98 protein-coding genes and 1 riboswitch (1 of these 99 running past the window's edge) are annotated in these 115,343 nt (G+C 69.9%); of the genes, 34 read left to right on the forward strand and 64 right to left on the reverse strand.

Annotated features, from left to right (window positions below; translation table 11 throughout):
- The first annotated feature begins 127 nt into the window (after positions 1-127).
- Positions 128-1,414 (forward strand): alpha/beta hydrolase family protein, encoded by a 1,287-nt coding sequence (locus L324_RS06570; protein ID WP_051173698.1) that lies wholly within the window; start codon positions 128-130, stop codon positions 1,412-1,414.
- A 67-nt stretch (positions 1,415-1,481) separates the two neighbouring features.
- The gene (locus L324_RS06575) at positions 1,482-1,913 is read left to right on the forward strand and encodes an acyl-CoA thioesterase (protein ID WP_037305072.1); all 432 of its coding nucleotides are present in this window, start codon (positions 1,482-1,484) and stop codon (positions 1,911-1,913) included.
- Here the strand turns inward: L324_RS06575 and L324_RS06580 are convergent.
- Complete coding sequence (locus L324_RS06580; protein WP_037305073.1) at positions 1,901-3,496, reverse strand: alkaline phosphatase D family protein; 1,596 nt, start codon at positions 3,494-3,496, stop codon at positions 1,901-1,903. The two genes, L324_RS06575 and L324_RS06580, sit on opposite strands and share 13 nt — an antisense overlap.
- Before the next feature lie 110 nt (positions 3,497-3,606).
- On the opposite strand from L324_RS06580, the gene L324_RS06585 reads away from it, so the two are divergent.
- On the forward strand, positions 3,607-4,068 hold the full coding sequence (locus tag L324_RS06585; protein WP_037305074.1) for a tRNA (cytidine(34)-2'-O)-methyltransferase: 462 nt from the start codon (positions 3,607-3,609) through the stop codon (positions 4,066-4,068).
- 86 nt (positions 4,069-4,154) lie between these two features.
- On the opposite strand, the gene L324_RS06590 is transcribed toward L324_RS06585, so the two are convergent.
- The 6 genes from L324_RS06590 to L324_RS06615 all read right to left on the reverse strand — a co-directional run bounded on the left by L324_RS06590 (position 4,155) and on the right by L324_RS06615 (position 11,632).
- Entirely contained in the window at positions 4,155-5,135 is a 981-nt protein-coding gene (locus L324_RS06590; RefSeq protein ID WP_037305076.1) for a VWA domain-containing protein, read from the reverse strand.
- On the reverse strand, positions 5,132-6,016 hold the full coding sequence (locus tag L324_RS06595; RefSeq protein ID WP_225950060.1) for a DUF58 domain-containing protein: 885 nt from the start codon (positions 6,014-6,016) through the stop codon (positions 5,132-5,134). Before L324_RS06595 ends, L324_RS06590 begins: the two co-directional genes overlap by 4 nt.
- Before the next feature lie 69 nt (positions 6,017-6,085).
- Positions 6,086-7,156, reverse strand: coding sequence for an AAA family ATPase (locus L324_RS06600; protein ID WP_037305078.1), 1,071 nt, complete (start codon positions 7,154-7,156; stop codon positions 6,086-6,088).
- 124 nt (positions 7,157-7,280) lie between these two features.
- Complete coding sequence (locus L324_RS06605) at positions 7,281-9,548, reverse strand: hypothetical protein (RefSeq protein ID WP_051173700.1); 2,268 nt, start codon at positions 9,546-9,548, stop codon at positions 7,281-7,283.
- A gap of 189 nt (positions 9,549-9,737) precedes the next feature.
- On the reverse strand, positions 9,738-10,280 hold the full coding sequence (gene mobA, locus L324_RS06610; protein ID WP_037305079.1) for a molybdenum cofactor guanylyltransferase: 543 nt from the start codon (positions 10,278-10,280) through the stop codon (positions 9,738-9,740).
- 2 nt (positions 10,281-10,282) lie between these two features.
- A complete protein-coding gene (locus tag L324_RS06615; RefSeq protein WP_037305080.1) occupies positions 10,283-11,632 on the reverse strand; it encodes an NlpC/P60 family protein in 1,350 nt (449 codons plus the stop codon).
- A gap of 362 nt (positions 11,633-11,994) precedes the next feature.
- On the opposite strand from L324_RS06615, the gene acnA reads away from it, so the two are divergent.
- Together acnA and L324_RS06625 are read left to right on the forward strand one after the other, a co-directional pair.
- A complete protein-coding gene (gene acnA / locus L324_RS06620) occupies positions 11,995-14,820 on the forward strand; it encodes an aconitate hydratase AcnA (RefSeq protein WP_173426355.1) in 2,826 nt (941 codons plus the stop codon).
- 75 nt (positions 14,821-14,895) lie between these two features.
- A complete protein-coding gene (locus L324_RS06625; protein WP_037305084.1) occupies positions 14,896-15,699 on the forward strand; it encodes an alpha/beta fold hydrolase in 804 nt (267 codons plus the stop codon).
- Positions 15,700-16,029: 330 nt separating this feature from the next.
- Here L324_RS06625 and L324_RS06630 read toward each other — a convergent pair whose 3' ends face one another.
- The 3 genes from L324_RS06630 to L324_RS06640 form a co-directional block, all read right to left on the reverse strand.
- Positions 16,030-16,506, reverse strand: coding sequence for an MgtC/SapB family protein (locus L324_RS06630; RefSeq protein WP_037305085.1), 477 nt, complete (start codon positions 16,504-16,506; stop codon positions 16,030-16,032).
- Between the two features lie 192 nt (positions 16,507-16,698).
- The gene (locus L324_RS06635; protein WP_152546716.1) at positions 16,699-17,736 is read right to left on the reverse strand and encodes a hypothetical protein; all 1,038 of its coding nucleotides are present in this window, start codon (positions 17,734-17,736) and stop codon (positions 16,699-16,701) included.
- A 102-nt stretch (positions 17,737-17,838) separates the two neighbouring features.
- Positions 17,839-18,744, reverse strand: a complete 906-nt coding sequence (locus tag L324_RS06640) for a LysR family transcriptional regulator (RefSeq protein ID WP_037305086.1) — start codon at positions 18,742-18,744, stop codon at positions 17,839-17,841.
- 75 nt (positions 18,745-18,819) lie between these two features.
- On the opposite strand from L324_RS06640, the gene L324_RS06645 reads away from it, so the two are divergent.
- Genes L324_RS06645 through L324_RS06655 form a run of 3 tightly spaced genes read left to right on the forward strand, consistent with a single transcriptional unit; the run spans position 18,820 to position 21,589 of the window.
- Entirely contained in the window at positions 18,820-20,325 is a 1,506-nt protein-coding gene (locus L324_RS06645; RefSeq protein ID WP_051173749.1) for an MFS transporter, read from the forward strand.
- Between the two features lie 14 nt (positions 20,326-20,339).
- Positions 20,340-21,230, forward strand: coding sequence for an SDR family oxidoreductase (locus L324_RS06650; protein ID WP_037305087.1), 891 nt, complete (start codon positions 20,340-20,342; stop codon positions 21,228-21,230).
- 11 nt (positions 21,231-21,241) lie between these two features.
- The gene (locus tag L324_RS06655) at positions 21,242-21,589 is read left to right on the forward strand and encodes a darcynin family protein (protein ID WP_037305088.1); all 348 of its coding nucleotides are present in this window, start codon (positions 21,242-21,244) and stop codon (positions 21,587-21,589) included.
- A 74-nt stretch (positions 21,590-21,663) separates the two neighbouring features.
- Here L324_RS06655 and L324_RS06660 read toward each other — a convergent pair whose 3' ends face one another.
- The 7 genes from L324_RS06660 to L324_RS06690 all read right to left on the reverse strand — a co-directional run bounded on the left by L324_RS06660 (position 21,664) and on the right by L324_RS06690 (position 29,324).
- Positions 21,664-23,274 carry an alpha/beta hydrolase gene (locus L324_RS06660; protein WP_037305089.1) on the reverse strand — a complete coding sequence of 537 codons (1,611 nt, stop codon included), beginning with the start codon at positions 23,272-23,274 and terminating at the stop codon, positions 21,664-21,666.
- Between the two features lie 156 nt (positions 23,275-23,430).
- Positions 23,431-23,853, reverse strand: a complete 423-nt coding sequence (locus tag L324_RS06665; RefSeq protein WP_037305090.1) for a nitroreductase family deazaflavin-dependent oxidoreductase — start codon at positions 23,851-23,853, stop codon at positions 23,431-23,433.
- Positions 23,854-23,899: 46 nt separating this feature from the next.
- A complete protein-coding gene (egtD, locus tag L324_RS06670) occupies positions 23,900-24,877 on the reverse strand; it encodes an L-histidine N(alpha)-methyltransferase (protein WP_037305092.1) in 978 nt (325 codons plus the stop codon).
- Positions 24,874-25,656, reverse strand: coding sequence for an ergothioneine biosynthesis protein EgtC (gene egtC, locus L324_RS06675; protein WP_037305094.1), 783 nt, complete (start codon positions 25,654-25,656; stop codon positions 24,874-24,876). The genes egtD and egtC overlap by 4 nt, the downstream gene beginning before the upstream one ends.
- A gap of 5 nt (positions 25,657-25,661) precedes the next feature.
- Positions 25,662-27,011, reverse strand: coding sequence for an ergothioneine biosynthesis protein EgtB (gene egtB / locus L324_RS06680; protein WP_051173702.1), 1,350 nt, complete (start codon positions 27,009-27,011; stop codon positions 25,662-25,664).
- On the reverse strand, positions 27,008-28,270 hold the full coding sequence (locus tag L324_RS06685) for a glutamate-cysteine ligase family protein (protein ID WP_037305097.1): 1,263 nt from the start codon (positions 28,268-28,270) through the stop codon (positions 27,008-27,010). Before L324_RS06685 ends, egtB begins: the two co-directional genes overlap by 4 nt.
- Before the next feature lie 130 nt (positions 28,271-28,400).
- Positions 28,401-29,324 carry a LysR family transcriptional regulator gene (locus tag L324_RS06690; protein ID WP_037305098.1) on the reverse strand — a complete coding sequence of 308 codons (924 nt, stop codon included), beginning with the start codon at positions 29,322-29,324 and terminating at the stop codon, positions 28,401-28,403.
- Between the two features lie 161 nt (positions 29,325-29,485).
- Here L324_RS06690 and L324_RS06695 point away from each other — a divergent pair, with 161 nt between their 5' ends.
- Positions 29,486-30,673 (forward strand): Glu/Leu/Phe/Val dehydrogenase dimerization domain-containing protein, encoded by a 1,188-nt coding sequence (locus L324_RS06695; protein ID WP_037305099.1) that lies wholly within the window; start codon positions 29,486-29,488, stop codon positions 30,671-30,673.
- Between the two features lie 68 nt (positions 30,674-30,741).
- On the opposite strand, the gene pip is transcribed toward L324_RS06695, so the two are convergent.
- The 5 genes from pip to L324_RS06720 form a co-directional block, all read right to left on the reverse strand.
- Positions 30,742-31,734 (reverse strand): prolyl aminopeptidase, encoded by a 993-nt coding sequence (pip, locus tag L324_RS06700; protein WP_081736218.1) that lies wholly within the window; start codon positions 31,732-31,734, stop codon positions 30,742-30,744.
- Positions 31,735-31,909: 175 nt separating this feature from the next.
- Positions 31,910-32,641, reverse strand: coding sequence for an ESX secretion-associated protein EspG (locus L324_RS06705; protein ID WP_081736230.1), 732 nt, complete (start codon positions 32,639-32,641; stop codon positions 31,910-31,912).
- Positions 32,642-32,665: 24 nt separating this feature from the next.
- The gene (locus L324_RS06710; RefSeq protein WP_152546717.1) at positions 32,666-34,000 is read right to left on the reverse strand and encodes a hypothetical protein; all 1,335 of its coding nucleotides are present in this window, start codon (positions 33,998-34,000) and stop codon (positions 32,666-32,668) included.
- Positions 33,997-34,647, reverse strand: coding sequence for a DUF3558 domain-containing protein (locus L324_RS06715; protein WP_051173703.1), 651 nt, complete (start codon positions 34,645-34,647; stop codon positions 33,997-33,999). Before L324_RS06715 ends, L324_RS06710 begins: the two co-directional genes overlap by 4 nt.
- 2 nt (positions 34,648-34,649) lie before the next feature.
- Positions 34,650-35,048, reverse strand: coding sequence for a hypothetical protein (locus L324_RS06720; RefSeq protein WP_037305105.1), 399 nt, complete (start codon positions 35,046-35,048; stop codon positions 34,650-34,652).
- A 202-nt stretch (positions 35,049-35,250) separates the two neighbouring features.
- On the opposite strand from L324_RS06720, the gene L324_RS06725 reads away from it, so the two are divergent.
- The 5 genes from L324_RS06725 (at position 35,251) to L324_RS06745 (ending at position 40,086) form a co-directional block, all read left to right on the forward strand.
- Complete coding sequence (locus tag L324_RS06725) at positions 35,251-35,847, forward strand: TetR/AcrR family transcriptional regulator (protein WP_037305107.1); 597 nt, start codon at positions 35,251-35,253, stop codon at positions 35,845-35,847.
- A gap of 164 nt (positions 35,848-36,011) precedes the next feature.
- Positions 36,012-37,358, forward strand: a complete 1,347-nt coding sequence (locus L324_RS06730; protein ID WP_037305108.1) for a hemolysin family protein — start codon at positions 36,012-36,014, stop codon at positions 37,356-37,358.
- Positions 37,355-38,398 carry a hemolysin family protein gene (locus tag L324_RS06735; protein ID WP_037305110.1) on the forward strand — a complete coding sequence of 348 codons (1,044 nt, stop codon included), beginning with the start codon at positions 37,355-37,357 and terminating at the stop codon, positions 38,396-38,398. Before L324_RS06730 ends, L324_RS06735 begins: the two co-directional genes overlap by 4 nt.
- Positions 38,395-39,306 carry a 3-methyladenine DNA glycosylase gene (locus tag L324_RS06740; RefSeq protein WP_037305112.1) on the forward strand — a complete coding sequence of 304 codons (912 nt, stop codon included), beginning with the start codon at positions 38,395-38,397 and terminating at the stop codon, positions 39,304-39,306. The genes L324_RS06735 and L324_RS06740 overlap by 4 nt, the downstream gene beginning before the upstream one ends.
- 93 nt (positions 39,307-39,399) lie before the next feature.
- Entirely contained in the window at positions 39,400-40,086 is a 687-nt protein-coding gene (locus L324_RS06745; RefSeq protein ID WP_235783425.1) for a hypothetical protein, read from the forward strand.
- A 92-nt stretch (positions 40,087-40,178) separates the two neighbouring features.
- Here L324_RS06745 and L324_RS06750 read toward each other — a convergent pair whose 3' ends face one another.
- Entirely contained in the window at positions 40,179-41,006 is an 828-nt protein-coding gene (locus L324_RS06750) for an aldo/keto reductase (protein ID WP_037305115.1), read from the reverse strand.
- A gap of 48 nt (positions 41,007-41,054) precedes the next feature.
- Positions 41,055-41,882 carry a helix-turn-helix domain-containing protein gene (locus L324_RS06755; protein WP_051173751.1) on the reverse strand — a complete coding sequence of 276 codons (828 nt, stop codon included), beginning with the start codon at positions 41,880-41,882 and terminating at the stop codon, positions 41,055-41,057.
- 115 nt (positions 41,883-41,997) lie between these two features.
- Between L324_RS06755 and L324_RS06760 the strand changes: the two genes are divergently transcribed.
- Positions 41,998-42,360 (forward strand): nuclear transport factor 2 family protein, encoded by a 363-nt coding sequence (locus L324_RS06760; RefSeq protein WP_037305116.1) that lies wholly within the window; start codon positions 41,998-42,000, stop codon positions 42,358-42,360.
- 1 nt (position 42,361) lies between these two features.
- Here L324_RS06760 and gcvP read toward each other — a convergent pair whose 3' ends face one another.
- Positions 42,362-45,241, reverse strand: a complete 2,880-nt coding sequence (gene gcvP / locus L324_RS06765) for an aminomethyl-transferring glycine dehydrogenase (RefSeq protein ID WP_037305118.1) — start codon at positions 45,239-45,241, stop codon at positions 42,362-42,364.
- A 170-nt stretch (positions 45,242-45,411) separates the two neighbouring features.
- A riboswitch (glycine riboswitch) is annotated at positions 45,412-45,513 on the reverse strand.
- A 46-nt stretch (positions 45,514-45,559) separates the two neighbouring features.
- Complete coding sequence (locus tag L324_RS06770) at positions 45,560-46,141, reverse strand: MerR family transcriptional regulator (RefSeq protein ID WP_037305120.1); 582 nt, start codon at positions 46,139-46,141, stop codon at positions 45,560-45,562.
- Positions 46,142-46,408: 267 nt separating this feature from the next.
- Here L324_RS06770 and L324_RS06775 point away from each other — a divergent pair, with 267 nt between their 5' ends.
- Positions 46,409-47,053 carry a TetR/AcrR family transcriptional regulator gene (locus tag L324_RS06775; protein WP_051173705.1) on the forward strand — a complete coding sequence of 215 codons (645 nt, stop codon included), beginning with the start codon at positions 46,409-46,411 and terminating at the stop codon, positions 47,051-47,053.
- A 51-nt stretch (positions 47,054-47,104) separates the two neighbouring features.
- On the opposite strand, the gene L324_RS06780 is transcribed toward L324_RS06775, so the two are convergent.
- From L324_RS06780 to L324_RS42960, 7 genes are all read right to left on the reverse strand, one after another.
- Positions 47,105-47,578, reverse strand: a complete 474-nt coding sequence (locus L324_RS06780; RefSeq protein WP_005150031.1) for a bifunctional nuclease family protein — start codon at positions 47,576-47,578, stop codon at positions 47,105-47,107.
- Positions 47,579-47,796: 218 nt separating this feature from the next.
- Positions 47,797-48,558 carry a transcriptional regulator FtsR gene (gene ftsR / locus L324_RS06785; RefSeq protein WP_081736219.1) on the reverse strand — a complete coding sequence of 254 codons (762 nt, stop codon included), beginning with the start codon at positions 48,556-48,558 and terminating at the stop codon, positions 47,797-47,799.
- Complete coding sequence (gene garA, locus L324_RS06790; protein WP_037305121.1) at positions 48,555-49,022, reverse strand: glycogen accumulation regulator GarA; 468 nt, start codon at positions 49,020-49,022, stop codon at positions 48,555-48,557. The genes ftsR and garA overlap by 4 nt, the downstream gene beginning before the upstream one ends.
- A 125-nt stretch (positions 49,023-49,147) precedes the next feature.
- Positions 49,148-49,531 carry a glycine cleavage system protein GcvH gene (gcvH, locus tag L324_RS06795; protein ID WP_037305122.1) on the reverse strand — a complete coding sequence of 128 codons (384 nt, stop codon included), beginning with the start codon at positions 49,529-49,531 and terminating at the stop codon, positions 49,148-49,150.
- Positions 49,532-49,594: 63 nt separating this feature from the next.
- The gene (gene clsA, locus L324_RS06800; RefSeq protein ID WP_051173706.1) at positions 49,595-50,230 is read right to left on the reverse strand and encodes a cardiolipin synthase ClsA; all 636 of its coding nucleotides are present in this window, start codon (positions 50,228-50,230) and stop codon (positions 49,595-49,597) included.
- A 37-nt stretch (positions 50,231-50,267) separates the two neighbouring features.
- A complete protein-coding gene (locus tag L324_RS06805) occupies positions 50,268-50,501 on the reverse strand; it encodes a hypothetical protein (RefSeq protein WP_037305125.1) in 234 nt (77 codons plus the stop codon).
- 238 nt (positions 50,502-50,739) lie between these two features.
- Positions 50,740-51,009 carry a hypothetical protein gene (locus L324_RS42960; protein ID WP_162531615.1) on the reverse strand — a complete coding sequence of 90 codons (270 nt, stop codon included), beginning with the start codon at positions 51,007-51,009 and terminating at the stop codon, positions 50,740-50,742.
- A 91-nt stretch (positions 51,010-51,100) separates the two neighbouring features.
- Between L324_RS42960 and L324_RS06810 the strand changes: the two genes are divergently transcribed.
- Positions 51,101-51,319: a hypothetical protein gene (locus L324_RS06810; RefSeq protein WP_235783426.1), complete on the forward strand. Its 219-nt coding sequence runs from the start codon at positions 51,101-51,103 to the stop codon at positions 51,317-51,319.
- A gap of 23 nt (positions 51,320-51,342) precedes the next feature.
- Positions 51,343-51,726 (forward strand): hypothetical protein, encoded by a 384-nt coding sequence (locus tag L324_RS06815; RefSeq protein ID WP_037305126.1) that lies wholly within the window; start codon positions 51,343-51,345, stop codon positions 51,724-51,726.
- A gap of 86 nt (positions 51,727-51,812) precedes the next feature.
- Here L324_RS06815 and L324_RS06820 read toward each other — a convergent pair whose 3' ends face one another.
- Entirely contained in the window at positions 51,813-52,757 is a 945-nt protein-coding gene (locus L324_RS06820; RefSeq protein ID WP_152546718.1) for a hypothetical protein, read from the reverse strand.
- A gap of 126 nt (positions 52,758-52,883) precedes the next feature.
- Here L324_RS06820 and L324_RS06825 point away from each other — a divergent pair, with 126 nt between their 5' ends.
- From L324_RS06825 to L324_RS06840, 4 genes are read left to right on the forward strand one after another with little or no spacing between them, the layout of a single operon-like run.
- On the forward strand, positions 52,884-53,852 hold the full coding sequence (locus tag L324_RS06825; RefSeq protein ID WP_037305129.1) for an adenylate cyclase: 969 nt from the start codon (positions 52,884-52,886) through the stop codon (positions 53,850-53,852).
- Positions 53,853-53,854: 2 nt separating this feature from the next.
- Positions 53,855-54,829 (forward strand): hypothetical protein, encoded by a 975-nt coding sequence (locus tag L324_RS06830; protein ID WP_037305131.1) that lies wholly within the window; start codon positions 53,855-53,857, stop codon positions 54,827-54,829.
- A complete protein-coding gene (locus tag L324_RS06835; protein WP_037305132.1) occupies positions 54,826-56,019 on the forward strand; it encodes an adenylosuccinate synthetase in 1,194 nt (397 codons plus the stop codon). The genes L324_RS06830 and L324_RS06835 overlap by 4 nt, the downstream gene beginning before the upstream one ends.
- A complete protein-coding gene (locus L324_RS06840; RefSeq protein ID WP_037305134.1) occupies positions 56,016-56,648 on the forward strand; it encodes an NUDIX domain-containing protein in 633 nt (210 codons plus the stop codon). The genes L324_RS06835 and L324_RS06840 overlap by 4 nt, the downstream gene beginning before the upstream one ends.
- A gap of 293 nt (positions 56,649-56,941) precedes the next feature.
- On the opposite strand, the gene L324_RS06845 is transcribed toward L324_RS06840, so the two are convergent.
- The 3 genes from L324_RS06845 to L324_RS06855 form a co-directional block, all read right to left on the reverse strand.
- Entirely contained in the window at positions 56,942-57,700 is a 759-nt protein-coding gene (locus L324_RS06845) for a D-Ala-D-Ala carboxypeptidase family metallohydrolase (protein ID WP_037305136.1), read from the reverse strand.
- Positions 57,701-57,872: 172 nt separating this feature from the next.
- A complete protein-coding gene (locus tag L324_RS06850) occupies positions 57,873-59,570 on the reverse strand; it encodes an AMP-binding protein (RefSeq protein ID WP_037305138.1) in 1,698 nt (565 codons plus the stop codon).
- A gap of 39 nt (positions 59,571-59,609) precedes the next feature.
- The gene (locus tag L324_RS06855; protein ID WP_037305139.1) at positions 59,610-60,452 is read right to left on the reverse strand and encodes a crotonase/enoyl-CoA hydratase family protein; all 843 of its coding nucleotides are present in this window, start codon (positions 60,450-60,452) and stop codon (positions 59,610-59,612) included.
- A gap of 130 nt (positions 60,453-60,582) precedes the next feature.
- On the opposite strand from L324_RS06855, the gene L324_RS06860 reads away from it, so the two are divergent.
- Together L324_RS06860 and L324_RS06865 are read left to right on the forward strand one after the other, a co-directional pair.
- Entirely contained in the window at positions 60,583-61,470 is an 888-nt protein-coding gene (locus L324_RS06860; protein WP_037305140.1) for an alpha/beta fold hydrolase, read from the forward strand.
- Complete coding sequence (locus L324_RS06865) at positions 61,460-62,020, forward strand: GNAT family N-acetyltransferase (RefSeq protein WP_051173707.1); 561 nt, start codon at positions 61,460-61,462, stop codon at positions 62,018-62,020. Before L324_RS06860 ends, L324_RS06865 begins: the two co-directional genes overlap by 11 nt.
- Here L324_RS06865 and cobA read toward each other — a convergent pair.
- The 6 genes from cobA to rpmB form a co-directional block, all read right to left on the reverse strand.
- On the reverse strand, positions 61,990-63,225 hold the full coding sequence (gene cobA, locus L324_RS06870) for a uroporphyrinogen-III C-methyltransferase (RefSeq protein WP_037305141.1): 1,236 nt from the start codon (positions 63,223-63,225) through the stop codon (positions 61,990-61,992). The two genes, L324_RS06865 and cobA, sit on opposite strands and share 31 nt — an antisense overlap.
- A gap of 54 nt (positions 63,226-63,279) precedes the next feature.
- Positions 63,280-63,687 (reverse strand): ankyrin repeat domain-containing protein, encoded by a 408-nt coding sequence (locus L324_RS06875; RefSeq protein ID WP_037305142.1) that lies wholly within the window; start codon positions 63,685-63,687, stop codon positions 63,280-63,282.
- A gap of 64 nt (positions 63,688-63,751) precedes the next feature.
- Positions 63,752-63,991 carry a 30S ribosomal protein S18 gene (rpsR, locus tag L324_RS06880; RefSeq protein ID WP_438938441.1) on the reverse strand — a complete coding sequence of 80 codons (240 nt, stop codon included), beginning with the start codon at positions 63,989-63,991 and terminating at the stop codon, positions 63,752-63,754.
- A gap of 5 nt (positions 63,992-63,996) precedes the next feature.
- A complete protein-coding gene (gene rpsN / locus L324_RS06885) occupies positions 63,997-64,302 on the reverse strand; it encodes a 30S ribosomal protein S14 (RefSeq protein ID WP_037305145.1) in 306 nt (101 codons plus the stop codon).
- Positions 64,302-64,469, reverse strand: a complete 168-nt coding sequence (gene rpmG, locus L324_RS06890) for a 50S ribosomal protein L33 (protein WP_005149953.1) — start codon at positions 64,467-64,469, stop codon at positions 64,302-64,304. The genes rpsN and rpmG overlap by 1 nt, the downstream gene beginning before the upstream one ends.
- Entirely contained in the window at positions 64,469-64,705 is a 237-nt protein-coding gene (gene rpmB / locus L324_RS06895) for a 50S ribosomal protein L28 (protein ID WP_005149951.1), read from the reverse strand. The genes rpmG and rpmB overlap by 1 nt, the downstream gene beginning before the upstream one ends.
- An 84-nt stretch (positions 64,706-64,789) precedes the next feature.
- Here rpmB and mrf point away from each other — a divergent pair, with 84 nt between their 5' ends.
- The 4 genes from mrf to L324_RS06915 are packed head-to-tail and all read left to right on the forward strand — an operon-like array spanning position 64,790 to position 67,552.
- Complete coding sequence (mrf, locus tag L324_RS06900; protein ID WP_037305146.1) at positions 64,790-66,043, forward strand: ribosome hibernation factor-recruiting GTPase MRF; 1,254 nt, start codon at positions 64,790-64,792, stop codon at positions 66,041-66,043.
- Positions 66,040-66,297 (forward strand): type B 50S ribosomal protein L31, encoded by a 258-nt coding sequence (locus tag L324_RS06905; RefSeq protein ID WP_005149945.1) that lies wholly within the window; start codon positions 66,040-66,042, stop codon positions 66,295-66,297. Before mrf ends, L324_RS06905 begins: the two co-directional genes overlap by 4 nt.
- On the forward strand, positions 66,297-66,455 hold the full coding sequence (gene rpmF / locus L324_RS06910) for a 50S ribosomal protein L32 (protein ID WP_005149940.1): 159 nt from the start codon (positions 66,297-66,299) through the stop codon (positions 66,453-66,455). Before L324_RS06905 ends, rpmF begins: the two co-directional genes overlap by 1 nt.
- Positions 66,452-67,552, forward strand: a complete 1,101-nt coding sequence (locus tag L324_RS06915) for a GTP-binding protein (protein ID WP_037305148.1) — start codon at positions 66,452-66,454, stop codon at positions 67,550-67,552. The genes rpmF and L324_RS06915 overlap by 4 nt, the downstream gene beginning before the upstream one ends.
- Before the next feature lie 68 nt (positions 67,553-67,620).
- Here the strand turns inward: L324_RS06915 and L324_RS06920 are convergent, their stop codons facing one another.
- From L324_RS06920 to L324_RS06970, 11 genes are all read right to left on the reverse strand, one after another.
- Positions 67,621-67,917, reverse strand: a complete 297-nt coding sequence (locus L324_RS06920; RefSeq protein WP_037305149.1) for a hypothetical protein — start codon at positions 67,915-67,917, stop codon at positions 67,621-67,623.
- 162 nt (positions 67,918-68,079) lie between these two features.
- Positions 68,080-68,766, reverse strand: coding sequence for a DUF899 domain-containing protein (locus L324_RS06925; protein WP_037305151.1), 687 nt, complete (start codon positions 68,764-68,766; stop codon positions 68,080-68,082).
- A complete protein-coding gene (locus L324_RS06930; RefSeq protein WP_037305154.1) occupies positions 68,763-69,224 on the reverse strand; it encodes an SRPBCC family protein in 462 nt (153 codons plus the stop codon). Before L324_RS06930 ends, L324_RS06925 begins: the two co-directional genes overlap by 4 nt.
- Positions 69,221-69,556: an ArsR/SmtB family transcription factor gene (locus tag L324_RS06935; protein WP_037305155.1), complete on the reverse strand. Its 336-nt coding sequence runs from the start codon at positions 69,554-69,556 to the stop codon at positions 69,221-69,223. Before L324_RS06935 ends, L324_RS06930 begins: the two co-directional genes overlap by 4 nt.
- The gene (locus L324_RS06940; protein ID WP_037305156.1) at positions 69,546-69,977 is read right to left on the reverse strand and encodes an SRPBCC domain-containing protein; all 432 of its coding nucleotides are present in this window, start codon (positions 69,975-69,977) and stop codon (positions 69,546-69,548) included. Before L324_RS06940 ends, L324_RS06935 begins: the two co-directional genes overlap by 11 nt.
- A 75-nt stretch (positions 69,978-70,052) precedes the next feature.
- Positions 70,053-71,453 carry a pyridoxal phosphate-dependent decarboxylase family protein gene (locus tag L324_RS06945; protein WP_037305157.1) on the reverse strand — a complete coding sequence of 467 codons (1,401 nt, stop codon included), beginning with the start codon at positions 71,451-71,453 and terminating at the stop codon, positions 70,053-70,055.
- Positions 71,450-72,754, reverse strand: coding sequence for an MFS transporter (locus tag L324_RS06950; protein ID WP_037305158.1), 1,305 nt, complete (start codon positions 72,752-72,754; stop codon positions 71,450-71,452). Before L324_RS06950 ends, L324_RS06945 begins: the two co-directional genes overlap by 4 nt.
- A gap of 34 nt (positions 72,755-72,788) precedes the next feature.
- On the reverse strand, positions 72,789-73,748 hold the full coding sequence (locus L324_RS06955; protein WP_037305160.1) for a sphingomyelin phosphodiesterase: 960 nt from the start codon (positions 73,746-73,748) through the stop codon (positions 72,789-72,791).
- A gap of 17 nt (positions 73,749-73,765) precedes the next feature.
- Positions 73,766-75,781, reverse strand: a complete 2,016-nt coding sequence (locus L324_RS06960) for a neutral/alkaline ceramidase (protein ID WP_037305161.1) — start codon at positions 75,779-75,781, stop codon at positions 73,766-73,768.
- Positions 75,782-75,979: 198 nt separating this feature from the next.
- Positions 75,980-77,005: an LLM class F420-dependent oxidoreductase gene (locus L324_RS06965; RefSeq protein ID WP_037305162.1), complete on the reverse strand. Its 1,026-nt coding sequence runs from the start codon at positions 77,003-77,005 to the stop codon at positions 75,980-75,982.
- Positions 77,006-77,017: 12 nt separating this feature from the next.
- Positions 77,018-77,938, reverse strand: coding sequence for an oxygenase MpaB family protein (locus tag L324_RS06970; RefSeq protein WP_037305163.1), 921 nt, complete (start codon positions 77,936-77,938; stop codon positions 77,018-77,020).
- Between the two features lie 90 nt (positions 77,939-78,028).
- Here L324_RS06970 and L324_RS06975 point away from each other — a divergent pair, with 90 nt between their 5' ends.
- The gene (locus L324_RS06975; RefSeq protein ID WP_037305165.1) at positions 78,029-78,622 is read left to right on the forward strand and encodes a TetR/AcrR family transcriptional regulator; all 594 of its coding nucleotides are present in this window, start codon (positions 78,029-78,031) and stop codon (positions 78,620-78,622) included.
- On the opposite strand, the gene dmpG is transcribed toward L324_RS06975, so the two are convergent.
- Both dmpG and L324_RS06985 read right to left on the reverse strand, forming a co-directional pair.
- Complete coding sequence (dmpG, locus tag L324_RS06980; protein ID WP_037305166.1) at positions 78,613-79,647, reverse strand: 4-hydroxy-2-oxovalerate aldolase; 1,035 nt, start codon at positions 79,645-79,647, stop codon at positions 78,613-78,615. The genes L324_RS06975 and dmpG overlap by 10 nt on opposite strands.
- A complete protein-coding gene (locus L324_RS06985; RefSeq protein WP_037305167.1) occupies positions 79,644-80,546 on the reverse strand; it encodes an acetaldehyde dehydrogenase (acetylating) in 903 nt (300 codons plus the stop codon). The genes dmpG and L324_RS06985 overlap by 4 nt, the downstream gene beginning before the upstream one ends.
- 41 nt (positions 80,547-80,587) lie before the next feature.
- Between L324_RS06985 and L324_RS06990 the strand changes: the two genes are divergently transcribed.
- A complete protein-coding gene (locus L324_RS06990) occupies positions 80,588-81,355 on the forward strand; it encodes an IclR family transcriptional regulator (RefSeq protein WP_037305168.1) in 768 nt (255 codons plus the stop codon).
- 73 nt (positions 81,356-81,428) lie between these two features.
- Here L324_RS06990 and L324_RS06995 read toward each other — a convergent pair whose 3' ends face one another.
- Together L324_RS06995 and L324_RS07000 are read right to left on the reverse strand one after the other, a co-directional pair.
- Positions 81,429-82,139 (reverse strand): MBL fold metallo-hydrolase, encoded by a 711-nt coding sequence (locus tag L324_RS06995; protein ID WP_037305169.1) that lies wholly within the window; start codon positions 82,137-82,139, stop codon positions 81,429-81,431.
- Between the two features lie 19 nt (positions 82,140-82,158).
- Entirely contained in the window at positions 82,159-82,680 is a 522-nt protein-coding gene (locus L324_RS07000; protein ID WP_037305171.1) for a DinB family protein, read from the reverse strand.
- 41 nt (positions 82,681-82,721) lie between these two features.
- Here L324_RS07000 and L324_RS07005 point away from each other — a divergent pair, with 41 nt between their 5' ends.
- Entirely contained in the window at positions 82,722-83,573 is an 852-nt protein-coding gene (locus L324_RS07005) for a DMT family transporter (protein WP_037305174.1), read from the forward strand.
- Here the strand turns inward: L324_RS07005 and L324_RS07010 are convergent.
- Complete coding sequence (locus L324_RS07010; protein WP_051173752.1) at positions 83,554-84,591, reverse strand: FecCD family ABC transporter permease; 1,038 nt, start codon at positions 84,589-84,591, stop codon at positions 83,554-83,556. The genes L324_RS07005 and L324_RS07010 overlap by 20 nt on opposite strands.
- Positions 84,592-84,611: 20 nt before the next feature.
- The gene (locus L324_RS07015) at positions 84,612-85,655 is read right to left on the reverse strand and encodes a FecCD family ABC transporter permease (RefSeq protein WP_037305175.1); all 1,044 of its coding nucleotides are present in this window, start codon (positions 85,653-85,655) and stop codon (positions 84,612-84,614) included.
- A gap of 103 nt (positions 85,656-85,758) precedes the next feature.
- Between L324_RS07015 and L324_RS07020 the strand changes: the two genes are divergently transcribed.
- The 3 genes from L324_RS07020 (at position 85,759) to L324_RS07030 (ending at position 90,397) form a co-directional block, all read left to right on the forward strand.
- Entirely contained in the window at positions 85,759-87,444 is a 1,686-nt protein-coding gene (locus L324_RS07020; protein WP_037305176.1) for an ABC transporter ATP-binding protein, read from the forward strand.
- Positions 87,441-89,198 (forward strand): ABC transporter ATP-binding protein, encoded by a 1,758-nt coding sequence (locus L324_RS07025; RefSeq protein WP_037305177.1) that lies wholly within the window; start codon positions 87,441-87,443, stop codon positions 89,196-89,198. The genes L324_RS07020 and L324_RS07025 overlap by 4 nt, the downstream gene beginning before the upstream one ends.
- Positions 89,199-89,311: 113 nt before the next feature.
- Positions 89,312-90,397 (forward strand): iron-siderophore ABC transporter substrate-binding protein, encoded by a 1,086-nt coding sequence (locus tag L324_RS07030; RefSeq protein ID WP_037305447.1) that lies wholly within the window; start codon positions 89,312-89,314, stop codon positions 90,395-90,397.
- 66 nt (positions 90,398-90,463) lie between these two features.
- Here the strand turns inward: L324_RS07030 and L324_RS07035 are convergent, their stop codons facing one another.
- From L324_RS07035 to L324_RS07050, 4 genes are all read right to left on the reverse strand, one after another.
- A complete protein-coding gene (locus L324_RS07035) occupies positions 90,464-91,498 on the reverse strand; it encodes a metallophosphoesterase family protein (RefSeq protein WP_037305179.1) in 1,035 nt (344 codons plus the stop codon).
- A gap of 125 nt (positions 91,499-91,623) precedes the next feature.
- Positions 91,624-91,833, reverse strand: coding sequence for an MbtH family protein (locus L324_RS07040; protein WP_007029404.1), 210 nt, complete (start codon positions 91,831-91,833; stop codon positions 91,624-91,626).
- Positions 91,830-114,158 (reverse strand): non-ribosomal peptide synthase/polyketide synthase, encoded by a 22,329-nt coding sequence (locus tag L324_RS07045; RefSeq protein WP_268871890.1) that lies wholly within the window; start codon positions 114,156-114,158, stop codon positions 91,830-91,832. The genes L324_RS07040 and L324_RS07045 overlap by 4 nt, the downstream gene beginning before the upstream one ends.
- A gap of 31 nt (positions 114,159-114,189) precedes the next feature.
- Positions 114,190-115,343: the 3' portion of a lysine N(6)-hydroxylase/L-ornithine N(5)-oxygenase family protein gene (locus L324_RS07050; protein WP_037305184.1), read on the reverse strand. Its footprint extends 190 nt past the window's final position; only the last 1,154 of its 1,344 coding nucleotides appear in the window; its start codon lies beyond the right edge, outside the window; it ends in the stop codon at positions 114,190-114,192.

Genomic DNA, 115,343 nt, shown 5'->3' on the forward strand with positions numbered 1-115,343 from the left:
GCACTCGGCGGCCAACCACCCACCAGCCGACTGCAACCAACCTAATGGCCAAATACACCTAGCTCGTTGTGCCACGCTCCGAGGGGGGCGGCCGCCCGGCCGTCTCCTCGGACGAAAGGACTCCACAGTGTCATCGAGACACACCTGGGTGGTGCGGGGTTCGGCGCTTCTGGCCGGTCTGACCGCCGCCGCCGGACTCGCGACCGCGGCCCCCGCCGCGGCGGCGGAGCCGGTCCGGTTCACCACACCGGCGCCGACCGGCGACCACGCGATCGGCACCACCGAACTCCATCTGGTCGACAGCTCCCGGCCCGATCCCTGGAAACCGGATCGCCGCCGCGAACTCATGGCCACCGTGACCTATCCCGCGGACCGCCACGGCGACGGACCGCGGGCGCCCTGGCTCAGCGACGCCATGGCCGACACACTGGACGACGGGCTGAACAGCCCGGCCTACCTCGACGTCCCGCCGGGCTCGATCGACTGGACGTCCGCGAAACGCCACGCGCGTACCGGCGCACCCGTGAGCCGGTGGGGCGGTCCGCGTCCGGTCGTCGTGTTCTCGCCCGGCTTCACCGTGCCGAGGGAATTCGACACCGTCCTCACCGACGATCTGGCGAGCCGCGGATACGTCGTCGTCTCGCTCTCGCACACTTACGAGAGCATGGCCGTCGAGTTCCCCGGCGGCCGGATCGAGCGGGCCCCGCAACGGGAACTGGATCCCGCGACGATGAAGACGGCCATCGACGCCAGGGTGGCGGACAGCCGGTTCGTCCTCGACCAGCTGACCCTCCTGGCACACGGGGTGAACCCCGACGCCGGACACCGGACGCTGCCCCGCGGCCTCGGCCGGCTGCTCGACCTCTCCCGTATCGGCATGTTCGGGCATTCCTACGGCGGGTTCACCTCCGGCGAAACGATGTACCACGACCGCCGGGTCGACGCGGGGATCAACCTCGACGGCGCGATGGCTTCCGCGTTCGGCTTCCCGGAAGGCACCCCGTACGTTCCGGGCGAGGTCGTCAAGCACGGACTCGACCGGCCGTTCCTGTTGATGGGCTCGGAACTCACCGATCCGGTCACCGGCAAGCCCGTGGAGCACACGCACGCGAATCCCTACGACCGCAGCTGGGTCGAGTTCTGGGGGAACCAGCGGGGCTGGAAACGCGATCTACTGCTGCGCGGGAGCGCGCACATGGGCTACAGCGACCTGCAGGCCGTCGTCCCGCAGCTGGCCTCGCTCGTCAAACCGGAGAAGGTGCGCGCACTCATCGGCACGATCGACCCGCGCCGCTCCGTCGCCGCGCAGCGCGACTACATCAGCGCCTTCTTCGACCTGCATCTGAAGGGCCGGGACAGGCACCTGTTCGACCGCGAGTCGCCGCGCCATCCGGACGTCGGCTTCATCGACTGACACGCGCGTGAAGGCCCCCTTCCCTCGGCTGAGCCGAGGGAAGGGGGCCTTCACGTAAATTGGCCAGGTGACCGAACCACGGAAACCGATCGTCGAGATGCCGCTGCGCGTGCGCTACCACGAATGCGACGGGCAGGGCATCGTCTTCAACGCGCACTATCTCGCCTACGTCGACATGGCCATGTTCGACGTGGAGAAAACCCTCTTCGGCTCCCACAAGAACGCGCTGGAGCACGGCGCCGACCTCGTGGTCGCCGAATCGAACCTCCGCTACCACGCGCCGTGCCGCTACGACGAAGAACTGGTCATCGCCGTGTTCCTGGATCATCTCGGGACGACGTCGCTGATCGTCGACTTCGAGGTCCGCCGCGGCGGAACCCTGTGCACCGAGGTGAAGACGCGCTACGTCTTCGTCGATCCCGTGACGCTGAGGAAGGCGGCGCCACCCGCGTCGGTGCGCGAGGCGTACGCCGCCCTCCTGCCCGCTCAGGCGGACTGAACGCCGGGGCGCCGATCCTCCACGACGTAACTGGCCCGTGTGCTGATCGGCGCGCCGGGGGTGTTGACGTACGGGACCACCCGGAAGTCGCTGCGCCAGCGCTGCCGGTTCACGTTCACCCGGACGTAGCCGCGCTGGTTGTTGAAGAACTTCATATGCGGGTTGGCCTTCAGCAGATTCTCCCCGGCCGGTGTCATGTCCGCGCCGTTGCCGCCGCTGGTGATCGACGTCCCGACGAACTCGCTCGCCACGGTGGGCGAACCCGGGTCGCCGAAGTCGCGCTTGAGGTCCCAGGCGTAGTTCTGGTGCCGGTCGCCGGTGATGACCACCAGGTTCCGCACCCCGCGGTCCTGCGCCGCGGCGAGGACGCGGTCGCGGTCGGCGACGTAGCCGTCCCACGGGTCGAGGTAGACGTTGGTGGCGGCACCCGCGTCGGTGTCGGTCTGCCCCATCGGTGCCTGGTTGCCGAGGATCTGCCACCGCGCGCGGGACCGGGAGAAGCCGTCGAGCAGCCAGTTCCGCTGCTCCGAGCCGAGCAGGGTGCGGTTCTCGTCGAACCGTTCGGTGCAGTTCGCCGACTGGCCGTCACCGCAGGGCTGGTCGTCGCGGTACTGGCGGGTGTCGAGCATGGTGAACTCGGCGAGCGTGCCGTAGCTCAGCCGCCGGTGAAGCCGTGCGTCCGGGCCCTTCGGCAGCTGGGCGATTCGGTACGGCAGGTGCTCGTACATCGCCTGGAAGGCCTGGGCGCGGCGCTGGCGGAACACCGCCGGGTCCTGGTCGGGTTCGTTGTCAGCCTGCGAAAGGTCACCGGCCCAGTTGTTCTCCACCTCGTGGTCGTCGTTGACGTGGATCCACGGGAAGGCGGCGTGCGCGGCCATCAGCGGCGCTTCGGACTTGTAGAGCGCGTACTGGAGCCGGTAGCGCGCGAGGTCGAAGGTCTCGCCCTTGAACTGCGGTCCCACCGGCGTTCCGCGGCCGACGCCCGTGACGCCGCTTTCGTAGAGGTAGTCGCCCAGGTGCACGACCAGGTCGAGGTCTTCGGCCGCCATGTGGTCGTAGGCGGTGAAGTGGCCCGCCTCCCACGACTGGCAGGACGCGAACGCGAAGTTCAGCTCACGCGGCGACGACCAGGCGACCGGCGCCGTCCGCGTCCGGCCGACCGGCGAGATCTCGCCGCCCGCGCGGAACCGGTAGAAATACTGGTGATCCGGCGCGAGACCGTGGATCTCGGGGTGCACGGAGTGGCCGAGTTCGGGCGTGGCGACCACGGAGCCCCGGCGGATCACGCCGCGGAAGCGCTCGTCGACCGAGACCTCGTACTCGACGCGCACCGGCGTCCTCGGCATACCGCCGAAGCCGTCGGCCTCGTAAGGCTTCGGCGCGAGCCTGGTCCAGAGCACGACACCGCCGGGCAGCGGGTCACCCGACGCGACGCCGAGGGTGAAGGGGTTGCCGACACCGCGGGCGAGCGGCATCGCGCCGGCGGCGTTCCAGGCACCGGTCCCCAGCAGGACGGCGGCCGCGCCGGCGGAGCCGTAACCGAGGAAGCGGCGCCGCGACAGGGGATGAGGGAGTGAAGGCATGAAGCCCTCCTGTGGTGGGATGGTCACGGGCGGCCTCATGCTCGTCCGCGTATATGGCCTCCCGGCCGCCCCCAGGCGAAGCGCCCGTGAACGAAAGACGATCAACCCTCGTGTTCCGCATCCTGTTCTACCGCCCCGAAATCCCGCCCAACACGGGTAACGCGATCCGCTTGACCGCGAACACCGGCTGCGAACTCCACCTGGTGGAACCGCTCGGCTTCACGCTGGAGGACAAGCAGCTGCGGCGCGCCGGACTCGACTACCACGACCTCGCGCGCGTCCACGTCCACGCCGACCTCGACGCGGCGTGGGCCGCTCTGCTTCCCGCACGGGTCTACGCGTTCAGCGCGTCGGCGACGCGGCTGCACACCGATGTCGCGTATGAGCCCGGCGACGTGCTGATGTTCGGGCCGGAGTCGGCCGGGCTGCCTGCCGAGGTCCAGTCGGCCCCCGAGGTGACCGATCGGGTGCGGCTGCCGATGCTGCCGTCGAGCCGGTCACTGAACCTGTCCAACACTGCGGCGATCAGCGTCTACGAGGCTTGGCGGCAGAACGGCTTCGCGACCCCGTGACACCCCTGGCCCCAATGCTATGAAAGGTCCTTTCCTTGCAAATTTTGCAAGGAAAGGACCTTTCATAGCACGCGCGGTAGGTGAAACTAGGGCAGTCGCTGCCCCAGGAAGAGCGAAGCGGCGGCGCCGATCATCAAGACCAAAGTCCCGATGATGACCCAAGGACGGCTCGCGTCGGCGTCCTTCAGCTCGTAACCGATCTGCTCGCCGAGGTCGTTGTACACGCGCTTCAGCTCGTCCGCGCTGGCCGCCTTGTAGAAGTCGCCGCCCGAAAGCCGCGCGATCTCCTCAAGCGACTCGTCGTCGACCTTCACGTCCTGCGGTTTGCCGTCGATGTCGACCGAACCGTGCGTGGTCCCGAACGAGATCGACGAGATCGGCACCTGGGCCTGCTTCGCGGCCTGGGCGGCGGTGTAGCCGCCTCGCGGTGCGTACAGGTCGTCGGGCACCGTCTGCTTGCCGTCGCTCATCAGGACGATCCGGGCGGGCGGCGGGCCTTCCGCGCCGCCGACGATCGCCGAGAAGCTCTCGATCGACTGCAGTGCGGCGAAGATCCCTTCACCGGTCGCCGTCGACTGCGCGAGTTTCAGGTTGTCGATCGCCTTCACCACGCCACCGCGATCGGTGGTCGGCGCGACCAGCACGGTCGCCGTCCCCGCGAACGAGATCAGCCCGAGGTTCACCCCCGGCGTCATGTTCTGCGCGAACGAGCGCGCCGACTCCTGGGCCGCCTTCAGCCGGGTCGGGGCTACGTCGGTCGCCTCCATCGACAGCGAGGTGTCGATCACCAGCATCACGGTCGCCCGGTTGCGGGGCACCTTCTGCTCGGCGGTCGGCCCGGCGAGCGCGACCGTGAGCACCAGCAGCGAAAGCACGATCAGGATGGCGGGAACGTGCCGCACCCAGCCCTGGCTCTTCGGCGCGATCTTGTCCAGCAGTTCCAGGTTGGCGAACCGCATGGTGCGCTTGCGCCGGGCGCGCTGGGAGAGCACGTAGCCGACGGCCACGGCGACGACCGCGAGCAGCAGCAGGAACCACCACGGCGAGGCGAATCCGGTCAGGCTCACGCGACACCACCGGACCAGCGGCGCTTGCGGGCCACCACGAACCGGACCATGTCCGCGATCCAGTCCGAATCGGTGCGCAGCACCAGATGCGCGGCACCGGCCCGCCGCAGCGCGGCCGCGACCTCCTGCCGGTGAGCGTGCGCCGCGGCGCCGAATTCCTTGCGCAGCAAGGCCGAAGCGTGCACTTCGCGCTGTTTCCCTGTCTCCGGGTCGGCCAGCACGACGGTGCCCACGTCGGGCAGGTCGATGTCGCGCGGGTCGAGGACTTCGATGGCGATGAGGTCGTGGTGCCCGCCGAGCGCGCGCAGCGGGCGCTGCCATTCCGTGTCGCCGAGGAAATCGGAGATCACGACCGCGAGCCCGCGACGACGCGGCGGACGGCGCAGTTTCTCCAGCGCCGCCGCGAGATCGCCGCGGACGCCTTCCTCGGCACGCGGGGTCTCGGCGATCTTGCGGACCAGTCCGCGCGCGTGCGGAAGCCCGCCGCGGGCCGGGATACGCGTGATGCTGCCCGCCCCGTTCGAGACGAGCGCGCCGATCCGGTTGCCGCCCCCGCCGGTCAGGTGGGCGACCGCGGCCGTCGCGCAGACGACGAGGTCGCGCTTCTCGCACAGCGCGGTGCCGAAGTCGAGGCTCGCGGACACGTCCGCCACCAGCCACGTCTCCAGTTCGCGGTCGGCGACGGTCTCCCGGATGTGCGGGCTCGTCGTCCGCGCGGTGACCGCCCAGTCCATCCGGCGGACGTCGTCACCGGGCTGGTACGGCCGGGCCTCCCCCGGTTCGGAACCGGGTCCCGGCACCAGGCCGAGATGGTTGCCCTGCAGCAGACCGTCGAGACGGCGGCGCACGTCGAGTTCGAGCGTGCGCAGGCCCGCCTCCATCCGCTCCCCGCGGAGGACCGGCGGAGCCCAGGAAGGACGTTCGCCCTTCTCGTTCTTCACTCGGATTCCTTACCTGACGGGCGCGCCGGCCGGGACCGGGCCGCCTTGTCCGGCCCCGCCCTGCGGACGGGCCGAAACCTGCGGCAGCGGCACGGTCTGCAGCACCCGCGTGATGATGTGGTCGATGGGGACGCCGTCGGCCAGCGCGTCGTAGGACAGCACGAGCCGGTGACGCAGCACGTCGGGGACGACGTCGACGACGTCCTGCGGCAGCACGTAGTCCCGGCCGCGGACCAGTGCCAGCGCACGGGCCGCGGCGATGATGCCGAGGCTCGCCCGCGGCGAGGCGCCGTAGGACACCCAGCCCGCGACGTCGGCGAGACCGTGGTCGTTCGGGGTACGGGTGGTGAGCACGAGGCGGACGACGTAGTCGACCAGCGCGTGGTGCACGAACACCTGCGAAGCGACGTTCTGCAGCCGGACCAGCTCGGCGGGGCTCAGCACCTCTTGCGGGGTGGGCGGGGTGACGCCCATCCGGTAGATGATCTCCCGCTCTTCCTCGGCGGTCGGGTACTCGACGACGATCTTGAACAGGAACCTGTCGCGCTGCGCCTCGGGCAGCGGGTAGACGCCCTCGTTCTCGATCGGGTTCTGCGTGGCGAGCACGAGGAACGGGTCGGGCATCGGGAAGGTCTGGCCGCCGATCGACACATGCCGTTCGGCCATCACCTCGAGCATCGCCGACTGCACCTTCGCGGGCGCGCGGTTGATCTCGTCGGCGAGCACGAAGTTCGCCACCACCGGGCCGAGTTCGACGTCGAACCGCTCGGCGCCCTGGCGGTAGATCCGGGTGCCGAGGATGTCGGCGGGGACCAGGTCCGGGGTGAACTGCACCCGCGAGAACGAGCCGCCGACCACACGCGCGAAGGTCTCGACGGCGAGGGTCTTGGCGACGCCGGGGACGCCTTCGAGCAGGAGGTGCCCCCTGGCCAGCAGGCCGACCAGCATCCGCTCGACCAGCCTGTCCTGGCCGACGATGATCCGCTTGACCTCGAACACGGTCCGCTCCAGCAACTGGGCGTCCCGCGCCGGCGTTCCGGGCTGCTGCTGCGCGCCGTCGGCGTAGCCGGGCTCGGTCACTCGTGCCTCCTGTGTTCCCCGCTTGCGTTCTTGCGTCCGGATGTGACCGTAGTGGTCGGTGGCACAGCCGTTCGTGAAGGTAGCCAACCGGACCACCGGTATGACCGCTGTGAAGGGCTTCCGCTCACGTCAGCCCCCGGTCCTTCCGGAACTCCGCCAGGTCGTCCCACGCCTGCCGCGGATGCATCGCCATCCGCCGCCGGACGACGGCGAGCCGGTGCAGCCCGGGCTCCAGCCGGTCACCCGTCAGGGTGTCGTCGAAGATCTCCAGTACCGTCGCACAGAACAGTACGAAACAGCCGCTGTGCCACCGCAGGTCGCTGATCGGCACGATGGTGTCGGCATCGGTTTCGACCAGGCGCACGGCGAGTTCGACCAGGTCGACCGGTGCATTCGTACCCGGGATGGCGAGCAGGTCCGTGGTCAGCGCGATCAGTTCGGGCGAATTTTCCAGACCGGCCGCCGTCGAAGTGAAGGCCCGGGTCTTACCCGCCATCTCCCCGGCGACAAGGCTGCGCGCGACGGTCTCCAACGACGGCTGGTAAACCTCGTTCGCCAGGTCGACCATCTCCACGACGTACCGTTTGAGTTCCCGGGGCAGCCCGCCCGACAGGCAGTGCGTCAGGTAGCAGAACTGCTCGGAGATCCCCCTCAACCGCAGGGCGACCCACAACCTGCTTTCGTCCAAAGTGAACGGTTCGAGCCGCACCATCTCCGAGAACGCGCTGTCGAAGGCGTCCCGCACGCCGAGCCCGCGCTGCTCGAAGCCCAGCACCGCGTCGTCCGAAACGGACACGAAGAACAGGCAGCCGGGGACGTCGAAGACACCCTTCACATCGTTGATGAACTGATGCGCCTTCTCGGGCTCCCCGATCTTGTCCAGTTCGTCGATCGCGATCACGACGCGCCCGGCGACCTTCTCCGCGGCGAGCCGTTCGGCAGCCAGTTCGGCGAACTCCCGGAACTTGTCGACGACCTCGGGATGCGTGAGCTGCTGCTCGGCACGCTGGGTCGACCAGGTCCGGCCCGCCTCACCCTTCAGCGGCATGCTGAGCTTCCCGGACCATCCGGTCGTGTAGGTCTGCAGGAACCGGATCCGGTCGAGTTGCTGCCTGGTGATGCGCTGCAGCTGGTTGAGATCCGCTTCTCCCCACCGCGCGATGGCGTACAGGAGCTGCTTCAGGAGAACCCTGAGCAGGCCGAAGGCCGCCCCCACCAGGACAAGGGCCAAGACACCGGCGGCCAGCAAGCGCCGGACCGGAAGTGCGGCCCACATCCGCCGCGGCGTGAAGCCGCCGTCCAGAACGTCGGTACCGAAAGCCGCGAGCTCGGAAAAGGCTCGCTGAGGACTTCCACCCCACAGCAGCCAAACAGCCACCAGGGCGACGCCGACCTTCAGGAGGAACGAGCCCGACCGTCGTACCAGCCCCCACCACGCCGTCCACCGGTGAGCACGATCCGCCGGCCTGACGAGCTCTGGCGGGATCGCCGCGAGCACGGCCTTGCACAGCAACGCGTGCAGGTGCAGCACGAAGTCACGGGCTTCGTAGGCTGCGGGCGCCGAAGCGACCACCACCAGCGGCGGGGCATGGCCCGCCTGGCTGAGCAGCCCTCGTTCGAGCGATCGGATCGACGTGGTCTTCCCCGCGCCCCGGGACCCCGCCAGCGCGACGGCCACCGAGTCGGCGCGATCGATGATCCGCCGCAGCCTCTTGACCGCCTCCGTGCGCACGAGGTCGGGTCCGAAGACCTTGTCGAACGAGCCCGGCCCGGCAAAACTCAGAGTCGTCCGGTCGTAGGTGAGCCGGTTGTCCCGGATGTAGGCACGGAGTTCCGGCATGACGACCTCGCGGAGCACGTGGTCCCGGCGGTCGCCGAGCGCGATCATGTCCGGATGCGGAATCACTTCCGCGCGCTGGTCCTTGTCCCTGACGAACAACAAGGGAAGCCGGCGGGCGATCACCCCTGCCGCCAGCACGGCGACGCAGAGAAAACCGAGTATGCCGAACGCCTTCAAGAACAGCGGCATCGCCTGCCAGGCGAGTTGCAGGAGACTGAGGTAGCCCGTCACCATGATTCCGGCGACCGTCAGTACCCGCGCTTCGTGAAAGACCAGCGCCGGGGACGAGCGTCGCCGGAAGACGTGTCTTGCCCGTTCCCTCTCCAACTTGACCCTCACGAACGCCGAAGCGCTGGCGAGGACCGCTTCCCGTGCCTCCTCGGCACGCAGTTCCTCCAGTTTCAGCGCGTCCGAGATCTCGTCCGTGACCAGGGCCTCGTCGACCAGTTCTTCCAGGATCAGCCGGGTGGACCAGGTGTCGAAATCGTCGAAGAAGGCGTCGCTGTCGAGGAGAACGCTCGCGTGGTTCGGTTCCGTGGGCGGCTCGTTCACCGGCCTATGATGCCGAACCGCACCGAGAGGTTCCCTGCCGCTCTGGTCTCCCGCGTCGGAAGTCCGTGCCGGAAGCCCGTGCCGGTCACGACCGGTGGATCAACGACCGAGCGGGGAAGATTCCGGCCGTCCAACGGCCGCGATCTTCCCCACACCACTCACGACTCACCCGACCGGCGACCAGGCGACCTAGGAAAACCGGTCCAGATCCTCCGGGGTGTCGATATCGTCGCTCTCCCCCGGCTCCTCCGGCACTTCGACGATCTCCAGCCCGCCGAGCGTCCGCCGCAGCGACGCGTTCTCGACCCGCTCAGGCAGCGCCGACCGCAGTGCCTCGGCCCGCCAGGCGCCGAGCAGCCACTGCCGCTCGCCCGAGGAATCGACCAGGACCGCCCCCGGCGCCGTGCCCAGCGCCGCCGTCAGCCTGTCCACAGTGGACTTGCGCACCCCGGCGAGGTCACCGGCCAGCACGACGACGATCTCCGTGGGCACCATGGCTAGCCCCGCCGCCAGCGCGGCGACCGGGCCCGCGCCCGGCGAAGCCTCCCGCGTCCACCGCACGCCGCCGAAACCCGGCCGTTCCGGGCCGACGACGATCACCGGATCCGCGTCGGCGAGTGCCGCCAAAGCCCGTGTCATCAACGGTTTCCCGCCGACGGGCAACGCGGGTTTGTCCACACCGGACAGACGGCGCGCGGCACCGCCCGCCAGCACGATCCCCGCGTACGCCACGCCTAGCCGATCAAGCGGGTCGCGTACGGCATGATGCCGCCGTAGCGCACCGGCGCGATCCGCACCCGCAAGCCTGACTGCGGCGCCTCGACCATCTGCCCGTTCCCGAGGTACATCGCGACGTGGTGGATGCCCCGCGCGCTGCCGCCCCAGAAGAGCATGTCACCGCGGCGCATCTGGGAAAGCGGCACCTTCCGCCCGGCGTTGTACTGGTAGCCGCTGTAGTGCGGAAGCGCCCGCACCCCCGCGAAGGCGTAGATCATCAGCCCGGAACAGTCGAAGCCGATCTTCATGTAGTCGCCGTAGCGATCCGCCGTGCCACCGTCGCGGATACCGCGGGTGGGGCCGGAGGTGTTGCCGCCACCCCACGCGTACGGAAGTCCCAGCTGCGACAGCGCCCGCTGCACGACGGCCTCGACACTCGCCCCGGCGGGAGCCGACTGGACGGGCCTGCCCGACGGACGGCCGCCGCCGCCCTGGCTCGGCCTCGACGCGGCGAGCGCGGCCTGACGGGCGCGTTCCTCGTCCTCGCGGGCCTTCTGCGCCTTCCAGTCTTCGTAGCGCTGACGCTGGCCCTGCAGGCCGCTGACCTTCTGCTGTGCCTCGAAGAGCTGCTTCTCGACGTTCGCCTTGTCGGCTTCCAGCAGCTCGTTCTGCGTGGCCTGGGTGTCCTGCGCGTGCTGGGCGGCGCTTTGGGCGTTGTCGGCCTCGTGCTTCGCCGCCTCGGCCTCGCGCTTGCGCTCCTGCGCGATCTCCAGCTTCTTGCGCGCCGTCGCGTCCTTGTTGGACTTCTCCGTCTGCGCGCGCTTCATCGTGTCGAGCGCGTTGAGCCTGCTGCCGCCGACAGCGTCGAGCAGCTGCGCGCGGCCGAGCAGTTCTTTGGGGCTGTCGGCGGTGAGGTAGGCCGACACCGAACCGATGGTGCTGCCCTGCTGGAAGCTGGCGGCGGCGAACTTGTCGAGGTCCGCGCGGGCCTTGTCGATGGCGGCCTGCGCGGCGTCGGCCTCGGTGCGCGCGGACCGCGCTTCCCGGTCGGCCTGCGCGGCGGCGTCCTGCGCGCTCTCCGCGTCGACCCGCGCCTTGTTGGCCTCTTCCATCTTCAGCTCGACTTCGTCGTTGAGCTGAGCGAGCTTCGACTCGGCCTGGGCAAGCTGGTTGGTGAGCCTGCCGACATCGCCCGCCTTGGCGTTGGCCTCGGCCTTGCTCGAGTTGATCTCGGAGTCGCTGGGGTTCGGCGGGGGCGGCGGGACCGCGACACCCGTGCCGGTCACCCCGAGCAACAGGACGACGCCGAGCGCGGCGATGGTCACGCCACGGCGGGCCACGGCCCCGGACCCGGTTTCACCACGCACGATCCGCCCACCTCCTGATCTTGAACTTCCGGCTCACTGTGCCACTGCTGCATCAGCATTACCAGAAGCACCACCAGGAACTTACACACCGTAGGCACCATTTCCCCTCAACGGGGGACGAACAGACGAACGTTTCGTCACTCGAACGGACGCGGCCGATGAGACGTGGATGACCGGCGTGGCGGCTTGCCAAGCCAAACAGGACGGGCGTACTGTTTGAAGGGACGAACGAGGTGTGCCATCCCGCGTCCGGACTTACGGTGGGGGTGCGCAAGACTCGCTCCGGGTCGACCCGAACGGCCTGGAAACACACTGAGAACACACCGAACTGACCCGGGACGAACGCTCACGAGCCTGAGTCCATGCCACTGGAGTTAGAAGTGACTGCACCTGCCAGCAAGGACAGCTTCGGCGCCAAAGACACGCTGAAGGTGGGCGACGCCTCCTACGAGGTGTTCCGCCTGAACAAGGTCGAGGGCTCCGAGCGCCTTCCCTATAGCCTGAAGATCCTGCTCGAGAACCTGCTGCGGACCGAGGACGGCGCGAACATCACCGCCGACCACATCCGCGCGCTCGGCAACTGGGACGCCAAGGCGGACCCGTCGATCGAGATCCAGTTCACCCCCGCGCGCGTGATCATGCAGGACTTCACCGGCGTGCCCTGCGTCGTCGACCTCGCCACCATGCGCGAGGCCGTCACCGACCTCGGCGGCGACCCGGACAAGGTGAACCCGCTGGCTCCCGCCGAGCTGGTCATCGACCACTCGGTCATCATCGACGTCTTCGGCCGCGCCGACGCCTTCGAGCGCAACGTCGAGATCGAGTACGAGCGCAACCGCGAGCGCTACCAGTTCCTGCGCTGGGGCCAGGGCGCCTTCGACGAGTTCAAGGTCGTCCCGCCGGGCACCGGCATCGTGCACCAGGTCAACATCGAGCACCTCGCGCGCACGGTCATGGCCCGCAACGGCCAGGCGTACCCCGACTCCTGTGTCGGCACCGACTCGCACACCACGATGGTCAACGGCCTCGGCGTGCTGGGCTGGGGCGTCGGCGGCATCGAGGCCGAGGCGGCCATGCTGGGCCAGCCGGTCTCCATGCTCATCCCGCGCGTCGTGGGCTTCAAGCTCACCGGCGAGATCCCCACCGGCGTGACCGCCACCGACGTCGTGCTCACCATCACCGAGATGCTGCGCAAGCACGGTGTGGTCAGCAAGTTCGTCGAGTTCTACGGCGAGAGCGTCGGCGCGGTGCCGCTGGCCAACCGCGCCACCATCGGCAACATGAGCCCGGAGTTCGGCTCCACCGCGGCGATCTTCCCGATCGACGAGGAGACCGTCCGGTACCTCAAGCTCACCGGCCGGTCCGAGGAGCAGGTCGCGCTCGTCGAGGCCTACGCCAAGGAGCAGGGCCTCTGGCACGACCCGTCGCACGAGCCGGAGTACTCGGAGTACATCGAGCTGGACCTCTCGACGGTCGTCCCGTCGATCGCCGGCCCGAAGCGCCCGCAGGACCGCATCGAGCTCACCGACGCGAAGAACTCCTTCCGCAAGTCGATCCACGACTACGTCGGCGGCGAGCAGGCTCCGCACACCAACGTCGACGAGGCCGTCGAGGAGTCCTTCCCGGCCAGCGACCCGGCCGCCCTCTCGTTCAAGGACGAGGGCGCTGTCGAGATCCAGTCGGCGGCGAACGGCCACAGCGGCCGCCCGACCAACCCGGTCAAGGTCAGCACCTCCGACCGCGGCGAGTTCATCCTCGACCACGGCGCCGTGGTGATCGCCTCGATCACCTCGTGCACCAACACCTCCAACCCGTCGGTCATGCTCGGCGCGGCGCTGCTCGCGCGCAACGCGGTCGACAAGGGCCTCGCGGTCAAGCCGTGGGTCAAGACCTCGATGGCGCCGGGTTCGCAGGTCGTCACCGACTACTACACCAAGGCCAACCTGTGGCCGTACCTGGAGAAGCTGGGCTACCACCTGGTCGGCTACGGCTGCACCACCTGCATCGGCAACTCGGGCCCGCTCTCGGACGAGATCTCCGCGGCGATCCAGGAGAACGACCTCACCGCGGTTTCGGTGCTCTCGGGCAACCGGAACTTCGAAGGCCGTATCAACCCCGACGTGAAGATGAACTACCTCGCGTCGCCGCCGCTGGTCATCGCCTACGCGCTCGCCGGCACGATGGACTTCGACTTCGAGAACCAGCCGCTCGGCCAGGACACCGACGGCAACGACGTCTTCCTGAAGGACATCTGGCCCTCCGCCAAGGAGATCCAGGAGACCATCGACTACGCGATCACGCAGGAGATGTTCACCAAGGACTACGCCGACGTCTTCGACGGTGGCGAGCGGTGGAAGTCCCTGCCCACCCCCGAGGGCAAGACCTTCGACTGGGACGCGGAGTCCACCTACGTCCGGAAGCCCCCGTACTTCGAGGGCATGAAGGCGGAGCCGTCCCCGGTCACCGACATCTCCGGCGCGCGCGTGCTGGCGAAGCTGGGCGACTCGGTCACCACGGACCACATCTCCCCCGCCGGCGCGATCAAGCCGGGCACCCCGGCCGCGCAGTATCTGACCGAGCACGGCGTGGAGAAGAAGGACTTCAACTCCTACGGCTCGCGTCGCGGTAACCACGAGGTCATGATCCGCGGCACCTTCGCGAACATCCGGCTGCGCAACCAGCTGCTGGACGACGTGCAGGGCGGCTACACCCGCGACTTCACCCAGGACGGCGCCCCGCAGGCGTTCATCTACGACGCGGCGCAGAACTACGCGGCGCAGGACATCCCGCTGGTCGTCCTGGGCGGCAAGGAGTACGGCTCCGGTTCGTCGCGTGACTGGGCGGCCAAGGGCACGTCGCTGCTGGGCGTGCGCGCGGTGATCACCGAGTCGTTCGAGCGGATCCACCGGTCGAACCTGATCGGCATGGGCGTCATCCCGCTGCAGTTCCCGGCGGGCGAGTCGGCCGCGTCGCTCGGCCTCGACGGCACCGAGACGTTCGACATCTCGGGTATCACCAAGCTGAACGAGGGCGAGACCCCGCGTACGGTCCACGTCACCGCGACGAAGACCGACGGCACCAAGGTGGAGTTCGACGCGGACGTCCGCATCGACACCCCGGGTGAGGCGGACTACTACCGCAACGGCGGCATCCTGCAGTACGTCCTGCGGAAGATGACCCAGGCGTAAAGCGGCCCACGCGAAGGCCCCTTTCCCCGCACTTCGGGGAAAGGGGCCTTCGTCGTTCTTCGGTACCGTGCGGGCATGACCACGGGGAGAGTTCAGGTCGAGAACGGCGAATTGGCGTACGAGGCCCGGGGCGACGGCGATCCGGTGATCCTGCTGCACGGCGGGATCCTCGACTCCCGGATGTGGGACGCCGAAATGACGGCGCTCGCACCACACCACACCGCCATCCGGTACGACGCGCGCGGGCACGGCGAGTCGTCCACACCGACGGAGCGGTTCAAGCACTACGAGGATCTCCGCGCGCTGATGACCGCGTTGGGACTCCCCCGCGCTTCTCTGGTCGGCTTGTCCGGTGGCGGCCGGATCGCGGTCGACTTCGCGCTGACCTACCCGGATCTGGTCGAGAACCTCGTCCTGGCCGCTACCGGGCTCAGTGCGATGGTGACGAAGGACCCCTTCGTCCTGGAGCAGAACAAGAAGCTCGAAGAGGCGGGCGCCAGGGGCGATCTCCCCGGTGCCATCGAATGCATCCTGCGCATGTGGGTGGACGGGCAGCGGCGCGCACCCGCCGAGGTCGATCAGCGAGTCCGGCGGCTGTGCCAGGAGATGTACACGCAGACGGTCGTGCGGCACGGACTTTCCGGCTTCACGCTGATGGACGAACTCCGGGCCGTCGAACGCATCGGCGAGCTGACCCCACGCACCCTGACCTTGGTGGGAGATCTGGATTCCCCGGACATCCTGGCCATCGCCTGCCAGATCGAAGGCGAAGCACGCGACGCCCGGAAACTGGTCGTCCCCGGGGTCGCGCACATGATCAATCTGGAGAAACCCGACTGGTTCTCCGGGACAGTGCTGGATTTCCTGGCCCGCTCGTGAGTGGTGATGACGGTTCTATTTGAGAGGTAAGGCAAACGTGGCGTGATCGACTCAATGCCGTGAAGGTCCCCTTGCCTACCCTCAAGGTAGCGAAAGAGGCCTTCACTACTTGGCGACCTACGTGAGGCCTCCCTCACGAGACCGGGGCCTATCCACAAAGGGGAGTTTTCGGCGACTCGGCGTCCGGTTGATGCCTATATGCACGTTCCTGAACGGGGTCGTGAGTGGTAAAGAGCGTTCTAACGCTCTTTACCACTCACGACCACGGCCCGGCTTCCGCCAGCCAGTCCGGACGCTCGCCGGGGCACAACATCTTTGCCTCACCCCTCTCTAACCGTCATTACCACTCACGACCTCGGAGCAGTCTTCCCGGTGCTCGGGGCGGCGGTCGACGACGCGGCCCAGCGGGCGCAGGAGCACGTTGACCCCGACGATCACCACGGTCCCCGCCAGCGCGACGACGTAAAGTCCCGCGCCCGCAAGGGATCCGACGGCCGCGGAGCACCACAGCGTGGCGGCGGTGTTGAGCCCGCGCACGTTCAGCCCGTCCCGCAGGATCACCCCGGCGCCGAGGAACCCGATACCGGAGACGATCTGGGCGGCCACCCGCGTCGGGTCGGCGTCACCGCTGCTGTTGAGCCCGCCGAAACCGTGGGCGGACAACAGGACGAAGAGGGTGGCGCCGACGGCGACGAGGGCGTTGGTGCGGAGACCGGCCATCCGGGCGCGGTACTGGCGCTCGATGCCGATGACGGCGCCGAGGCCGACGCCGGTGCCGACCCTGAGCAGCATTTCGAAGGTGTTCATGATTCCGGCTCTTTTCTGGCGTGCGTACACAAAGCCAGACAGGGAAAGGAGACCGGAGAAGGTCAGCGCACCGCGCACGCGGGTGAACGGCGACCGCTTCCGGTCGATCCAGAACTGTCTTCCGGCATGTGCCGCTCACCTCGCTTTCTTACTCGAACGGTGTTGATCAACCTTCGGAAGATACCACGTCGGTCAGGGCTTCCAACGCACGGCGACCGCGCCGGACCGGCCGACGATCACGCCGTGAACGTTGATCGAAGTCGCGAAGGTGATGGTTCCCGGGCCTGCTCCAGCCGCCCTTCCGAGGTCGGTGAGGCTTCCGTCGGAGTTCCAGCGCACGGCGGTGTAGCGCCCTTCTGTGTCCTTCGACATACCGACCGCGGTGTTGCCGGGACCGGCGGCCCGCGCTTCGCTGTCCGGCTTGTCGGTGACCGGGAAACCACCGAGGTCGGTCACCGCACCGTCCGGCTTCCAGCGGGTGGCGAACACGCCGTAGCTGCCGCCGATCGAACGCTGCACCGTGCCGACGATCGTCCCGTCGGCGCCGATGCCGAACGCCTTCGCGTGGTAACCGGACGGCAGGTACTGCAACCCGAGGACCGTCCCGTCCGGGGCCCAGCGGGTCGCGTGCGTCTGGTGGTCCTGCGCGGTCGACCAGCCCGCGATGGTGCCGTCGTCGGCGATCGCCGCCCCGCCGCCGGAGGTCCCGCCGGGGAGGGTGGCGAGTTCGGCGACCTTGCCGTCGGTCCCCCAGCGGACCGGCTTTCCGTAGTAGCTCGAGTAGGACGCCGAGCAGTAGCCGGTGATCTGGCCGGTCGCGTTGATCGCGTCCGCCTGGCAGTACGTCGTATCCGGCAAGGACTCCAGGACCGTGATCCGGCCGTCCGCGGCCCAGCGGACCGCACGCTGGCCCTTGCTGTTCGACGACCGCCCGACCACTGTTCCCGCGGCGTTGATCGCGGTGGCCCCGCTCCCGGTGTCACCGTCCGCGGTGCCGAGATCGGTGACCGTTCCGTCGGCGCCCCAGCGCACGGCGTGCGACGTGCCGCCCGTGTTGGACCAGCCGACCGCTACCCCGCTGTCGTTGATCCCGGCGGCACCGGCGACCGAGGAACCGGGCAGCGCGGGAAGCTCGGTGAGTACCGGGGCGGCCGAGGCCGAGGCCGGGGCGAGTACGGCCAACGCGACGGCGGATGCCCCGGCAATGGACAGAGTTCTCTTGGTACGCAAAGGTTTCCTTCCCCCAAGGCCGCGGCGAGAACCGCGGATCAAGATCACCTTAGCAAGCGGCGATCGCTCCTCCCAGGTCATTTCCGGCTCCGGAAATTGCCGCTAATTGGGCGAGCGGAACGCCGCACGGATCGTCTCCCGCAGCCAGCGCTGGGCGGGGTCGGCGTCGAGCCGGGCGTGCCAGAGCTGCCGGACCTCGACCTCCGGCAGTTCCGCCGGGACGGGGAACCAGCGGATCCCGAGCGAGCGGCCGTACTGCTCGGCCAGCCGCTGGGGCACGAGGCCGATGTAGTCGCTCGACGCGACCAGGAACGCCGAGACCGCGGAAGTGGGGACGACGGCCGCGACGCGCCGCCGCAGTCCTTCGGCCTCCAGGACGTCGTCGAGCGGGCCCCGCGTACGACCGCGCCGGGACGACGAAACGTGGGGATGGCGGCAGAGCTGCGCCAGCGTCGGACGGCGGGCCCGGCCGAGCGGGCTGTCGGCCCGGACGATCGCCACCACCCGTTCGCGGTACAGCAGCGTCGAGTGGATGTCCGGTGCCGCGAGTTCGCCCGCGCCGATGTCCAGATCGACCGAGCCGTCCCGGAGCGCCTCGGCGCTTTCGCTGCCTTCGGCGACGAACCGCAGGACCACGCCCGGCGCGACGGCCGCGGTCGCTTCGACGGCCGCCGTCGCGAAGGTCGCGGCGACACCGTCGTTGATGCGGATGGTGAAGGTGCGTTCCAGCTCCCTGATCGCCGGTTCCCGGTCCGCGCTGATCAACGCCGACGCCTCGTCGAGCAGCGATCGCACCCGCGGCGCGGTCCGGAGCGCGAACGGGGTCGGCACCATCCCGCGCCCGGCGCGCACCAGGATCGGATCCCCCATCGCCCGGCGCAGGCGGCTCAATGCCCGGCTCGTCGCGGGGATGGACAGGTGCAGGCGCTCGGAGGCACCGGTGACGCTGCCGTCCCGGAGCAGCGCGTCGAACACCCGCAGGAGGTTGAGGTCCAGCTGGTCGGCCATAGTTGCATCGTACGCAAATAGTCCTTTCCAAAGTTGCGTCGCACGAAGGCCGCGCTGGTCCCTAGCGTGGTGGACATGCCACTCCGCCTTCAAAATCGTGAGGACCCGGGCGCCACCTCGGGTCACCCGGCCGCCCGGCGCGGTCTGCTCACCGTCCTGTGCGCGTGTGTCGTGCTCGTCGTCGGGATGGTCGCCGCGATCAACCTCGCGGTGCCGATGCTGGCCGCGAGCGACCTGCGCCCGTCCGCGTCCGCCCTGATCTGGATCGTCGACACCTACGTCGTCTTCTTCGCCTGCCTCGTGATCCCCGGCGGCGCCGCGGGCGACCGCTTCGGCCGCAAGGGCGTACTGCTCGCCGGTCTGGCGCTGTTCGCGCTCGGCGCCCTGCTCTCGGCGGTCGCGCCGAACCTGCCCATCCTCCTGGCGGGCCGCGCCATCACCGGCATCGGAGCCGCCGCCGTACTGCCCAACACACTCGCCGTCCTGCTGCACGCCGTACCCGCCGAACGCAAGGGCGTGACCATCGCGACCTGGGCGTCGATGACCGGGATCGGCGGCGTGGTGGGGAACGCCGGCGGTGGCGCGGTGCTCTCCGGCGGGTCGTGGCGCTGGCTGTTCGCGGCCGCGATCCCGCTTTCCCTGGTGCTCGCCGCGCTCGTCGCCCGGATCGCGCCGGTGTCCCCGCGCCACGACCGTCCCCTCAGCCCGCTCGGCGCCGTCCTGCTCGTCGGTGCGTCGGTCGCGTTGCTGCTCGGCATCGTCGAAGGACCCGAAGCGGGTTGGGGCAGCCCGGTCGTCCTGACCGGATTCGGCGGCGCCGTGGTGCTCTTCGCCCTGTGGACGTTCGTGGAGCTGAAGGCCCGGCATCCGCTGCTCGATCCCCGGTTGTTCCGCGTGCCCGCGTTGCGCGGCGCCTGCCTCGGCATGACCGCGATCTTCTTCGGGATGTTCGCGCTGTTCTACGTCAACGCGTCGTTTCTCCAGTACGGCAAGGGTTTCAGTGTCCTGCTGACTGGGCTCGGGATCATCCCGCTGACCGTCCCGGTCATCCTCGGCGCGCGACAGGTGGGCAGGCTCGTCCGGCGAGCCGGGGTCGACGCCACCGTCGCCCTCGCGTTCGTCTTCGTCGGCTGCGGACTCCTCGGACTGTCCACAAGCGACACCGCTACGTCCTACCTCGCTTACGCCGCCTGGCTCGTGGTGACCGGGATCGGTGTCACGCTGGCGCTTCCGACGCTGTCCGCCGCCATCGCCGGTTCGCTGCCCCCGGCACAGGCCGGTGTCGGCGCGGGGCTGCAGGCCACCACCCGCGAGTTCGGCAGCGCGCTCGGTGTCGCGGTCATCGGCACCGTCCTCACCGGACGGTTCGCCGCCGCGCTGCCGCCGGACGTCCGCGCGGGCCAGGATCCGCACACCGTCGCACAGGCCCTCGCGGCGGCTCCCGGGCGCGCCCCCGAAGTGATCTCCGCGTTCGTCACCAGCACGGGCACGGCCCTGCGGGTGATCGGCGTGAGCGTGCTCGTCCTCGGGGCGCTCGTCGTCCTGCAGTCCCGTCTTTCCCGCACCCGCGGGAACCAGTAGAAGGAGCGATTCCCATGCACGTATTCGTCACCGGGGCGACCGGGTGGATCGGCTCGGCCGTCGTGGACGAGCTGCTCGACGCCGGGCACGAGGTCACCGGCCTCGCCCGTTCGGACACCTCGGCCGCCGCACTGGAGCGCAAGGGCGCCCGGGTGCGCCGCGGCGACCTGGACGATCTCGACGGCATCCGCGCGGGCGCCGAAGCGGCCGAGGCCGTCGTCCACCTGGCGAACAAGCACGACTGGGCCGACCCCGCCGCGACCAACCGGGCCGAACGGGGCGCCGTCGAAACCATCGCCGACGCGCTGACCGGAACCGGCCGGGCCTTCGTCCTCGCCGCGGGTCTCTCGACCCTGGGCAAGGGGCGCCCCGCCACCGAAAGCGACCTCTCCCCCGCCGTCGGCCCCGATGCGCATCGCGGCGGCAGCGAGAACCTCGCGCTCGAATACGCCGAGAAGGGCATGCGGGTGATCAGTGCCCGCTTCGCGCCTTCGGTCCACGGCGCGGGCGATCACGGCTTCCTCGCGTCGATCGTCGCGGCGGCCCGTGAACACGGCGTCTCCGGCTACATCGGCGACGGCACCACGGCGTGGGCGGCGGTGCACCGCACCGACGCGGCCCGGCTCGTCCGGCTGGGCCTCGAAGGCGCGCCCACCGGCTCGCTGCTCCACGTCGTCGCCGAAGAAGCGGTCACGACAAAGGAAATCGCCGAAGCCGTCGGACGGACCCTCGGTGTCCCGGTGGTGTCCGTCGCGCCGGAGAAGGCCGCCGAGCACTTCGGTTTCGTCGGCCGGTTCTTCGCGACGGACATGTCCGCGTCGAGTGCGCGCACCCGCGAACTCCTCAAGTGGACCGCGTACGGGCCGACCCTGGTCGAGGACATCGAAGCCGGCGCCTACTCCTGAAAGGAATCACCATGTCCGAAGTGACCGCGTTCATGCTGGTGAAGACCACGCCCGAATGGCTCGGCCTGACGGTCGAACAACGTGTGGCGGTCTTCAAGACCGAAGTACTCCCGGCGATCGAGAGCAAGGTGAAGGGAGTCAGTTCCCGCTTCTACGACACCGAGTTCTACTCGGCGCGGGTGACCGACGTGTGGGTGTGGGAGGCCCAGGACCATCACTCGTACCAGCTGCTCATCGAGGCGCTGCGCGAGACGCCCTTCTGGGACCAGTACTTCGAGATCGTCGACCTTCTCGTCGGCGTCGAGAACGCGTACGCCACGAACTACGGCCTGGACGCCTACGCGAGCGTCGACGTCTGAGGCCAGAAGTCCGTGAAGGCCTCCTTCCCTACCTTGAGAGTAGGGAAGGAGGCCTTCACGGACTTGCGCCTTGATCAGGCAGTGGCGGTTTCGAACGGCTGGACGTTCGGCTGGAACACCTGACCGTTGGCCGGGACCTTCAGATCGATCAGGTAGTCGGCCGTCACCTTGTCCACCCCGAGCGAGTCACCCAGGATGCAGTGCCCGAAGGCGTCGACCGACAGCAGCCGGGCGTTGCCCAGCTCGGCGGCCATCCGCTTCGAGAACAGGTACTGGGTCGCCGGGTCGTAGTAGTTGCCGACGACCAGCACCGGGGTGTCGGTCTTGGCCTGCCACGGGCCGCGGTAGACGTCCGGGTTCTTCGCCGGCCACACCGGGCAGCCCGCGATGTCGGCGAACGCCTGGTAGCGACCGAAAGTGGGCGATTCCTTCTCCCACTTCGCGGCGATCTCGGGAACCTTCTCCTGCTTGATCGTGATCTTCTTGTCCGAGCAGTTCACGGCGAAGTAGGAGTCGTCACCGGTGTACGGGCTGTCCGGGTCCGCGTCGGCCCGCCCGTTCACACCCGACCGCAGCACCTTCAGCTCGACGGCCTGCGCCGTCTGCGTCTGCGCCGCCGGCGGGTGGATGACGTTGTACAGCGCCTGCAGGTCGTCGGCCAGCGCCGGGAACGACGACGGCGAATACAGCACACCGGAGACCGTGCCGGTGAACGTGTTGATGTCGTAGCCGCTGCCGTCCGGCAGCTTGATCGGCTGCTGGCGCAGGTACGTGCGGAGTTCGTCGAACTTCTCCCGCGGCGTACCCGAGCTGAACGAGCACTTCGGCCCGACCTGCGCGCACTTGCGCAGGAACGCGTCCAGCGCGATCTCGAACCCGCGAGCGCGCTCGCGGTCGTACTGCACGCCGTCGCTGGTGCGCAGCGCCGGGTCGACGTTGCCGTCGATGACGATCGCGCGGCTCTGCTTCGGGAACATCGACGTGTACGTCGACCCGATCAGGGTCCCGTACGAGAAGCCGACGAAGGTCAGCTTCTGGTCGCCGACGGCCGCCCGCATCTTGTCGAGGTCACGCACGACGTCCTTGGTGGACATGTGGTTCAGCAGCGCGCCGGCGTTGTTCTTGCAGAACTGGCCGTAGTCGCGGTAGGACGCCAGCGTGCCGGAGATCTCCTGCCGCGAAAGCGGTACGGGGATCTGCGCGGCGAAGACGTCGTCCGCGTCCTCCTGCGTGGTGAAGCATTTGAGCGGGTTGCTAGCCCCGACGCCGCGCGGGTCGAACCCGATCAGGTCGAACCGGTCCAGCACCTGCGGCTGGAAGTAGTTCGCCGCGCCGATCGGCATCCGGAACCCGGAGCCGCCGGGGCCGCCGGGGTTGAGGAACAGCGAGCCGATCTTCTTGTCCGGCGTCTTCGCCGCCCGCTTCAGCATCGCGATGTCGATGGTGCCGAGCGCCGCGTTGTCGTGGTCGATCGGCACGCGATACCGCGCGCAGCTGTAGAACTTCACCTGATCGGCGGGAACGCCCCGGATCTGGTCCGCCGTGCAGGCGCCCCAGGTCACCGGCGCCGTCGCGCCGACCTGGGCGGCCGATGTCCCGGTCTCCTGGTCGGCGGCCGCCGTTCCGGGCATCCCGGTCAGCGCGGCGCCGGCCACGAGTGCCCCTACCAGTGCGAAACCGCGCACCGGCCTCCTTGTGGATCTCGGCAAAACGACTCCTCCCTCGGCTGGCGACATGCCGGAACATGTCGCGCGATGCGCCGCCGACGTCACGGCGCGTAACACCAAGCGAGCCTCGCACAAGCCGGTAACCCAGTCACCGGCCGAAAGGATGGTACGAACCTATCGAGTGGTGGTCTTTAACTCGAAAATCGGTAACGCACGGCGAGCGGACTCCTCCTCCATGGAGTAGCCCGGCCAGAAGTCCAGCAGGAGCCTCCACATCGCGTCGCGCTCCTCGCCGACGAGTTCCCTGGCTTTGACCGGGATCTCCTTGCCCGCCAGCGCGACGACCGCGTCGGGCCGCGAACGCAGGTTGTACGTCCACGCGGGATCGTTCGGCCTCCCCCAGTTGGAGCCGACGAGCACGATGTCGCCCTCGTGCGGGAAGTACAACAGGTTGGTGTCGCGGGGCAGCCCGGTCTTCCGGCCGGTCGTGGTCAGCCGCAGGGAAGGGAGCCCGGCCATCGCGACCAGGCTCACCTTCCCCTTGAACAGGCGGTGGAGTTTCTTGTCCACCCAGATGATCCCGCCCGCGAGCTTCATCAGCCACGGTTTCGTGCCGAGCGCGCGGGCGAGGAACGTGAGAGGGTTAGCCACGCACAGATCTTGCCAGGCTCACCCCGAACCGCGATTCCGAGTCCGTCCACCATTTCTCCACCGCGAATCCGGCTTCGGCCAGCTCGGCGGCGATACCCTCCTGCCGGAACTTCGCGGAGATCTCCGTGCGCACGTACTCGCCCTCGGCGAATTTCACCCTCAGATCGGCGCCAGGGATATCGACGGTCATCGACTCACGGGCACGCAGGCGCATTTCGATCCATTCGTTCTCCTCGTCCCAATACGAGACGTGGTCGAAGGCGGCCGGATCGAAATTCGCGCCGAGGCCGTTGTTGATCACGTGGAGCATGTTGCGGTTGAACTCGGCGGTGACCCCGGCCGCGTCGTCGTAGGCGCGTTCCAGCGTTTCCCGGTCCTTCACCAGGTCCGTCCCGAGAAGGAGCCACTCGCCTTCGTCGAGCACTTCGCGGACCGAGCGCAGGAAGGTGGCGCGATCGGCGGGCAGGAAATTGCCGATCGTGCCGCCGAGGAAGACCACCAGCCGGGGCCGGTCCCCCGGCAGCAGGTCGAGGTGCCGGGTGAAGTCCCCGACCACGCCGCGGACTTCGAGGGCCGGGTAGTCGGCCGTGATGGCTTCCGCGGCTTCGGCGAGCGCGGTTTCGGAGACGTCGAGCGGCACGAACTCCTTCAGTGTGCCGTGGCTCGTGAGCGCGTCGAGCAGGAGCCGGGTCTTCTCACTCGACCCGGAACCGAGTTCGACGAGCGTGTGCGCGCCGGAGCTTTCCGCGATCTCGCCGCCGCGCGCGGCGAGCACCTCCCGTTCGCTGCGGGTCGGGTAGTACTCGGGCAACGTGGTGATCTTCTCGAACAGTTCGCTGCCGCGCGCGTCGTAGAACCACTTGGGCGACAACCACTTCTGGTCGGACTCCAGTCCGGTGCGGACGTCCGCGCGCAGCTGCTCGGTGATGTCCGACTCGCTGTGGTGTACGTCGAGATCCACTTCGGTCATCGTGCCTCAGGGCTCCGATCGGCTTCGAGGGCGAGGTTTTCTTCCAGGGCGACGATCTCCACGCCGTCGCCGGTGACCCGGACGGCGTGGTGTTCGGGAACGGGTGTCCAGCCGGGACCGTCGTCGCACGGTTCGGACGCGACGAGGACGCCGCCACCGGTGTCCCGATAGGACAGGGAATGCGTCCAGGCGGTGCCGAGGAGCGTGCTCCCGTCCGTCAGCAGGAAGTTGAGCCGTGATCCCGGCCCGGCTTCCTCGACGGCGCGGGTCAGCCACGTGACGGCCGCGAGCGGGTCTTCGCCCGCTTCGAGCCGCTCGCGCAGCAAAGCCCACAGCAGCACCGAATCGGTCGTCGCCTCCAGCGTCAGCAGGCGGGTGACCGGGAGTTTCGCGGCCAGTTCGGCCATCGAATCCGGCCAGCCCCTGATCAGCCCGTTGTGACTGAAGAGGTACCGGCCGCCGGTGAACGGCGCGGTGGCCGCCTCGACCACCGGCATCCCCGTCGTGCCGTTGCGGACCGCCGCCATGAAGGCGGGCGACCGCACCGACCCGGCCAGCGCGGGCAGGTCCCCGTCCGTCCACAGGGGAGCGGACCGGCGCAGGCGCAGCGGCTCCGGGCCCTCGGCGTACCAGCCGAGGCCGTAGCCGTCCGCGTTGACCGAACCGCCGCCCCGCATGTCGGCCGGGGCGTAGGACTGTACGAGCAGGGAATGAGGGGCATGGAAGAGCACTTCGGCGGGCGAACGCGGCTCACCGAGATACGCGAGATGACGGCACATGCCGCTCAGCCCACCTCGCCCGGTCGCGCGTCCCTGGCACAGCGGAACCCGGAGAAGATCTGCCGCCGGATGGGATGGTCCCAGTTGCGGAACGTGCCGCGGATGGCCGCCGCGTCCGTGCCGAACGAGCCGCCGCGCAGGATCCGGTAGTCGCCGCCGAAGAACACTTCGGAGTACTCCCGGTACGGGAACGCCGCGAATCCCGGATACGCCTCGAACCCGCTGCTGGTCCACTCCCAGACGTCCCCGATCAGCTGGTGCACGCCCAGCGGCGACGCCCCCGCCGGATACGCGCCCACTTCCGCGGGCCGCAGGTGCCGCTGCCCGAGATTGGCGTGCTCGGGGGTGGGTTCCTCGTCGCCCCAGGGGAACCGGCGCGAACGGCCGGTCGCCGGGTCGAACCGGGCCGCCTTCTCCCATTCCGGTTCCGTGGGCAGGCGCTTGCCCGCCCAGGCGGCGTACGCCTCGGCCTCGTGGAAGGAAACGTGGACCACCGGCTCCGCGGCGGGCACCTTCTCGTGGACGCCGAACCGCGTGCGCCACCAGCCGTCCTGCTCGCGCTTCCAGAAACGTGGTGCGTTGATCCCGTGCTCGCTCCGGTACGCCCAGCCTCGCTCGCTCCACCACTTCGGGTCCTGATAGCCGCCGGAGTCGAGGAACTCGGTGTAGGCCCCGCAGGTGACCGGTGTGGTGTCGATGAAGAACGCCTCCACCGCGACCTCGTGCGCCGGGCGCTCGTTGTCCAGCGCCCAGGGTTCCGCCGAGGTGCCCATGGTGAAGGCCCCGCCGGGGACGAGGACCTCGGCCGGCAGCCGCCCGGACCGCGCGGACGGCGGAGCGGGCGCGTGCAGCACCGGATCGCCCTTGCGGAGCTGGTGGGTGGCCAGCATCGTCTCGTCGTGCTGCTGCTCGTGCTGGGTGATCATGCCGAAGGCGAAGGCGTCCTGGGTGAGCCGCCTGCCTTGCAGTGGAACGTTTTCCAGGATGTCGAAGGACTTCTCCCGTACCTCGCTGACGTATTTGCGCGCCTCTTCCGGGCCCAGCAACGGCAACTCCGGTCGATCGGCGCGGGCGTGCTGGAACGCGTCGTAGATGTCGTCGATGTCCGGGCGCAGCGCCTCGCGGCCGCCGACGTCACGGACCAGCCAGAGTTCTTCCTGGCTGCCGATATGCGCCAGATCCCAGACCAGCGGGGACATCAGCTTCGAATGCTGGCGGACCAGCTCTTCGTCGTCGATGTCGGTCAGCGCGACACTGCGCTCGCGGGCTCTGGTGAGCGCCTCGGCCGCGTGGGCCCGCAGGTCTTGCGGGCTCAGCGCGCGAAGCGGGTTGGTCTCGATGCTTTCCACGCTCATGACTGGTGACTCCTCGAACCGTGCACGAGGGACTGCACGCCCTCGCTGATCTCGGTGATGCTCTCCGGCGGCAGACCGGTCATGCCGAGTTCGGCACAACCGAGGTCCACCACCTCGCTCGCGACGGCCGCGATCGCCCGGTCGGCGAGGCCGAACCGGGCCGCGCACTCCCATCTGCCCATGACCGGTTCGCACAGTTCGAGCACTTTGTCCACTGTGGACGGGCGTGCGAGCAGGGCGGTCAGCAGGGCCACCGGATGCAGCCACCTGGCGGCGGGCTGCGCGTCCAGGTAGCGGATCTCCAGGTACCCCTGTGGACGGACCGGCGTGAAGAAGGTCGTCAGGTGGTAGGCCAGGTCGTGCTCGGTCGGCTTGCCGAGTCCGGCGCCCGCGCCCCTTCCGTCGATCCAGTCGGCGAAAGTCAGCGAATCGGGCGCGTCCCAGCCACCGTCGCGGCCGGGCAGCACCATCAGCGGGGTGTCGAGGATCCGGCGTGCCCACTCCCCCGCCGGATCCCGGCCCGGCTCCGCCGAGCGGGTCCGGGCCTTCTCGGTGTCCATCACGGCCAGCCAGCGCGCGGACGCGTGGCCGGTGTCGCGTCCGGCGTGGACCCGGGAATTGGCGAAGGTGGCGAGCAAGGGCGGACCGAGGGCGTGGACGGCGGCCCAGCGGGTGGCCAGATCGCCTTCCTCGCCGGCGTCCACACAGACCTGCAGGCCCGCCGTGCTGCACATCATCGTCGCGCCGCCCTCGCCCATCGGGGCGAAGCGGCGTTCCATGGCGGCGTAGCGGGGTGTGCCCAGTTTGCGGGCGGGGGCACGAAACCTGTCTATCCCGCTGTCGCCGAGGTGCAGGCCTCGGGCGGCGAGAAGGTCTTGGAGATGGGCCAGATCGGCCGAGACGACGGCGTCCAGGTGGCGCAGCGTGGTCTGGGGTTGAGCGGAGATCTCCACCTGACATCCGGGCTCGAGGCTCAGTGGTGAACCTGCCGGAAGCGGGAGGGCGGGGCTGTCGGGGCGCAACGTCCGCGGGGTGTGCGGGCCGAGCGCGGCGGCGAGATCGTCGGGTTCGAGGGGCCGGGCGGGCTCGTCGGCGTAGTGCACGGTGTACTCCAGCTCTACGCCGAGAAGTCTCGGTGGCCCGTGTTTGAAGCACACGGAAGCCACATACGCCTCACCTTCGGCGCGGTCCGAAAGGACCTTCGCCGTCGCGTTCGACGCGCTCCCGGACTTCTCGGGGAAATCATGAACAGTAGTCATCTTTCCGCCGTCCAGTCGGTTGTCCGATCACTGAGAAACCTTGACTTCGGACGCTACACGCGGGGTCCGACAAATTCAGGTCGGTTCTTACCGGGCAGGATCGCCGGACCACCACTCAGGACAGGACGAGTCAGGGCAAAGCGGGCTCCGTGCCCAGGCCCAGCGCCGCCGCCGCGGTACGGACCGCCTCGATCACCAGCTGCAGGGCCTGCCGCCGCGACGACGTCGTCCGGTAGGCGATCGAAACCGTTCGGAGCAAGGGTGTGGTCAACGCGACAACGTCGATCCCCGGCGGCCGCAGACCGAGCCCGAGATCGGACACGAGGGTTACCCCGAGCCCCGCCCGGACCATCGCCATCGCCGTCGACTGCTCTTCCACCTCGTGGTTGATCTTGGGTTCGAACCCGTGCCGGTGACAGGCGGTGCGCACCGCCCGGCCGAAATGACTCTTCGGGCTGGCGAGGATCCACGGGTGCTCCGCCAGTTCGAGCAGTGACGCGCTGCCGTTGGGGACGGCGCCGGACGGCACCGCGGCGTGCAGCCGTTCGACCGCGATCACCGCGCGCTCCAGGCCGGCGTCCCACGGCATCGGCGCGTCGGAGTAGTCGATCACGAACGACAGGTCCAGTTCACCGTCGCGGACGGCGTCGGCGGTGTCCTCGGGCGCCAGTTCCCGCGTCCGCACCTGGATGCCCGGATGGTCGCCCGCGAGCGCGGCCAGAGCGTGCGGGAGAAGCCCGGAGGCGACCGAAGCCCACACCCCGGCCATCAGCCGGACCGAGACGGTCGACTGGGCCTCCTCCAGCGCCAGCGTCGCCCGCTCGACCGAGCCCAGGATCTCCTCGGCGTGCTCGGTCAGCAGAAGCCCCAGTTCGGTCAGCTGCACCCGTCTGCCGAATCGTTCGAACAGCTTCGCACCCACGTCCCGTTCCAACTGAGCCAGCTGCTGCGACACCGCCGACGCGGTGTAATGCAGTGACGCGGCGGCCGCCGTGACGGTGCCGCGCCTGCTCAGCTCGCGCAGCATCCGCAGGCGGTGCAACGAAAGCTCCATGTCCCCAACGTAAACGGGCGCGGTTGCGGATGCCGGATGACGCGTTACACCAGTTTCTCTGCACGACATCGTTCAGATTCGGTAAATGGACGCCCGCGCCCGCCGGGGCGCACCCTCGGAAGTGGCGCAGGACGAACCCGAACCCCGAAGGAGGTGGCCGCATGGCCGCGAGGAACGCCGAACCGCTGATGAGGCTCATCTGGACCGACCCCGTCACCGGTGCGACCGGCTACCTCGTCGTGCACAGCCTGGTCTCCGGTATCGCGACCGGCGGCACCCGGATGCGTGCGGGCTGCACGATGTCCGAGGTCGAGGACCTGGCCAGGGGGATGGCGAACAAGACCGCGACCTTCGGCCTGCCGGTCGGCGGCGCCAAGGGCGGTATCGACTTCGATCCCAAGGACGACCGTGCTTTCGGTGTCCTGGAACGGTTCTGCGCGTTCCTGCGGCCCTGGATCGACAACCACTGGGTGACGGCCGAGGACCTCGGCGTGCCGCAGCACCTGATCGACGAGGTGTTCGCGAAGCTCGGGCTGGAGCAGTCGTACCACGCCGCGATCCGCCGTTCGGCCGATCCGGCGCACACCCTTCGCCGGGTGCAGGCCGGGCTGAGCACCCCGGTCCCCGGCGGGCTCCTGCTCGGCGACGTCATCGGCGGTTACGGCGTCGCGCAGGCCTGTCTCGGCGTCGCCGACGCGTGGGAGTGGCCGGTCGAGAAGACCACCGTCGCCGTGCAGGGCATCGGCACCATGGGCGGCGGCGCGGCCTGGTACCTGCACGAAGCCGGGATGACCGTCGTCGCGGTCGCCGACGCGGCCGGCACGCTGTACCGGCCCGAAGGCCTCGACATTCCGGCACTGCTGGACCTGCGTGACGAGTACGGCGAGATCGACCGGAGCCGGCTGCCGTCGGACGTCCGGCTGCTCCCCCGCGACGAGATCGTCGCGACGGAGGCCGACATCTTCGTCCCGGCGGCGATCTCCTACGCGCTGCGCGCCGGGAACCAGGGCGCCGTCAAGGCGAAGGTCGTCATCGAGGCGGCCAACGCGGCGACCACCCCCGACGCCGAAGCGGGCCTGGCCGCTCGCGGGATCCCGGTCATCCCGGACTTCGTCGCCAACGCCGGTGCGGCGGCGTGGGCCTGGTGGCTCCTGCTCGGCGAGGTCGGCGCGGACCCGGCCGACTCGTTCCTGCGGCTGCGGACCGAGATGCGCGCGAAGGTGGCGCTGCTGCTGAGTTCCTGGAACCTCGACCGGATCGCGCCCCGCACCACCGGCCTGCGGCTCGCCGAAACCACCCGTTCGGACGCCACCACCACGGAGACCGCTCCGGTTCTGGTCATCCCCTGACGTCATGCGCGTGAAGGACTCCTTCCCGCGGCTGAGCCGCGGGAAGGAGTCCTTCACGCGCGTCTGGGTCAGGAGGCGAAGCGGTCGGTGGCGCCGATGAGGACGTCGCGCATCGGCTCGTCCTGGGTGCTGTGGCCGACCTCGTCGATGATCACCAGTTCACTGCCCGGCCAGGCGTGCGCGAGTTCCCACGGGGTGCCGACGAGGTTCCCCAGATCGAGACTGCCTTCGGCGAGCACGGCCGGGATATGGGCCAGCGTCTTGGCCTCCCGCAGGACCACGCCTTCGTCCAAAAAGGACCCTTGGCTCCAGTAATGGGTGACCAGCCGTGCGAACGCCAGCCGGAACTTCGGTGACTCGAAGCTCTTGTACGGCGGGGAAGTCGGGATGACCGCGTCCTCCCAGGCACACCAGTCCGCGGCCGCCTTTTCGTGCACCGCGGGATCGGGATCCATGAGCAACTTGTGGTAGGCCGCCGCGAGGTCGCCGTCACGGTCCCCCTCGGGGACGCCGTCTCGGAACCTGGCCCAGGCCTCGGGGAAGACCCCGCCGAGGCCGCGGGTGAGCAGGTCGGTCTCGCGCCGTCGCCCGGTGGCCAGGCCCATCAGCACCATCTCGGACACCCGGTCCGGGTACCGCTCGGCGTAGACCAGCGCCAGCACCGAGCCCCAGGAACCCCCGAAGATCAGCCATTTCTGGATGCCCAGATGCTCGCGGAGCAGCTCCATGTCCGCGAGCAGGTGTTCGGTGGTGTTGGCGGAGAGGTCGGCCTCGGGCTCGCCGGCGTGCGGCGTGCTCCGGCCGCAGCCCCGCTGGTCGAACAGCACGACGCGGTACCTGTCCGGGTCGAAGTAGCGGCGCAGCCCGGTGCTGCAGCCGGTGCCGGGGCCGCCGTGCAGCGTGACGGCGGGTTTGCCGTCGGGATTCCCGCAGACCTCCCAGTACACGAGGTGCCCGTCGCCGACGTCGAGCATCCCGTGGTCGTACGGTTCGATTTCCGGATAGAGCCGTGTCACGTTCTCGTCCTCCCAGACCCGCGCGAAATACAACAGCGCTGTCACAATAGCCCCGACGGCGGGCTGGGTCGCGTGGTTTTCGCGCGCGGGAGGGCGTTCCGGCCCGATCAAGCCGCTGCCTACTCGCCACGGTGTCCCGGACTCCTTCCGGTGAAGTACATGAAGGCCCCCTTCCTTGCGCCTGGCGCAAGGAAGGGGGCCTTCATGTACTACCGGGGTATCAGCCGCCCAGAGTCGAGGACACATGGCGGAGCGCGTCCGCCAGTTCCGCGGGTCCGGCCGGTCCGATGTGGACCACCGTGTCGTTGCCCCGCCCCGTCGTGTAGCTGAGGTACCGGCCCCAGTCGGTGTCCGCGAAATGCAGCGGATCCTCGACCGCCGTATGCCTGCCGACCTCGTCGCGCTTGCCGGCGTAGAGCTCACCGCTCCCCTCGACCGGCCGCTGCACGAGGCTGACGATGTCCGCGACGACCGGCGGCAGCGAATGCGTGTCCGGACCGCGCCGTGCCGCCTCTTCGAGTTCGTACGCGCGGATCGTGCGGAGCCTGCCGCCGCCCGCGGGAACGGGCGGCAGCTGCTCGATCAACGTCTCCGGCAGCCGACGCCGGTCGATCTCCTGGAGCCCGACCCAGTCACCGGACGCCACCGCCAGCACCGCCTGCAAGCCCAGTGAGGCGGCGAGCACGCCGTAGGTCTGGCCACCGGCGTTCACCCAGCCGTAGTACTCGACGGCCGGTTTCGTGAGCACCGGCAGCCAGTCCAGGAACTCGACCGAGGTACGGCCGTTCGAGTCCAGCAGCCCGGCCTGCGCCAGGGCGGCTTCCACCCGCTTGTCCGCCTCCGCGCGAGCCGTCCTGGAGATCCAGCGCGGTTCGGGACGCAACGTGATGTGCAGGTCGCCGACGCGTTCGCGTTCGGCGAGCACCGCCAAGGCTTCGACCGGGACGTCCACCCGGCCCGTTCTGACGGTCATCCGCTACTCGCCGATGACCGGCGGGCTGGTCCGCTGGTCGGTGCCGAAGATCGCGTCGGGGTCGGCCTCGATCAAGTAGTCGGGACGCTGGTGCTCGTCGTCCTCGTCGCCGCCCTCGCCGCGCCTGCCGCCGGCCCCCATCGGGCCCATCTGACCGGCACCACCGCGGCCACCGGCACCACGGCCACCGGCCAGGTGGTCGGCGCCGCCCAGGCCGCCGAGGCCACCCATACCGGAACCCCTTCCGCCGCCCAGGCCACCGGAACCGGGTCCGCCCGCGCGGCCGCCGGGGCCACCCTCGCCACCGAGGAGCCGTCCCGCCGCGCTGCCGGGGCCGGGCACGTTGCGCCCGCTGCCGCTTCCGGGCGGATTGCCGCCGCCACCGCCGGGCCCGTAGTTCTGGCCGAGCCCGTTGGTGAGGCCGATGACGTCGTCCAGGTCGCCGGTACCGCGTCCGCGGTCCCTGCCCGGGATCTCGGTGGTCTGGCCCGGCCTGTTCCGGCCGCCGCCGGACGGGAGCGTCGTGTCCCCGGGACCCGGCCTCCGCGTCGGCGTCGTGATGCCGTTGTCGTTGCCCGGCCGGTCCCTCGGGGTCACCGGCCGGTCGTCGCCCGTCCCCGGCCGGTTCTGGTTCTGATTCTGGTTTTGGTTCTGGTCGGTGCGGTGGTCGTCCGTCCCGCTGGTGTCGGTGCGGTCGGTGCCGTCGTTCTCGTCCCCGCCACCCGTCTTGCCGGGCTTCACCGGGATGACGGGCGGCGGCTTGATCGGCGGCGGGCCACCGTCGACCTTGATGCTGACGTTCGCGCCGTCACTCTTCAGCACGCCGTAGTCGGTCGGCAGGCTGGACCTCGTGTCGAGCGTGGACGTGTCGTACTGGTCCATCACCCGGACGTTGTTCTGGTTCGCCGCCTCGTGCTTCGCGACGCCCTCTTGGTAGTTCTTGATGTCGTTGTTGACCATGAACGGCCCGGCGATCGGGATCGCGCCCTTGAGGCCGGTGGTCCAGGGGTTGGGCTTTTCGGGCTTCGGCGGCACCGGGACGACCGAATAGCTGGACTCGTCGAAACTGTCGGCCTGCATGGTCACGGAATCCCTGGTCGTGAAGAGGGGTTCCGCCGTCTCGCGGAAGGCCAGCTCGAGCGGACCCGCGCCCGCGTTCGCGGCGTCGGCGGCCGAGCCGGTCCAGGAGGCCTTCATCCGCTCCTGCAAGGACTTGATGCTCATCCCCCGCTGGACGTACGCGCCCGAAAGCTCGGCCACGCGATCCGCCGCGCTCCGGAGATTCCGGGTGTCACCCTGGGTGAAGTTCTCGAAGATCTGCTTGCCGTCCACCCTCATGCCCCCTTGAGCGTCTTGATCACGGCCGACGCGAGCTTCCGCGCGGTCTCACACGAATCCTGCTCACCCTGATAGCTCTTGGCCAGCGTGCCGATGGCCAGATCGTCGGCGACGCCGACGGCCATCGTGCAGTTCCCCTCGGCCCGCTCGTCGGACAGTCCATAGAAGACCGTCGGATAGCCGTCGACCTCCGGTCCGGGCGCGACGAACCTCATCCGTCCCGTCTCCTTGGCCTGGTAGAACCCGGCGAGCCCGCCGGTGCCGCGCTCGCGGTTCCCCGATCCGATGAGGACCTGGACCCCGTTGCCCTTGCCCTGCTTGGACATCGACCAGCCGCAGGACGGGTTGGTCCCCTCGGACCCGCTCGCACCGCCACCCGGGCGGCCCGGGTCGGTGTATCCCAGCGCGGCGAGGTCTGCCTGCGCCACCACGGTGCAAGGCTCGGTCAGGAACGAGTCGCGAACGGTGAGCGGGGCGGACACCTTCGGGACGTTCGGATTCGCGGGTGCCGAGGAGGCGCCCGACGACGCGTCCGACCCGGTGGTGGGACTCGGTTTGCCCGGGTTCTCGCCCGAGCAGGCGACCAGCGCCGCCGAGGCGAACACCAGTGTCGTAGCGGCGATACAGCTTTTCAGCACGTTAGGCATCCTCAGGTCGACCGCATGGTGTTCGCCGCGTCGGTGGCCATCGTCTTCGTCTTGGCCAGCTCGAGCTTCGCGATGTACCCGACGATGTACTCCTTCATCGACTCGTTCTGCTTCTTCAGCGAGTGCAGGGAGTCCATACCGGCGTCCACGTAGCTGGAGCTGACTTCGTCCTGCCCCGGCGGCATCAGATCGAAGAGGATCTCCTCGATCCTGTCACCGTCGGCGGCGACCTTTTCGAGCTCGTCCTCCCACAGCCCGATAACGGACTGGAGCTCGTCGGGACTCATCTCGAAGCCGCCGCCACCCCCGCCTCCGCCGCCGTAAACGGTCGGCTCCGGCGGGGTGGTGAGATCACCCCAGACGGCCTTGATCGCGCTCGCGGCGTCGCCGATGATGTCCACGCCCGCACCTTCCCCTCAGCATTCACGCACCGTGACGGACAAAGCGTAGCCAAGCGACCGGCGGGCTGTCAGCCGATCCGATCGATCCTCGGACGCGTGTCGGACCCGACCGGTTCCCCCTGTCGGGCGAAGATCCCGCGAACTGGTCACAGTACGTACGTACGGATTGCTTTACCAGGGTTCCCGGTGACAGGATTCCAGGATGCCACGGGTCAGCCAGGATCACCTCGACGCACGCCGGCGCCAGATCCTCGACGGCTCCCGCGTGTGCTTCGCGCGGTATGGCTACGAGGGTGCCACCGTCCGGCGGCTCGAGGAAGCCACCGGCCTGTCCCGGGGCGCCATCTTCCATCACTTCCGCGACAAGGAGTCCCTGTTCCTGGCGCTCGCCGAGGACGACGCGGTCCGCATGGCCGACGTCGTCGCCGAACAGGGTCTCGTCCAGGTGATGCGCGATCTGCTCTCCAACCGCAGCGAGCACCCCGCCGACTGGCTCGGCACACGGCTGGAGGTGTCGAGGCGGCTGCGCACCGATCCCGAGTTCCGCGCCCGCTGGGCCGAGCGGTCCCACCAGCTGACCGCCGCGACCCGCCGCCGTCTGCTGCGCCAACGCGACGCCGGGATCCTGCGCGACGACGTCGATGTCGACGTCCTGACCGCCTATCTCGAACTGGTCCTCGAAGGACTCGTCTCCCATCTGGCCATGGGCCTGCCGGGCGACGATCTCGGTCCCGTCCTCGACCTGGTCGAGGAGAGCGTGCGGCGGCACCGCGCCCGCACGGCCGGGGGAACGCGTTAAGATTGTCCCATCACCGCAGTACAGCGGTGGTATCCGTTGGTTTCCGAGTGAGGAGTGACTCTTTTCGTGCGCGACGCGCGGTCACCTGGTGACAGTATCGAGCCGGGTGGCGCACCCGGCTGTTCCGCGGACTTTCCCGCCGATCCCCTTCCCGGCGGCGGGAAATGATGGAAATCCTGTTCGCCGTTCTCGGCATTCTCCTGTTCCTCCTGCTGACCATCGGCACCGGCCTCGCCGTCGCCGCTGAGTTCTCCCTCACCGCGCTCGAGCGCAGCACGATCGACGCGAACGTCCGCCAGGTCGGCGACCGCCGCGCGCACACCGTGCAGAAGGCGCACCGCACCCTCTCGTTCCAGCTCTCCGGCGCGCAGGTGGCGATCACCATCACCACGCTGATCACCGGTTACCTCGCGGAACCGGTCATCGGCGACCTGCTGCGCCCCCTGTTCACCGGCGTCGGGTTCTCCGAAGGCGTCGCGAAGGGTGCCTCCCTGGCGGTCGCGCTGGTCCTGGCGACGTCGCTGTCGATGATCCTCGGCGAGATGATGCCGAAGAACCTCGCGATCGCCCGGCCGCTGCAGACGGCGCGCGCCGTCGCGGGGTACCACTCGCGGTTCTCGTCCCTGTTCCGCTGGCTCATCACCCTGATGAACAACAGCGCCAACTTCCTGGTCCGCAAGTTCGGCGTCGAACCGCAGGAGGAACTGCGGTCCGCCCGCTCGCCCCAGGAACTCGGCTCGATCGTGCGCTCCAGCGCCGAAAGCGGCACGCTCGACACCTCGACGGCCGAACTGCTGGACAAGTCGCTGCGCTTCGGCGAGCGGACCGCGGACGAGCTGATGACGCCGCGCGTCCAGCTCGAATCGCTGACCGTCGACGACACGATCAACGACCTCATCGAGATCTCGCGGCGCACCGGTTTTTCGCGTTTCCCGGTCTATACCGAGGATCTCGACGACGTGCAGGGCGCTGTCCACATCAAACAGGCCTTCACCGTGCCCGCCACGCAACGCGCCACGGTGCGGATCGGCTCGGTCATGCGGCCGATCCCGACGGTCCCCGAATCGCTGCCCGGCGACTCGCTGCTCAACCGGCTGCGCGATTCCCGGTTCCAGCTCGCGATCGTCGTCGACGAGTACGGCGGCACCGCGGGGCTGGTGACCCTGGAGGACGTCGTCGAAGAGATCATCGGCGACGTCCGTGACGAACACGACGAGCGGGAAGCGCCGTCCTCCCAGCAGGTCGGCGCCGACAACTGGCTCGTGTCCGGGCAGCTTCGCGCCGACGAAGTCACCGACGAGACCGGGTTCCGGATGCCCGACGGCGACTACGAGACCATCGCCGGGCTGATCCTCGAGCGGCTCGGCCGGATCCCCTCCCCCGGTGACGCCACCGATCTCGACGCCTGGCGGCTCACGGTGACCAAGATGGACCGTCTCCGCATCGCCGAGGTCGAGGTCCGCCGGGTCAGCGAAACCGCCACGGCCGCCGAGCAGGAGCCCGCCCGATGAGCGACTGGTTCAACATCTTCCTCGTCGTGGTCCTGCTGCTGGCCAACGCCTTCTTCGTCGGCGCCGAGTTCACCCTGATCTCGTCGCGGCGTGACAGGCTGGAAGCGTTGCTGGAACAGGGAAAGACCCGCGCGCGGATCGTCATCAACGCGAGCAGGAACGTCTCGCTGATGCTCGCGGGCGCGCAGCTCGGCATCACGATCTGCTCGCTGCTGCTCGGGCGGCTGGGCGAGCCGGCGATCGCGCATCAGCTGGCCGGGTTCTTCGAGCTGCTCGGGATCCCCGACGTGCTGCTGCACCCGATCTCGTTCGCGATCGCGCTGGCGTTCATCACCATCCTGCACGTCCTCATCGGCGAGATGGTGCCGAAGAACCTCGCGATCGCCGAGCCCGAGCGACTGGCGCTGTGGCTGGTCCCGGTGCACGTGGCCTGGGTCAAGGTCGCCAACCCGTTCATCTGGCTGCTGAACTTCGTGGCGAACTCGCTGCTGCGCCTGTTCAAGGTCGAGCCGAAGGACGAACTCGAAACCGCCTACACCTCCGATGAACTCGCCGAACTGCTCAGCGAGTCGCGGCGCGAGGGGCTGCTGGAGCAGTCCGAGCACCAGCGGCTGAGCAAGACGCTGTCGTCGGTGGCGAAGACGGTGGCCGACGTGCTGGTCCCGACGGCTCAGCTGACCACGCTGCCCTGCTCGCCCACCCTGGGCGACGTCGAACGCGCGGTGTCCTCGACCGGGTTCTCGCGGTTCCCGGTGTGCACCGACGACGGGACGCTGACCGGCTATATCCACGTCAAGGACATCCTCGACCTCGTGGGCGAGGATCCGACGACCGTGGTGCCGTCGGACAAGACGCGCGGGCTGACCGAACTGCGCGCCGACGCCCGGCTGGACGAGGCACTTTCGGCGATGCGCAAGGAAGGCAGTCACCTGGCGCGGGCGCTGAGCCCGGCGGGGAACGCCGTCGGGGTCGTCGCGCTGGAGGACCTCGTCGAGGAATACGTGGGAACTGTCCGCGACGGTACCCACGTGATGTCGTGACCGGCCCGATCGTCCTCCCCGAGCCTGTCTGGCTGGCCAGGGAGGACGACCACGTGACCCGGATGCGGCGCTGGACGACACCGCACCAGCGCCGCCGCTCGCGGGGCGAGAAGCATCCGGTGCTCGACTTCCTGTTCACCTACTACTCGCACCGGCCCGGGCATCTCGAACGGTGGCAGCCGGGGCCGGGTGTGGTACTCGAAGGCCGGTCCGCGCACAAGTTCCTGGAGCGGAAGGGATACGTCGAGACCCCGGACGGCGTCATGCTGGATCCGGCGGGTTTCACCGAGGGCCGGGCCAAGACCGCCGAATTCGTCCTCGGCCTGCTTTCCGCGACCGCGTCCCGGGCGCCGAGACTCAGTTGTTTCGGGCTCCATGAATGGGCAATGGTTTACCGGGAATCGGCGGATGAGGTTCGTCACTCACAACTTCCGCTCCGCCTCGGCTCCGACGGCACGGACGGTGTCGTCGAGTCACTGGAGATCCGGTGCGGGCATTTCGACGCCTTCCGGTTCTTCACCGAGCCCGCGCGGCCGCGCAACACGCTGCGGCCGGAGCGGGAGAACCAGATCGAGTTCGAGCAGCCGGGCTGCCTGCACGCGAACATGGACCTGTTCAAGTGGGCCTACAAACTCGACCCGTTCATCCCCGCCGAGCTGGTCGGGGACTGCTTCGAGCTGGCCGCCGACATCCGGGAGCTGGACATGCGCGCCAGCCCGTACGACCTCGCGTCGTACGGGTACTCGCCGGTGCGCATCGAGAGCCCGGAGGGGCGGGCCGAGTACGCTCGCGCCCAGGCCGGTTTCGCCCACCGGGCCACCCCGCTGCGTGAGCACCTGATAGCGCATTGCCAACTACTCCTGACCGAGTTAAAGAAGGCGCCCGCGACACGCGGAAAACAACTGTGAGTTGCCACATTCCCCGTAACATCCTCCCCTGTTAGAGTGATAACGGTTTGATTGCATACGCAGCGCGAGCGCGCACGTTTCGAAAGGACAACGATGGGGCGACACAGCGTGGCCGAGGAGCCGGTGCCGCATCCCCTCGATCCGCCGAAGCGGCCCCAGGGTCGCGGTGAGGCGACCGGTTCGCACCGGATCGTCGGGAAGAAGGCCCCGCGGCGCCGGATCGCCAAGTGGCCGATCGCCTGCCTGGTCCTCGTGGTCCTGGTCGCGATCGGTGTGTTCGGCTGGAACTGGGCGGACGGGGAACTCAACACCCGCGCCGAGGCCCAGGCCAAGGCCTGCAGCGCCGGTGACACCCCGATGCGGGTGGTCGTCACCCCCAGCATCGAGAAACCGGTCCGCGCGGCGGCCGAACGCTGGAACAACGCCGCGACCGTGGTCCGCGACCACTGTGTGATCATCCAGATCGACGCCCTGTCCTCGGCGGCCGTGCTCGACGGCCTCGTCGGGCGCACGAACCTGGACTCCATCGGCGGTCTCCCCGCCGCCTGGATCCCCGAGTCGTCCTACTGGGTGACAGAGCTGAACACCGCCAAGCCCGAACTGATCGGTTCGCCCGCCCAGTCGGTCGCGACGGCGCGTTCGGCCGACTACCCGCTCGTCGGGCTCGCCGGCAAGACCATCGACGAGGTCCAGATGCGCGCCTCGCAGACGTTCCGGCAGTTCCTGCAGCAGCCGGCCCAGCAGGCCGACTTCGCCGCCGCGGGCATCAAGGCCACCTGAGCCGCCGAAGCACAAAGAGCCGTAATGGCGCGTGAAGGCCCCCTTTCCTCGGCTGAGCCGAGGAAAGGGGGCCTTCACGCGCAGCCGGACCGCTAGACCAGGTCGAAGGTGTCCGGGTCGGGCCCGGTGCGAGTGCCGTCGTCGAATTCGGCGAGGGCGGCCAGATCGTCTTCGGCGAGTTCGAAGTCGAAGACGTCGAAGTTCTCCCGGATCCGGGACGGCGTCACGGATTTCGGGATGGCCACCGTGCCGAGCTGCAGATGCCAGCGCAGCACCAGCTGCGCGGGGCTCTTGCCGTACTTGGCCGCCAGGGCGGTCAGGGTCGCGTCGGACAGCAGGGATCCCTGCGCGAGCGGACTCCAGGCCTCGGTGACGATGCCGTGCGCGGCGTGGAACTCCCGGAGCGCCTTCTGCTGCAGCCGGGGGTGCAGCTCGACCTGGTTGACCGCGGGCACGATCCCCGTCTCGTCGAACAGCCGCCGCAGATGCGGCTCGTGGAAGTTCGAGACGCCGATCGCCCGCACCCGCCCGTCCGCGTAGAGCTTTTCCAGCGCCCGCCACGTTTCGACGTACTTGCCGAGCGTGGGCATCGGCCAGTGGATCAGGTACAGGTCCACCCGGTCCAGGCCCAGCTCGGCCAGGCTGGCGTCGAAGGCGCGCAGAGTCTCGTCGTAGCCGTGGCCCGGATTCGGCAGTTTCGTGGTGATGAACAGTTCGTCGCGAGGCACGCCCGCCGAGCGGATCGCCTCGCCGACACCGGCTTCGTTCCGGTATGACGCGGCGGTGTCGATGCTGCGGTACCCGGCTTCGATCGCGGTCCGGACGACCTTGGCCGTATCGCCCGCGGGCACCTGCCAGACGCCGAAACCGAGTTGGGGGATGGCTACCTCGTTGTTCAGGACGACGGAAGGCACGGCCATGGATGCAGAATCCTCACTGGGGTCTGTGGCAGGACTTCTTGCCCCGCATCATTCCACCCCGCGCGCGGCGTACGCGCGCAGATACTCGGCCGTGTCCGCGTCGGCCGGGAAGAAGGACTCGATCACCAGCTCGGCGACCGTGATGTCCAACGGCGTCCCGAACGTGGAAACCGTGCTGAAGAACGTGAGATCCACGCCCTCGTGCCGCAGCCGCAGCGGGACGAAGATGTCACCCGGGCCGGGGACCTCCACCTCGGGGACCGGATCGTCGCACGGATAGGCGGCCAGCTCCTCCAGCAGTTCCGTCAGCGCCGGATCCGCCGTCTGGGTCACCTGGCGCCGCAGCCTGCCGAGCAGATGGGCCCGCCACTCCCCCAGGTTGAGCACATGCGGCGCCATCCCCTCCGGGTGCAGGGTCAGCCGCAGGACGTTGACCGGCGCCGTCATCAAGGTGGGCGACACCAGATCGGTCATGATCGACACGCTCGCGTTGGCGTCGACCAGGTTCCACCCGCGATCGACGACGGCGGCCGGGTACGGCTCGTGACTCGTCATCAGCTGCCGGACGGCCTGGCGTACCGCGGCCAGCTCCGGGTCGCCGAGCCCGCTCTCCGGGTACGCGGGCGCGTAACCCGCCGCCAGCAGCAGCTGGTTGCGTTCCCGCAAGGGCACCTCCAGGTGTTCTCCCAGCCGCAGCACCATGTCGCGGCTGGGCTTGGACCGCCCGGTCTCCACGAAGCTCAGATGCCTGGTCGAGATCTCGGCGTTGATGGCGAGGTCGAGCTGGCTGATCCGGCGGCGATCGCGCCATTCCCGCAGGAGTTCGCCGACGGGGCGGCCCACACGGCCCGCCGTCACTGTGGTCGTCACGAGCACGAACTTACGCACCGCGTCCGCGGCGCCGCCATTACCTCACGCGTAATCGACGCGACCCACCCTCGGCCGACAGAGTTGCGTCATCGGTTACCCCACAACGGAACAAGGAGACACCATGTCGGACATCCAGCGCGTCGCCGAGCAGTACATCGCCGTGTGGAACGAGACGGACACCGCAAAGCGCCGTGCGCTCATCGCCGAGGTGTTCACCGAGGACGCCACCTACACCGACCCGCTCGGCGCGGTCACCGGCCACGACGGTGTCGACGGCTTCATCGCCGGCGCGCAGGCCCAGTTCGCCGGGCTGACCTTCAGCCTGCCCGCGGCCCCCGAAGCGCACCACGACATCGCGCGGTTCCAGTGGTACCTCGGCGCTCCCGGCGCCGACGAGCCGCTCGCGATCGGCTTCGACGTGATCACCGTCGAGAACGGGCGCATCAAGCAGGTGCTGGGCTTTCTGGACAAGATGCCCGGCTGACCTACGCGAAGGCCTCCGGCGGCGGACAGGAGCAGACGAGGTTGCGGTCGCCCGCGGCCCCGTCGATCCGCCGCACCGGGGGCCAGATCTTCGCGGCGGTGAAACCCGCCGGGAAGACGGCGATCTCCCTGCTGTACGGGCGATCCCATTCGCCAGCGAGGCAGCGCGCGGTATGCGGGGCGTTCCGCAGCGGGCTTCCGTCCACCGGCCACTCCCCCGCTGCGATCTTCTCGATCTCACCGCGGATCGCGATCATCGCGTCGCAGAACCGGTCGAGCTCGCCGAGATCCTCGCTCTCGGTGGGCTCGACCATGAGCGTCCCCGCCACCGGGAACGACATCGTCGGCGCGTGGAGGCCGTAGTCGGCCAGCCGTTTGGCGACGTCGTCGACGGTGACACCGGTCCGTTTGGTCAGTGCGCGGAGGTCGAGGATGCACTCGTGCGCCACGAGTCCCTCGTGCCCGGCGTACAGCACCGGGTAGTGCTCCGCGAGACGTTTGGCGACGTAGTTGGCGTTCGCGACCGCGGTCAGCGTCGCGCGCCTCAGGCCGTCCGCGCCCATCATCCGCACGTAGGCCCAGGAGATCGGCAGGATCGACGCGCTTCCCCACGGCGCGGCACTGATCGGCCCCACGCCGGTGGCCGGGCCGGCGTCCGGCTGGAGCGGGTGGTTCGGCAGGTACGGCGCCAGGTGCGCGCGGACACCGATCGGGCCGACGCCGGGTCCCCCACCGCCGTGCGGGATGCAGAAGGTCTTGTGCAGGTTGAGATGCGAGACGTCGGCGCCGAACTTCCCGTACTGCGCGACCCCGATCAGCGCGTTCAGGTTCGCCCCGTCTACGTACACCTGGCCGCCCGCGTCGTGCACCAGCGCGCAGACCTCGCGCACGGTGTCCTCGTAGACGCCGTGCGTCGAGGGGTAGGTGATCATGATCGCGGCCAGGTCGTCCGCGTGCTCGTCCACAGTGGACTTCAGATGCCCGAGGTCGATATTGCCCTGGTCGTCGCACTTCACGACGACCACGCGCATGCCCGCCATCACCGCGCTGGCCGCGTTCGTCCCGTGCGCGCTCGACGGGATCAGGCAGACGTCCCGCGCCGCGTTCCCGCGTTCGCGGTGGTAGGCGCGGATGGCCAGCAGCCCGGCGAACTCGCCCTGGCTGCCCGCGTTCGGCTGCAGGGAAACCGCGTCGTAGCCGGTGATCCCGGCCAGCCAGCGCTCCAGGTCCCGCACGATGGCGAGGAGTCCGGCCGCGTCGCCGGCCGGCGCGAACGGGTGCAGACCGGCGAACTCGGGCCAGGTGATCGGCTCCATCTCGGCCGTGGCGTTGAGTTTCATCGTGCACGAGCCGAGCGGGATCATGCTCCGGTCGAGTGCGACGTCCTTGTCGGACAACGACCGCAGGTACCGCAGCAACGCGGTTTCCGAACGGTGCGCGTGGAAGACGGGATGCGTCAGGTACTCGCTGGTGCGGCGCAGATCCGGCGGGAAGCCGTCGGCGGTGTCCGCGTCGAGGGAGTCCACATCGGACACGGCGACACCGAAAGCCTTCCACACCAAGGAAAGGTGCTCGCGGGTCGTCGTCTCGTCGCAGGCGATGGCGACGTGGTCGGCGTCGACCAGCCGGAGGTTGACGCCAAGGTCCCGTGCGGTGCCGACGACACCGGCCGCGCGCCCGGGGACCGCCACCATGACGGTGTCGAAGAATTCGCAGTGCACGACGTCGACACCGCTTTCGGCCAGCCCCGCGGCGAGCACCGTGGCCATCCGGTGCGCGCGGTTCGCGATGGCGCGCAACCCTTCCGGCCCGTGGTACACCGCGTACATCGACGCGATGACCGCCAGGAGCACCTGCGCGGTGCAGATGTTGCTGGTCGCCTTCTCCCGGCGGATGTGCTGTTCGCGGGTCTGCAGCGCCAGCCGGTACGCGGGCGCGCCGTCGGCGTCCTTCGAGACCCCGACGAGCCGTCCGGGCAGCTGGCGTTCGAGCCCCTGGCGCACGGCGAGGTACGCCGCGTGCGGGCCACCGAAGCCCATCGGCACACCGAACCGCTGAGTCGACCCGATGGCGACGTCGGCGCCGAGTTCCCCGGGCGGCCGCAGCAGGGTCAGTGCCAGCGGATCCGCCGCCATCACCACGGCCGCGCCCAGTGCCTTGGCCTCGGCGATGGTGTGCTCCCATTCGCGGACGACGCCGGAAGCACCCGGATACGAGAGCAGCACGCCGAAGAAGTCGCCGCCGAGGCCGAGTCCGGTGATGCCCTGCGAGAGATCCGCGGTCACCAGGTCGATGCCGAGCGGTTCGGCGCGGGTGCGCAGAACCTCGATCGTCTGCGGCAGCGTGTCCTCGTCGACCACGAACCGGTTCGATTTCGCCTTGCCCGCCCGGCGGACCAGCGTCATCGCCTCCGCCGCCGCGGTCGCCTCGTCCAGCATCGACGCGTTCGCGATCGGCAGCCCGGTCAGGTCGGCGATCATGGTCTGGAAGTTGAGCAGCGCTTCGAGGCGGCCCTGCGAGATCTCCGGCTGATACGGCGTGTACGCGGTGTACCAGGCCGGGCTCTCCAGCACGTTGCGGCGGATCACCGGCGGGGTCACGGCGTCGTGGTAGCCGAGGCCGATCATCTGGACCATGGGCCGGTTGCGCGCGGCCAGCGCGCGGAGTTCGGCGAGCGCGGCGGTCTCGGTGGCGGGCGGCGGCAAGTCCGGCGGTGTCGCGGATTCCCGCAGCGACACGGGAACGGCTCGCTCGGCCAGATCGTCGAGGGAGGTCACGCCGACGACGTCGAGGATGCGCGCGAGTTCTTCCGGGCCGGGACCGATGTGCCGGTCCGCGAAGGGGGTTCCGGATTCGAGAGCGGCCAGAGAAACGGGCTCCATCGGGGACCTCCCAGGACGCGGGGGTGAGGCCGGGACGGATGTCCTGGCCCTCCCCACTCTGTCCGTACTCCCGTGGGAGCGCCTGAGAGTTTCGCCCGAGTGTTGAGCCGGGCTTGCACCGTCGGCGGGGCCGCCAGGCTGTGACCTGGCGAACCACTTTCCAGAGGCGTCTCGTCCGCGCGGTCCAGGGTGCCTGAGAGGTTCCGGGGAGGACTTGCTCCTTCGGCGCCGAGCTCAACGGTTATCGACTCGGTCTCTCCCGCGCGGATTCGTCGACCGCGGAAGTGAGCCTACCCTGCCGCGCGCGCGGCTTCATGATCAGCCGGTGCGACGTGCGTTACGGCGCTGTGTGAGTTCGTCCGGCGCGACGGTTTCGATCGTGCCGCCGTCGGCGCGTTCGGCCGGGAACTCGTGGATGGTGCCGCTGATCTCCTGCATCGCGCCGCTGACGGCGATACCGAAGACGCCCTGACCGCCCTGCAGTAAATCGACGATCTCTTCGGGCGAGGTGCATTCGTAGACGGTGGTGCCGTCGGAGAACAGGGTGACCCTGGCGAGGTCACGGACGCCGCGCAGGCGCAGATGGTCGACCGCGACCCGGATGTTCTGCAACGAGACGCCGGTGTCCAGCAGTCGTTTGACGACCTTCAGGACGAGGATGTCCTTGAACGAGTACAGCCGCTGCGAACCGGAGCCGTGCGCCGTGCGGATACTCGGCGCGACCAGCTTCGTCCTGGCCCAGTAGTCGAGCTGCCGGTAGGTGATCCCGGCGATCTGACAGGCTGCGGGACCGCGGTAACCGACGAGTTCGTCCGGGAGGGAAGAGTCGGGGAACAGCTCACCCTGCTCGCCGTCAGCGACCGGAACGAGCGGCTCTTGAGGGCTACCAGCCTCGACCACGCCATGCCTCCCCTCGCCCGACCTGGCGGCCGGCGAACAAAGCCGCGCGAACCCAGGTGAGTCCGCACCGGAGTGAACCGTCAAGACGGATGCCCCGGACATCCGAATCACACCTTGGCGATTTACCTCCATTGACGGTAAGCGCGTCCGGCAAAGCGGTCAACGCGACGCGCGGTCGGCCTCAAGCTCTTCTTGAGACTTCTTCGGAACAGTCCCCCGATCGGCTGCGCGCTTGCCACTTTTACTCAGTCGTGTTAATTTTTACTCATGCAAGTAACACCTTCGACACAAGGCGCCCTGCAAGAGGTGCAGGCCGAACTGGGGTTGTCGGTCACCGAGGCCGCCCGGCGGGCGCAGATCATCGGGGCCACGATCGCGACGATCTCCGATCTCGGCTACCACAAGACGTCGTTCGCGAAGATCAAGGAGCGGGCCGGGCTGTCCAGCACGCGGATCATCTCGTACCACTTCACCAACAAGGCGGGCCTGATGCAGGCCGTGGTCACCACCGCGACCGGCATGAAGGACAAGTTCCTCGAGGAACGGACCCAGGGCACGACCGACCGGGCCGGGCTGCTGCGCGGCTACATCGAGTCGGAGATCGCGTTCCTCGGCTCGTACCCGGAACTGGTGCGGGTCATGGTCGAGATGGCTTCGAGCGGTTCCGACGCGGAGGGCTGGTTCATGTCGGCCCCGATCGTCGAGGAGTTCCGCACCGGCCGGCTCGAACGCCAGCTACGGCAAGGGCAACGGGAAGGCGCTTTCGGCGAGTTCGCGCCGGATGTGATGGCGCTTTCGATCGCGCAGGCCATCGACGGCGTCGCCGCGAAGTTCGCGGCGGATCCGAAGCTGGATCTGGAGCGGTACGGCCGGGAACTGGCGGACCTGTTCACGCGCGCGACCGCCGCCTGAGTCGTGAGTGGTAATGACGGTTCTAACCGTCATTACCACTCACGAGCCCGGTCACGTATCCGCGCCGCGGAAGTCTTCCGGCGAGACCGAGTCGAGGAACTCGCGGAACTTCTCGACCTCGTCCTCCTGCTCGTCGGGGATGATGAGGCCCGCTTCCTCCAGCACCGCGTCCACGGCGTGGATCGGGACCCCGACCCGCAGCGCCAGCGCCACCGAATCGCTCGGCCGCGCCGAAACCCGGATATCCCCGTCGAAGACCAGTTCCGCGAAGAACGTGCCTTCCTTCAGGTCGGTGATGACGACCTGTTCCAGCTCACGGCCCAGTGCTCCGATGACCTCTTTGAGCAGGTCATGGGTCAGCGGACGGGCCGGGCGGACTCCCTGCTGCTCCAAGGCGATGGCGGTGGCCTCGACCGAGCCGATCCAGATCGGCAGGTAGCGCTCGCCTTCGGTTTCCCGCAGCAACAAGATCGGCTGATTGGCGGGCAGCTCCACCCGCACGCCGACGACGCGCATCTCGCTCATCGGGCTTCGCCTCCCTCTCGTGCACACGGGCTGCAGCGCTTGTCTCGACGACCAAGCGACGGCACTTCCGACGCTACCCGTCTTCCGAGCGCTGTGCTCGCTGTCCGGACATTCTCGGTTCGCTCGCGGCAAACCCGACTCTCACGGTACGGCATAGGGTGCCGAACATTCAGTCATTGACAACTGACCTCACAACGGTTCCCGGTCCCCGGAGCCGCTCAACCGCCCGTGACGGCCCGTATTCCGGCCTTCACCAAGAGCGTATGTAACGCGACGGTCAGCGCGGCGAGCTCGCGGACGACTTCATCGCCCCTCGCTTGGGCGTCCTCGTCACGGTGCCGATACACCGGGGTCACGATCTGCTCCAGCAGGCCGACCTCACGGTCGGCCGCGGCCCGGAAGGCACGCAGATGTCTCGGCTCGATACCGAATTCGGTCATCGCCTTCACGGTCTTCGCCACGAGGACCGCGTCCGGGTCGAAGAAACCCGCCGCTCCAGGGCGAACGAGACCGTATTGCCGCAGCTCAGCCAGGGTGGCGGCATCGATGCCCGCCTGGCGGAGCAGATCTTCCTCGGTCAGCCTGATCTCGCGATCGCTCTCGAAGTCCCCGGGGGACGGCAGTCCGCCGTTCTCCCCCGGGGCGTCGAGTGAAACGAGTTTCCGCGGCGGTCTGGGCCCCGCCGCCGAGGGCACGGCGCCCTGATCCGCCGCGTCCAGCTGTTCCTTGATGACCTTCAGCGGAAGGTAGTGATCCCGCTGGGCGGACAGGACGAACCGCAACCGCTCCACGTCCGCCGGAGCGAACTGCCGGTACCCCGACGGGGTCCGGCCCGGCTGGACCAGACCCTCCGCCTCGAGGAACCGGATCTTGGAGATGGTGACATCGGGGAAATCGCCGCGCAGCTGTGCCAGCACGGCTCCGATGCTCAACCCATCGCGCTGCGACGCATCCCGATCAGGCCGCCCGGCCGCCGTCACTGTGCCCCCTGGCCCCCGTGACCCGGGCCGGTCAGGAAGACCAGGCGGAACTTGCCGATCTGCACCTCGTCGCCACCGGCGAGGACGGCCTGGTCGACCGGCTCGCGGTTGACGTAGGTGCCGTTGAGGCTGCCGACGTCGATGACGACGAACTCGCCACCCTCACGGCGGAATTCGGCGTGCCGCCGGGAGACCGTGACGTCGTCGAGGAAGATGTCGCTGTCCGGGTGCCGTCCCGCGCTGGTGGTGTCGCGGTCCAGAAGGAAGCGCGAACCCGCGTTCGGGCCCCGCTTCACGACCAGGAGCGCGGAACCCGCGGGCAGCGCGTCCACACCCTGGACAGGGGCCTCGGCAGCCGGAGGAGCCTCAGTGCCTTCGACGTCGGCCAGGAAGTCGGCCCGGAAGACAGAAGTCCGCTCCGGAGACTGCTCCGGGGGAACGCCGGGCCCGTCGTTCGTGCTCACCTGAGCTCTCCTAACGCATGTGTGTTGCCACTACTCAAGAACGTGTGGAGGTCAAACGTACCGTGCCTGATCGAATCTCCGGTCCGCGGCTCCCCCTACTCGGATCGGACGGCCGCGGCCTGCGGCTATTCCTGGATCAGTGCCTGATACGCCTCGGCCTCGAGCAGCGATTCGACCGAGGTCGCGTCGTCGAGCCGGAGCTCGATGAGCCAGCCTTCGCCGTAGGGGTCGCTGTTGATCAGCTCGGGCGACTCGGTCACCGCGTCGTTGACCGCGACCACCTCGCCGTCGAGCGGGGCGAACAGTTCCGAGACGCTCTTGGTCGATTCGACCTCGCCGAACGCGTCGCCGGCGCCGACCTGCTTGCCGACCTCCGGCAGGTCGACGAACACCACGTCACCGAGCTGGTCCTGCGCGTACTCGGTGATGCCCACGCGCACGAGCCCTCCGTCGCGTACGGAGACCCACTCGTGCTCCTCGGTGTAACGCAGTTCTTCTGGAGTGGACAACGCCGCTCCCCTTTCTGATGCCCTCACTCGAAACCGACGCGCGAAGTTTCGCATCCCGCCGGGTCACGCGCCCGGCGCCTCCCGCAAGGCGGGTGTTCCGGCCGAACGCAGCGCCCGCACGGTCTGGACGACGTACAGCACGCCCGAATAGACGTACAGCACCGCGCCCCAGGCCGTGAAGGCGTACCCGATCGGGCGGGCGACCGCGGCGATGTCGGAACCGCCCTGGGTGAGCAGCAGGAGCGGGAACGCGTACATCAGCACGAAGGTGGCGCCCTTGCCGATGTAGGTGACCTCCGGCGGGGCGAATCCGCGGTGGCGCAGCAGGAGCACGCAGACTCCCAGTACGGCCTCTCGGACGACCAGCGGGACCACGAGCCACCACGGGATGATGTCGCGGAGCAGGAAGGCGATGAGCGTCGCGAGGATGTAGAGCCGGTCGGCGGCGGGGTCGAGCAGCTGCCCGAGCCGCGACATCTGGTTCAGCCAGCGCGCGAGTTTGCCGTCGAGCCAGTCGGTGAGGGCGCTGAACACCAGCAGCGCGAGCGCCCAGCCGTCCTCCTTCGGGCCGAGGAGCAGCCACAGGAAGACCGGCACCCCGGCGAGCCGGAGGATCGAAAGCATGTTGGGAACGTTCAGGGCCTGCCGCAGCAAAGAGGGCTCTTCGCTGGTCACGCTCGGTTCGGGGGGCGTACTCACCCGCGCAGCCTATCCAGAGCCGCCCCCGTCGTCCGGCTCAGCTGGCCCGGGTGTGGCTCCAGCCGCGGCGCTGCAGGTCCGCGCTGGTCAGCGCCACGGGCCTGCCCCGATGGTCGGTGCCCATCCAGCGGATGTGCCCGGCGGAACTCTCCAGGACGTACGGGCGGCCGCCGCACCAGACGACGGTGCACGGTGCCGTGGGCGGCAGCTCCGCGCTCGCCGGTGCGGTGGCCTGGAATGACGCGGGATCGTTCTGTTCGTCGGTCTTCATCGCTCTCACGGTTTCGGTGACGGGGACTGGGACACGCCGGAGCGCTACCTTTGTTTTCGGCAGAACAGGGCCGGGCGTTAACGGTCCGGCGCCGGATTCGTCCGATCGGTTCGCGACGACAGCGGTGTGTTGTCGCGCCGTGAACGGCATGTTAATTGTCCATAATGGACAGTGATTGGGCGGTCCTCGCGTACCGCCGCGCCGCCGTCGCGATAGCCTCCCGCGAATCGAACGTGGCTCAATGCCACGGCATCGGGCCCGGCCGGGTCAGAATGGGCCGGCCATGACCGGCCGACGAAAGGATCGCTTTGCCCGTCTCGACGACCACGGGATCGTGGCGGCGACTGTTCGCGGCCTGCGCCGCCGCCGGCACGCTCGCCGCCTGTTCGGGCGAAGGTCCGCCACCGGCTGTCACCTCCGCGACGCTTCCGCCGCCCCCGACCACTTCGCCCACGGCACCCGGTTCGATACCGTCGATCCCGTCGCAGAGCGCGCCGAGTTCGCCCACTGCCCCGAATCCCGCCCCCAAACCGAAACCCGCTGAACCGGTACAGGGTTCGTGCGGCACGGTCACCGCGGCGAGTGGGCTGACCCTTCAGGTGCTCAACGGACCGGGGGTCTCCTGCGCGGACGCGACCGGGATCGTCGGCTCGTTCCACCAGAGGATCGCCGGACGCCAGTCCGCGGAATCGGACGAGCCGGTCAGCGAGACCGTCGACGGCTGGCTGTGCGTTTCCGGCGCCCCCGCCGCACAGGGCGGCACCAGTTGCAGCAAGGGCGAGCAGAACGTGTTCGCCGCCGTCGTACCCGTCGAATGAACCATCCCCGAGAAGAAGGGCCTATGAAGAGCCTCTCCGCACTCCCCGCCGCGGTCGCCGTCGTCCTGCTGAGCGGTTGCGGGGCCGATCCCGCCCCCTCGGCCGCGCCCGCGCCGTCGTCCGCCGCTCCCGCCGCCGAACAGGTGCCCCCTGGCACGCCGTGCGGCGAGATCGCCGGGTTCCAAGGAGCCAAGAACAAGGTCTTCGCCCACGGGAAGACCGACTGCGCCGAAGCGACCCAGGTGCTGACGGACTACTTCACCAAGTTGACGCCCGCCGAGGCCACGTCGCCGCAGGGCCCCGGGCCGGTGGTGATCGGCGCCTGGACCTGTGGGAGCGGGCCGAACGATCCGGTGACGACCTGCTCGACCGAAGACGAGCGGCAGGTCGAAGCGAAGCGCTCCTGAGGCTCGTCGCCGGCGCCTGCGGGGTTCGAGTGTGGAGGATTTGGGACGTTGACCGTCCCAAATCCTCCACGGACTGCATGTCGCGGTTACAGCGTCAACCACGCTTCGTGGCCGCGTTCCCCGACGAGAAGGTACCCAGGGCGATAGCCGGGCGGGACAACGAAACAGACGAGCCCGGTGGCGCCGTCGAAGGCGCCAGGAGCGCCCGCGCAACCGTCGACCCGCCGCGGCTCGCCGTGCTGGTCAGCGGACAGCTTCAGCGAAGTGTCACCCAGCCCCCTCGCCTCGGCCCGAAGCGTGAGAACGTGGAAATCGCTCAGCCACGCGGCGGCTCCTTCAGGCGGCCCCGGCTGGATTCCGGTCACGCGCACCGTCAGTTCCCCGGCCACGACGCTCTCTCCCCGGTCGGCCGCCGGCGGATCCCCGGCCTCACGCCCGTACTTCCACAGATTCAGGGCGGGATCGACTCCCTCGCGATAAGCCGTCCCGCCGAAGCCGACCGGCGTGAGCACGACGAACGAGGCCAAGACGACACCGGCGAGGAACGACGGCAATGCCCGCGCCGTCCCCAGCCTCCCCGGCAGCAGACGGCGCCCCTGCCACACCGCCAGGATCCCGAACGTCAGGAGCAGGCCGCCGAGTGACATCGCGGCGATCTTTTCCCCGGTGTGATGGGCTTCGACCTCGGCGCGCGCGCCGCGCACGGACAGCACCCGGTCCGTCAGCGAGGAAAGCCGGGCGACCACGGGCTCCCCGCGGTGGAATTCCTCCCCTACCGGGAGTTCGAGCACGCGCCGGTCTTCGGTGACCGCACGGACCTCGTAGATGGTGTGCGGACCGTTCTGTCCTTCGGTGATCGTGAAGTCCGACTCGCTGACCACCGCACGCACGACGCGGGTTCCGCCCAGCCCCTCGGCGGCCCATCGGCCGACGAAAGCCGCGAGGAATCCCAGAACGACCCCGAGCACGATCAAGCCCGCCACAGCTCGGGTTCGCCGCTCGTTGTTCCGTGACTGCTCCTGGACTGTCACCGATCACCCCCGCACCGTCGCTCCAGGGTAGGCACCGCCCACGACAGGCGGGCACAGGATTTATGCCCACAAGATCCTTTCCGGAGCCGCTTGTCACACCAAGTAAGAGTCGTCTAGACTCAAACTATGCTCACCAGGGACGAAGCCGTGACGATGATCGAGAAGTCGGTCGACGCGGCCTCGCTGTTCGCCCGCCACGGCTACCGCGATCTGGCGGCGGCCGTCCATCCCGACCGGAATCCCGGCGACGCCCGGGCCAATCAGGCCGCGGCCACCCTCAACCGCCTCTACGGCGACTGGAAACGTGCCCGGCGGCAGACCGTCACGACGGCGACGTCGGCCTACACCCTCACCGGCCCGCACGCCGTGGGCAGTGTCGCGACGACGTACCGGACCACCGGCCCCCACCTGGTCAAACTCGTCCGCTCCCCCGCGCTGAACCCGCTGATCCACGCCGAGTGGACCGCGTTGCGGGCGCTCGACGTCTTCACCGAACGGCACCGCTGGCTGCGCCCGTACTACCCGCGGCTGCTCGACACGTCGGGTCCGGTGGCGCGGGGCGACCGGGCGTTCAGCGTCCTCGAACCGCTCATCGACGGGTTCACCACCCTCGCCGAGATCCGGAAGGCCTTCCCGGACGGCCTCGACGGCCGCGACTACGCCTGGATGCACCGGCGCCTCCTGCGTGCCGTGGCCGGGTCGCATCGCGCGGGTGTCGTCCATGGCCATCTCACCGCCGACAACGTGCTGGTCCATCCCGAACGGCACGGCATCGTCCTGATCGGCTGGTCCTTCGCCGTCGAGGACGGTGCGCCGCCGCTGGCCTCGGACGGATCCGTCCACTACCCGCCCGAGGTCCACAAAGGACTTCCGATGACCGCGGCCACCGACGTCCACATGCTCCACCGCCTGATGCTTTCCCTGCTGGCGCCCGGAGAAACCCGTCAACGCGAGTTCGCCACGTGGTGCACGCAGGACGCCCCGGGACAGCGGCCCGACGCCGTCGAGCTGCTCGACGAGTACGACCACCTGCTCGCCGACCTGTACGGCCCCCGCACCTTCCGACCCTTCACCATCCCCGAGACAGGAGCCTGACCATGGGACACGGACACTGGGACGACAACGCCTACGCCGCCGCGAAAACCTTCCGCGCGGCCAAGGGCGAGGACGACTTCGGCTACACCGCCGATCTTCGCGCCAAGCCCGCGAAGGAGTGGAAGGTCGCACCCGCGCTCGATCCGCTCGACGCCGTCCGGGAATGCCGGGATTCGGCCGACCACGCCGATTCGACGCCGATCGCGGTGCTGTTCGACGTCACCGGCTCGATGCGCCGGGTGCCGCGGGTCATGCAGGGCAAACTCGGCAAACTGCACGGATTGCTGAAGCGCCGCGGTTATCTGGCCGATCCGCAGGTCCTCTTCGGCGCGATCGGCGACGCCGACAGCGACCGGGTGCCGTTGCAGGTGGGGCAGTTCGAATCGGACAACCGGATGGACGAGCAGCTGCGCACGATCTTCCTCGAAGGCGGTGGCGGCGGGCAGAAGAGCGAATCCTACGAACTTGCCGCCTATTTCATGGCACGGCACGTGGTCACCGACGCGTGGCAGAAACGCGGTCGCAAGGGCTACCTGTTCCTCATCGGCGACGAGCTGAACAAGCCCGCGCTGGAGGCCCGCCACCTCCAGCGCGTACTCGGTGACGACGTCCGGGAGGACATCGATCCGGCGTCGGTGTACCGGGAACTGGCCCGCAAGTGGCACGTGTACTTCGTGCTGCCGAACCAGTCTTCGTACTACAACGATCCGGAGATCGGCGAGCACTGGAACGGCCTGCTCGGCCAGAACTTCCTGAAACTCGACGATCCCGGCGCGGTGTGCGAACTGATCGCGGCCACCATCGGACTGGAGGAACGGGTCGTCGACGTCGACCGGACCCTCGCCGACCTCGCGGACATCGGCTCGGTCGCCGAAAGCGCGGCGGTCGGCAAGGCGCTCGCGAAACTGGGCGCCCGATCGGCCGGCACCTCGGCGGTGCCCGACCCGGACGGGCCGAACGACGTGGTACTGCGATGAGCCTCCTGGACGGGCACGTGGTGGTGGTCGGGCTCGGTTTCGGCGACGAGGGCAAGGGAGCCGTGGTCGACGCGCTCTGCGCCGGACGGCCCACCACCGCCGTCGTCCGGTTCAACGGCGGCGCGCAGGCCGCGCACAACGTCGTCGCGGACGGGCGGCACCACACCTTCAGCCAGTTCGGGGCGGGCACGTTCGCCGGCGTGCCCACCCATCTGTCCCGGTTCGTGCTGGTCGAGCCGTTCGCGCTGGCCGAGGAAGCGCGACGGCTCGAAGTGGCGGGAGTCCGGGACCCGCTTTCACTGCTGAGCGTGGACGGCCGGGCGCTGCTCACGACCCCGTTCCACGTTCACGCCAACCGGGCGCGGGAGGACGCCCGCGGCGCGAACCGGCACGGCTCGTGCGGGAAGGGCATCGGCGAGACCGTCTGGTACTCGCTGCTGCCCGGGGCCGCGCCGGGTGCGGTGGTGGAGAACCAGGAGGTGATCGGGACGCCGGGGGAAGCGCCCACGGTCGCCGACTGCGCCCGGCCGCCGGTGTTGCGGCGCAAACTGGACGCGCTCGCGCGGTTCTACGCCCCGCTGGCCACTCCACCGCACGGCGTGGACGAACTGGTGGCGCTCTACCGCGATTTCGCGGGCGCGGTGCGGATCACCGACGGGGACGAGACGGGACGGCTGGCGGATTCCGGGCGGCTGGTGTTCGAGGGAGCGCAGGGGGTTCTCCTCGACCAGCACCACGGGTTCCACCCGCATACGACCTGGTCCACGACGACGCCGCACAACGCCCGCGCGCTGCTGGGCGGGCGCCCGCACGCCGTCGTGGGCGTCACGCGGACCTACCTCACCCGGCACGGCGCGGGGCCGCTCCCGACCGAGTCCGCCACCGTGCTCGCCCGGTTTCCCGAGGCGCACAACGGCACCGGCGAGTACCAGGGCACGTGGCGGGCCGGACATCTCGACGCGGCACTGCTGGACTACGCGATCGCGGCGTGCGAGGGCGTCGACGCCCTCGCGGTGACCCATCTCGACGCGAGCGGGCTGAAGGTCGTGCCCGCGGACGGCTCCCCCGCCGTCGACCTGCCGGATCCGCTGACGTGGTTCGGTGCCCGGCTGCCGGTGGCCGTCGCCGGGTACGGCCCGGACAGGGCCGGTTACCGGCTCGTGGAGACGAGGTCGACAATCAACGCGTGATCGAGTCGACGCCGGTGTCCGTTGACGTGCTGGTGGTGCGGTTCGCGCCCGCCGCCCGGACCGTGCTGCTGGGAATCGCGCCGCGGGCCGCCGAGCCTTTCCAGGGGGAACTCGCCCTGCCCGGGGTGCTGCTCGGGCTCGGGGAACGGCTGAGGGACGCGGCCACCCGCGCGGCCGTCACCAAACTCGGGCTGCCGCCCGGCGCGCTCTCGGCGACGGGACAGCTCGCCACCTTCGACGAGCCGAACCGTGATCCGCGGGGCCCGACGCTCTCCATCGCCTTGTGGGCCACCACGTCCCCCGCGCTCGACGAGCCGGGGAACGTGGTGTGGACTCCGCTGGACGAGGTCCCGCCGCTGGCGTTCGACCACGACCGGATCGTCGCGGACTGCCGTCCGCTGCTGGCCGACCGGCTGTGGCGCGACGTCTCCTTCACCGCCGGGCTGCTGGGCCGGACGTTCACCACGGCCCAAGCGCTCGACGTCACCGAAGCGCTGACCGGGGACCGCCCCTATCCGGCCAATCTGGGCCGGACCATGGAACGGGTCCCCGGCCTGCGGCGGACCACCGAGCACGCGGCCGCCCTCCCGAAAGGAGGACGGCCGCCTTCGCTGTGGCGCTGGGAATGACGGGTTGGCCGACGGCGAAGTGTCGGGAGTCCATGAAGGACTCCTTCCCGTCCTGGAGGGTCCCTTCGAGACACTTGCCGCCGACTCGATCACGGTCACGCACTGTAACTAGTGGCACGCAAGTGTTACCGCTCGTGAGGGGTGTGTGGATTCAGGGACGTTGAACGTCCCTGAATCCACACACCTCGCTTCGGTCACCGACCGGTCAGACGGTAGTCACTCGGACATTGTCGTTCGGCTTGTGTCCCTTGTGGACGACCGGGGACGTCGGGTGCCGCCCCTGGCAACGGGTTTCAGATTCCGCAGGAGGACGCCGACCAGAACCGGCTGGACCGGTGCGCCACATGCGTGTGATCGTCGTGGCCCGGGTAGCCCGGCCCGAGGATCTCGCTGAACCCGTGGTTGCGGGCCTGCCGCGCGAGACCGCAGAAGCCCTGCGACCCGGCCCCGAGGTCGACGGCGTCCCCGTAGAGGTGACGGCTGTTCGTCGCGCCGCCGACCGCGTTGTTGCAGGCGACACTGCGGAAGCCGCCGTTCACGTCGATCGGCCGGTCGCCCATGGCGTGCCGCATCGCCTGCAGCTTCCACATCGACACCAGCGCGTTGGCCTTCGCCGTCGCGGCCGGGACGTTGCCGCCCGACCAGTCCGAGTTGCACTGGTTCAGTTCGGCGTAGGTGAAGTTGACCGGCGTGCAGTCGTTGTCCTGCAGCTCGTAGATCTTCGCGAACGTGGCCGGTCCGGCGACGCCGTCGGCGCCCAGCCCGTACGCCTGCTGGAACCGCGTGACGGCGGCCTTGGTGCCCGCGCCGAACTGGCCGTCGAGGGCCAGCACGCCGCCGTAACCGGGGTAACCGGCGACCCGGATCTGCAATTGCCGGACGTCGTCCCCGGACGCGCCCTCGGACAGGGTGCGTCCCCAGGTGTAACAGGCGTCGGCGGCGGTCACGTCCCCCGCGGTCACCGGGCCCGGATCGGCGGCGGCCGGAGCGGCCACCGCGGTGCCGAGCCCGGCCACGAGGGCGAGCATGGGCAGCAGAAGACGAATACGCATGACAGGAACACCTTTCAAGGCAGGGAAGGTGAGTCCCGTGACCCCCACGGGATGTCAACGATTCACTGCCCAGCAGGCTAACGTGTCTTCACCTGGCGCACTGTGGGTCGTTCGACCCACAGAGGTGCCCGGCCTCGTGAGTGGTGATGACGGTCAGAACCACCATTACCGCTCACGAGGCGGGGAAGTCCTCCTCGCGGAACTCCCCCGGCGGCCGTTCGCCGGCGCCGGTCTCGCGGCCCCGCAGTTCGACCCGCCGGATCTTGCCGGAGATCGTCTTCGGCAGCTCCGCGAACTCCAGCCGCCGGATCCGCTTGTACGGCGCCAGGTTCTCGCGGCAGAAGGCCAGGATGGACGCCGCCGTCTCGGCCGTGGGCGCGTGGCCGTTCGAGAGCACGACGTACGCCTTCGGCACCGCGAGCCGGATCGGGTCGGGCGCGGGGACCACGGCCGCCTCGGCGACGGCTTCGTGTTCCAGCAGGACACTTTCCAGTTCGAACGGTGAGATCCGGTAGTCCGACGCCTTGAAGACGTCGTCGGTCCGGCCCACGTAGGTGATGTAGCCGCGTTCGTCGATCGAGCCCACGTCACCGGTGTGGTAGAAGCCGTTCGCGAAGGCCGCGGCGGAGCGCTCTTCGTCGTCCGCGTAGCCGGTCATCAGCCCGACCGGCCGCTTGTCGAGGTCGAGGCAGATCTCGCCCTCCCGCGCGCGTTCGCCGGTAACCGGGTCGACGAGCGCGACGGTGAAACCGGGCAGCGGGCGGCCCATCGACCCCGGCACGACCTCCTGTCCGGGAGTGTTGGCGATCTGGACGCTGCTCTCGGTCTGCCCGAAACCGTCGCGGATCGTGACGCCCCAGGCCTTTTCGACCTGGTCGATCACTTCGGGATTGAGCGGCTCGCCCGCGCCGACCACCTTGCGCGGCGGCGTCTTCAGCACGGTCAGATCCGCCTGGATCAGCATCCGCCACACCGTCGGCGGTGCGCAGAAACTGGTGATACCGCACCGTTCCATCTGCGCCATCAGGGAAACCGCGTCGAACCGCGCGTAGTTGTAGAGGAACACCGTCGCTTCGGCGTTCCACGGCGCGAAGACGTTGCTCCACGCGTGTTTCGCCCAGCCCGGCGAGGAGATGTTGAGGTGGACGTCGCCCGGTTCGAGGCCGATCCAGTACATCGTGGACAGATGGCCGATCGGATACGAGACCTGCGTGTGCTGCACCAGTTTCGGCTTCGCCGTCGTGCCGGAGGTGAAGTACAGCAGGAGCGGGTCGTCCGCCGCGGTCGGTCCGTCCGGGGTGAAGCTCTCCGGCTGCTCGTAGGCGTCCACGAAGGACTGCCAGCCCTCGACCGGTTCACCGACGGCGATCCGGGTGTAGTCGCCCGCGACGTTCTCGAACTTGTGCGCGTCGACCGAGCGGATCACCACGTGTTTCGCCGCGCCCCGCTCGACCCGGTCGGTGAGGTCCGCCGGGCCGAGCAGGGTCGAGGCCGGGATGATGACCGCGCCCAGTTTGATCGCGGCGAGGATGGTCTGCCACAGCTCACCCTGGTTGCCCAGCATCAGGATCAGCCGGTCGCCCCTGGCCACGCCGAGCGAGCGCAGCCAGTTCGCGACCTGATCCGACCGGCGCGCCATCTCCGGATAGGTCCAGCGGTTCTCGATGCCGTCCTCTTCGACGATCCACAGCGCGTACCGGTCCTGATTGGCCGGATCGGCCGCGACGACGTCGAACCAGTCCAGCGCCCAGTTGAACTCGGCCGGCCGGGGCCAGGTGAAGTCCCGATACGCGGTTTCGTAGTCCTCGCGATGGGCCTGCAGGTAGTCCCGTGCCTCGCGGAACGTGCGGTGTGCCTCCGAAGCGCTCACGATCTTCCTCCTGGTCCGCCGGGTGGCCGCGGGTTCTTTCTACTCTCCCTTGAACTCGGGCGCGCGCCGCTCGAGGAAGGCCTGCACGGCCTCGCCGAGGTCCTTGCTGGGCAGGAACGCCGCGTTCCAGGCCGAGACGTAGCGCAGGCCTTCGGCGACCTGGCGTTCGGTGTTGGCCGACAGCACGTTCTTGGTGCCCTGCACGACCAGCGGCGGGTTGGCGGCGATCTCCCGCGCCATCCCGCGCGCTTCGGCCAGCAGCGTCTCCTGGTCCGCGTAGACGTCGTTGACGAGGCCGATCTTCTCCGCGCGGGCGGCGTCGACGTCCTTGCCGGTCAAGGCCAGTTCGCGCAGGTGCCCCTCGCCGATGATCGGCGCGAGCCGCTGCAGGCTGCCGAGGTCGGCGACGATCGCGACCTTGACCTCGCGCACGCTGAACTTCGCGTCCGCGCTCGCCAGGCGGACGTCGGCGGCCGCGATCACGTCGACACCGCCGCCGATGCACCAGCCGGAAATGGCGGCGATGACCGGTTTGCGGCATTCGGCGATCGAGGACACGCTCGCCTGCAGGCTCTTGACCTCGTCGAGGAACTTCGTCCGCGGCCCCGCGAGCGCGTCGCCGCCGAGCATCTCGCCCCAGCTGGGCATCATCGCGGGCAGGTCGAGCCCGTAGGAGAAGTGCTTCCCGCTGCCGGTCAGCACGACCGCCCTGACCTGGGGGTCCGCGTCGAGGGCGCGGAAGACGATCGGCAGTTCACGCCAGAAATCGGGGCCCATCGCGTTGCCCTTGGACGGACCGAGCAGCGTCACTTCGGCGACGTGCCCGTCGATCTCCACCTTGAGCGAAACGAGATCGGGAAGACTGTCAGCTGTAGCGGTCATGGGGTCATCTTGACTCATGTGATTGACAGGCTGCCAACGGCCACTGTGCCCGGGCGGGCCTGAGATGCTTTCCTGGTATCACCGGGTACTACCGGTGAGTACCCCGACGATCGACGAAGGACGGTGGGAGATGAGCCCGGCCAGCAGTGCCACCGCGGTCGCCGACCTGCCCGCACTGATCCCCGGACGGCACCGGGAACGCTCTTCCCGGCCGATCGAGCTGTCGGGATCCTTCACCCATGAGGGGCACCGGCTCGCCTACACCGAGTTCGGTTCCGGCGACCGGGTGGTCGTCCTCACCCACGGCATCATGCTGACGCGGCGGATGCACGCCCCGCTCGCCCGCAAGCTGGCGCGCGCCGGCTTCCGCGCGGTGACGCTGGACCTGCTCGGTCACGGCGACTCGGACCGGCCCACCGACTCGTGGCTGTACTCGATGCCCGCGTTCGCGGAGCAGACCGTCGCTCTCCTCGACCACCTGGAGATCGACGCCGCCGTCATCGGCGGGACGTCGCTGGGCGCCAACGTCGCGCTCGAGGTGGGCGTCGCCGCGCCCGAACGCGCGCTCGGGCTGGTCGTCGAGATGCCCGTGCTGGACAACGCGATCGTCGCCGGGCTGATCACCTTCGCCCCGCTGCTCATGGCCGCCCGGTTCCTGCCGGTGACCGTGCAGGGTGTGGCGCTGGCGGCGAAACTCGTCCCGCACGGCAACCAGTGGGTCGACGTCGTCACCGACACGCTGTCCCAGGAACCCGCGCCGATGGCCGCACTCCTGCACGGCGTGCTCTTCGGCCGGATCGCTCCGCCCAAGTCGGTCCGGCGGACGATCGAGACCCCGGCCCTGGTCATCGGGCACGAACGCGACCCGATCCATCCGTTCGGGGACGCCGACACGCTGGCCGCGGACATGCCGGCGGCCGAGTTCGTCCAGGCGAGGAGCCCGGTCGAACTGCGCTTCGACCCGAGTCGGCTGACCGAGGCGATCGCCGGATTCTCCGCGCGCTGCCATGACCGCTGAGCCGGAGCCGTCCCGGGATCCGGGCGCGACGGAACTGCGGACCGCACGACTGCTCTTGCGTCGTCCCCTGCCCGAAGACCTCGACGCGATCTACGCGCTCCACACCGATCCGGAGGCCTGTGCGCACAACCCGTCGGACCTGCTGGAGACCCGCGAGGACGCGGAACTGCTGCTGCTCCGCTGGTCGGACCAGTGGGACCAGTACGGGTTCGGGTACTGGACGGTCCGGCGGCGGGATTCGCCGGAGTCGCTGGGGTTCTGCGGCGTGAAGGTCGTCGGCTTCGGCCGTCACGCGGTCTTGAACCTCTTCTACCGGTTGTTCCCGTCCGCCTGGGGTTCCGGGTACGCCGTCGAGGCCGCGACGGCGGCGATGGGCTGGGTGCGCGCCCACCGGCCGGACGACCTCGTGATCGCCCGCGTCCGGCCGGAGAACGTGGCGTCGCAGCGGGTGGCCCTCCGGGCCGGTCTGGTCAGGGCGAGTGACTTCGACACCCCCGGCGAGGACGGGGCCGACTGGTTCTACATCGCGGGCGGGGACCACGAGGGCTGAGCCAGCCCCGCCACCGGACCGAAGACGATCACCGCGGGCGGCCGCACCCCGGCCGCCGCCGCGTCCTCGACCACACTGTCCAAAGTGGATCGAAGAACCCGCTGCGTGCGCATCGTGCCGTCCTCGACGATCGCGACCGGGGTGTCCCCCGGCCGTCCGTCCAGGAGCGCCTTCGCGAACAGCGGGAGCCGCTCGACGCCCATCATCAGCACGATGGTGCCGCGCATCTTCGCCAGCAGATCCCAGTCCACCAGCGACTTCTCGTCACCCGGCGCGACGTGGCCGGACACCACCACGACCTCGTGGGCGACGCCACGGTGGGTCACCGGGACGTCCGCCGCGGCGGGGACGGAGAACGCGCTCGTGATGCCGGGGACCATCGTCACCGGGATGCCCGCTTCGGCGCAGGCGAGGACCTCTTCGAAGCCGCGGCCGAACAGGTACGGGTCGCCACCCTTGAGCCGGACGACGAACTTGCCCGCCTTGGCCCGCTCGATCAGCGTGGAGTTGATCACGTCCTGGCTGGCGGCGCGGCCGTAGGGGATCTTCGCGGCGTCGACGATCTCGACGTCGGGCGAGAGTTCGTCGAGCAGTTCGCGCGGGGCCAGCCGGTCGGCGACGACGACGTCGGCCCTGGCGAGGAGACGGCGGCCGCGGACGGTGATCAGCTCCGGATCGCCGGGGCCGCCGCCCACCAGCGCGACACCGGGAAGGTCGTCGTGGGCGTCCGGCACGCGGCCGTCGGCGACGGTGCCCGCCCGGAGGCCGTCGAGGATGCTGTCCCGGACGGACGCCGACCGCAGCGGCTCCCCGCCGGAAAGGACGCCGACCAGGAGGCCGCCGTGCCTGCCCGAAGCCGGGGTGACGGCGCTGCCGAGGTCTCCGTCGTCGGCGCGGACGCAGAACACCCGCGCGCGTTCGGCTTCGGCGCAGACGGCGGCGTTGACCTCGGGGTCGTTCGTGCAGGCCAGCGCGTACCAGGCGTCGGCGAGGTCGCCCTCGGTGTAGCGGCGCTCGTGCCAGACGATCTCCCCCGCGTCGGCCATGGCGCTCACCGACGGCGTCGTATGCGGTGAGACCAGTTCGACCCGCGCGCCGGCGCCGATCAACCGCGGCAGGCGGCGCTGGGCGACCGTCCCGCCACCGATCATCACGACACGACGGCCGGCCAGGTCGAGGCCGGAGAGGTAATGCGGGTCATCCATGCGGGGCAGTGTAAGGATTCAGTGGCCCGGACCGCGATCCGAGTGAGAACCGCCTCAGCGTTCCAGCAGGGTCAGCAGCTCGGTGTTGCCGAACATCTTGGCCGCGTCGATCGCCGACGGCTCCCCCGCCGCCGGGTCCGCACCGCCCGCGAGGAGCGCTTTCACGACGCCGGGCTCGTTCTTGAAGACCGCGCCGGCGAGCGGGCTCTGACCTCGGTCGTTCGCGCGGTTCGGATCGGCGCCGCGCTCGATCAGCGCCGCGACGGTCTCCGCGTGACCGTGATAGGCGGCGAGCATGACGAGTGTGTCGCCACGGTCGTTGGTCAGATTCGCCGAGACACCCGCGTCGACGTACGCGACGAGATCGGCCGTCGCGCCGGCCCTGGCGTAACCGAACACCTTCGCCCACAGCGCGAGCAGTTCGGGGTCGAATTCCTCGGGCTGCCCGGGGTTCGCAGTCATACGGCGATTCTTCCACAGGAACCGCCGTCCGGGCGGCGCGTGAACACCGCCCGGACTCCATGCCTCAGCGGCCCGCGTTGGGATAGGGAAGCAACGCCATCTCACGGGCGTTCTTGATCGCCGTGGCGACCTGTTTCTGCTGCCGGGGCGTCAGCCCGGTGACCCGGCGGGCACGGATCTTGCCCCGGTCGGAGATGAACTTCCGCAGCAGATCGGCGTCCTTCCAGTCGACCTCGGTGATCTTGTTGGCGTGCAACAGGTTCGTCTTGCGCTTGAGGGGGCGGTCCCGCGTCGGTCGTGCCATGGCGCTCACCAGCTCGACTTCGTGACGCCGGGCAGCTCGCCGTTGTGCGCCATCTGGCGCATCCGGACCCGCGAGAGCCCGAATTTCCGCAGGTAGCCGCGGGGGCGCCCGTCGGCGGTGTCACGGTTGCGGATCCGGGTCGCGCTGGCGTCCCGCGGCATCGCCTGCAGCGCCGACACCGCGGCCGCCTTCTCCTCGGGGGACGCGGAAGGCGAGGCGATGGTGGCCTTCAGCGCACGCCGTCGCTCGACGTGGCGCGCGGCGATCACCTTGCGCTGCTCGTTCTTGGCGATCTTGGACTTCTTGGCCATCAGCGCTCCTCCTTGAACTCGACGTGCTTGCGCGCGACCGGGTCGTACTTGCGCAGCACCATGCGGTCCGGGTCGTTGCGGCGGTTCTTCTTCGTGACGTACGTGTAGCCGGTCCCGGCCGTCGAGCGGAGCTTGATGATCGGCCGGATGTCGGTGCTCTTGGCCATCAGAGCTTCACCCCTTTCGCGCGGAGTTCGGCCACCACGGCCTCGATCCCCCGCTTGTCGATGGTCTTCATGCCCTTCACCGAGACCCGCAGCCGGACCCAGCGCCCCTCGCTCGGCACGAAGTACCGCTTGGCCTGCAGGTTCGGCTCCCAGCGCCGGGACGTGCGCCGATGCGAGTGCGACACCTGCTTCCCGTAGCCCGGTTTGCGGCCGGTGACCTGGCACACGGCTGACATGCACCCTCCCAAGTTGATATCGGTTGTCGTTTTCATTTACTCTACACAGCCGAACCAGAACGCCCTCGACGCCCCGGAGCTTCAGTGACCGACAACCCCCGCGTGCCCCTCGTCCTGATCGGTGGCCTCGCACCGGGACCGAACGCCGACCTCGCCGAGCGGCTGCGCCTTGCCGAGCCCGGCACCGCCGTCGTGCATCACGACCTGAGGCAGATCCACTCCGGAGTGGTCAAGCGGCGGATCCGGCTCGGCGACGGCGACCAGCTGACGATCCTCGAACTGGCGCACGGCTGCGTGTCGTGCACACTGCGCGAAGACCTGCTGCCGCTGCTGCGCAAGCTTGCGCGGATGCCGCAGGTGCGGCGGATCGTGGTCCGGCTCGACGAGGCCATGGAGCCCGAGCCGGTGAGCTGGGCGCTGCGGAACGTCCTCGTCGGCGACAGCCCGGTGATCGAGGACGTCGATCTCCAGGCCGTGCTCGCCGTCGTCGACTGCGAGAGCTGGCTGACCGACGCCACCGGCGACGAAACGCTGGCCGAACGGAACATCCAGGCCAGCCCCGAGGACGAGCGCACCGTCGCCCAGGTCGCGCTGGCCCAGGTCGAGTTCGCCGACCTGCTCGTCCTGGCCGGCGCGGCGACCGACGCCTGGTCCGCGGCGAAGGCGTCGGCCGTCCTCGACCGGGTCGCGCCGTCGATCCCCCGGATCGAACTGTCCGAAGTGGACGGCGCGACCGTGCTCGGCGCCGTCCCGCCCGGCGCCCGGCGCGGTGAGGTCACCGACATGCACGGACCGCTGCTGTACGGGGAACCGCCGTTGCACACCGACTGCGGGATCGGGCTGCTCACCTTCACCGCGCAACGGCCGTTCCACCCGGAGCGCCTGCACGACGCGATCGACGTACTGCTCGACGGCGTCGTCCGGAGCCGGGGACGGCTCTGGGTGGCGAGCCAGCCGGACATGGCGCTCTGGATCGAGTCGGCGGGCGGTGGCCTCGGTGTCGGGCACGCGGGCCCGTGGCTCGCCGCCGACGGCGGACCGGACTGGGCCGACGTCTCCCCCGAACGCCGCACGCTCGCCTCCCTGCGCTGGGACCCGGTGTTCGGCGACCGTGCGCAGGAACTCGTCGTCGTCACCGATCAGGCCACCCCCGACGAGGTCGAGGCCGCCCTGCGCGGGGCGCTGCTGACCGACGGGGAACTCGCCGCCGGTGAGCGGGAATGGCTCCGCTACCCGGATCCGTTCGGCGAATGGCACGAAGAACCGTGTGAGGACACGGAAATCGACCCCGAGAAGCACGACGTGAACGTGTCGAACCGAAAGGACGAAACGCAGTGAAACCAGGTATCCACCCCGACTACCACCCGGTGGTGTTCAAGGACCTCTCCACCGGGGACGCCTTCCTGACGCGGTCCACCGCCACCTCCGAGCAGACCATCGAATGGACCGACGGCAACACCTATCCGGTGGTGAACGTCGAGATCAGCTCGTGGTCGCATCCGTTCTGGACCGGCAACCAGCGGATCATGGACAGCGCGGGCCAGGTCGAGAAGTTCCACCGCCGCTACGGCCGTCGTGGAGGTTCGAAGTAATGGCCGTCCCGAAGCGGAAGATGTCGCGCAGCAACACCCGGTCCCGGCGCTCGCAGTGGAAGGCCGCCGTGCCGGACCTGGTGCCGATCAAGGTGAACGGCGAGACGAAACTGGTGCCCCGCAAGCTGATGAAGCACTTCCATCAGGGTGGGGAATGACGACGCCGGTCACGGTGCTGTCCGGGTTCCTCGGCGCGGGGAAGACGACCGTGCTCAACCACGTCCTCGCCAACCGCGAAGGACTGCGGGTCGCGGTGATCGTCAACGACATGAGCGAGGTCAACATCGACGCCGCGCTGGTGCGGGACGGCAACAGCCTGTCCCGCACCGAAGAGCGGCTCGTCGAGATGACCAACGGATGCATCTGCTGCACCCTGCGCGACGACCTGCTGGAAGAGGTCTCGCGGCTCTGCGCGGACGGCCGGTTCGACTACCTGCTCATCGAATCGAGCGGGATCTCCGAGCCGATGCCCGTGGCGGCGACGTTCTCGTTCGCCCGCGAGGACGGCGCCACCCTGCTGGACACCGCGCGTCTCGACACGATGGTGACCGTGGTCGACGCGGTGAACTTCGAACGGGAACTGGCTTCGGGTGACGCGCTGACCGAACGCGAACTGGACCAGTACGAGGGCGACGAGCGGACGGTCAGCGACTTGCTGATGGACCAGATCGAGTTCGCCGACGTCCTCCTGCTGAACAAGGCGGATCTCGTCCCGGCCTCGTCCCTCGAACGGCTGACAGCGGTGCTGCGACGGCTGAACCCCGCCGCGGAAGTGGTCGTCTCGACGCACGGCCGGGTTCCGCTGGAGCGGCTGCTCGGCACCGGGCGTTACGACGTCGAGCGGGCACAGGAGGCGCCCGGCTGGGTGGCCGAACTCAACGGTGATCACGTTCCGGAGACCGAGGAGTACGGGATCTCCAGTGTCGTCTTCCGCTCCGGGCGGGCCTTCGATCCGGAACGGTTGTGGGATTTCGTCGAGCGGCTCGATTCCGGCGAGTACGGGACCGTCCTGCGGTCGAAGGGGTTCTTCTCCCTGGCGTCGCGGCCCGGGGTGACCGGGCTGTGGTCGCAGGCCGGGTCGGTCGCGCGGTTCGAGCCGCAGGGCGTCGAGGACGCGCCGAGGCAGGAACTCGTGTTCATCGGGGTGGGACTGGAGAAGGACGCTCTGCATGACGCGCTTCGGTCGTGTCTGTCCAGTGTGGACTTCGCCGGGGTGGATCCGTTCCCGGAGTGGGAGGCGGTGCACGTCCACTGAAGTGTCATGAGGGGTCCCTATAGGACGGATCTCGTCCTATAGGGACCCCTCATGACACACGCGCGCGGTCAGTGGTCGTCGTAGTGGTCCCCGTGCACGGCGTGGCGGTGACCGTCGTGCAGGTAGTCGACGTGGTCGCCATGCGGGACGGCGACATGGCCGCAGCCCTCGCCGTGGGCGTGGTCGTGGCCCTGATGCGGGACGTGGGCGCCGGCCTCGCACTCGTCGTAGTGTCCGTCGTGAGCGCGGTGCAGGTGACCTTCGTGCACGTAGTCGACGTGGTCGCCGTGGGGCACGGCGACGTGGCCGCATCCTTCGCCGTGGGCGTGCGTATGGCCGGCGTGTTCGGTGTGCGCGGCGGTCATCACCGGATCCTTCCTGATCGATCTTGCCTGATCAGGCGGACCGTAGCACCGGTTTTCGCGCCCGGCAGCGCTCTCACCCGACCGAGTATCCGCGCGTTTCGTCCTCTGGATGCGGTAGTTGCGCGTGCAAGCACCGCATCCAGAGGACGAAACGCGGGCAGTTCAGGACGAGCAGCAGCCACCGGCGGGCGCGGCACCTTCGTAGGCGTCGTGCCAGTTCCACCACGCGTACGCCGGGGTCTGCGGGTACCCCTCCGGCGAGTCCTCCCACTCCTCCTGGCGCCCCAGCGCGGTGATGTCGAGGTAGCTCCAGGTGCTCCCCATCGCCTCGTCGCCGCGATCGTTGACGAAGTACGTCCGGAACACCTGGTCACCCTCGCGGATGAAGGCGTTGGTGCCGTGCCATTCGCGGACACCGAAATCGACGTCGAAATCACCGGCGATCGTGTACCACGGCATCGTCCAGCCCATCCGCTTCTTCAGCCGCGCGAGATCCGCCTGCGATCCGCGTGAGGCGAAGGCCAGGGTGGTGTCGCGGGCGTTCAGGTGGGCGACGTGCGCGACCTGGTCGGCCACCAGCGAGCAGCCTTTGCAGGCGTGTTCGGGGAAACCGTCCACCCCGGGATCGAAGAACGCCCGGTAGACGATCAGCTGACGGCGTCCCTCGAACAGGTCGAGCAGGCTCACCTTTCCGGACGGTCCCTCGAACTCGTACGGCTTTTCGACCGCGACCCAGGGCATCCGGCGGCGCTCGGCGGCGAGCGCGTCACGGGCGCGGGTCAGCTCTTTTTCCTTCACCAGCAGGCGAAGCCGCGCTTCTTCCCATTCCGCCGGGGTGACCGTCTTCATCGCGCCAGCTCCGCGGGCAGCACGCTTTGCCGGTTCGGCCGCCCCTCGCCGGTGGTGATCAGCGCGCGCAGGCTGGTGCCGACGTAGAACGTCCACGCCTTGTGACACACCTCGAAGCATTCGTACTCCGGCACCAGGCCGTGATGCGTGAAGCGCGCTTCGGTCTTGCCGTCCTTCTCGGTGATCTCGAACGTGATCGTGGTGCCGACCCATTCGGTCTCGTCCCGGGTGAAGTCCAAGTGGTTTTCGAGGACCAGCCACGAGACCTTGCGGCCAGGCTCGGACTCCGTGATCCGCATCCGGCAGCGGTGGACCTCTTGGTAGTGGTAGTCGAACTCGTCGCCGACGCGCACCGTGCCGCCGTCGACCTCTTCCGACCACCAGCCGCGGACGTCGGTGAAGGCGTCGTAGACCTGCCGCGGCGTCTGGTCGACGGTGAAACTCGTCGTGAAGCTCATGATGATCCCTCCAGATGGTCTTTCAAGGCGGCGAGCGGGCCGTCCCAGTCGCGGGCCAGCGCCGCCAGGAACTGCTGGGCGACCTGCATCGGGGCCGAGCGCAGCCGGTAGCGCACGCGGCGCCGCTCCCCCTGTTCCGGGGTCACCAGTCCGGCGTCGGTGAGCAGGGCGAGGTGCTTGGCGATGGCCTGCCGGGTGATGGGCAGGCGCTCGGCGAGATCGGTCGCCGTGGCGGGGCCGCCCGCGGCGAGCGTGGCGAGGATGCTCCGCCTGCTCGGGTCGGCCAGTGCGACGAAGACCTGCTCGGCGATCGCTTCGGTGTCAGGCGGCATCGAGGTATTCGATCAGTTCGCCCAACTCGGCCGCCCACCCCTTCGTGTTCCCTTCGAACGCGACGCGGTGGGCTTCGTCCGGAAGCTGCGAGAAGCCGCTCTCGACGACCGTGAGGCGGGTGCCCGCACCGACCGGTTCGAGGGTGAACTCGACGTAGGTCCGGCGGGGGTCGTCGTCGGGCAGGCCGTAGATCTGCCAGGTGAAGCCGAAGATCTCCGGCTCTTCGACGCGTTCGACGCGCATGTTCGCCTTGTGCCCGTTGTCCCACTTCATCTCGGCGTCGCCGCCGGGCCGCAGGTCGATGGTCGCCTGGTTCCCGAACCAGGTGCCCAGTCCCTCGGCCGTGGTCAGCGCGGCCCAGACCTTGGCGGGCGGATGGGCGATCTCGACGGTGCGTTCGATGCGGTCGGGGAATCCCATGACGGCCTCCTCAAGTAGCAATCAGTCGGTTGCTATAACTTTGTATAGCAACCGACTGATTGCGTCAAGGGCGACTCAGGAGGCCGTGTACAGCGCGCCGAGGAACTCCAGCAGCAGCCGTTCCCGCAGCGAGCCGGGCGCGGCGGCCAGCAGTGCGTTGATCTCCGCCATCCGCGAAGGCAATCCGGCACCGTATCCGAGGCCCGCCGCCGCCAAGAGCCCGGCGAACTGTTCCGGAGTCAGCGTCCCGGGATCCAAGGCGCCGACGAACTCCGCCACCGTCGGGTCGACGACGACCGGGCCCGACTCGCGGGCGGCCGCCACGGAAGCGGCGAGATCGGCCAGGAAGGCCTTCTCGCTCCCACGGTTCGCGGCCGTCACGGTCAGGTGCAGGTTCGCGGGCGACGACTCGTGGGCGAACTGGGGCTGGACGTACCAGCCGCGCTCACGCATCTCGTCCGCGACGGTGAACAGGTCGAAACCCGCGTCGGCGTCCACGGTGAACGCGAGCAGCGTCGACACCGGATCGCCGAGGACGCGCAGCCCGTCCAGCGCCTCGATGCCGGCGCGAATCTCCACGGCCGCCTCACGCGCGGCCGAAGCCAGCTTCACGTACCCCTCGTCGCCGAGATGACGCACGACCGCCCACGCCGCGGCGAGCGGGCCACCGGACCGCGTGCTCTGCAGCGTGGTGTTGAGCATCGTGTAGCCGGGCCAGTCGGCGCTGGCGAAGTACTGCGTGCGCCGCAGTCCGGCGTTGGCGTGCAAGAGAACCGACACGCCTTTCGGGCAGTAGGCGTATTTGTGCAGGTCCACCGAGACACTGGTGACGCCGGGGACGTCGAAGCCGAACGGGCCGAGCCCCAGATACGGCAGGACCCAGCCGCCGATGCAGGCGTCCACATGGAACCGGACGCCGTCCAGCAGCGCCGCGATCTCCGGGATGGGGTCGAGGACGCCGTGGGCATACGACGGCGCGCTCGCGACGACGAGCACCGTGGTGTCGTCGACGGCGGCGGCCATCGCCCCGGGAACCGCGCGGAAGGTCACCGGATCGACCGGCACCGGAAGCACGCGGACACCGAAGAAATGCGCCGCCTTGTGGAACGCGGCGTGCGCCGTCGTGGGCAGCACGATGCTCGGCGACGTCACCTCCGGCCGCGCGTCGCGGGCGGCCAGCACCGCGAGCATGCACGACTCCGTACCGCCCGAGGTCACCGAGCCGACCGTCTCCGCCGTGCCGCCCAGCAGCCGCGCGGCGGTGCCGACGAGGTCGTTCTCCATCCGCAGCAGGCTGGGGAACGCGGTGGGGTCGAGGCCGTTGGCCGACGACGCCAGCGCGTGCGCCGCCGCGCCGAGTTCGTCCACTTCGGACAGACCGCTGTCGTAGACATAGGCGAGCGTCCGGCCGCCGTGCGTCGGCAGATCGCCCGCGCGCAGTTCCCGCAGTTCCCTCAGGACGTCCTCGGCGGTCACGACCGGCGCTCCAGCACCGACTTCCGGAGCAACGGGATGCCCAGCACGATCAGCACGGCCGGGAGGATCGACGCGCCGAGCAGGATCGCCGTGAGCGCGCTGTCCGGCTGCGCGGCCTTGGCGTCGAGACTGGACTGGTACCCGCCGAACTGCAGCACCAGCCCCCACAACCCCGGCCCGAGCGCCAGCCCCAGCGTCTCCGACGCGGTCCAGACCCCGGCGGCGACCCCGGCCCTGGTCTCCCCGGTCCGCTCCTCCTCGTCGCTGATCAGATCCGGCAGGATCGCCAGCGGGAACACCGAGATCCCCGCGTACCCGACGCCGCAGAAGGCGACGAACACCATCGTGACCGCGAACGGGAACACCTGGGCGCCGAGCAGCCCCAGCAGGCCGACGCCGAACGCGGCGGTGGCGATGCGGAAACCGGCGAGCTTCCCGAGGCTCGCGCCGAGCCTCGGCCACAGGGGCATGGTCAGCAGGGCCGGGCCGACGAAACCGACGAACAGGACCGTCGAATAGCCGGAGCTGCCGAGGATCCGCTCGGCGAAGAACGGGATCGCGGCCAGCACCGTGCCGATCCCGAGGGCCTGGATGAAATAGACCCCGAGCAGCCAGCGGAACGGCCGCCACTGCGCCAGCGTCCGGAGCAGCTCGCGCGGGCTCACCGTGTTCGGCCGCAGGGCGCCGACGGGGGCGTCCTTCAGGCCGAAGTACACGCCGAGCGTCGCGAGCAGGATGATCACGGCGATGAACACGCCCATCAGCCGGTACCCGGCGATACCGCCGACGAGGTCGGTGATCGCGGGCGCGCCGCCGCCGGAGACCAGGATGGCGACCGCGAGGAAGCCGATCCGGACGCTGGTCAGCTTCGTGCGTTCCTCGGCCGAGTCGGTCAGCTCGGCGGGCAGTGCGTTGAACGGCACCTGGAAGAACGCGTACGCGGTGGCGCACAACAGGAACGCGACGACGACGTAGATCGCGTCGGGCACCGGGTCGCCGAAGCCGGGGTGCGCGAACAGCGCCGCGAAGAGGACCGAGACGCCGATGCCGCCGTAGAGCAGGAATCGGCGTCGGCTGCCGGTGCGGACCATGTCCGCGTCCGAAAGCCGTCCCGCGATCGGGTTGAACAGCACGTCCCACGCCTTGGGAACGAACACGATCACGCCGGCCACACCCGCCGGGACGGCCATCGTGTCGGTGAGGTACTTCAGGAGGAGCAGGCCGGGAACCGTGCCGAAGGCGCCGGTGACGAACGAGCCGAGCGAGTAGCGATACCTCGTCCGTGCTGGCAGGGCTGCCATGATCCTCCTCGAGGCGATTCTCCCGATGAAGGCCTCAGTATTGGATCTTGGCCACCACCGGGTAGTGGTCGGAGGGAATCGTGCCACCGTCGTAATGCACGAGCTGTACCGGGCCGACAGCGGCGAGTGGACGGCCGCCGGCCCGCACGGCTCCGACGTAGTCGAGCGAGTCGCGGTAGGTCGCCGGGACGGACTTCGCGGCCTGCGGGTTGGTCACCGCGTCGAAGGTGTACGCGCCTTCGCCCGCGGTACGGAGGACACCATCGAGGAAGGCCTCACCCTGCTGGATCTGGGTCCGGCCGAGGGAGTCCTTGCGCGTTTGTCCCGCCCAGTACTCGATGTTGAGGTCGCCTGCCACGACGACCGGCTCAGTGGCGGGCGCGTATTTCGTGACCAGGTCCCGGATCTCGCCGAGCTGCGCCATCCGGACGTCATGCGCCTTCGGCAGCGTCTCCGGTCCCTCGTCGGCCTGCATATGGGTGCCCGCGATCCAGAGCGGTTTCCCGTTCACGACGAGCCGGGCGAGCGCGGCTCCCTTGTTGGACAGGTAATCCGCCGTGCCGGAGTAGGAATTGCCGAAGACCAGCTGGTGCTTCTCGGTCACCGGCGCCTTGCTCAGCACGGTCACCCCGCCGTTGACCACGATGGGGGAATTCGAGCAGTTCCCGTTCACCGTGGTCCAGCCCGGCGACGTCGTGCAGTACTGGCCGACGAGCGGCGTCTGGTACGGCCAGACGTCCTTCAGCCGGTTCCGCAGCTCCTCCGCCTGGGCGCTGAACGCCTCGTCGAGGACGACGACGTCGGCGTCGTTCGCGCGGATGACGGCCTCGGCGGCGCGGGCCCTGGCCTGTTTGTCCGAGGTGTTCGGACTGGCGATCCACGGGAGCTGCCAGATGTTGAACGCCATGACCTTCACCGAAACCGCGGCTTGCGCGGGGACGGCGGATCCGGCGAACAGGGCGGCGGCGATGGCGAGTACGGCGAGCTTCCGCACAGAAGACCCTTCCGGTGTCAGGAGACGACGAACGTCCGCGAAGTCCCGCTGAACGCGGAGATCGCCCCGTTCCAGCCGTTCTTCCAGTTGCCGAAGTGGACCACGCGGTATTTGCCGATCGGGGCGTTCGGGGGGATCTTCCAGTGGACGACGGCTTTCGATTCGGCGACGAACGTCCGCGCCCAGCGGTACTTCGTGTCCCAGTCGCCGTCGTCGGCGTGACGCACCCACTTGCCGTCGACCAGCCGCTGGATCTCCAGGAACGTGCCGCCGCGCCGGAGGTCGTTCTTCGGATGCCCGGTGACGAACTCGACCGCGACCTGCTCACCGCGCGCGTAGGTGCTCTTCGCGTCGACCAGGACGTCACCGAAGCCCTTGAACGCGGGCGCGCTGTCGAAGACGACCCCGGGCTGGAAGTTGATCAGCTTCCCGCGCAGGTCCCTCGGTGTCGGCCCGTGTGGCACCGTCGTCCCGGCCTTCATCGCGGCGGCCAGCTTGGCGAATTCCTGCTGGTACGCGGGAAGTGTGTAGCGGCCGAAGAGCGTCGACGCGCCTTCGTACTGCTGCGAGTCGTACTCCTCCGGGGTGGTGACGTACTGGCTGTAGGCGTTGGCGTAGCCCTGGACGAGCACGTTCTCCAGCGGGACGCCGAGTTCCGCGGCGACGGTCCGGCGCAGGCGCAGCCCGGACACGATGGTCAGCTCGGCGGGTACGGCCACGAGGTGCAGCTGTCCGATGCGGACGAGCTGCAGCGGCAGGACCTCGGGCGCCCACGGATACGGCTTCATCGCACCGAACGGGACGGCGACGACCTTCGGCGCCTGCGCGTCGGCGAGGGCCTGCGGGATCGGCGCGTCGATGCCGCCGAGCCAGTCGATGAACGGGTTCTTCACGCCTTCCGGGAGCGGCAGCCCCGGGCCGTCCTCCCGGCTTCCGGCCAGCATCGACACCCCGATCGCGGCCGTGCAGGTGTGCTGCGGCCGCCCGTTCGGGGTGTACTTCGCGTCGACCGCGACGTCGGACATGTCGACGTAGCACATACGGTGGTCGACGCCGCCTGTCACGGCCTCGGCGGCCGCGTCGAAGGCGCTTTTCGCGGCGCGGAACTGGAGATCGCCGATGGTGCGGGTGTTCTCGAACTCCGTCTCCGGCGTGCCGGGTTCGAGGTTCAGGTTCGGGCTCATGTCGCCGGTGTTGGTCTGCGGGAACGCGGCGACGAACCGCGGGTTCCCGTCGAGGTACCGCACGCCCGCGTGGTCGTGCTCCCATTCGTAGGCGGCGTACCCCTTGTTGTCGCCGCTGATCAGGTGGTTGCCGTTGCTCATCGACGTCCCGTGCGTGGCGAACCAGCTGATCGCGCCGATGTCGGTGCCGCCCTGGCTGAACCGCAGCACCGTGACGGCGGGGTCGATCGCCTGCGGGAAGTGATCCTTGTCCGCCTTGGGGTTCAGGTCGAAGGCCGCGCGGGAGCGGTTGACGCTCGCCGTGGTCAGTTCGGCGCGGCCGAGCCGGATCGACCCGGGCGCGAGGTTCGCGTGCGCCCGGCTGATCGCCTCGAAGATGCCGTCGACGACGGCGTCGTAGACCTCCTGCTGGAAGCCGAGGATCGCCAGATCGTAGGCGGCGTAATGGGAATCGCCGCCGCACGCGGAGTGGGTGTGCGTGGCGTTGAGGAGCACGTTCTGCTCGGTGTACAGGTCGCCGTACGCGGCCTGGAGCTTGCGCAGCACACCCTGGTGGACGGACTGGAACAGCGCGCCGAGGTCGGCGGTCACGAACGCGATCCGCTTGGCGCCGTCGTCGACCACGAAGGCCCGCGCCCGGGTGCGCAGGTGGATGCCGGCGGTCTGCTGCTGCGGCATCGAGTAGCCCATCATGCCGTTCTCGGCGGCCGGGCCGGTGACGTCGGAGATCCCGGCACCGACGCGGAAACCCGCTGATGGCGCCGCTTGTGCCCGGTGGGCGCCGAGCACACCGGCCGCGACCGGCAACGCCGCCGCACCCGCGAGAACCCGCCTCCGGCTCACCGCCATGAGTAGCACCTCCCGACGTCGAACATGAACCGACTTCATGTTCGTTGCCGGGACGCTACGTGATGGCCCTCACGCCCGCAACCCACGAACGCATCCAGAGGACTAAATGCGGGGGTGACGAGACGCCGGCATCGAGCCGGTCAAGCCTCGTGAGTGGTAATGACGGTTCTAACCGTCATTACCACTCACGAGAGCGGGCTACGAAAGGGTCTCCGCGACCTTCGTGAGCGTGGCGGCATCGCCCCGCAGCAGTAACGTGGTCACCACGGTCTCCTCCCAGGCGGCGAGTTCGTCGCGGATCTTCTCCGCCGGTCCGATCAGGGAGGTGTCCTCGACCAGCGACGTCGGGATCGCGGCGGTCGCCTCGTCCTTCCGTCCGGCCAGATACAGCTCCTGGACCTTGTCGGCGACGTCCTCGTATCCCATCCGGGCGAAGACGTCGTGGTGGAAGTTGACCGATTTCGCGCCCATGCCACCGATGTAGAGCGCCAGCGACGGTTTGATCCAGCTCGCCGCCTCCTCGACGTCGTCATGGACGAGGACCGGGACGGACGCGGCGACCTCGAAATCGTCGAAACCGTGCCGGGCGCCAGGGCGCGAGAATCCCTCCTGGAGCGCGGCCCGGTAGAAGCCGTCGCTCTTGGGCGAGAAGAACAGCGGGAGCCAGCCGTCGCAGATCTCCGCCGAGAGCGCCACGTTCTTCGGGCCCTCGGCGGCGAGGAAGATCGGGATCTCCTCGCGGAACGGGTGCACTGTGGACTTGAGCGGCTTCCCCAGTCCGGTCCCGCCCCGCAGCGGGAGCTGGAAGTGCTGTCCGTCGTGGGTCACCGGCGCTTCCCGCGCGACGACCTTCCGCACGATGTCGACGTACTCACGCGTGCGGGCCAGCGGCTTCGGATACGGCTGCCCGTACCAGCCTTCGACCACCTGCGGCCCGGACGCGCCGAGCCCGAGCACGAACCGGCCGCCGGACAGGTGATCCAGCGTCAGCGCGTGCATGGCCGTCGCGGTCGGGGTGCGCGCCGACATCTGGACGATGTTGGTGCCGAGCTTGATCCGGCTGGTCGACGCACCCCACCAGGCCAGCGGGGTGAAGGCGTCCGAACCGTAGCCCTCGGCGGTCCACACGGAGTCGAAGCCGAGTTCTTCGGCCTTCAGAACAGCGTCCAGCGCGCCCTCGGGCGGGCCGGAGGACCAGTAACCGAGGTGGTAACCCAGCTTCATCGAGGCTCCTCGTCAGACGTTCGGTGAGTAGTGCTCGGGTTTGCCCCGCTCCGAAAGCGGCGGAAGGTTCCTGGCGGGAGTCTCGACCAACGGGGCGTCCGGGGCCAGCTCGCCACGCTCCCGGCGCCAGCCCGCCCTGGCGCGCGGATGGTAACGGAGATCGTGAGGGACCAGCTTGAACGCCGCGTTGATCAGCTTTCCCACGCGGCGGTGCCGTCGCTCGTCGCGGGCGGTCCAGGTGTGGCCGAGCCGTTCGCGGATCGGCTGGTCGTACATGCCGACGGTCAGCCAGACGAAGTTCCGCGCCACGCTCCCGCGGACGAGGTTCCAGGCGAGGTCGGGCAGCCAGGGCAGGAAATGCGGCTTGGCGATGTCCTGGATCTCGAGGACGTCGCGGGTGGCCTTGTTGTCCTCCAGGACCTCCTCGCACATGCGCTTCCAGTACAGCTGGAAGTCCTCCCAGGACGCCGGCACCGGCCGCATGCTCATGCCGTACATCTCGTACCACTGGACGTGCTCGTCGAACAGCTTCCGTTTCTCGGCCTCGCCGATACCGCCGATGAAGTTGTCGGCGATGAGGATCGCGCTCATGAAGAACGTCGCATGCGCCCAGTAGAAGGTGTCCGGGTTGAGCGCGTGATAGCGCCGGCCGTGTTTGTCGACGCCCTTGATCCGATCGTGGTAGCCACGCACCTCAAGCGCGGTCCGCCGGGCGCGCGGACCGTCGTAGATCACTCCCCCGATCGGGTACAGCGAGCGGAACAGCCGCTGCCAGCGCTCCTCGAAGAACCGCGAATGCTCCTCCACGCCCGCGCCCAGTTCGGGGTGCATGTTCTGCATGGATCCGGCCCAGAGCGCGATGAGCAGCCCTCGCCAGTCACCGAAGTACTTCCAGGTCAGGGAATCCGGTCCCAACGGCCGCGGCTGTGTCATCCCCGGTCTCCTCACTGAGCTGGTTAAACTGACCACAACTGTTGTCAGGTTAAAGTTGACAACGGCCGTAGTCAACAAGAGGAGCCGATCATGGCCGGCCGCAGCTGGGCAGGCACGACGCTGGACGACCGCAAGGCCGCCCGCCGGGGACAACTCGTCGAGGCGGGTCTCGACCTGCTCGGCACCCAGGGCAGCGCCGGGGTGAGTGTCCGCGCGGTCTGCCGCCACGCCAAGCTCACCGAGCGGTACTTCTACGAGAGCTTCACCGACCGCGAGGAACTGGTCGTCGCGGTCTACGAGTTCATCGCCGAGCAGGCGCGGCAGGCCCTGGTCGACGCGGTCAGCGACACGGCCGCCCCCGCGGACAGGGCGAAGGCCGCCGTCCGCGCCTTCGTCGAACTGATGCTCGACGACCCGCGCAAGGGCCGCGTGCTCCTGCTCGCGCCGATCACGGATCCCGCGCTGACCACCCGCGGGATCGCACTCCTGCCCTCCTTCGCCGAGTTGGTCAGCGGGCAGCTCTCCCACGGCGACGCGGCCGAACGGCAGATGATCTCGATCGGGCTGGTCGGCGCGCTGAGCAACGTCTTCATCGCCTACCTCGACGGCTCGCTCAAGGTGAGCCGCGACCGCCTGATCGACCACTGCGTCCGCCTCGTCCTCGGCGCCGACCGTCAGCCCTGACCGCGTTCGGCGACCAGCTGCAGGGCGATGTCGATGATCATGTCCTCCTGCCCGCCCACGTACTTCGCGGCGCCGACGCGGTACAGGATTTCGTGCGCGGGGACGTCATAGCGTTCGGCGGCGCGCTCCGCGTGCAGCAGGAAACTCGAGTACACGCCCGCGAAACCCTGCACGATCGACGACCGGTCCATCACCGGCAGCCGCGTGATGTAGGGCTTCACGACGTTCTCGGCCGCGTCCATCAGCACGTCCTTGTCGACGCCGGTGCGGATCCCGAGCCGTTCGAACGTCGCCGCGAGCACCTCCGTCGGCGAATTGCCCGCGCCGGCGCCGAGCGCGACGAGTGAGCCGTCGATCTGCCGGGCGCCCGCGCGGTAGGCCAGCACGGAGTTCGCGACACCGAAGCTCAGGTTCTGGTGCCCGTGATAGCCGACCTGCGCCTCGTCCCCGAACTCCGCCACCAGCGCGGCGATCCGGTCGGCGGACTCCTCCAGGATCAGCGCCCCGGCCGAGTCGACGACGTACACGCACCGGCATCCGGCGTCGACCATGATCCGGCCCTGTTTCGCCAGCGCCTCCGGTGTGGACATATGGGACAGCATCAGGAAACCGACCGTCTCCAGCCCGAGGTCCCGCGCCGCGCCGAAGTGCTGGACGGAGACGTCGGCCTCGGTGCAGTGGGTCGCGATCCGGACCGCGCCTGCGCCGAGATCGGCCGCCACCCGCAGGTCGCCGACCGTGCCGAGGCCGGGCAGGAGCAGCACGGCGATCTTCGCGTGCCGCGCCTCGTCGACCGCCGCCTCGATCAGTTTCCGTTCGTCGACCAGGGAAAAGCCGTAGTTGAACGTCGAGCCGCCGAGACCGTCGCCGTGGCTGACCTCGATCAGCGAGACGCCCGCGTCGTCCAGCGCCCGCACGGTGTCGCGCACGTTCTTCTCGGTGAACTGGTGCGCCATCGCGTGGCTGCCGTCGCGCAGGCTCGTGTCGACCAGCCGGACCTCGCGGTCCACGTCGTCCCAGCTCATGCCGCCACCCCCTGCGTGGCCAGCAGGTCGCCGATGCGGGCGGCCGCGGCCGTCATGATGTCGAGGTTGCCCGCGTACTTCGGCAGGAAGTCCCCGTTCCCGGCGACTTCGAGGAACACCGCGACCCGAGCCTGTCCGCTCCACCCCGGCCTCGGCGGGTCGTACTGCGGATCCGCCTTGAGCGTGTAGCCCGGCACGTAGCCCTGGACCGTCTCGACCATCCGGTGGATGGATTCGGTCACCGCGCCGAAGTCCGCGTCCGGGTCGATCGCGCAGAACACCGTGTCCCGCATGATCATCGGGGGCTCGACGGGGTTGATGATGATGATCGCCTTGCCGCGGCCCGCTCCCCCGACGAGTTCGATCCCGCGCGCCGTGGTCGCGGTGAACTCGTCGATGTTCGCCCGCGTCCCCGGGCCCGCCGAACGCGACGAGACGGACGCGACGATCTCGGCGTAGGGCACCGGCGTCACCCGCGACACCGCTCGCACGATCGGGATCGTGGCCTGGCCGCCGCAGGTGATGAGGTTGACGTTCGGCACGTCCAGCCGTTCGGGCAGGCCGACGGCCGGGCAGGTGAACGGACCGACCGCGGCCGGGGTCAGGTCGATCGCGCGGATCCCGGCGGCGGCGTAGCGCGGCGCGTTCGCCAGATGCGCCTTCGCCGAGGTCGCTTCGAAGACGAGGTCCGGCAGTTCGTCGCGGGACAGCAGCCAGTCGACACCTTCCGCCGACGTCTCCAGCCCCAGCTGCGCGGCCTTCGCCAGCCCGTCCGAGGCCGGGTCCACGCCGACCATGTACCGCACTTCGACGTGTTCGCTGCGCTTCAGCTTCGCGAGCAGGTCGGTGCCGATGTTCCCGGGACCGACGATCGCGGCCACCGCTTTCCGTTGCGCCATGTCGGATGACGCTCCCCGAGCGGATAGGGCACACTCAACCCATGCGTGCCGCTGGGCGGAACGACGAGGAGGAACGAACCGGAGCGGACGGCCTCGTGGCCGCCCGGATCTCCGCGCTGCTCTCGGCCTTCCGGCCCGGCGACGAGGCCTTGGGTGTCTCCGAACTGGCGCGGCGGACCGGACTGGCGAAGTCGACGGTCCACCGGCTCACCGGTCACCTGGTCGCGACCGGACTGCTCGAACGCGAGGGCCCGGCGCTGCGGCTCGGGCTGAAGCTGTTCGAGATCGGCCAGCTGGCGGTGCGACGCCGCGGACTGGTCGAGGCGGCGCGCCCGTATCTCGCCGACCTCCGCGAAGCGACGCGGAACACGGTGCATCTCGCGGTCCTGGAGGGCACGGAGGTCGTCTATCTCGACATCCTGCGGGGACCGGACGCGCCCTCGCTGCCGTCCCGGATCGGCGGCCGCTTTCCCGCGCACGCCACCGGGGTCGGGAAGGCGATCCTCGCCTTCTCGCCGGAATCCGTGGTGACACAGGTGATCGAGGCCGGATTGCCCCGGGTGAGCGTCCGGACGATCACCGCCGCCGGACTGTTGCGCCGTCAGCTCGCGAAGGTCCGCGCCGACGGGATCGCGTTCGAACGCGAGGAATCCGGCGTCGGCGTCGTCTGCGCGGCGAGCCCGCTCCTCGACGCGAAAGGCGTCGCGGTGGCGGCGTTGTCGATCTCCGGCTGGGCGAATCGCATGCACACCAGCCGCGTCGCGCCCGCGGTCCGGACCGCGGCTTTGGCCCTGTCACGAAATCTCTAGCTCGTCGACCGAGGGCTCGTGACGTGCCCGCTCTTCCCGCCCTGACCCCGCATTTCGTCCTCTGGATGCGTTTTCAGCCGCCGAACATCAGCCGCCAGTCGTCCAGCGACTTGGGCTGGAACACGAAGTTCGTCTCCTTCACCCGCGAAAGGTGCGCCGACGGTTCCGCCGAGTACTGGTGACCCGGGTAGACGACCGGATCGCCGTCCAGCCCGGCCAGCCACTGCAGGCTCCGGTAGATCGCTTCCGCGTCGCCGCCGGGGAAATCGGTGCGGCCACAGCCTTCGAGGAACAGCGTGTCCCCCGAAACGAGACGGCCGTCGACGAGGAAGCACTGGCTTCCCGGCGTATGCCCCGGCGTGTGCAGCAGCCGGATCGGGACCGCGCCGACCTCCAGGACGTCGTCGTGTTCGTGCGAGCGCAGATCGGTCCCGGAAACGCCGGTGATCCGGCGGACCCACTCGGCTTCCGCGGCGTTGACGTGGATCGGCACCTGGACGCGCTCCAGCAGTTCCGCGATCCCCGGCAGCGAGAAGCCCATCATCTCGCCGCCGACGTGATCGGGGTGATGATGCGTGGCGAGGACGCCGGTCGGCCGCATGCCGTCGGCCTCCAGCACATCCAGCAGATCGCCGACGGCGTACGCCGGGTCGACGATGACGGCCTCGTTCGTCTCCCGGTCGCCGATCAGGTAGGCGAAGTTGACCATCTGCGTCGCGACCGGATCACCCACCGCGAAGTCACGGCCCGCGAGCAACTGCCGGAAGTACAGCCTGTCAGCCATGGCCACACCTTACGGGGCCTCACTCCCCCACGGTGCCGTCGGCCAGCTCTCGCAGGATGTCCAGATGGCCGGTGTGCCGCGCCGTCTCCTGGACGACGTGCGCGAGCACCCACCGGACGGTGAACCTCCTCGACCGGCGCGCCCGGTCACCGGGCGAGACCCCGGCCAGCGCGGCTTCCGAGTGGGCCCACTCGGCGCGGTAGGACTCGACGACCGACCGCGGATCGTCGTCCTCGGTCAGGTCCCAGCTCGGATCCGGTGAGCCTTCCCACAGCGACGGCAGCTCCTCCCCGCCCGCTTCGATCGACAGCCACCAGCGCTCGACCGCGGTCAGATGCTTGAGTACGCCCAGCGCGCTCATCCTCGGCGACCCCGGCAGCGGTGTCGCGGCCGCCTGCTCCCTGGTCAGCCCGGCGACCTTGTTCACCGCGGTGGCACGGAGAAAGCGCAGGAAGTCCCACTGGATCCCGGCCTCGTCCTCGGCGATCCCGTCCGGCCAGGCCCGCTCCACCGGCTCGGCGCTCGAACTCGTGTTCGACATGCGGACACCTTACACATCGGACAGGGCTAGGCTGGCTCGTCATGTGGTGGGGATTGATCTGCGCGTTCTTCGCGGCCTGTGCGTACGGCGTCGCTTCGGTGATGCAAGCGATCGCCGCGAAGGCGACCTCGGGCGACGAAGACCGCGTCGATCCCCAGCTTCTCGTACGGGTGCTGCGGCAGTGGAAGTTCGTCGCGGGCCTGGCGCTGGACGTCGTCGGGTTCGTCGCGCAGGTGGTCGCGCTGCGCGTGCTGCCACTGTTCGTGGTCCAGGCGGCGCTGGCGGGCAGTCTCGCCGTGACCGCGGTCGCGGCGCGGACGCTCGGTGTCCGGCTGGGACGTCGCGAGTGGACGGCGGTCGCGGTGGTCTGCGCCGGGCTGGCGCTGCTCGGGATGTCGGCGGAGAGCGAAGGTTCGTCGGCGACCGGGCTGGGTTTCCGGCTCGTGCTGGTCGGCGCGGTGGTCGTACTCGGCACGGCCGGGATGTTCGCCGGCCGCGCGGCACGGCGGATCCGGACACCGGCGCTGGGGCTGATCGCCGGGCTGTGCTTCGGCGTCGTCGCGCTTTCCGGCCGGGTGCTCCCCAGCCTGGCCCCGCTCGACCTGCTGACCGACCCGGCCGCGTACACACTGGCCGCGGCGGGCGCGATGGCGATGCTGTTCTACGCCACCGCGCTGCAACGCGGCAGTGTCACCACCTCGACCGCGATGATGGTGATCGGCGAGACCGTGTTCCCGTCCCTGATCGGGGTGCTCGTGCTCGGCGACACCACGCGACCCGGTTTCGCGGCCGTCGCGGCGGTGGGTTTCGTGCTCGCCGTTTCGGCGGCGCTGGCACTGGCCCGGTTCGGCGAGCCCGCCCCGATCGAGCCGGTCAGCGCGCCGCTCGGCTGACCCCACGACGGGACACCAGCAGCCAAGCCAGGTACAGCCCGCCGATCGCCCCGGTCACGAGGCCGACGGGCAGGCCGGCCAGGAACTGCTGGGTGATCAGATCGCTCGTCACCAGCAGGAGCATCCCCATCAGCGCGGCCGCGGCGAGCCCGGGACCCGAAGACCGCGTGAGCCGCTTCGCCAGCTGAGGTGCGGCGAGGGCCAGGAACGCGATCGGACCGGCGGCCGCCGTCGCGATCGAGCACAGCCCCACGCTGACCCCGAGCAGCACGATCCGGCTCCGCTGGACCGGCACGCCGAGTCCCATGGCCGAGTCGTCGCCCATCTCCAGCAACGAAAGCCTTCTGCCGTAGACGAAGGCGGGCGGAAGCAGGACGGCGATGGCGACCGCGACCGGGACCACGTGCTCCCACCCGCGTCCGTTGAGCCCGCCGACCAGCCACGCCTGTGCCGCCAGGCCGTCCTGCCAGGCCGCCCTGGTGAGCAGGTAGGAGTTGAACGCGATGAGCATCGCGTTCACCCCGATCCCGACGAGGATCAGCCGGAACGCGTGCACGCCGCGGTTCAGCGCGAGCAACGCGATCAGGGCCGCCGTCACGACGCCGCCGACCAGCGCGCCCGCCGACACCTGGAGCATGCCGCCGTGCACGACGATGATCGACAACAGCGCGCCCGCGGCGGCCCCTTCGGTGAAGCCGATGAAATCAGGGCTGCCCAGAGGATTTCCGGACAGGCTCTGCAGGATCGCGCCACTGACCGCGAGCGCGCCGCCGACCAGCAGCGCGGTCAGCAGCCGCGGCAGGCGCAGTGTGGTCACGATGAATTCGGTGCTCCGGTCGCCGAAGCCGAACAACGTCTGGATGACTTCGCCGACGGACAACGGGTAATCGCCGGTCGTCATGCTGACCGCGCCGACGAAGAACACGGTGACGGCCAGCAGCGTGACGACGATCGCCGCCCTCGGGGTGACACGCAGGGAAAGCCCGCCGCCCGGGGTGCGCAGGACGCGGGTGCTCAACGGTGGTCGCTCCTTGATCGTCACAGCCGGGCCAGCTTCCTGCGGCGGCAGAGCGCGATGAACACCGGTGCGCCGACGAACGCGACCACGATGCCCGCCTGCAGTTCCTCGGGCGGGATCAGCACGCGGCCGAGGACGTCGGCGCCGATCAGCGCGATCGGCGCGAGCAGCATCGAATACGGCAGCACCCACCGCTGATCGGGGCCGACCAGCATGCGTGCGGCGTGCGGTACGGCGAGGCCGAGGAACAGGATCGGCCCGACCGCCGCGGTCCCGGCACCGCAGAGCAGGGTCACCACGAGCGCCCCCAGGACCCGGGTACGGCCCACGTGGGCGCCGAGCGCCTTGCCGGTCTGGTCGCCGAGCGCGAGGACGTTGAGCGGCCGGGCGAGCAGCAGCGCGATGATCGCGCCGACCACGACGAACGGCGAGATCTGCAGCAGCACGTCCCATTTCCGGCCGCTGAGCGAACCGACGTTCCAGAACCGGAACTGGTTGAACGTCTCGGGCATCAGCAGCAGCACCCCGACGATGTAGGCCTGGAGCACGGCCATCACGGCGGCGCCGGCGAGCACGAGGCGGTCCGGGGTCGCGCTCCGGCCCGCCGAGCCGAGGAGATAGACCACCACCGAGGAGAGCGCCGCCCCGGCGAAGGCGAACCAGATGTAGCCGAGCACGCCGGAGACGCCGACGAAGGCGATACCCGACACGACCGCGGCCGAGGCGCCGGTGTTGACACCGAGCAGGCCGGGATCGGCGAGCGGGTTCCGGGTGAGTGCCTGCATCACCGCGCCCGCCAGGCCGAGCGCCACCCCGACGACCACGCCCAGCAGCGTCCGCGGGATGCGGAGGTCGTGGATGATCACCGCGTCGGTCGAGCCGTCGTTGTGCCACAGCACCGACCAGGTCGAGGTGAACGGGATGCTCTTCGACCCGACCCAGATGCTGAGCAGGAAGACTAGTGCCAGCAGGGCGAGCCCGAGCACCAGGCCGCCGGCGCGGAACGTCCGTGCCGCCGCGCTCGGCGGGGACGCCGCGGCGGGCGGGCGTTCGGTGACGACCACGGGACCTCCTTCGACTGAGGCGAGGCTAACCGAACGCCGGAGTTCACCTCAACGAGCTACCGACTTAGACTAGCCTTACCTACCCCGAACAACGGAGGCGCCGGTGACCGCAACGGCCACCACCAGCCGAAGCGTCCTGCGCCAGGCTATTTCCGGGCAACGACGGCAGGTCACGCTCGCGTCCATCCTCGCTGCCGGGCACCAAGGCGGTGAAGCACTCGTCCCGGTGATCATCGGCGTGGTGATCGATCAGGCCGTCGCCGGCGGCTCGGTGGGCACGCTCGTGTTCTGGCTCGCCGTGCTCGGCGTGGTCTTCGCCGGACTGTCCTACAGCTACCGGTTCGCCGCGCGCGCGGCCGAAGGGGCCTCGCTGCGGGCGGCGCACGACATCCGCATCGCGATCAGCCGCCGGGTCCTGCATCCCGGCGGTGGCGCCGAAAACGGCAAGCTGGCCGGCGAACTGGTCAATATAGGCACCAGTGACGCGCAACGGGTCGGGGTCGTGAACGCCGCCCTGCCGTTCGGGATCGCCGCGCTCGCCGGAGTGCTGGTCAGCGCCGTCGCGCTGCTGCGCATGTCCCTCCCGCTCGGTCTCCTCGTCCTCCTGGGCACGCCGCCGCTGCTGTATCTCGCGCATCTCATCGGGAAACCGCTGGAGCGCCGGAGCGAGGCCGAGCAGGAACGCTCGGCGCACGCGTCGGGGGTCGCCACGGATCTGGTCGCCGGTCTACGGGTGCTCAAGGGCATCGGCGCCGAGCCTGCCGCCGTCGCGCGCTACCGCGACACGAGCCAGAACTCGCTGAAGGCGACCTTGCGCGCCGCGAAGGCCAAGGCCTGGCACGACGGCGCGGTACTCGCGCTCACCGGTGTCTTCATCGCGATCGTCGCCCTCGTCGGCGGGCATCTCGCGTCGTCGGGCGCGATCAGCGTCGGCGACCTCGTCGCGGCGGTCGGGCTCGCCCAGTTCCTGCTCACCCCGTTCCTGATCTTCTCGTGGGTCAACAGCGAACTGGCGCAGGGCCGCGCGTCGGCGTCCCGCGTCGCCGACCTGCTGACCGCGCCGACGGCGGTCGAAACGGGCGACGGTGAACTTCCGTCGCCCGCCACCGGGAACGTCCGGCTTTCGGGCGTCTCCTACGGCAGCCTCCGCGGGGTCGATCTCGACATCCCGGCGGGGCAGCTGGTCGGCGTCGTCGCCACCGATCCCGCCACCGCGACAGATCTGCTCGACTGCCTAGGCCGCGCGGGCGATCCGGCCGAGGGCCAAGTCCGCGTCGACGGCATCGATCTGTCCACTGTGGACCCGGACCGGGTACGGGAGGTCGTCCTGGTCGCCGCGCACGACGCGGACCTCTTCGAAGGGACGCTGGCGGAGAACGTCCACGCCGGTGGCCCCGCGCACGACCAAGCGCTGGCCGCGTCGGCGGCGGACGAGGTCGCGGCGGCGTTGCCGGACGGGATCGCGACCGCGGTCACCGAACGGGGACGCTCCCTTTCCGGCGGGCAGCGGCAACGAGTGGCCCTCGCCCGCGCGCTCGCCGCCGAGGCGCCGGTCCTCGTCGTCCACGACCCGACGACGGCGGTGGACACGGTGACCGAGGCGAGGATCGCCACCGGGCTCGCCCGGCTACGACAAGGACGGACCACGATCCTGGTGACCACGAGTCCCGCCCTGCTCGCCGTGACGGACCGCGTCGTCGTCCTCGACGGCGGCCGGGTCACGGCCGAAGGCGGCCACGCCGAACTCGCGCTCGATCGCGCCGACTACCGCGCGGCGGTGCTGTCATGACCCGTGAACTGCTCCCCACCGCCGACGGCAAGCGGATCCGCGCCGTCCTGGGCGAACTGCTCCGCACTTCGAAGGCCCGTGCCGCCGGCGCGCTCGCGATGCTCGTCGGCGCGACCGCCATCGGGCTGCTCACCGCTCCCCTGCTCGGCCACATCGTCGATCTCGTCACCGGGAAACGACCGGCCACCGAGCTGACCACCCCGGTGGTGGCGCTGGTACTGGTCGCCATCGCCCAGGCGATCGCGACCGCGCTGGGCGTCTCGCTGACCGCGCGACTCGGCGAGACCCTGCTCGCGGAACTGCGCGAACGGTTCGTGGACCGCGCCCTGGGCCTCCCGCTGGAGCAGGTCGAACGCGCGGGTTCCGGCGACCTGACCGCCCGGGTCACCAACGACGTCACGGTGGTGGCGAGGGCGGTCCGCGAGGCCTTGCCCGAACTGGGCCGCTCGGTACTGACCATCGTGCTGACGCTCGGCGCCCTCGCCGTCCTCGACTGGCGGTTCCTCCTGGCGGCACTGCTGGCGGCCCCGATCCAGCTGCACACCGTGCGCTGGTACGTCCGCAACGCAGTCCCGCTGTACGCGGAGCAGCGGATCGCGACGGGTTCCCAGCAGCAGCAACTGCTCGACACGATCGGCGGCGCGAAGACCGTGCGCGCCTTCCGCCTCGCCGACGCCCACGTGGAGCGGGTCCGGCAGCGATCGGAGGGCGCGATGGACCTGATGCTGCGTGGCGTCCGGCTGATGACGAGGTTCTTCGCCCGGCTCAACCTCGCCGAGTTCGTCGGTCTCTCCGCCATGCTCGCGGCCGGTTTCCTGCTGGTGGGCGCCGACGCGGTGACCATCGGCGCGGCGACGGCGGCGGCGTTGTACTTCCACAGTCTCTTCGGCCCGATCAACACCGCGCTGGCACTGGTGGACGACGCGCAGGCCGCCGCGGCGAGCCTCGCCCGCCTGGTCGGCGTCGCCGACCTCCCCGCGCCGCGGGAACCCCAGCGGCCCGCGAAACCCGTTGACGCGTCGGTGAAAGCGGCGGGCGTCTCCCATTCCTATGTGGACGGACACCCGGTGCTGCGGGACGTCGACCTGAGTCTCGCCCCCGGTGAGCGGGTCGCGCTCGTCGGGGCCAGCGGCGCCGGGAAGACGACACTGGCCAAGCTGATCGCCGGGATCCACACCCCCGCCGCGGGCACGGTCTCCGTCGGCGGCGTACCGCTCGACGAACTCGGCCCGTCCGCGACCCGGCAGGCCGTCGCGCTGATCAGCCAGGAGGTGCACGTCTTCGCCGGTTCGCTGGCGGACGACCTCCGGCTCGCCCGGCCGGACGCGTCCGACGAGGATCTGTTGGCGGCATTGGACAAGGTCGGCGCACGCGGCTGGGCGGAAGCGCTGGGCGAAGGCCTCGCGACCGTGGTCGGCGAAGGCGGTCACCAGCTGACGGTCACCCAGTCCCAGCAACTGGCGCTGGCCAGGCTGGTCCTCGCGGATCCGCCGATCGCGATCCTCGACGAGGCCACCGCCGAAGCCGGGAGCGCGGGCGCGAAGACCCTCGAAGCCGCCGCGGCGGCCGCGCTCGAAGGCCGGACCGGCCTGGTCGTCGCGCACCGGCTGACGCAGGCGGCGGCTTCGGACCGCGTCGTCGTGCTCGACGCGGGCGTGGTCGTCGAGAGCGGGACGCACGACGAACTCGTCGCCTCCGGTGGCCGGTACGCGACGTTGTGGGCGGCCTGGTCGGACAACCGTTCACGGACGTGATCCGGGACGCAGTGGCGCCGGTTGCAATCGGCCGTCCGGCGTCTTAGGTTAGGCAAACCTGAATCTCGATTAATCCGGCTTCGCGCCGGATCGCCGATCAAGAAGGACGGATGATGGCCCGAATCCCCACCCTCTCCGCCGTGCGCGGACGCCTGAAGACCGCCGGCGTCCTGGCGTCCGCCCTGGTACTGGCCGCCACGCTCACCGCGTGCGGAGGTGGTGGCGAACCGGCCACCCCGGCCGCGCAGAACGCCGCCGGTTCGGCGGTCGACGCGAACGCGTTCCCGACGACGATCGAGCACAAGTACGGCAGCACCACCATCACGCAGGAGCCCAAGCGGGTCGTCACGGTCGGCCTGACCGAGCAGGACGCGCTGCTCGCCCTCGGCGTGGTCCCGGTCGGCGTCACCGAATGGCTCGGCAAGTTCCCCGGCACCATCGGCCCGTGGGCGACCGACAAACTCGGCGGTGCCGCGCTGCCGGAGGTCCTCAAGGACGTCGACGGGCCGCAGTACGAGAAGATCGCCGCGCTGAAGCCGGATCTGATCATCGCGCTGTACTCCGGGCTCACCAAGGAGCAGTACGACAAGCTGAGCCAGATCGGCGTCCCGGTCGTCGCGCAGCCGAAGGAGTACAACGACTACGGCATCCCGTGGAACGAGGCGACCAAGAAGGTCGGCCAGGCCGTCGGGCGTGCCACCAAGGCGAACGAACTGGTCAAGGGTGTCGAGGACAAGTTCGCCCAGGTCCGCAAGGAGCACCCGGAGTTCCAGGGCAAGTCGGCGCTGATGGCGTCGACCTACGAGGGTTATTTCGTCTACGGCAGCCAGGACGGCCGCTCGCACATCCTCGAATCGCTCGGCTTCAAGCTGCCCGCCGATCTCGACGCCGCCATCGGTGACAAGTTCGGCAAGAGCCTCAGCGCCGAACGGACCGACCTGCTCGACCGCGACGCGCTGGTGTGGCTCATCGACACCCCGGCGAAGGCGCAGGAGATCCTCGGCAAGGACGCGCTCTACAGTGGACTGAAGGTGGCGAAGGAAAAGCGCGAGGTCTTCATCGAGAACGAAGGCACCTATGGCAGCGCGGTCTCGTTCGTGACCGTGCTGAGCCTGCCGTACGTGATCGACCGGATCGTCCCGCAGCTGTCCGCCGCCGTCGACGGTGACCCGAAGACCGAGGTCAAACCGGCCGGCTGAGCCCTTGCGGAAAGGAAACGGGGCCGCGACTTTTCGCTCGCGGCCCCGTTTCGTGCGCCATGACGGTCAGTGCGGGAATCCCCCGAAGTTGTGCAGCGGGACGGTGATCTGCTTCAGCCAGGTCTTCGTGGTGAAGTCACGGGCCTTGATGACCACCGAGCCGGGTGAGACCTCGATCTGCAGCCCCTGGTTGAACGCGCCGCCGAGGGATACTTCCCCGCCCTTGCCGTCGTCGGTCCAGCCGACCTGGACGGCCGCGGTGTTGACCACCGTGAACCCTTCGAGGTTGCCGGTGCCCGGGACCACCCGGCGGACCACCCAGTCCGACAGGGTGAGATCCCAGTGCGTGTGCCCGGAGAAGAGGAACACGTCCGGATGGCGCCCGAGGATCGAGAGCAGCCTGTCCGACTGGAGATAGTCGGAGCGGTAGAGCTTGTTGTGCGTACCGGAAACCGTGTTGGGGAGCGGATGATGGGTCAGCACCATCACCGGGCTCCGCCGGTTCGACCAGTACCGGAGACGTTGTTCGAGCCAGGTGAACTGGCTGTCGCTCATCCAGACCTCGTCCCACAGCTTGGGGTCGTGGTACTTCGCGTACCGCTCGGTTCCGAGGCACAGCACCGGAACCCCGCCGAACGACGTCTCGGAGTAGACGGTGTTGCGGCCCGCGAACCGGTAGAAGCTGCGGAACAGGGAATCCTCGGTGGTCCCGTTCGGCCAGGTCTCCTGCGCGAGCGTGTCGGGGTCCCGCCATTTCGGGACGTAGAACTCGTGGTTGCCGATGGCCCAAGCGATCTCGCGCGGATGCGGGTGCTTGTCCAAAGTGGACCGCAGCTGGGCGTACTCGAAGTCGTAGCCACGCGGGGTGAGGTCACCCGCGATACCCAGTCCCGCGCTGCCCGGGTTGATCGCCCGCAGATCGTCGAGCGCCTTGCCGAAGTCGGCCAAGTCACCCTGGATGTCACTGAGGATGTTGAAGCGGACGACGGGCCAGTGCGGCCATTTCGCCGGTGGCCCGGGTCGTGCCTCCGCTTGCCCCGGCAGCATCGCCGCCCCCGCCGCCGCGCCACCGGCGGCCACCATGAACGCTCTTCGATCCATAAAGCGAACCGTACTCACGTTTTATTTCGGCAAAGGAAATCAGGGACCAACACTCGGCTCTCGGGTCTCGTGAGTGGTAATGACGGTTCTAACCGTCATTACCACTCACGAGACCGCAAGCGGGGTCAGGACTCCATGGCCTTGACGAGCGAGGCGGGCCGCAGGTCGGTCCAGTTGGTCTCGACGTATTCGAGGCACTCCGGACGCGAAGCCGGGCCGAACTTCGTGGTCCAGCCCGCCGGGACCTCGACGAACTCGGGCCACAGGCTGTGCTGCCCCTCGTCGTTGACCAGCACCAGGTACGTGCCGTCGGGGTTCTCGAACGGGTTCGTCATGCCTTGTTCTCCTTCTGTGTATCCGATGAATCCAGCGAGTCCGCCCGCCGCGTGAGCGCGTCCAGCGCGGCGAACCAGTCCTCCGCCAGCTCCCGCACCGACCCTTCGGTCAGCACGGCCTCCGGCCAGGACCAGTGCGCGCCCAGTTCGGGGCCGCCGGGGCGGTCCTCGGTCAGGGCGTTGATCGTGAGCGCGTGCGAGACCGGCATCTCCTCGTCCGCCCCGAGTTCCGCCGCCTCGGCCTCCGCCGCGTACGACCAGTCGGTCGCCTCCGGGACACCGATCCGGCCCAGGTAGTTGAACTCGATCTGCGGCTTCGCGAACTTCGCCAGCTCGGGACCGGTGCGCGGGTCGAGGTACCGGAGCACGCCGTGCCCGATCCCCCCGTCCGGCAGCCCGTCGAGATGGGCCCGGACCCGTTCCAGCGCGACACCCGCGGCGGCCCCGCCCGCGAACGCGTCGTCCAGGTCCAGCTCGCCCAGGTCGAGGCATACCGGGACGACGCTGGTGAACCAGCCGACCGTCCGCGAAAGATCGGCCCCGCCCGCCAGGTGCTCCTCACGGCCGTGCCCTTCGACGTCGACCAGCACCGCCCTGCCCTCGTCCCGGCGCCACCGGGCGACGGCGAGCGCGAGGCCGGTGAGCAGGACGTCGTTGACCGTCGCCCGCAACGCCGACGGCACCCGGGTCAGCAGGGGCGCGGTCCGCTCCGCGGGCAAGGTCAGCGCCACCTTCTTCACGGTTCCCTGCACGTCCCGCGCCGGGTCGAGCGGCCGGTCCAGCGGGATCGGGTCCGCACCGGCCAGCACCGACTTCCACAAATCCAGCTCGCCATCCCGCTTCCGTGCGGTCAGCGCCTGCGACCACCGCCGGAAGGAGGTGTCCACAGAGGACAGCTCGGGCACCCGGCCGAGCGCGACGGCTGCCCAGGCGGAAGCGAGGTCCGGCAACAGGATCCGCCACGAGACACCGTCGACGGCCAGGTGGTGGATCATCAGCAGCAGCCTGCCTGGTTCCGAGGATCCGGCGTCGAACCACGTCGCGCTCAGCATCACGCCGGCGTCCGGGTCCAGCCGGGCCCGCGTCGGCTCCGCGTGCCGCTCGATCAGCGCGAACAGGTCGCCGCCCCCGGCGTCGACCCGGTCGACCCGGACCTCGACGGAGTCGGCCACCCGGAGCGCCCAGCCGTCCACCGACCGGTCGAGCCGCGCGCGCAGCATGTCGTGTCGCGCGACGACCGCGCCGAGCACGGTCTCCAGCTGCGCGCCGGTCATCCCGGACGGCGTCCGCAGCAGCGCGGCCTGGTGGTATCCGGCGATCGGCCCGCCCAGTTCCCGGAGCACGTGCATGATCGGCGTGAGCGCGACCGTGCCGTCGTCCTCCAGGCTCTCGGCGACCTCGGCCAGCGCCGCGACCGTCCGGCCCGCGAACACGTCGTGCGGCGTGATCTTCAGTCCGGCCGCACGCGCCCGGCTGACCAGCCGCATGGCGACGATGCTGTCCCCGCCGAGGGCGAAGAAGTCGTCGTCGGCACCGAGTTCCGGTACGTCGAGCACCTCCGCGAACAGCGCGCACAAGGTCTTCTCCCGCACCGTCTCCGGCGCCCGGCCACCGGCCAGCTCCGCGTAGTCGGGCGCGGGCAGGGCTTTGCGGTCCAGTTTCCCGTTGGACAGCACAGGAAGCGCGCCGAGCGTGACGAACGCCGCCGGGACCATGTAGTCCGGCAGCGCCTCGGCAGCGAACCTTCGCAGGTCCTCTCGGTCCACAGTGGACACCACATAGGCCACCAGCTGCTTGACCCGCGGGCGGTCCTCGCGCACCAGGACGACGGCCTGCGCGACCTCGTCGTGCCGCTCCAGCACGGCTTCGACCTCGCCGGGTTCGATCCGGAACCCGCGGATCTTCGCCTGGTCGTCGGCGCGCCCGCCGAAGTCCAGCCGTCCGTCCGCGGTCCACCGGGCGAGGTCGCCCGTGCGGTACATCCGTGCGCCCGCCGGACCGAACGGATCGGCCACGAAGCGTTCCGAGGTCAGCGCCGCCCGCCCGAGGTAACCGCGGGCGAGACCGGCACCGGCGATGTACAGCTCACCGGTGACGCCGGGCGGCACCGGCCGCAGTGCCGCGTCCAGCACGTAGGCGCGGGTGTTCGCGACGGGACGGCCGACCAGCGGCTTCTCGCTGTCCCCGATCCGCGCGACCAGTGCGTCCACTGTGGACTCCGTCGGTCCGTACAGGTTGAACGCCTCGGTCCCGTTCAAAGTGGCCAGGCGGCGCCACAGGCTCTCCGGGACAGCCTCGCCGCCGACACCGATCACGGCCAGCGGGCACCGGTCGCCGTCGAGCAGGCCGGCGTCCGCCATCTGCGCGAAGAACGACGGCGTGACCTCGATGAAGTCGAAGCCGTCCCGCTCGATCATCGCGGCCAGCAGTTCGGGGTCGCGCCGGGTCTCCTCGTCCACGATGTGCACGGCGTGCCCGTCGAGCAGCCACAGTTGCGGCTGCCAGGACGCGTCGAAGGAGAACGACCACGCGTGCCCCACCCGCAGATGCGGCTTGCCGGTGGCTTCGACCGCGGGCCGGTGGAGGGTGGCGCGGTGGCTGTGGAACAGGTTCACCACCCCGCGATGCGGGACGACGACCCCCTTGGGCGTTCCCGTCGAACCCGACGTATAGATCACGTACGCCGGATGTTCCGGGACGAGCGGCCGGATCCGGTCCCGGTCGGTCAGGTCGTGCCCCTGCCGGTCCTCGGTGACGAGCGCGCACAGCGCGAGCGTCTCGATGCCGGTCCGCGGCAACGACTCCAGCAGCTCGGGTTCGGTCAGGATCAGCTTGGGCCGCGCGTCGGCCAGCATCGCCGCCAGCCGCTCGGCCGGATAGTCCGGGTCCAGCGGCAGGTACGCCGCGCCCGCCTTGTGGACGGCGAGGATCGCCAGCAGCACGTCCGCCGACCGCGGCAGCGCCAGCGCGACGAAGTCCTCCGGCCCCACCCCGTGGGCGACCAGCGCCCGGCCGAGCCGGTTGGCGCGCTCGTTCAGCTCCGTGAAGGTCCAGGTGACGTCGCCGGACACCACCGCCACCGCACCGGGCGAACGCCGGACCTGTGCCTCGAAGAGACCGGCCACGGTGGACGGCTCGACGGTGAGCCGCGTTCCGTTCCCCTCGCGCAGGATCCGGTCGAGTTCGGCCTCGGCCAGGATGTCGACCCTGCCGACCCGCCTGTCCACATCGGACACCATCGCGGTCAGCACCCGCTCCATCGCGACCGGGAGTCGTTCCGCCAGGCCGTCGTCGAACAGATCGGCGCGGTACTCGGCGGTGAGCTTCAGCCGCGTGCCGGGTTCCACCGCCCAGGTGAGCGGATAGTGCGTGGAGTCCTCGTGGCGCACGATCTCCCCGCGCAACCCGGCACCGGCCTCGTCCTCCTCCGCGCCCGGATAGCTTTCGAACACCATCAGCGTGTCGAACAGCTCGCCGAGCCCGGCGCCGCGCTGGATGTCCGCGAGACCGAGGTGCTGGTGCGCGATCAGGCCGGACTGCTCGTCCTGGACCCGGTCGAGCAGCGCTCCCAGCTTTTCGGCCGGGTCCAGCACGATCCGCACCGGGAGGGTGTTGATGAACAAGCCGATCATCCGCTCGACCCCGGCCAGTTCGGGCGGCCGCCCGGCGACGGTCGCGCCGAACACGACGTCCGTCCGGCCGGTCAGCCTGCCGAGCACGATGCCCCACGCGGTCTGGACGAGGGTGTTCAGCGTCAGCCCCCGTGCGCGGGCCAGTTCGGCCAGCGCGGCGGTCGCCCGCTCCGGTAACTCCAGGGTCCGGCGGTCCGGCAAGGCCGGGACGCGCTGCGGGTCGTGCGGGACGAGGTGGGTCGGCTCGGTCAGCCCGTCGAGTGCCTGCCGCCAGGCGGACTCCGCCGCCTCGCGATCCTGGTCCCCGAGCCACGCGAGGTGGTCACGGTACTGCCTGGCGGGCGCCGGGTCCGCGCCCGCGTAGAGCTGGGACAGCTCCGCGAACAGTTGCGGCACCGACCAGCCGTCGAGCAGCACGTGCTGGTGGGTGAACACCAGCCGGTGCCGCCCTTCCGGCAGGGCCAGCAGCAGGAAGCGCAGCACCGGCGCGGCCGCCGGATCGAAGCGGCGCCGGTCGTGGGCCGGCTCGGCCTCGACGGTGTCCGCGGCTTCCACGAAGCGCCAGGGCACCGTGACCGAGCGCGCCACCAACGCGACCGGACGGCCGGAAGCCAGATAGCGGTAACCGGTGCGCAGCACGGCGTGCCGGTCGACGAGTGCCTGAGCGGCGTCACGCAGGCGGTCCGGGTCGAGCGGTCCGTGGAGGTCGAACGACACCTGGACGGTGTAGACGTCCGGGCCGTCACCGTCCATGGTCGCGTGGAAGAGCAACCCGGCCTGCAGCGGCGTCAGCGGCCACACCTCGGCCGTGTCGGGGGCTGCTTCGAGGATCTCGGCGCGTTCGCCGTCGTCGAGTTCCACCAACGGCTTCCCGCTCGACGCCGAGGGCGCGTCCAGCCGTACCGCGCTGACCTCGGCCAAGGCCGCGACGGTGCGATGCCGGAAGACATCGCGGGGGCTGAGCAGGAGCCCGGCGCTCCGCACCCGGCCGACCAGTTGCATCGCGACGATGCTGTCGCCGCCGAGGCGGAAGAAGTCGTCGTGGACGCCGACCCGCTCCAGCCCGAGGACACCGGCGACGAGCGACGCGAGCAGCTCCTCCCGCGGCGTCCGCGGAGCGTCGTCGGACACGGCCTCGGCGAAGTCCGGGGCGGGCAGTGCCCTGCGATCGAGCTTCCCGTTGGGGGTCAGCGGGAACTCGTCGAGGACGACGAACGCCGACGGCACCATGTACTCCGGCAACGCGGACTCCGCGAGACGCCGGAGGTCTTCGACGTCGGCAGCTCCGGCCAGGTAGGCGACGAGCCTTCCTTCCCGCAGGACCACCCGCGCCGGGACCCGCCGGGAGAGCACGGACTCGATCTCGCCCAGCTCGATCCGGAATCCGCGCAGCTTGACCTGGTCGTCGATCCGGCCGAGGTACTCGAGCGCGCCGTCGGCCCGCCACCGCGCGAGGTCACCGGTACGGTACATGCGCTCCCCCGCGTCGAACGGGTTCGCCACGAACCGTTCCGCGGTCAGACCCGCCCGCCCGAGATAGCCACGCGCGAGCTGCGTGCCCGCCAGGTACAGCTCACCGGCGACACCGGGAGGAACCGGCTGGAGCCGGGCATCCAGGACATAAGTGCGGGTGTTCCACACTGGACGTCCAATGGGGACAGTGCCGTCGACGACCTCCCAGGAGGTCACGTCCACTGAAGCCTCGGTCGGCCCGTAGAGGTTGTGCAGCGGGACGTCCACGCGGGCGGCCAGTTCCGGCGGGAGCGCCTCACCACTGCACAGGACCCGGCGGACGCCGTGCCAGGCCGGCTCTTCGGCCAGGAACGCCTCCAGCATCGAGGGGACGAAGTGCAGCGTCGTGATCCGCTGGTCACCGATCACCGACTCGAGGTAGCGGGGATCCCGGTGGCCGTCCGGTTTGGCGACCACCAGGGTCGCGCCGGTGATGAGCGGCCAGAAGAACTCCCACACCGACACGTCGAAACTCGACGGCGTCTTCTGGAGAACCCTGTCGTCGGCGGTCAGACCGTACTCATCCTGCATCCACAGCAGACGGTTCACGATGCCCTCATGGGGCACCACCACGCCCTTGGGACGCCCGGTCGAACCCGACGTGTAGATCACGTACGCCGGGGATTTCGGATCGACGACGCGGCCGAGATTCCCGTCGGGGTGACCGTCGAGTTCAGGTAGCTCGTCGAGGACGACCGCCGGGGCCGCGTCTTCGAGCATGTAGGCCAGCCTGTCGGCCGGATAGTCCTTGTCGAGCGGAAGGTACGCGCCGCCCGCCTTGTGGACCGCGTACAGGGCGACGACCAGATCGATCGAGCGCGGCAACGACACCGCCACCACCGAGTCCGCACCCACACCCTGCTCGACCAGCCACCGCGCCAACCGGTTCGCCCGCGCGTTGAACTCGGCATACGACAGCTCCGTGCCCTCGAACACCACAGCGGGAGCATCCGGTGTCCGCGCCACCTGAGCCTCGAACAACTCCGGCAACGTCGCCGCCGGAACGTCGTGCGCGGTGTCGTTCCAGCGCGCGAGCTGACCGCGCTCGTCCTCGTCGACGACGTCGAGCGCGCCGACCGGGATCGCGGGATCGGCGGCGACCTGCTCCAGGACCGCGACCAGCCGCCGCCCGATCGCCTCGGCCGTGGCGTGGTCGAACAAGTCCGCGCTGTACTCGATCGCGCCCGAGATCCTGTCGGCGTTCTCCAGGAAGCCGAATTCGAGATCGAATTTGGCGATCCCCTGGGCGAAGTCCTCCTGCTCCGCGCGGAGACCGGACAGCGCCAGGCCGTCGCCCGATGCGGGCAGGTAGACCACCATCACCTGGAACAACGGGTGCCTGGCCAGCGAGCGTTCCGGATTGACCGCGTCGACCAGGCGCTCGAACGGCAGGTCCTGGTGTTCGAACGCGGCCAGGTCCGCCGCCCGCACCCGGCGGAGCAGGTCGCCGAACGCCGGATCGCCGGAGAGATCGGTGCGCAGCACGAGGGAGTTCACGAAGAAGCCGACCAGCGGCTCCAGGCGTTCGTCGGTGCGCCCGGAACTCGGCGCGCCGAGCGGGATGTCGTCCCCGGCGCCCAGCCGGTGCAGCAGGGCCGCGACCGCGGCCTGCGCCAGCATGAACATGCTGACGTCGTGCCGCCGGGCGACCTCGCGCAGGCGTCCGCTGAGTGAGGCGTCGATCGGGAAGGTGACCAGGCCGCCTCGGTGACTCGACTCCGCCGGGCGCGGCCGGTCCGACGGCAAGGCCAGCTCGTCCGGCAGTCCGGCCAGCGTCTCCTGCCAGAACTCCAGGTGGCCGGACGCCGTCGCATCGAGCAGCTCCCGTTGCCACAAAGCGTAGTCCGCGTACTGGACGGGTAGCTCTGTCCACTGTGGAGCTTCGCCCGCCAGCCTTGCTTCGTAGGCCGTGGCGAGGTCGGCCATCAGCGGTCCCTGCGACCACTCGTCGGTCGCCACGTGGTGCACCACCAGCAGGAGAACGTGTTCCTTCGGCGAGACCGCGAACACGGTGGCCCGGATCGGGAGTTCCTCGTCGAGGGCGAATCCGCGTCCGGCTTCCGCCGACAGCTGGGCGGGGAGATCCTCGGCGACGACGAACGCGACCTCCGGCCGCGCGTCGGTCAAGATCCGCTGCGCGGCGACGCCTTCCTCCTCGGCGAACACCGTCCGCAGGGTTTCGTGCCGCTCGACGACGTCGCCGATCGCGGCACGCAGCGCGTCCGTGTCCAGGTCTCCCCGCAGGCGCCAGGCGAGCGGGATGTTGTAGGTGGGCGTGACCCCTTCGAGCCGGTACAGGAACCACAACCGTTGCTGCGCGGGGGAAAGCGGCAGCACGTCCGGACGCGGACCGGCACCGAGGACCGGCCGGGCCGTCGGCTCCGCGAGCCGTGCGGCCAGCCCCGCGACGGTGGGGGCGTCGAAGACGTCACGGACCGAGACCGTGGCGTCCAGGCCGGCCGGGATCCGGCTGATCAGGCGCATCACCAGCAGCGAATGCCCACCGAGCGCGAAGAAGTCGTCGTCGATGCCGACCCGCTCCACGCCGAGCACGTCGGCGAACAGCGCGCACAGCGCCTCTTCCCTGGCATTCCGCGGTTCCCGGCCCTCGGTGGTCGTGAACTCGGGCGCGGGCAGTGCTTTGCGGTCGAGTTTGCCGTTCGGGGTCAGCGGGATCTCGTCGAGGACGACGAACGCCGACGGCACCATGTGTTCCGGCAGCTTCGCCGCCACGGCCTCGCGGAGCCCGTCCACGGAACCGACGACGTAGGCCACCAGCCGGTCTTCCCGGGCGACGACCACGGCACGCGTGACGGAACCGGACGCGGTCAGCGCCGCCTCGACCTCGCCGAGTTCGACCCGGAAACCGCGGATCTTGACCTGGTCGTCGACCCGGCCCAGGAATTCGAGGACACCGTCGGCGGACCAGCGCGCGAGGTCGCCGGTCCGGTACATGCGCTCCCCCGCGTCGAACGGGTTGGCCACGAACCGTTCCGCGGTCAGCCCCGGCCGGGCCAGGTACCCGCGGGCGAGCTGCACCCCGGCGAGGTACAGCTCACCGGGGACACCCGGCGGGACCGGGTTCAGCCGCGCGTCCAGCACGTACGTCCGCGTGTTCCACACCGGACGCCCGATCGGGACGGACGGCGTCGTCTCGGCACCGGCCCGCCAGGCCGTCACGTCGACGGCCGCTTCCGTCGGGCCGTAGAGGTTGTACAGCGGGACGTCCACGCGAGCGGCCAGCTCGGACGGCAGGGCCTCGCCGCTGCAGATCACCCGGCGCAATCCCGCGCAGCTCGCGGTTTCGAGGAACAGCGCCAGCATCGACGGGACGAAGTGGACGGTGCTGATCCCGGCCGTGCGGATCAGTTCCGCCAGATAGACCGGGTCCTTGTGCCCCTCGGGTTTCGCGACCACCAGCGTCGCGCCGGTGAGCAGCGGCCAGAAGAACTCCCACACCGACACGTCGAAACTCGACGGCGTCTTCTGCAACACCCGATCGTCGGCCGTCAGACCGTACTCGTCCTGCATCCACAGCAGACGGTTCACGATACCGGAATGCGGCACCACGACGCCCTTGGGACGACCGGTCGAACCCGACGTGTAGATCACGTACGCCGGAGACGAGGGATCCACGACCCGACCCAAGTTCTCAGGCGAATAGCCGTCCAGGCCGGGCAGTTCGTCGAGGACCACCGCGGGAGACGCGTCTTCGAGCATGAAGGCGATGCGGTCCGCCGGGTAGTCGCTGTCGACCGGCAGGTACGCGCCCCCCGCCTTATGCACGGCATACAGCGCGACGACCAGATCGATCGACCGCGGCAGCGACACCGCCACCACCGACTCCGCACCCACGCCCTGTTCGACCAGCCACCGCGCCAGCCGATTCGCCCGCGCGTTGAACTCGGCATACGAAAGCTCGGAGCCCTCGAACACCACAGCGACAGCATCCGGCGTCCGCGCCACCTGAGCCTCGAACAACTCCGGCAACGTCGCGACCGGGACCTCACGAGCCGTGCGGTTCCAGCCGGTGACACGCGCGAGTTCGTCCCCGACGAGGACGTCGAGGGTGGCGACCGGCCGGTCCGGCGCGGTGGTGACCTGGTCCAGCAAGGACTTGAGCCGGGCGAGCAAGCGGCCCGCCGTCGCCGCGTCGGCGAGGTCTTCGGCGTACTCCAGCATCAGCGTGGCGGTGCGCTCGTCGTCGACCATCGTGAAGTGCAGGTCGAACTTCGCCATCCCGGTGTCCATCTCGAACCACTCGGCGGGCAGGCCGAGCACGTCGTGGGCACCGCCCTGCCGGTGATAGCCCACCATCACCTGGAACAGCGGGTTGCGGCCCGGCACGCGGGGCGGGTTCAGCTCCTCGACGACGCGCTCGAACGGCAGGTCGCCGTGCGAGAACGCGGCGAGGTCCGCCTCGCGCACCCGGTCGAGCAACTCGGCGAACGTCGGCTCGCCCGACAGATCGGTCCGCAGTACCAGGGTGTTCACGAAGAACCCGACGAGCTGCTCTAGTCGTTCGTCAGTACGTCCTGCGATCGGGGCACCCAGCGGGATGTCGTCCCCGGCGCCGGTCCGGTGCAGCAGGGCGGCCACCGCCGCCTGCAGCACCATGAACGGGCTCGCCCCCGCTTTCGCCGCCAGGGCACGCACAGCGGCCGACAGCTCGGGTGACAGCGGGGACTTCACCTTCCCGCCCCGGCCGATCGGGCGGAGCGGGCGCGGGCGGTCCAGCGGCAGGGTCAGCTCGTCCGGGGCGCCGCGCAGGGACTCCGCCCAGAAGGCGACCTGGCCGGCACCGTGCTGTTCGAGGAAGTCCTTCTGCCACAGTGCGAAGTCGGCGTACTGCACGGGAAGCTCCGTCCACACTGGAGCCTCGCCGCCGAGCCGGGCCTGATAGGCCGCGGTCAGGTCGCCCAGGAACGGCCGGTCCGACCATTCGTCGGTCGCGCTGTGGTGCAGGACCAGCGAGATCACCTGGTCCCGCGCCCCGAGCCGCAGTACGCGCAGCCGGACCGGGATCTCGCGCGCCAGATCGAAGGGTGTCCGCGAAAGCTCGGCGACGCGGGCGTCCAGCGTGGCCTCGGCGCACTCCTCGACGGCGAACGGGATCTCCGGCGCGTCGAGAACGCGCTGGCAGGGTTCCCCGTCGTACTCCTCGATGACGGTCCGCAGGACCTCGTGCCTGCCGAGGACGTCGCCCAGTGCGGCGCGCAGCGCGGCGAGATCCAGTTCGCCGCGCAACCGGAAGGTCAGCGGGAAGTTGTAGGCGACCGCGTTCGGTTCCATCCGGTCGACCAGCCAGAGGCTGCGCTGGGCCGACGAAAGCGGGATCCGTCCGGGACGCTCGGCCCGGACCACCGCGGGCCGCGCCGGTTCACCGCCGCCCGCGCGGGCGGCCAGTTCGGCGACCGTCGGCGCCTCGAAGAGGTCACGGATCGCCAGTTCGGCGCCGAGTTCGGTCCTGGCCCGGCTGATGAGCCGGGTCGCGAGCAGCGAATGACCGCCGAGGTCGAAGAAGTTGTCCTCGACGCCGACGCCGTCCAGCCCGAGGACCTCGGCGAAGAGCGCGCACAGCGTTTCTTCCTCGACGGTCTCGGCCGGGCGGCTTTCGGTGAGCCGCACCGCGGGATCGGCGTCCGGCAGCGCCCGCACGTTGAGCTTGCCGTTGTCGGTCAGCGGCAGGCTGCCCAAGGTGACGAACGCCGCCGGGACCATGTAGTCCGGCAGTTCCGTCTTGAGCCGGTCACGGAGACGCTGCACCAGTTCGCCGCCGCCACGCGCGGACGTCGGGCTCGTGGCGTACTTGGCCAGGTTCGTCCCGGCCGAGACCGGCCGGTGCACGTCGGTGATCAGCGCGTCCGTCTGTCCCTTGTGGACGAACACGGCCTCGAAGGCACCATCCGCGGACCAGGTCGTGTGCACCCGGTGGCCGAGCCGTTCCCCGAGTTCGTGCACGTCCTCGGGTTCGACGCCCTCGGCAGCACGGAAACGGGCGAGGACGTCGATGAGCGGCGCACCGGCGTCCAGCGCCCGGGTCGCCTCGACCTCGGGCAGCTGGCGGGCGTCCGGGATCCGGCACACCCGCAGCATTTCGGTCTCCGCGAGATGCCCCTCCAGCTCGGCGAGCGAACCGACCTCGTCCCACGGCAGGCGCGGGGCCTGGGCGACCGAGAAGACCTCGGCCGGCTCCTTCACCAGGACCGCGTCGTAGCGGTACCGGCTCAGCTCGTTGTGCAGCCTCGCCCGTTTGATCCGGACCTGGGCGGCGACCCCGGGCAAGCGCCGCGCGAGCGCGGTGAAGTAGTCCGGGTCGATCAGCAGTTCCTTCTCCAGCGCGGCGCCGCGTTCGATCGCCCGCCGTACCTGGGCGACGTCGGAGGTGGCGTCGGCGCGGGTGAGCTGGATCGCGGTGTGGAAGGCGCGGGCGAGGCGCAGGTTCCGCACGTCACCGACGAACAGCGCGCCCCCGGGCGCGAGCAGGCCGAGGGCCTGGGTGAGCACGCCGGTCAGGTAGTCGACGCTCGGGAAGTACTGGATGACGGAGTTGATCACGATCGTGTCGAACCGCCCGGCGGGCAGGCCGTCGAAGACGTGCGCCGGCTGGGCGCGCAGGTTCACCTTCGCCGCCAGCGCCGGATCCCGCTCCAGTTCGCGGTTCAGCTTCGCGATCACCGGCGCGGCGAGGTCGGTGCCCCAGTATTCCCGCGCGAACGGCGCGATCTGCCCCATCAGCAGACCCGTGCCGACACCGATCTCCAGCACTCGCTCCGGCTTCAGCTCGGCGATGCGGTCGACGGTCGCCCGCCGCCATTCCCGCATGTGCTCCAGCGGGATCGGCTCCCCGTCGTAGCTGGAATCCCAGCCCGCGAAGTCCTCGGTGAACAGCGCGGTCGGGATCTCGGTGTACTCGTCGGAATAGATCTGCCGCCATTCGCCGACCTGGTCGGCCTCCGCCTCGGCCCGCGCGTCCCCGCTCAGTTCGGCCGGGACGACGTAGCCGATGAGCCGCTGCAGCCCGGGCGCCGACGGGTCGGGCCGCGCGATGACCGCGGCCTGCGCGACTTCCGGGTACCGGCTGAGCGCGGTCTCGATCTCGCCGAGTTCGACGCGGTAGCCGCGGATCTTGACCTGGTCGTCGGTCCGCCCGAGGAAGTCGAGGTTCCCGTCCGGGCGGCGGCGCACGAGGTCGCCGGTGCGGTACATCCGCCCGCCGCCGCCGGAGAACGGGTCGGCGACGAACCGTTCGGCGGTCAGGCCGGGGCGGCCGAGGTACCCGCGGGCCAGGCCCTCGCCCGCGATGTAGAGCTCACCCGCGACCCCGTCCGGGACCGGCCGGAGCCAGGCGTCCACGATGTAGGCGCGGGTGTTCCAGATCGGCTTGCCGACGGTCGGGGTGTCGCTGTCGGTCGTGCCACCGCCGAGGGTGTTGATCGTGTACTCGGTCGGGCCGTACAGGTTGTAGCCGTAGGTCCCGTCGGTGTCGCGCAGCCGGTTCCACACCGACTCCGAGACCGCCTCGCCGCCGAGCAGGACGAGCGCGGGCCGGTGCCGCCCGTCCCCGTCCTCCAGCAACCCTTCCTCGATCAGCAGGTGGGCGTAGGTCGGGGTCACGTTGACGACGTCGACCTCGTGCTCGTCGCAGTACGCCACGAGCGCCCGCGCGTCCCGCCGCAGTTCCTCGTCGCAGACGTGGACCTCATGGCCTTCGACGAGCCACAGCAGCTCTTCCCACGACATGTCGAAGGCGAACGACACGGTGTGCGCGATCCGCAGCCGCCGCCCGCCCGCCGACGCGATGGCGGGCGCGAAGATGGCGCCCTGGTGGTTGAGCTGCATGTTCGTCAGGCCGCGATAGGGCGTGACGACACCCTTGGGCTTGCCTGTCGAGCCCGAGGTGTAGATGACGTACGCCGGATGCTCCATGCGGTTCGCGCGGCCGCGGGCGAACAGCGGGCGTTCGGCGTCGGAGATCGGGCCGTCGCCGAACGCCCTGTCTTCGTGGTCGTCGACGAGGATCCGCGGCGTCGGGCCGGGCAGTGTCGCCGAGACGTCCTTGGTGGACACCAGGCACAGCGGTGCCGCGTCCTCCAGCATCACCGCGAGCCGGTCGGCCGGGTAGTCGAGTTCCAGCGGCAGATACGCCGCGCCGGTCCGCAGCACGGCGAACAACGCGACGACCATGTCGATCGAGCGCGGCAGGCCGAGCGCGATCACCTGTTCCGGCTCCGCGCCCTTCGCCAGCAGCAGGCGGGCCATCCGGTTGATCCGCGCGTCGAGTTCGGCGTAGGTCAGCTGTTCCTCGCCGAACACCAGGGCGGTCGCGTCGGGAGTCCGCTCCGCCTGGACGGCGAGCAGGTCCGCGATCGTGTCTTCGATCACCGGATGCTCGGCTTCCGCCCAGCCCGCCTCCAGCGCGGCACGGTCCTCTGTGGACACAGTCGCGAGCGCACCGACGGGCTTGGCGGGGTCGTCGACGATCTGCTCGACGAGTGAGGTGAACCGGCCCAGCACGGACGCGGCCTGGGCGGCGTCGATCACGTCGTCCCGGTAGGACAGCGTGATCCGGAGTTCCTCGCCCGGCGTCACCACCAGTGTGAGCGGGTAATGCGTCGCGTCGATGTTGAGCAGGTCGGTGATGCCGTGGCGATGGCGGAGGCCGTCGCGACGCTCGTCGCCGTCCGCGTTGCGCAGTACGAAGAGCGTGTCGAACAGGACTCGATGCCCGGCTTCCCGTTGCAGGACGCCGAGGCTCATGAACTCGTACGGCGTCAGGTCCATCCGCTCGGATTGCAGGCGCCGCACCAGGTCCAGGACGGACTCGCCCGCGTCGAGCCGCACCCGGGTGGGCACGGTGTTGAGGAACAGGCCGATGGTGTTCTCGATGTCGGGCACGGCGGCGGGCCTGCCCGCGACGGCGGCGCCGAACACGACGTCGTGCCGCCCGGTCATGGTCGAGAGGACCACGCCCCAGGCGGCGTTCAGCACGGAGTTGACGGTCAGGCCGTGCCGCCGGGCCTGCTCGCGGAGGCCGCGGCTCAGCTCGACGGGCAGCACCGTGTCCAGGTTGACCGGCGTGGCCGGGACCAGGTCCTGACCGTCCGGCCCGATGACGGTCGGCTCCGCGAGCCCGGACAGCGCCTCGCGCCAGGCCTCCGTCGCCGACTCGATGTCCTGCCGGTCCAGCCAGCGCAGGAAGTCCACATAGGACCCCGGCGCGGGAAGCGTCCGGTCGTCCCCGCCGAGGTCGTACAGCGCGAACAGCTGCTCGATGACCAGCCAGGCCGACCAGCCGTCCCAGAGCAGCAGGTGGCGGTTCAGCACCACGCGATCGCGTCCGCCGCCGAGCCGCACCAGCTTCAGGCGGAACAGCGGCGGGGCGTCGAGGTCGAACCGTGTCGCGCGGTCCTCGGCCATCAGGTCTTCGAGCCGGGCCCGTTGTTCGTCCTCGGGCAGCTCCGAAAGATCCACTTCGGACAGTGGGGGTTCGACGTCCGCCGCCACGAACTGGACCGGCCCGCGCAGTCCCTCGCTGGTGAACCCGGCTCCGAGGCTCGGGATCCGGCGCAGCAGCGCGGACACCGCCGCCCGCAGGCGGTCGGCGTCGAGGCGGTGATCGAAGTCGATCGCCTCCTGGATCGTGTAGATGTCCACCCGGTCGGAGTTGTAGCTGGAGTGGAAGAACAGGCCTTCCTGCAGCGGCGACAGCGGCCAGATGTCGGCGACCGGCACCGGGCTGGACCGCTCGACGCGCGCGATCTCCTCCTGCGTCAGCGACACCAGTTCCAGATCGGACGGCGTGAGCCCCGCGGGCGCGCCGGTGTCCGCCGCCGCGAGTTCCGCCAGGGCGTCCGCCCACCGATCGGCGAGGGCGACCGCCCCGGCCGGGCCCGCGAACGTCGCCGTCAGCCGCGGCCCGTTCCCGGTGTCCTCACAGGCGACGCCGATCCGCAGGACGTGGTCACCCGGCGGCGGGACCGCCACGTGTCCGTCGACCTGCCACTCCCCTGGTCCGGCGGGGACACGCCCGTCGTACCGCAGGGCGATCCGCGGCCGTGCGAGCCCGGTGAACAGCGACACGGTCTGCGCGTTGAGGTACCGCAGCGGGCCGTAGCCCCCGGGCGTCGCCCGGACGGTTTCCTTGACGGCCTTGAGCATCGCCAGCGGCGCACCGGTCGCGGTGAGGCGCACCGGACGCACTGACGTCAGGGCACCGACGGTGCGCGGGGCGTCGGCGACCCGCTCGTGGACGTCGACGAGGAGGTCACCGTCGACGGCGGCCTTCAGCGCCGCCAAGAGGACGTCGGTCACGTCGCCGTGCACGGCGGCGGGCAGCGGGCCGACGAGCGCGCGGCTGTCCTCAGTGGACAGGGCGATCCGGCGTTCGGTGATCTCGCCCGTGGCGGGAACCTCGAAGGCGCCGGGGGCCAAGACCGCGGCCCAGTGGTCGATTTCGCCGAGCAGGGCGGGGTCCTGCGCGTTCGTGGTGATCCGGCGCGCGATGGTCCGCAGCGACGTCTCCACCGGCGTGAACGCGGAGGCGTCGCCTGCGGTCACGGTTCGCCAGGCGAGCGCGAGATCGGCGGCGAGCGCCGGCCAGCTCCGCGCGTCCAGCAGGACCGGATGCGCGACCAGGAGCAAGCGCCCGGGTTCGTCGAACCAGACCGCCTGCAGCAGGCTGTCGGTGAGCCGTCCCACCGCGTCCCGGTAGCCGTCCTCGAGGGACCCCGTCGCGCGACGGAGCAGGTCCGCGGCCTGGACTGTCCCTTGTGGACGGACTTCGAGCGACCACAACACCGACGCGACCCGCGTCAGCGCGAGCCGCAGGCCGTCGTGGTGGTCGAGGACCAGTTGCAGGGCCGCGGCGAGTGTTTCGACGTCGGCCCCGGACGGCGCGGTGAGGACCACGGACTCCGGTTGGACAGCGGAACCCAGTTCACGGAGCCGGAGCACTTCCGGCAGGAGGGGCAGCGCGCCGACCCCCTCGGCGTCGGCCACCGGTCCCGGCTCGGCCCGCGTAGCGGTGGCCGCGAGCGCGGCCGGGGTCCGGAGGGCGAAGACGTCCTTGGGGCTGAGTTCGAAGCCCGCCCGGCGGGCGCGGCTCGACACGGCGATCGAGGAGATGCTGTCGCCGCCCAGCAGGAAGAAGTCCCCGTGGGCGTCGACGGCGTCCAGTCCCAGGACGTCCGCGAAGATCCGCGCGAGCGCCCGTTCCTGCTCGTTCCCGGACGCCACGGCCACGCTCGTGCCGGACTCGGGCGCGGGCAGCGCGCGGACGTCGAGTTTTCCACTGGGAGTCAGGGGGAACTCGTCGAGGACCACGAAGGCCTGCGGGACCATCGGGGCGGGCAACGCCTCGGTCACCCCGGCACGCAGCCGCTCCGCGTTCGCGTCCCCGGTCACGTACCCGACGAGCGTGCCGTCCTTCGCGACCACCGTGGCGGCCGTGACCTCCGGCAGCGCGGCGAGTACGGCCTCGATCTCGCCGAGTTCGATCCGGTTGCCGCGGATCTTCACCTGCCGGTCGGTGCGGCCGAGGTATTCGATCTCGCCGTCGGCGCGGCGCCGGACCAGGTCCCCGGTCCGGTAGAGCCGCTGGCCCGGTTCTCCGAACGGGTCGGCGACGAACCGTTCGGCGGTCAGGGACGGCCGTCCGTGGTAGCCGCGGGCCAGCTGGACACCGGCGAGATACAGCTCGCCCGCCACGCCGTCGGGAACGGGGCGCAGGTAGCCGTCGAGCACGTGCAGCCGCGTGTTCCACACTGGACGTCCGATGGGGACGGTGGTCCCCTCGGATCCGTTGGTGGCGAAGAAGGTCACGTCCACCGCGGCCTCGGTCGGGCCGTAGAGGTTGTGCAGCGGGACCCCGGTGAGCGAGCACCAGCGGGCGGCGATCTCGCCGGTCAGTGCCTCGCCGCTGGAGAACACACGCCGGAGGCTTCGGGTCCAGCCGAGGTCGTCGGTGACGTCCTCGCTGCCCAGGAACGCGGCGAGCATCGAGGGGACGAAGTGCAGGGTGGTGATCTCCCGGTCCCGGATGACCCGCGCGAGATAGGCCGGATCGCGGTGTCCATCCGGTTCGGCCAGCACCACGGCGGCGCCTTCGCACAGCGCCCAGAAGAACTCCCACACGGACACGTCGAAACTCGACGGCGTCTTCTGCAGCACCCGGTCCGACGCGGTCAGCCGGTACTCGTGCTGCATCCAGGCCAGCCGGTTGACGATCGCGCGATGGGTGACCGTCACCCCCTTCGGCCGTCCGGTCGAGCCCGAGGTGTAGATCAGGTAGGCGGCGTCGTCCGCCCTGGCGGGTTCGCCCTGGACATCGCCGGTGACGGATTCATCGGTCACGGAAACCCGCGTCAGCCCGTCGGCGTCGGGGATCCGCGACGCCGTCCCGGGTTCGGACACGACGAGACGCGCGCCGGAGTCGGCCAGCATGTAGCCGAGCCGGTCGGCCGGGTAGTCGAGGTCGATCGGCAGATACGCGGCCCCGGCCTTCAGCACGCCCAGCAGGGCGACCATGAGCTCGGCCGACCGCGGCACGGCGACGGCCACGACCTCGCCCGGGCCCGCCCCGCGTGACCGCAGGGTGCGGGCCAAGGCCTCCGCACGGGCGTCGAGGTCCGCATAGGACAGTTCGGTGTCCTTGAACAGCACCGCCGTCGCGGACGGCGTCCTGGCGACCTGCTCGGCGAAAGCCGCGGCCAGGGTGCGCTCGGGCACCGGATGCGCGGTCGCGTTGAGGTCGGCCAAACGGCCGCGTTCGGCGGGTGACAGCAGGTCGACGGCCGCGACCGGCAGCTCCGGGTTCGCGGTCAGCGTCTCCAGCAGCCGGGCGAAGCGTTCGGCGAGCTGCCCGGCCGCGACCGCGTCGATCCGGGCGGCGTCGAATTTGAGGCTGAACCCCAGGTCTTCCCCCGGTGCCACGACCACCGCGACCGGGAAGTGCACCGCGTCGACGACCTCGACACCGGTGAGGCGGAGGGTTCCGGACGGGTCCACGCGCTCGTCGTCACGCGGGAAGTTCTCGACGACGACGAGGGTGTCGAACAGTTCTTCCTGTCCGGCGCCCGCGATCCGCTGGAGTTCCCCGAGGCCGAGATGCTGGTGGTCCAGCAACGCCGACTGCTCGTCCTGCAGTCGCCGCAGCACGGACGCGACCGGTTCGGCGGCGGACCAGCGCAGCCGCACCGGCACCGTGTTGATGTACAGGCCGACCGCCGACTCGAGGCCGGCCGCACCGGTGTCCCGGCCGGAGACCGTGCTGCCGAACAGGACGTCTTCGCGGCCGGTGAGCCCCCCGAGCAGGAGGCCCCAGGCGCCGTGCAGGACGGTGCCGAGGGTGAGCCCGTGCGCTCGCGCCATCGCGGCCACTCCCGCCGTCGCCCGCGCGCCGAGGTTCAGGTGCACCCGCGACGGCCGTCTCCCGTCCGCGGCCGGTGCTTCGATCAGCCGGGTGGGTTCGTCCACTCCGGACAACGCGGTCCGCCAGGCTTCCCTCGACACCTCGTGATCGCGCGACGCGAGTCGTCGCAGGTGATCCGCGCGGGGGTCCGGTCCCGGCCGCGACGCGTCCGCACCCGCGTATCCGGCCAGCAACTCGCGGAGCAGCACGACGACCGACCAGCCGTCCGCGAGGATGTGGTGGAAGGTGAGCGCCAGCTTGGCCCGGTCCTCGCCGAGCCGGGTGAAGGTCGCGCGCAGCAGGGGCGGCCGCGCGAAGTCGAACCGGCGTGAGCGATCGGCCTCGAAGGCTTCCTCGGCGTCTTCGGCCGCCACTTCGCGCCAGGGCAGTTCGGCGTGCCGGGTCACCACCTGGACGACCTGGCCGCCGTCGAGCTGACGGAAGCCGGACCGCAGGGACGGGTACCGGTCCAGCAAGGCCTGTGCCGAGCGGCGCAGCGCGGCGGCGTCGACCGGTCCTTCGAGGTCGAGCACCTCCTGGACGGTGTAGACGTCGGCGGCCGATCCGCCTTCGAACTCCGCGTGGAAGAAGAAGCCTTCCTGCAGCGGCGTCACGGGCAGGACGTCGGCGTACTCGGCGAGCGTGGCGCGTTCGGCGCCGGTCAGCGTCAGCAGCGGCCGGTCGTCCACAGTGGACTCGCCGGGCACGATGCCCGCGCAGGCGGCCAGCGCCTCGGGGGTCCGGTGCTGGAAGACCTGGCGCGGGGTGAGGGCGAGGCCCTGCTCCGCCGCGCCGAGCACCAGGCGGATGGACAGGATGCTGTCGCCACCGAGGGCGAAAAAGTCGTCGTCGGCACCGGCCGAAGGCAATCCGAGTACCCGCGCGACGACGTCGCACAGGATCCGTTCCCGCTCGGTGCGCGGCGCGCGGCCGGTGGCGGCGGCGCCGAAATCGGGCAGGGGCAGCGAAGTCCGGTCCAGTTTGCCGTTGGGCATGATCGGCAGCCGGTCGAGTTCCACGAACGCCGACGGCACCATGTAGTGCGGCAGCGCCGATTCCGCGTGCGTGCGCAGATCCTTCAGCAGGGACGGAGAGCCATCCGCCTCCGGCACGACGTACGCCACCAGCCGCCGGTCCCCCGGCTTGACCTCGCGCGGCACGACGGCGATCCGCTCGACCCCGGCGTAGGCGGCGAGCGCGGATTCGATCTCCCCCGGTTCGATCCGGAAGCCGCGGATCTTGACCTGGTGGTCGGTGCGGCCGAGGAAGTCGAGGGCGCCGTCCGCACGCCAGCGGACCCGGTCACCGGTGCGGTACATCCGCGCGCCGCCCCCGGCGAAGGGGTCGGCGACGAAGCGTTCGGCCGTCAGGCCGGGACGTCCGGCGTAGCCCCGGGCGAGACCGCGACCACCGACGTACAGCTCCCCTTCGACACCGACCGGGACCGGCCGCAGCGCCGTGTCGAGGACGTAGCAGCGGGTGTTCGGATCCGGCCTGCCGATCGGGATCGGCCCGGTCCAGCCGGGCTCCGCCGCCCACAGCGTCGAGTTCACCGTCGCCTCGGTCAGCCCGTACGCGGCGACGACCTTCAGGTCCTCGGCCCAGCGCGCGATCAGTTCCGGCGGGACGGTCTCGGTGCCGACGATGAGCACCGCGCCCTTCGGCAGTTCGCAGTCCGGTGGCAGCGCCGCGACGAGCGACGGCGGGAGGATCATGTGCGTCGCCTCGTGGGCGGCGATGTAGCCGGTCAGCTCCACGCCCGCGACCCGGCGGTGCGACGGCACCACGATCAGCGTCCCGCCGACGCACAGCGACATGACCAGGTCCCAGACCGTCACGTCGAATCCGGTCGAGGCGAACTGCACGACCCGGCTGTCCCCGCCGATGCCGATCCGTTCGGTCGCCGTGCTGATCAGGCTGCCGATCCCGTCGTGGGACAGGACGACGCCCTTAGGTTTCCCTGTCGAGCCCGAGGTGTAGATGACGTACGCCGCCCGGCTCAGCGCGATCCCACCGACGTCCACAGTGGACGGATCGAGTCCCGCGAGTTCCCCGGCGATCGCGGCGTCGTCGAGCAGGATCCGTTCGACGTCCACTGTGGACGGCAGTTGCGCGGCTTCTTCCTTGGTGGACACCACGATCCCGGCACCGGCGTGCGACAGCATGTACGCGATGCGCTCTTCGGGATGATCGAGGTCGAGCGGCAGATAGGCAGCCCCGGCCTTCATCACGGCCAGGAGCGCGACCACGAGATCGGCCGAACGCGGCATCGCGACGGCGACGACGTCCTCGTCACCGACACCCCGGTTCCGCAGCAGGCGCGCGAGCCGATTGGCGGCGGCGTCGACCTCGGCGTAGGTCAGCCGGACGTCCTCGCAGACGACGGCCTCGGCGTCCGGCTTCCGTGCCACCACCCGGTCGAACGCCTCGGGCCAGGACACTTCCGGCGACTCCGCCGTCGCGGTCCCGAGTTCCAGCACCTCGGCCCGTTCCCCGGCCGTGAGCAGGTCGATCGCGGCCAGTGGCAGCTCCGGCCGTTCCACCATGCCGTCCAGCACCGTGGCGAACCGGCGGCGGTGCTCGGCGAGTTCGGCGTCCGAGGACACGGCCGCGTCGGCGTCGAAGTCGAAACGCAGGCCCCGGCCCTCGCCCGCGTCGTACACGGCGATGGCGACGTCGCTGATCGGACCGAGTTCGAGGTTGTGCACGGTGGCCTTCGCGTCGCCGAACGCGAGTTCGGCGTCCACGGCCATGAAGTTCACGCTCAGCCCGACGAGTTCGTGCACCCCGCCGCTCGCGCCGAGTTCCCGCGCGAGGTCCTCGCCGCGGTATCGGCTGTGCTCCAGCAGCGCGGAGACCTTCTCGGCGACCTGGGCGACCAGCCGCGACGGCGTCGTCTCGGGCCGCACGGTCAGCCGCAGCGGCAGGACGTTGGACACCATGCCCGGCTGCTCGCGCAGCGCGCGGGTGGTGCGCGCGGTGACCGGCAGGCCGAGCACGAGGTCTTCGGAGCCGGTCACGCGGTGGGCGTAGGCCGCCACCGCGGCGATCGCGACCCGGGAGAGCCGCGTCCCGGCGTCGAGGGCGAACTTCCGCAGGCCACCGGTCTTCGCCGCGGGCAGCTCCCACGAGTGGCGCCGCAGCCGGACCGGTCCGGACGACGCGCGTTCGAGCAGCCGCACCGGGTTCGGCCTGCCCGCGAGTTCGCCGAGCCAGTACGCCTGATCGGCCTTCCCGTCGTAGCCGGCCTCGATCAGCCCCGCGAGTGGCCAGTCGACCTCCTCGGCGGTGCCCGAGTAGAGCGCCGCCGCGCGCCGCGTCAGCACGGCCTGGCCGTGCGCGTCCATCACCAGGTGGTGATAGCGCTGGAACCAGCGGACCCGGTCTTCGGCGAGGATCAGCAGGGTGTGCGCGGTGAGCGGGCCCCGGCCGAGATCCGCGACCACGGCCAGTTCCGCCCGCGCCCAGGCGTCGGCCGCCGCTTCCGGATCGGGCTCACCGGCGAAGTCCAGGACGGCGACCTCGGCGGGCGCGGTGGGAAGCTGGCGCGGTTCGCCGTTCTCCACCTCCACCGTGACGTGCAGGCATTCCGCCTCCGCGACCGCCCGCCGGACGGCGTCGGCCAGCCGGGCGACCTCGATTTCGCCCCGAAGCTCCGCGACCCAGCCGATCGTGTAGACCGGATCGGCCGGGTCGAGCTGCTGAGCCAGCCAGATCCCCTGCTGGGCCGGGGTCAGGGGAAAGCCGCGGTTCATCGGGGTTGCCTCCACCGTTCGAAGAGCGTGAAACGTCGTATGCGGTTCAGGCCGGCCCGGTGGCGCTGACCGCGTACTCGGGCCGGGACGCGTCGGCCGCGCGCCGGTCCACAATGGACTCCAGGATCTCGCCGACCCGGACGGCGGTGTTGGACAGCAGCGACGACGTGATGCCGTGCGTGTGCTCGGTACCGCCCTGGAGGTAGATCCCGCCGCGCAGCGCCGGTTCGGTGACGATCCGGTAGTCGCGTTCGACGCGCAGCCTGCCCTCGTCGTCACGAGCGCAGGCGGAGGCGAGTTCGCCGAGCAACGGCGTCGGGTCCGCCGGGCTGTACCCGGTGGCGTACACGACGAAATCGGCGTCGAGCCGGGTCCGCTCGCCGGTCTCCAGCGCCTCGATGGTGACCCGCACCCCGGAGCCGGTGTCGGCGACCTCGGTGGGCCGGGAGACGTTGATCAGCTTCAGGCGCTCGACGCCCTGGACCTTCTCGCGGTAGACGCGGCGGTACAGCTCGTCGATCAGCTCGATGTCCACGGCCGAGTAGTTGGTCGCGCCGTGGTAGCGCATCAGGCGTTCCTTGACCTCTTCCGGCGCCTCGTAGAACCGCCCGACCGCCTCGGGGTCGAAGATGCGGTTGGCGAACGCGCTGTCGTCGGCCGGGCTGTAGCCGTAGCGCGCGAACACCGCGCACACCTCGGCACGCGGGAAGCGGTCGTGCAGCAGGGCGCTGACCTCGGCCGCGCTCTGGCCGGCGCCGACGACGACGAACCGGCGCGGCTCCTCGGCGGCCATCCCCTCGACGCGGTGCAGCAGTTCGCTGTTGTGCCAGATCCGCGTCCCCGGCGTCACCCCTTCGGGCAAGTTCGGCCGCAGCCCGGTGCCCATCACCAGGTTGCGGGCGCGCAGGTTCACCAGTTCGCCGTCGGTGCGGGCGTGGACGTCGAAGAACACGATCTCATCGCCGTCGAAGACGGGCGTCACCGAAAGGACCTCGGTGCCGTAGGAGACCAGGTCGTCGACCTTCGCCGCCGCCCACTCGAAGTAGTCGTGGAACTCGATTCGCAACGGGAACAGGTTCTTGTGGTTGATGAAATCGACCAGCCGGTCCTTGCTGTGCAGATACGACAGGAAGCTGAACGAACTCGTCGGATTCCGCATCGTGGCCAGGTCCTTGAGGAAGGAGACCTGCATGGTGGCAT

This window comes from Amycolatopsis orientalis DSM 40040 = KCTC 9412 (genome assembly GCF_000478275.1).
In the GTDB taxonomy this organism is placed as follows: Bacteria; Actinomycetota; Actinomycetes; order Mycobacteriales; family Pseudonocardiaceae; genus Amycolatopsis; species Amycolatopsis orientalis.

Excerpts from the sequence above, each read along its gene's own strand:
- L324_RS06860 (WP_037305140.1), top strand. The coding sequence starts at position 60,583 with ATGAGCCCGGCCAGCAGTGCCACCGCGGTCGCCGACCTGCCCGCACTG.
- L324_RS06580 (WP_037305073.1), bottom strand. The coding sequence starts at position 3,496 with ATGCCTTCACTCCCTCATCCCCTGTCGCGGCGCCGCTTCCTCGGTTAC.
- L324_RS06645 (WP_051173749.1), top strand. The coding sequence starts at position 18,820 with ATGCCACTCCGCCTTCAAAATCGTGAGGACCCGGGCGCCACCTCGGGT.
- rpsR (WP_438938441.1), bottom strand. The coding sequence starts at position 63,991 with ATGGCACGACCGACGCGGGACCGCCCCCTCAAGCGCAAGACGAACCTG.
- L324_RS06985 (WP_037305167.1), bottom strand. The coding sequence starts at position 80,546 with ATGGCGCAACGGAAAGCGGTGGCCGCGATCGTCGGTCCCGGGAACATC.
- L324_RS06960 (WP_037305161.1), bottom strand. The coding sequence starts at position 75,781 with ATGGCGGTGAGCCGGAGGCGGGTTCTCGCGGGTGCGGCGGCGTTGCCG.
- L324_RS07000 (WP_037305171.1), bottom strand. The coding sequence starts at position 82,680 with ATGTCGAACACGAGTTCGAGCGCCGAGCCGGTGGAGCGGGCCTGGCCG.
- egtB (WP_051173702.1), bottom strand. The coding sequence starts at position 27,011 with ATGAGCGTGGAAAGCATCGAGACCAACCCGCTTCGCGCGCTGAGCCCG.
- rpmF (WP_005149940.1), top strand. The coding sequence starts at position 66,297 with ATGGCCGTCCCGAAGCGGAAGATGTCGCGCAGCAACACCCGGTCCCGG.
- rpmB (WP_005149951.1), bottom strand. The coding sequence starts at position 64,705 with ATGTCAGCCGTGTGCCAGGTCACCGGCCGCAAACCGGGCTACGGGAAG.
- L324_RS06970 (WP_037305163.1), bottom strand. The coding sequence starts at position 77,938 with ATGACACAGCCGCGGCCGTTGGGACCGGATTCCCTGACCTGGAAGTAC.
- L324_RS06995 (WP_037305169.1), bottom strand. The coding sequence starts at position 82,139 with ATGGCTGACAGGCTGTACTTCCGGCAGTTGCTCGCGGGCCGTGACTTC.
- L324_RS07035 (WP_037305179.1), bottom strand. The coding sequence starts at position 91,498 with ATGGATCGAAGAGCGTTCATGGTGGCCGCCGGTGGCGCGGCGGCGGGG.
- L324_RS06935 (WP_037305155.1), bottom strand. The coding sequence starts at position 69,556 with ATGCCGCCTGACACCGAAGCGATCGCCGAGCAGGTCTTCGTCGCACTG.
- L324_RS07025 (WP_037305177.1), top strand. The coding sequence starts at position 87,441 with ATGACCCGTGAACTGCTCCCCACCGCCGACGGCAAGCGGATCCGCGCC.
- L324_RS06975 (WP_037305165.1), top strand. The coding sequence starts at position 78,029 with ATGGCCGGCCGCAGCTGGGCAGGCACGACGCTGGACGACCGCAAGGCC.
- L324_RS07030 (WP_037305447.1), top strand. The coding sequence starts at position 89,312 with ATGGCCCGAATCCCCACCCTCTCCGCCGTGCGCGGACGCCTGAAGACC.
- L324_RS06630 (WP_037305085.1), bottom strand. The coding sequence starts at position 16,506 with ATGAACACCTTCGAAATGCTGCTCAGGGTCGGCACCGGCGTCGGCCTC.
- L324_RS06950 (WP_037305158.1), bottom strand. The coding sequence starts at position 72,754 with ATGGCAGCCCTGCCAGCACGGACGAGGTATCGCTACTCGCTCGGCTCG.
- L324_RS06920 (WP_037305149.1), bottom strand. The coding sequence starts at position 67,917 with ATGACCGCCGCGCACACCGAACACGCCGGCCATACGCACGCCCACGGC.
- L324_RS06825 (WP_037305129.1), top strand. The coding sequence starts at position 52,884 with ATGCTCACCAGGGACGAAGCCGTGACGATGATCGAGAAGTCGGTCGAC.
- L324_RS06710 (WP_152546717.1), bottom strand. The coding sequence starts at position 34,000 with ATGAGGGTGGACGGCAAGCAGATCTTCGAGAACTTCACCCAGGGTGAC.
- cobA (WP_037305141.1), bottom strand. The coding sequence starts at position 63,225 with ATGGATGACCCGCATTACCTCTCCGGCCTCGACCTGGCCGGCCGTCGT.
- rpsN (WP_037305145.1), bottom strand. The coding sequence starts at position 64,302 with ATGGCCAAGAAGTCCAAGATCGCCAAGAACGAGCAGCGCAAGGTGATC.
- L324_RS06915 (WP_037305148.1), top strand. The coding sequence starts at position 66,452 with ATGACGACGCCGGTCACGGTGCTGTCCGGGTTCCTCGGCGCGGGGAAG.
- L324_RS06930 (WP_037305154.1), bottom strand. The coding sequence starts at position 69,224 with ATGAGCTTCACGACGAGTTTCACCGTCGACCAGACGCCGCGGCAGGTC.
- L324_RS06855 (WP_037305139.1), bottom strand. The coding sequence starts at position 60,452 with ATGACCGCTACAGCTGACAGTCTTCCCGATCTCGTTTCGCTCAAGGTG.
- L324_RS06655 (WP_037305088.1), top strand. The coding sequence starts at position 21,242 with ATGTCCGAAGTGACCGCGTTCATGCTGGTGAAGACCACGCCCGAATGG.
- L324_RS06690 (WP_037305098.1), bottom strand. The coding sequence starts at position 29,324 with ATGGAGCTTTCGTTGCACCGCCTGCGGATGCTGCGCGAGCTGAGCAGG.
- L324_RS06685 (WP_037305097.1), bottom strand. The coding sequence starts at position 28,270 with ATGACTACTGTTCATGATTTCCCCGAGAAGTCCGGGAGCGCGTCGAAC.
- L324_RS06695 (WP_037305099.1), top strand. The coding sequence starts at position 29,486 with ATGGCCGCGAGGAACGCCGAACCGCTGATGAGGCTCATCTGGACCGAC.
- L324_RS06665 (WP_037305090.1), bottom strand. The coding sequence starts at position 23,853 with ATGAAGCTCGCGGGCGGGATCATCTGGGTGGACAAGAAACTCCACCGC.
- L324_RS06875 (WP_037305142.1), bottom strand. The coding sequence starts at position 63,687 with ATGACTGCGAACCCCGGGCAGCCCGAGGAATTCGACCCCGAACTGCTC.
- L324_RS06715 (WP_051173703.1), bottom strand. The coding sequence starts at position 34,647 with ATGCCTAACGTGCTGAAAAGCTGTATCGCCGCTACGACACTGGTGTTC.
- L324_RS07040 (WP_007029404.1), bottom strand. The coding sequence starts at position 91,833 with ATGACGAACCCGTTCGAGAACCCCGACGGCACGTACCTGGTGCTGGTC.
- L324_RS06805 (WP_037305125.1), bottom strand. The coding sequence starts at position 50,501 with ATGAAGACCGACGAACAGAACGATCCCGCGTCATTCCAGGCCACCGCA.
- L324_RS06990 (WP_037305168.1), top strand. The coding sequence starts at position 80,588 with ATGCGTGCCGCTGGGCGGAACGACGAGGAGGAACGAACCGGAGCGGAC.
- acnA (WP_173426355.1), top strand. The coding sequence starts at position 11,995 with ATGCCACTGGAGTTAGAAGTGACTGCACCTGCCAGCAAGGACAGCTTC.
- L324_RS06750 (WP_037305115.1), bottom strand. The coding sequence starts at position 41,006 with ATGGCCGTGCCTTCCGTCGTCCTGAACAACGAGGTAGCCATCCCCCAA.
- L324_RS06595 (WP_225950060.1), bottom strand. The coding sequence starts at position 6,016 with ATGGAGGCGGGCCTGCGCACGCTCGAACTCGACGTGCGCCGCCGTCTC.
- dmpG (WP_037305166.1), bottom strand. The coding sequence starts at position 79,647 with ATGAGCTGGGACGACGTGGACCGCGAGGTCCGGCTGGTCGACACGAGC.
- L324_RS06650 (WP_037305087.1), top strand. The coding sequence starts at position 20,340 with ATGCACGTATTCGTCACCGGGGCGACCGGGTGGATCGGCTCGGCCGTC.
- L324_RS06725 (WP_037305107.1), top strand. The coding sequence starts at position 35,251 with ATGCCACGGGTCAGCCAGGATCACCTCGACGCACGCCGGCGCCAGATC.
- rpmG (WP_005149953.1), bottom strand. The coding sequence starts at position 64,469 with ATGGCCAAGAGCACCGACATCCGGCCGATCATCAAGCTCCGCTCGACG.
- L324_RS06760 (WP_037305116.1), top strand. The coding sequence starts at position 41,998 with ATGTCGGACATCCAGCGCGTCGCCGAGCAGTACATCGCCGTGTGGAAC.
- L324_RS06745 (WP_235783425.1), top strand. The coding sequence starts at position 39,400 with ATGGGGCGACACAGCGTGGCCGAGGAGCCGGTGCCGCATCCCCTCGAT.
- L324_RS06625 (WP_037305084.1), top strand. The coding sequence starts at position 14,896 with ATGACCACGGGGAGAGTTCAGGTCGAGAACGGCGAATTGGCGTACGAG.
- L324_RS06925 (WP_037305151.1), bottom strand. The coding sequence starts at position 68,766 with ATGAAGACGGTCACCCCGGCGGAATGGGAAGAAGCGCGGCTTCGCCTG.
- L324_RS06780 (WP_005150031.1), bottom strand. The coding sequence starts at position 47,578 with ATGAGCGAGATGCGCGTCGTCGGCGTGCGGGTGGAGCTGCCCGCCAAT.
- gcvP (WP_037305118.1), bottom strand. The coding sequence starts at position 45,241 with ATGGAGCCCGTTTCTCTGGCCGCTCTCGAATCCGGAACCCCCTTCGCG.
- L324_RS06830 (WP_037305131.1), top strand. The coding sequence starts at position 53,855 with ATGGGACACGGACACTGGGACGACAACGCCTACGCCGCCGCGAAAACC.
- L324_RS06640 (WP_037305086.1), bottom strand. The coding sequence starts at position 18,744 with ATGGCCGACCAGCTGGACCTCAACCTCCTGCGGGTGTTCGACGCGCTG.
- egtC (WP_037305094.1), bottom strand. The coding sequence starts at position 25,656 with ATGTGCCGTCATCTCGCGTATCTCGGTGAGCCGCGTTCGCCCGCCGAA.
- L324_RS07005 (WP_037305174.1), top strand. The coding sequence starts at position 82,722 with ATGTGGTGGGGATTGATCTGCGCGTTCTTCGCGGCCTGTGCGTACGGC.
- L324_RS06730 (WP_037305108.1), top strand. The coding sequence starts at position 36,012 with ATGATGGAAATCCTGTTCGCCGTTCTCGGCATTCTCCTGTTCCTCCTG.
- L324_RS06965 (WP_037305162.1), bottom strand. The coding sequence starts at position 77,005 with ATGAAGCTGGGTTACCACCTCGGTTACTGGTCCTCCGGCCCGCCCGAG.
- L324_RS06865 (WP_051173707.1), top strand. The coding sequence starts at position 61,460 with ATGACCGCTGAGCCGGAGCCGTCCCGGGATCCGGGCGCGACGGAACTG.
- L324_RS06815 (WP_037305126.1), top strand. The coding sequence starts at position 51,343 with ATGAAGAGCCTCTCCGCACTCCCCGCCGCGGTCGCCGTCGTCCTGCTG.
- egtD (WP_037305092.1), bottom strand. The coding sequence starts at position 24,877 with ATGACCGAAGTGGATCTCGACGTACACCACAGCGAGTCGGACATCACC.
- L324_RS06940 (WP_037305156.1), bottom strand. The coding sequence starts at position 69,977 with ATGGGATTCCCCGACCGCATCGAACGCACCGTCGAGATCGCCCATCCG.
- L324_RS06735 (WP_037305110.1), top strand. The coding sequence starts at position 37,355 with ATGAGCGACTGGTTCAACATCTTCCTCGTCGTGGTCCTGCTGCTGGCC.
- L324_RS06775 (WP_051173705.1), top strand. The coding sequence starts at position 46,409 with ATGCAAGTAACACCTTCGACACAAGGCGCCCTGCAAGAGGTGCAGGCC.
- L324_RS06845 (WP_037305136.1), bottom strand. The coding sequence starts at position 57,700 with ATGCGTATTCGTCTTCTGCTGCCCATGCTCGCCCTCGTGGCCGGGCTC.
- L324_RS06835 (WP_037305132.1), top strand. The coding sequence starts at position 54,826 with ATGAGCCTCCTGGACGGGCACGTGGTGGTGGTCGGGCTCGGTTTCGGC.